The 115,030-nt window shown below is 58.9% G+C and carries 101 protein-coding genes, 3 pseudogenes and 2 riboswitches (1 of these 106 cut by a window edge); of the genes and pseudogenes, 50 read left to right on the top strand and 54 right to left on the bottom strand.

The annotated features are described in order from the left end of the window. Positions 1-1,209: the start of a methionine synthase gene (gene metH, locus CKW23_RS11480; protein ID WP_025259873.1), read on the bottom strand. It extends 2,511 nt beyond the left edge of the window; 1,209 of the gene's 3,720 nt are visible here — the first part of the coding sequence; it begins with the start codon at positions 1,207-1,209; the stop codon falls past the left edge of the window. A 153-nt stretch (positions 1,210-1,362) separates the two neighbouring features. Between metH and CKW23_RS11475 the strand changes: the two genes are divergently transcribed. The 3 genes from CKW23_RS11475 (at position 1,363) to nfuA (ending at position 5,519) form a co-directional block, all read left to right on the top strand. Continuing rightward, complete coding sequence (locus CKW23_RS11475) at positions 1,363-3,666, top strand: fatty acid cis/trans isomerase (protein WP_095067587.1); 2,304 nt, start codon at positions 1,363-1,365, stop codon at positions 3,664-3,666. A gap of 167 nt (positions 3,667-3,833) precedes the next feature. Further along, positions 3,834-4,856, top strand: a complete 1,023-nt coding sequence (locus CKW23_RS11470; protein ID WP_095067586.1) for an acyltransferase — start codon at positions 3,834-3,836, stop codon at positions 4,854-4,856. 69 nt (positions 4,857-4,925) lie between these two features. Further along, complete coding sequence (nfuA, locus tag CKW23_RS11465) at positions 4,926-5,519, top strand: Fe-S biogenesis protein NfuA (RefSeq protein WP_025259876.1); 594 nt, start codon at positions 4,926-4,928, stop codon at positions 5,517-5,519. Between the two features lie 67 nt (positions 5,520-5,586). Here the strand turns inward: nfuA and cobM are convergent, their stop codons facing one another. From cobM to CKW23_RS11445, 4 genes are read right to left on the bottom strand one after another with little or no spacing between them, the layout of a single operon-like run. After that, a complete protein-coding gene (gene cobM, locus CKW23_RS11460) occupies positions 5,587-6,333 on the bottom strand; it encodes a precorrin-4 C(11)-methyltransferase (RefSeq protein WP_095067585.1) in 747 nt (248 codons plus the stop codon). A gap of 14 nt (positions 6,334-6,347) precedes the next feature. Continuing rightward, entirely contained in the window at positions 6,348-6,809 is a 462-nt protein-coding gene (locus CKW23_RS11455; protein WP_095067584.1) for a cobalamin biosynthesis protein, read from the bottom strand. After that, on the bottom strand, positions 6,790-7,494 hold the full coding sequence (locus tag CKW23_RS11450; RefSeq protein ID WP_025259879.1) for a CbtA family protein: 705 nt from the start codon (positions 7,492-7,494) through the stop codon (positions 6,790-6,792). The genes CKW23_RS11455 and CKW23_RS11450 overlap by 20 nt, the downstream gene beginning before the upstream one ends. An 11-nt stretch (positions 7,495-7,505) precedes the next feature. Next, positions 7,506-7,691, bottom strand: a complete 186-nt coding sequence (locus tag CKW23_RS11445; protein ID WP_025259880.1) for a CbtB-domain containing protein — start codon at positions 7,689-7,691, stop codon at positions 7,506-7,508. A gap of 94 nt (positions 7,692-7,785) precedes the next feature. After that, a riboswitch (cobalamin riboswitch) is annotated at positions 7,786-8,001 on the bottom strand. Positions 8,002-8,058: 57 nt separating this feature from the next. Continuing rightward, a riboswitch (cobalamin riboswitch) is annotated at positions 8,059-8,261 on the top strand. Positions 8,262-8,368: 107 nt separating this feature from the next. Here CKW23_RS11445 and cobW point away from each other — a divergent pair. From cobW to CKW23_RS11425, 4 genes are read left to right on the top strand one after another with little or no spacing between them, the layout of a single operon-like run. Further along, positions 8,369-9,433 (top strand): cobalamin biosynthesis protein CobW, encoded by a 1,065-nt coding sequence (gene cobW / locus CKW23_RS11440; RefSeq protein WP_025259881.1) that lies wholly within the window; start codon positions 8,369-8,371, stop codon positions 9,431-9,433. Between the two features lie 3 nt (positions 9,434-9,436). After that, a complete protein-coding gene (gene cobN / locus CKW23_RS11435) occupies positions 9,437-13,201 on the top strand; it encodes a cobaltochelatase subunit CobN (protein ID WP_025259882.1) in 3,765 nt (1,254 codons plus the stop codon). An 8-nt stretch (positions 13,202-13,209) separates the two neighbouring features. Continuing rightward, positions 13,210-14,220, top strand: coding sequence for an ATP-binding protein (locus CKW23_RS11430; protein WP_038400349.1), 1,011 nt, complete (start codon positions 13,210-13,212; stop codon positions 14,218-14,220). A gap of 53 nt (positions 14,221-14,273) precedes the next feature. Continuing rightward, entirely contained in the window at positions 14,274-14,882 is a 609-nt protein-coding gene (locus CKW23_RS11425) for a VWA domain-containing protein (protein WP_177434640.1), read from the top strand. A gap of 42 nt (positions 14,883-14,924) precedes the next feature. On the opposite strand, the gene CKW23_RS11420 is transcribed toward CKW23_RS11425, so the two are convergent. Further along, positions 14,925-15,191, bottom strand: coding sequence for a hypothetical protein (locus CKW23_RS11420; protein ID WP_025259885.1), 267 nt, complete (start codon positions 15,189-15,191; stop codon positions 14,925-14,927). Between the two features lie 374 nt (positions 15,192-15,565). Between CKW23_RS11420 and CKW23_RS11415 the strand changes: the two genes are divergently transcribed. Continuing rightward, positions 15,566-16,891: a sigma-54 dependent transcriptional regulator gene (locus CKW23_RS11415; RefSeq protein WP_025259886.1), complete on the top strand. Its 1,326-nt coding sequence runs from the start codon at positions 15,566-15,568 to the stop codon at positions 16,889-16,891. On the opposite strand, the gene CKW23_RS11410 is transcribed toward CKW23_RS11415, so the two are convergent. Together CKW23_RS11410 and pnuC are read right to left on the bottom strand one after the other, a co-directional pair. Beyond that, complete coding sequence (locus CKW23_RS11410; protein ID WP_025259887.1) at positions 16,879-17,412, bottom strand: AAA family ATPase; 534 nt, start codon at positions 17,410-17,412, stop codon at positions 16,879-16,881. The two genes, CKW23_RS11415 and CKW23_RS11410, sit on opposite strands and share 13 nt — an antisense overlap. Beyond that, on the bottom strand, positions 17,409-17,972 hold the full coding sequence (gene pnuC / locus CKW23_RS11405) for a nicotinamide riboside transporter PnuC (RefSeq protein WP_025259888.1): 564 nt from the start codon (positions 17,970-17,972) through the stop codon (positions 17,409-17,411). The genes CKW23_RS11410 and pnuC overlap by 4 nt, the downstream gene beginning before the upstream one ends. A 235-nt stretch (positions 17,973-18,207) precedes the next feature. Here pnuC and CKW23_RS11400 point away from each other — a divergent pair, with 235 nt between their 5' ends. Further along, on the top strand, positions 18,208-19,038 hold the full coding sequence (locus tag CKW23_RS11400; protein ID WP_025259889.1) for an undecaprenyl-diphosphate phosphatase: 831 nt from the start codon (positions 18,208-18,210) through the stop codon (positions 19,036-19,038). A gap of 2 nt (positions 19,039-19,040) precedes the next feature. Continuing rightward, complete coding sequence (locus CKW23_RS11395) at positions 19,041-19,505, top strand: DUF1294 domain-containing protein (RefSeq protein ID WP_371856566.1); 465 nt, start codon at positions 19,041-19,043, stop codon at positions 19,503-19,505. On the opposite strand, the gene CKW23_RS11390 is transcribed toward CKW23_RS11395, so the two are convergent. Continuing rightward, a complete protein-coding gene (locus CKW23_RS11390) occupies positions 19,470-19,814 on the bottom strand; it encodes an MmcQ/YjbR family DNA-binding protein (RefSeq protein ID WP_095067582.1) in 345 nt (114 codons plus the stop codon). The two genes, CKW23_RS11395 and CKW23_RS11390, sit on opposite strands and share 36 nt — an antisense overlap. A 116-nt stretch (positions 19,815-19,930) precedes the next feature. Here CKW23_RS11390 and pcaD point away from each other — a divergent pair, with 116 nt between their 5' ends. The 4 genes from pcaD to CKW23_RS11370 all read left to right on the top strand — a co-directional run bounded on the left by pcaD (position 19,931) and on the right by CKW23_RS11370 (position 23,817). Further along, entirely contained in the window at positions 19,931-20,722 is a 792-nt protein-coding gene (pcaD, locus tag CKW23_RS11385; protein ID WP_095067581.1) for a 3-oxoadipate enol-lactonase, read from the top strand. 63 nt (positions 20,723-20,785) lie between these two features. Beyond that, complete coding sequence (locus tag CKW23_RS11380) at positions 20,786-21,745, top strand: LysR substrate-binding domain-containing protein (protein ID WP_025259893.1); 960 nt, start codon at positions 20,786-20,788, stop codon at positions 21,743-21,745. Positions 21,746-21,819: 74 nt separating this feature from the next. Continuing rightward, positions 21,820-22,431, top strand: coding sequence for an FMN-dependent NADH-azoreductase (locus CKW23_RS11375; protein ID WP_025259894.1), 612 nt, complete (start codon positions 21,820-21,822; stop codon positions 22,429-22,431). A gap of 306 nt (positions 22,432-22,737) precedes the next feature. Further along, positions 22,738-23,817 (top strand): alpha/beta fold hydrolase, encoded by a 1,080-nt coding sequence (locus CKW23_RS11370; protein ID WP_025259895.1) that lies wholly within the window; start codon positions 22,738-22,740, stop codon positions 23,815-23,817. On the opposite strand, the gene CKW23_RS11365 is transcribed toward CKW23_RS11370, so the two are convergent. From CKW23_RS11365 to glgA, 10 genes are all read right to left on the bottom strand, one after another. Next, positions 23,772-24,446: a glycosyltransferase family 2 protein gene (locus tag CKW23_RS11365; protein ID WP_025259896.1), complete on the bottom strand. Its 675-nt coding sequence runs from the start codon at positions 24,444-24,446 to the stop codon at positions 23,772-23,774. The genes CKW23_RS11370 and CKW23_RS11365 overlap by 46 nt on opposite strands. Further along, positions 24,443-25,042: a class I SAM-dependent methyltransferase gene (locus CKW23_RS11360; protein WP_025259897.1), complete on the bottom strand. Its 600-nt coding sequence runs from the start codon at positions 25,040-25,042 to the stop codon at positions 24,443-24,445. Before CKW23_RS11360 ends, CKW23_RS11365 begins: the two co-directional genes overlap by 4 nt. Then, a complete protein-coding gene (locus tag CKW23_RS11355; protein ID WP_025259898.1) occupies positions 25,039-25,797 on the bottom strand; it encodes a PIG-L deacetylase family protein in 759 nt (252 codons plus the stop codon). Before CKW23_RS11355 ends, CKW23_RS11360 begins: the two co-directional genes overlap by 4 nt. 2 nt (positions 25,798-25,799) lie before the next feature. Then, on the bottom strand, positions 25,800-26,810 hold the full coding sequence (locus CKW23_RS11350) for an acyl-CoA/acyl-ACP dehydrogenase (RefSeq protein ID WP_025259899.1): 1,011 nt from the start codon (positions 26,808-26,810) through the stop codon (positions 25,800-25,802). Next, the gene (gene glgX, locus CKW23_RS11345) at positions 26,807-28,990 is read right to left on the bottom strand and encodes a glycogen debranching protein GlgX (protein WP_025259900.1); all 2,184 of its coding nucleotides are present in this window, start codon (positions 28,988-28,990) and stop codon (positions 26,807-26,809) included. Before glgX ends, CKW23_RS11350 begins: the two co-directional genes overlap by 4 nt. A gap of 161 nt (positions 28,991-29,151) precedes the next feature. After that, complete coding sequence (locus tag CKW23_RS11340; protein ID WP_025259901.1) at positions 29,152-29,505, bottom strand: DUF2934 domain-containing protein; 354 nt, start codon at positions 29,503-29,505, stop codon at positions 29,152-29,154. 17 nt (positions 29,506-29,522) lie between these two features. Next, complete coding sequence (locus CKW23_RS11335) at positions 29,523-32,306, bottom strand: malto-oligosyltrehalose synthase (protein WP_095067580.1); 2,784 nt, start codon at positions 32,304-32,306, stop codon at positions 29,523-29,525. After that, positions 32,303-34,381, bottom strand: coding sequence for a 4-alpha-glucanotransferase (gene malQ / locus CKW23_RS11330; protein ID WP_025259903.1), 2,079 nt, complete (start codon positions 34,379-34,381; stop codon positions 32,303-32,305). The genes CKW23_RS11335 and malQ overlap by 4 nt, the downstream gene beginning before the upstream one ends. Further along, positions 34,371-36,185 carry a malto-oligosyltrehalose trehalohydrolase gene (treZ, locus tag CKW23_RS11325; RefSeq protein WP_025259904.1) on the bottom strand — a complete coding sequence of 605 codons (1,815 nt, stop codon included), beginning with the start codon at positions 36,183-36,185 and terminating at the stop codon, positions 34,371-34,373. The genes malQ and treZ overlap by 11 nt, the downstream gene beginning before the upstream one ends. Positions 36,186-36,202: 17 nt before the next feature. Continuing rightward, positions 36,203-37,795 carry a glycogen synthase GlgA gene (glgA, locus tag CKW23_RS11320; RefSeq protein WP_095067579.1) on the bottom strand — a complete coding sequence of 531 codons (1,593 nt, stop codon included), beginning with the start codon at positions 37,793-37,795 and terminating at the stop codon, positions 36,203-36,205. 600 nt (positions 37,796-38,395) lie between these two features. Between glgA and CKW23_RS11315 the strand changes: the two genes are divergently transcribed. After that, on the top strand, positions 38,396-38,887 hold the full coding sequence (locus CKW23_RS11315; protein ID WP_025259906.1) for a GNAT family N-acetyltransferase: 492 nt from the start codon (positions 38,396-38,398) through the stop codon (positions 38,885-38,887). Positions 38,888-38,953: 66 nt separating this feature from the next. Here CKW23_RS11315 and CKW23_RS11310 read toward each other — a convergent pair whose 3' ends face one another. Next, positions 38,954-39,127 (bottom strand): DUF6026 family protein, encoded by a 174-nt coding sequence (locus CKW23_RS11310; RefSeq protein WP_038399824.1) that lies wholly within the window; start codon positions 39,125-39,127, stop codon positions 38,954-38,956. Between the two features lie 317 nt (positions 39,128-39,444). Here CKW23_RS11310 and gnd point away from each other — a divergent pair, with 317 nt between their 5' ends. Genes gnd through CKW23_RS11290 form a run of 4 tightly spaced genes read left to right on the top strand, consistent with a single transcriptional unit; the run spans position 39,445 to position 44,634 of the window. Further along, a complete protein-coding gene (gene gnd / locus CKW23_RS11305) occupies positions 39,445-40,419 on the top strand; it encodes a phosphogluconate dehydrogenase (NAD(+)-dependent, decarboxylating) (protein ID WP_095067578.1) in 975 nt (324 codons plus the stop codon). Beyond that, on the top strand, positions 40,419-41,951 hold the full coding sequence (gene zwf / locus CKW23_RS11300; protein WP_025259908.1) for a glucose-6-phosphate dehydrogenase: 1,533 nt from the start codon (positions 40,419-40,421) through the stop codon (positions 41,949-41,951). Before gnd ends, zwf begins: the two co-directional genes overlap by 1 nt. Continuing rightward, a complete protein-coding gene (locus CKW23_RS11295; RefSeq protein ID WP_025259909.1) occupies positions 41,944-42,762 on the top strand; it encodes a Cof-type HAD-IIB family hydrolase in 819 nt (272 codons plus the stop codon). The genes zwf and CKW23_RS11295 overlap by 8 nt, the downstream gene beginning before the upstream one ends. 48 nt (positions 42,763-42,810) lie before the next feature. After that, positions 42,811-44,634, top strand: coding sequence for a glycoside hydrolase family 15 protein (locus CKW23_RS11290; RefSeq protein ID WP_025259910.1), 1,824 nt, complete (start codon positions 42,811-42,813; stop codon positions 44,632-44,634). A gap of 112 nt (positions 44,635-44,746) precedes the next feature. Here the strand turns inward: CKW23_RS11290 and CKW23_RS11285 are convergent, their stop codons facing one another. Next, positions 44,747-44,926, bottom strand: coding sequence for a hypothetical protein (locus CKW23_RS11285; protein WP_025259911.1), 180 nt, complete (start codon positions 44,924-44,926; stop codon positions 44,747-44,749). Positions 44,927-44,942: 16 nt separating this feature from the next. Beyond that, the gene (locus CKW23_RS11280) at positions 44,943-45,248 is read right to left on the bottom strand and encodes a DUF1883 domain-containing protein (protein WP_025259912.1); all 306 of its coding nucleotides are present in this window, start codon (positions 45,246-45,248) and stop codon (positions 44,943-44,945) included. Between the two features lie 171 nt (positions 45,249-45,419). Between CKW23_RS11280 and CKW23_RS11275 the strand changes: the two genes are divergently transcribed. Further along, positions 45,420-45,770 carry a hypothetical protein gene (locus CKW23_RS11275; RefSeq protein ID WP_025259913.1) on the top strand — a complete coding sequence of 117 codons (351 nt, stop codon included), beginning with the start codon at positions 45,420-45,422 and terminating at the stop codon, positions 45,768-45,770. Positions 45,771-45,777: 7 nt separating this feature from the next. Here the strand turns inward: CKW23_RS11275 and CKW23_RS11270 are convergent, their stop codons facing one another. Then, positions 45,778-46,059 carry a hypothetical protein gene (locus CKW23_RS11270; protein ID WP_025259914.1) on the bottom strand — a complete coding sequence of 94 codons (282 nt, stop codon included), beginning with the start codon at positions 46,057-46,059 and terminating at the stop codon, positions 45,778-45,780. A gap of 184 nt (positions 46,060-46,243) precedes the next feature. On the opposite strand from CKW23_RS11270, the gene CKW23_RS11265 reads away from it, so the two are divergent. The 6 genes from CKW23_RS11265 to CKW23_RS11240 all read left to right on the top strand — a co-directional run bounded on the left by CKW23_RS11265 (position 46,244) and on the right by CKW23_RS11240 (position 53,115). Further along, positions 46,244-47,605, top strand: a complete 1,362-nt coding sequence (locus CKW23_RS11265) for a UDP-glucose/GDP-mannose dehydrogenase family protein (RefSeq protein ID WP_025259915.1) — start codon at positions 46,244-46,246, stop codon at positions 47,603-47,605. 44 nt (positions 47,606-47,649) lie between these two features. Continuing rightward, positions 47,650-48,489, top strand: a complete 840-nt coding sequence (gene galU / locus CKW23_RS11260) for a UTP--glucose-1-phosphate uridylyltransferase GalU (RefSeq protein WP_025259916.1) — start codon at positions 47,650-47,652, stop codon at positions 48,487-48,489. A 102-nt stretch (positions 48,490-48,591) separates the two neighbouring features. Beyond that, the gene (gene gorA / locus CKW23_RS11255; RefSeq protein ID WP_025259917.1) at positions 48,592-49,950 is read left to right on the top strand and encodes a glutathione-disulfide reductase; all 1,359 of its coding nucleotides are present in this window, start codon (positions 48,592-48,594) and stop codon (positions 49,948-49,950) included. Between the two features lie 193 nt (positions 49,951-50,143). After that, positions 50,144-50,962, top strand: coding sequence for a class II aldolase/adducin family protein (locus CKW23_RS11250; protein ID WP_025259918.1), 819 nt, complete (start codon positions 50,144-50,146; stop codon positions 50,960-50,962). A gap of 119 nt (positions 50,963-51,081) precedes the next feature. Beyond that, the gene (gene glsB, locus CKW23_RS11245; protein WP_025259919.1) at positions 51,082-51,990 is read left to right on the top strand and encodes a glutaminase B; all 909 of its coding nucleotides are present in this window, start codon (positions 51,082-51,084) and stop codon (positions 51,988-51,990) included. A gap of 51 nt (positions 51,991-52,041) precedes the next feature. Then, the gene (locus tag CKW23_RS11240) at positions 52,042-53,115 is read left to right on the top strand and encodes a DUF1615 domain-containing protein (protein ID WP_025259920.1); all 1,074 of its coding nucleotides are present in this window, start codon (positions 52,042-52,044) and stop codon (positions 53,113-53,115) included. A gap of 5 nt (positions 53,116-53,120) precedes the next feature. On the opposite strand, the gene CKW23_RS11235 is transcribed toward CKW23_RS11240, so the two are convergent. Beyond that, a complete protein-coding gene (locus CKW23_RS11235) occupies positions 53,121-53,552 on the bottom strand; it encodes a DUF1810 domain-containing protein (protein ID WP_095067577.1) in 432 nt (143 codons plus the stop codon). Positions 53,553-53,641: 89 nt separating this feature from the next. Between CKW23_RS11235 and CKW23_RS11230 the strand changes: the two genes are divergently transcribed. The 3 genes from CKW23_RS11230 to CKW23_RS11220 all read left to right on the top strand — a co-directional run bounded on the left by CKW23_RS11230 (position 53,642) and on the right by CKW23_RS11220 (position 59,344). Next, positions 53,642-55,453: an ABC transporter ATP-binding protein gene (locus CKW23_RS11230; RefSeq protein WP_095067576.1), complete on the top strand. Its 1,812-nt coding sequence runs from the start codon at positions 53,642-53,644 to the stop codon at positions 55,451-55,453. A gap of 135 nt (positions 55,454-55,588) precedes the next feature. Further along, on the top strand, positions 55,589-56,626 hold the full coding sequence (locus CKW23_RS11225; protein ID WP_025259923.1) for an NADP(H)-dependent aldo-keto reductase: 1,038 nt from the start codon (positions 55,589-55,591) through the stop codon (positions 56,624-56,626). Positions 56,627-56,956: 330 nt separating this feature from the next. After that, on the top strand, positions 56,957-59,344 hold the full coding sequence (locus tag CKW23_RS11220; protein ID WP_025259924.1) for a TonB-dependent siderophore receptor: 2,388 nt from the start codon (positions 56,957-56,959) through the stop codon (positions 59,342-59,344). Between the two features lie 95 nt (positions 59,345-59,439). On the opposite strand, the gene CKW23_RS11215 is transcribed toward CKW23_RS11220, so the two are convergent. Both CKW23_RS11215 and CKW23_RS11210 read right to left on the bottom strand, forming a co-directional pair. Then, complete coding sequence (locus tag CKW23_RS11215; RefSeq protein WP_095067575.1) at positions 59,440-60,468, bottom strand: ABC transporter substrate-binding protein; 1,029 nt, start codon at positions 60,466-60,468, stop codon at positions 59,440-59,442. 145 nt (positions 60,469-60,613) lie between these two features. After that, a complete protein-coding gene (locus CKW23_RS11210) occupies positions 60,614-61,621 on the bottom strand; it encodes a DNA-binding protein (RefSeq protein WP_095067574.1) in 1,008 nt (335 codons plus the stop codon). 177 nt (positions 61,622-61,798) lie between these two features. Here CKW23_RS11210 and CKW23_RS11205 point away from each other — a divergent pair, with 177 nt between their 5' ends. The 3 genes from CKW23_RS11205 to ahpF all read left to right on the top strand — a co-directional run bounded on the left by CKW23_RS11205 (position 61,799) and on the right by ahpF (position 65,110). Continuing rightward, a complete protein-coding gene (locus CKW23_RS11205; RefSeq protein ID WP_025259927.1) occupies positions 61,799-62,758 on the top strand; it encodes a site-specific integrase in 960 nt (319 codons plus the stop codon). A 101-nt stretch (positions 62,759-62,859) separates the two neighbouring features. Beyond that, a complete protein-coding gene (gene ahpC, locus CKW23_RS11200) occupies positions 62,860-63,423 on the top strand; it encodes an alkyl hydroperoxide reductase subunit C (protein WP_025259928.1) in 564 nt (187 codons plus the stop codon). A gap of 124 nt (positions 63,424-63,547) precedes the next feature. Further along, on the top strand, positions 63,548-65,110 hold the full coding sequence (ahpF, locus tag CKW23_RS11195; protein ID WP_025259929.1) for an alkyl hydroperoxide reductase subunit F: 1,563 nt from the start codon (positions 63,548-63,550) through the stop codon (positions 65,108-65,110). A gap of 133 nt (positions 65,111-65,243) precedes the next feature. Here ahpF and gloA read toward each other — a convergent pair whose 3' ends face one another. Next, positions 65,244-65,765 carry a lactoylglutathione lyase gene (gene gloA / locus CKW23_RS11190; protein ID WP_025259930.1) on the bottom strand — a complete coding sequence of 174 codons (522 nt, stop codon included), beginning with the start codon at positions 65,763-65,765 and terminating at the stop codon, positions 65,244-65,246. A gap of 154 nt (positions 65,766-65,919) precedes the next feature. Here gloA and CKW23_RS11185 point away from each other — a divergent pair, with 154 nt between their 5' ends. Further along, positions 65,920-66,462 (top strand): DUF4946 domain-containing protein, encoded by a 543-nt coding sequence (locus CKW23_RS11185; RefSeq protein ID WP_038399828.1) that lies wholly within the window; start codon positions 65,920-65,922, stop codon positions 66,460-66,462. A 574-nt stretch (positions 66,463-67,036) separates the two neighbouring features. On the opposite strand, the gene CKW23_RS11180 is transcribed toward CKW23_RS11185, so the two are convergent. The 16 genes and pseudogenes from CKW23_RS11180 to CKW23_RS11110 all read right to left on the bottom strand — a co-directional run bounded on the left by CKW23_RS11180 (position 67,037) and on the right by CKW23_RS11110 (position 85,990). Beyond that, on the bottom strand, positions 67,037-67,402 hold the full coding sequence (locus CKW23_RS11180; protein ID WP_025259931.1) for a histone-like nucleoid-structuring protein, MvaT/MvaU family: 366 nt from the start codon (positions 67,400-67,402) through the stop codon (positions 67,037-67,039). A 404-nt stretch (positions 67,403-67,806) separates the two neighbouring features. Then, positions 67,807-68,907, bottom strand: a complete 1,101-nt coding sequence (locus CKW23_RS11175) for a tetratricopeptide repeat protein (protein WP_025259932.1) — start codon at positions 68,905-68,907, stop codon at positions 67,807-67,809. Between the two features lie 142 nt (positions 68,908-69,049). Beyond that, positions 69,050-70,447 (bottom strand): efflux transporter outer membrane subunit, encoded by a 1,398-nt coding sequence (locus CKW23_RS11170; protein ID WP_025259933.1) that lies wholly within the window; start codon positions 70,445-70,447, stop codon positions 69,050-69,052. After that, positions 70,447-73,638 (bottom strand): efflux RND transporter permease subunit, encoded by a 3,192-nt coding sequence (locus tag CKW23_RS11165; protein WP_025259934.1) that lies wholly within the window; start codon positions 73,636-73,638, stop codon positions 70,447-70,449. Before CKW23_RS11165 ends, CKW23_RS11170 begins: the two co-directional genes overlap by 1 nt. A 12-nt stretch (positions 73,639-73,650) precedes the next feature. After that, positions 73,651-74,892, bottom strand: a complete 1,242-nt coding sequence (mexE, locus tag CKW23_RS11160) for a multidrug efflux RND transporter periplasmic adaptor subunit MexE (protein ID WP_095067573.1) — start codon at positions 74,890-74,892, stop codon at positions 73,651-73,653. A gap of 159 nt (positions 74,893-75,051) precedes the next feature. Then, positions 75,052-75,234: pseudogene (locus CKW23_RS26775) on the bottom strand (alpha/beta hydrolase); the annotation flags it as partial. A 191-nt stretch (positions 75,235-75,425) separates the two neighbouring features. Continuing rightward, on the bottom strand, positions 75,426-76,154 hold the full coding sequence (locus tag CKW23_RS27245) for a methyl-accepting chemotaxis protein (protein WP_371856565.1): 729 nt from the start codon (positions 76,152-76,154) through the stop codon (positions 75,426-75,428). A 129-nt stretch (positions 76,155-76,283) separates the two neighbouring features. After that, positions 76,284-77,210: pseudogene (locus CKW23_RS27240) on the bottom strand (cache domain-containing protein); the annotation flags it as partial. A 312-nt stretch (positions 77,211-77,522) separates the two neighbouring features. Beyond that, the gene (locus tag CKW23_RS11145; RefSeq protein ID WP_038399830.1) at positions 77,523-78,317 is read right to left on the bottom strand and encodes an IclR family transcriptional regulator; all 795 of its coding nucleotides are present in this window, start codon (positions 78,315-78,317) and stop codon (positions 77,523-77,525) included. A 6-nt stretch (positions 78,318-78,323) separates the two neighbouring features. Further along, a complete protein-coding gene (locus tag CKW23_RS11140; RefSeq protein ID WP_038399832.1) occupies positions 78,324-78,875 on the bottom strand; it encodes a sarcosine oxidase subunit gamma in 552 nt (183 codons plus the stop codon). 2 nt (positions 78,876-78,877) lie between these two features. Then, positions 78,878-81,784: a 2Fe-2S iron-sulfur cluster-binding protein gene (locus CKW23_RS11135; RefSeq protein ID WP_025259938.1), complete on the bottom strand. Its 2,907-nt coding sequence runs from the start codon at positions 81,782-81,784 to the stop codon at positions 78,878-78,880. Further along, a complete protein-coding gene (locus CKW23_RS11130) occupies positions 81,781-82,086 on the bottom strand; it encodes a sarcosine oxidase subunit delta (protein ID WP_025259939.1) in 306 nt (101 codons plus the stop codon). Before CKW23_RS11130 ends, CKW23_RS11135 begins: the two co-directional genes overlap by 4 nt. Before the next feature lie 13 nt (positions 82,087-82,099). Next, on the bottom strand, positions 82,100-83,341 hold the full coding sequence (locus CKW23_RS11125) for an FAD-dependent oxidoreductase (protein ID WP_025259940.1): 1,242 nt from the start codon (positions 83,339-83,341) through the stop codon (positions 82,100-82,102). Continuing rightward, the gene (gene folD, locus CKW23_RS11120) at positions 83,323-84,228 is read right to left on the bottom strand and encodes a bifunctional methylenetetrahydrofolate dehydrogenase/methenyltetrahydrofolate cyclohydrolase FolD (protein ID WP_025259941.1); all 906 of its coding nucleotides are present in this window, start codon (positions 84,226-84,228) and stop codon (positions 83,323-83,325) included. The genes CKW23_RS11125 and folD overlap by 19 nt, the downstream gene beginning before the upstream one ends. Continuing rightward, on the bottom strand, positions 84,225-85,091 hold the full coding sequence (gene purU, locus CKW23_RS11115; RefSeq protein WP_095067572.1) for a formyltetrahydrofolate deformylase: 867 nt from the start codon (positions 85,089-85,091) through the stop codon (positions 84,225-84,227). Before purU ends, folD begins: the two co-directional genes overlap by 4 nt. A gap of 293 nt (positions 85,092-85,384) precedes the next feature. Next, a complete protein-coding gene (locus tag CKW23_RS11110; protein ID WP_025259943.1) occupies positions 85,385-85,990 on the bottom strand; it encodes a cupin domain-containing protein in 606 nt (201 codons plus the stop codon). Positions 85,991-86,277: 287 nt separating this feature from the next. On the opposite strand from CKW23_RS11110, the gene glnT reads away from it, so the two are divergent. The 5 genes from glnT (at position 86,278) to CKW23_RS11085 (ending at position 92,161) form a co-directional block, all read left to right on the top strand. After that, positions 86,278-87,612: a type III glutamate--ammonia ligase gene (gene glnT, locus CKW23_RS11105; RefSeq protein ID WP_025259944.1), complete on the top strand. Its 1,335-nt coding sequence runs from the start codon at positions 86,278-86,280 to the stop codon at positions 87,610-87,612. Between the two features lie 129 nt (positions 87,613-87,741). Beyond that, positions 87,742-88,647: a glutamine amidotransferase family protein gene (locus CKW23_RS11100; RefSeq protein ID WP_025259945.1), complete on the top strand. Its 906-nt coding sequence runs from the start codon at positions 87,742-87,744 to the stop codon at positions 88,645-88,647. 11 nt (positions 88,648-88,658) lie between these two features. Beyond that, on the top strand, positions 88,659-89,342 hold the full coding sequence (locus CKW23_RS11095) for a protein glxC (protein WP_025259946.1): 684 nt from the start codon (positions 88,659-88,661) through the stop codon (positions 89,340-89,342). A 15-nt stretch (positions 89,343-89,357) separates the two neighbouring features. Next, positions 89,358-90,680 carry an FMN-binding glutamate synthase family protein gene (locus tag CKW23_RS11090; RefSeq protein ID WP_025259947.1) on the top strand — a complete coding sequence of 441 codons (1,323 nt, stop codon included), beginning with the start codon at positions 89,358-89,360 and terminating at the stop codon, positions 90,678-90,680. A 155-nt stretch (positions 90,681-90,835) separates the two neighbouring features. Next, positions 90,836-92,161, top strand: coding sequence for an ammonium transporter (locus CKW23_RS11085; RefSeq protein ID WP_025259948.1), 1,326 nt, complete (start codon positions 90,836-90,838; stop codon positions 92,159-92,161). 65 nt (positions 92,162-92,226) lie between these two features. Here CKW23_RS11085 and CKW23_RS11080 read toward each other — a convergent pair whose 3' ends face one another. The 3 genes from CKW23_RS11080 to CKW23_RS11070 form a co-directional block, all read right to left on the bottom strand. Further along, positions 92,227-93,264 carry an LLM class flavin-dependent oxidoreductase gene (locus CKW23_RS11080; protein ID WP_095067571.1) on the bottom strand — a complete coding sequence of 346 codons (1,038 nt, stop codon included), beginning with the start codon at positions 93,262-93,264 and terminating at the stop codon, positions 92,227-92,229. Between the two features lie 183 nt (positions 93,265-93,447). Further along, complete coding sequence (locus tag CKW23_RS11075) at positions 93,448-94,890, bottom strand: glycosyltransferase family 39 protein (RefSeq protein ID WP_095067570.1); 1,443 nt, start codon at positions 94,888-94,890, stop codon at positions 93,448-93,450. A gap of 38 nt (positions 94,891-94,928) precedes the next feature. Then, positions 94,929-95,669, bottom strand: a complete 741-nt coding sequence (locus tag CKW23_RS11070; RefSeq protein WP_095067569.1) for an SDR family oxidoreductase — start codon at positions 95,667-95,669, stop codon at positions 94,929-94,931. Between the two features lie 416 nt (positions 95,670-96,085). Here CKW23_RS11070 and norR point away from each other — a divergent pair, with 416 nt between their 5' ends. The 3 genes from norR to CKW23_RS11055 all read left to right on the top strand — a co-directional run bounded on the left by norR (position 96,086) and on the right by CKW23_RS11055 (position 99,563). Further along, on the top strand, positions 96,086-97,636 hold the full coding sequence (norR, locus tag CKW23_RS11065) for a nitric oxide reductase transcriptional regulator NorR (protein ID WP_095067568.1): 1,551 nt from the start codon (positions 96,086-96,088) through the stop codon (positions 97,634-97,636). Between the two features lie 125 nt (positions 97,637-97,761). After that, complete coding sequence (locus CKW23_RS11060) at positions 97,762-97,986, top strand: DUF6555 family protein (RefSeq protein ID WP_038399834.1); 225 nt, start codon at positions 97,762-97,764, stop codon at positions 97,984-97,986. 98 nt (positions 97,987-98,084) lie between these two features. After that, positions 98,085-99,563: an MFS transporter gene (locus CKW23_RS11055; RefSeq protein ID WP_095067713.1), complete on the top strand. Its 1,479-nt coding sequence runs from the start codon at positions 98,085-98,087 to the stop codon at positions 99,561-99,563. Here CKW23_RS11055 and CKW23_RS11050 read toward each other — a convergent pair. The 4 genes from CKW23_RS11050 to CKW23_RS11035 all read right to left on the bottom strand — a co-directional run bounded on the left by CKW23_RS11050 (position 99,529) and on the right by CKW23_RS11035 (position 101,372). Beyond that, a complete protein-coding gene (locus tag CKW23_RS11050; protein ID WP_025259954.1) occupies positions 99,529-99,753 on the bottom strand; it encodes a hypothetical protein in 225 nt (74 codons plus the stop codon). The two genes, CKW23_RS11055 and CKW23_RS11050, sit on opposite strands and share 35 nt — an antisense overlap. A 115-nt stretch (positions 99,754-99,868) precedes the next feature. Next, the gene (locus tag CKW23_RS11045; protein WP_025259955.1) at positions 99,869-100,063 is read right to left on the bottom strand and encodes a hypothetical protein; all 195 of its coding nucleotides are present in this window, start codon (positions 100,061-100,063) and stop codon (positions 99,869-99,871) included. Positions 100,064-100,132: 69 nt separating this feature from the next. Further along, a complete protein-coding gene (locus tag CKW23_RS11040) occupies positions 100,133-100,603 on the bottom strand; it encodes a hypothetical protein (RefSeq protein WP_025259956.1) in 471 nt (156 codons plus the stop codon). 148 nt (positions 100,604-100,751) lie between these two features. Then, positions 100,752-101,372, bottom strand: coding sequence for a LysE family translocator (locus CKW23_RS11035; protein ID WP_025259957.1), 621 nt, complete (start codon positions 101,370-101,372; stop codon positions 100,752-100,754). Between the two features lie 166 nt (positions 101,373-101,538). Here CKW23_RS11035 and CKW23_RS11030 point away from each other — a divergent pair, with 166 nt between their 5' ends. Beyond that, positions 101,539-102,021, top strand: coding sequence for an Lrp/AsnC family transcriptional regulator (locus CKW23_RS11030; protein WP_025259958.1), 483 nt, complete (start codon positions 101,539-101,541; stop codon positions 102,019-102,021). Positions 102,022-102,040: 19 nt separating this feature from the next. Here CKW23_RS11030 and CKW23_RS11025 read toward each other — a convergent pair whose 3' ends face one another. From CKW23_RS11025 to CKW23_RS11015, 3 genes are all read right to left on the bottom strand, one after another. After that, positions 102,041-102,337, bottom strand: a complete 297-nt coding sequence (locus CKW23_RS11025; RefSeq protein WP_095067567.1) for an RcnB family protein — start codon at positions 102,335-102,337, stop codon at positions 102,041-102,043. A gap of 71 nt (positions 102,338-102,408) precedes the next feature. Beyond that, complete coding sequence (locus CKW23_RS11020; RefSeq protein ID WP_025259960.1) at positions 102,409-102,708, bottom strand: RcnB family protein; 300 nt, start codon at positions 102,706-102,708, stop codon at positions 102,409-102,411. A gap of 99 nt (positions 102,709-102,807) precedes the next feature. Continuing rightward, on the bottom strand, positions 102,808-103,665 hold the full coding sequence (locus CKW23_RS11015; protein WP_025259961.1) for an SDR family oxidoreductase: 858 nt from the start codon (positions 103,663-103,665) through the stop codon (positions 102,808-102,810). A gap of 90 nt (positions 103,666-103,755) precedes the next feature. Between CKW23_RS11015 and CKW23_RS11010 the strand changes: the two genes are divergently transcribed. Both CKW23_RS11010 and mrdA read left to right on the top strand, forming a co-directional pair. Continuing rightward, positions 103,756-104,175, top strand: coding sequence for a helix-turn-helix domain-containing protein (locus tag CKW23_RS11010; protein WP_025259962.1), 420 nt, complete (start codon positions 103,756-103,758; stop codon positions 104,173-104,175). Between the two features lie 135 nt (positions 104,176-104,310). Then, positions 104,311-106,200: a penicillin-binding protein 2 gene (gene mrdA / locus CKW23_RS11005; RefSeq protein ID WP_025259963.1), complete on the top strand. Its 1,890-nt coding sequence runs from the start codon at positions 104,311-104,313 to the stop codon at positions 106,198-106,200. A gap of 6 nt (positions 106,201-106,206) precedes the next feature. Here the strand turns inward: mrdA and CKW23_RS11000 are convergent, their stop codons facing one another. Then, positions 106,207-107,469 carry an MFS transporter gene (locus CKW23_RS11000; RefSeq protein WP_025259964.1) on the bottom strand — a complete coding sequence of 421 codons (1,263 nt, stop codon included), beginning with the start codon at positions 107,467-107,469 and terminating at the stop codon, positions 106,207-106,209. A 202-nt stretch (positions 107,470-107,671) separates the two neighbouring features. Between CKW23_RS11000 and CKW23_RS10995 the strand changes: the two genes are divergently transcribed. The 6 genes and pseudogenes from CKW23_RS10995 to CKW23_RS10965 form a co-directional block, all read left to right on the top strand. Next, on the top strand, positions 107,672-108,583 hold the full coding sequence (locus CKW23_RS10995) for a LysR substrate-binding domain-containing protein (RefSeq protein ID WP_025259965.1): 912 nt from the start codon (positions 107,672-107,674) through the stop codon (positions 108,581-108,583). Positions 108,584-108,743: 160 nt separating this feature from the next. Continuing rightward, complete coding sequence (locus CKW23_RS10990) at positions 108,744-109,358, top strand: antibiotic biosynthesis monooxygenase (RefSeq protein WP_095067566.1); 615 nt, start codon at positions 108,744-108,746, stop codon at positions 109,356-109,358. Between the two features lie 145 nt (positions 109,359-109,503). Next, the gene (locus tag CKW23_RS10985; protein ID WP_025259967.1) at positions 109,504-111,342 is read left to right on the top strand and encodes an amidohydrolase; all 1,839 of its coding nucleotides are present in this window, start codon (positions 109,504-109,506) and stop codon (positions 111,340-111,342) included. A 56-nt stretch (positions 111,343-111,398) separates the two neighbouring features. Further along, positions 111,399-112,022 (top strand): isochorismate family cysteine hydrolase YcaC, encoded by a 624-nt coding sequence (gene ycaC, locus CKW23_RS10980; RefSeq protein ID WP_025259968.1) that lies wholly within the window; start codon positions 111,399-111,401, stop codon positions 112,020-112,022. 519 nt (positions 112,023-112,541) lie between these two features. Next, on the top strand, positions 112,542-112,862 hold the full coding sequence (locus CKW23_RS10970) for a hypothetical protein (protein ID WP_025259969.1): 321 nt from the start codon (positions 112,542-112,544) through the stop codon (positions 112,860-112,862). A gap of 473 nt (positions 112,863-113,335) precedes the next feature. Beyond that, positions 113,336-115,030 (top strand): annotated as a pseudogene (locus CKW23_RS10965) (filamentous hemagglutinin N-terminal domain-containing protein); the annotation flags it as partial.

Below are 115,030 nucleotides of genomic sequence, written 5' to 3'. Positions count from 1 at the left end.
GATGTCGATCACCTGAGCGCCGGCTTCGACCTGCTGCAGGGCGACTTCCAGGGCTTCGGTGTAGTTGTCTTCACGGATCAGGCGGGCGAAGCGGGCGGAGCCGGTGATGTTAGTGCGCTCGCCGACGTTGACGAACAGCGACTGACGATCGATGGTGAACGGCTCAAGGCCCGACAGGCGGCAGGCCTTCGGAATATCCGGGATCTGGCGCGGCGCGTAGCCCGATACGGCTTCGGCAATTGCCTTGATGTGCGCAGGCGTGGTGCCGCAGCAGCCGCCGACGATGTTCAGGAAGCCGCTCTGGGCGAATTCCTCGATGATTTTTGCTGTCTGGCTGGGCAGTTCGTCGTATTCGCCGAAGGCGTTGGGCAGTCCGGCGTTCGGGTGCGCGGAAACGTGGGTGTTGGCCTTGGTGGACAGTTCCTGCAGATAAGGACGCAGGTCGCTGGCACCCAGAGCGCAGTTCAGGCCGACGGAAATCGGCTTGGCGTGGCTGATCGAGTTCCAGAAGGCTTCGGTGGTCTGGCCCGACAGGGTGCGACCCGACGCATCGGTGATGGTGCCGGAAATCATGATCGGCAGCTCGAAGCCTATTTCCTCGAAGACGCCTTGCACGGCAAAGATCGCTGCCTTGGCGTTGAGGGTGTCGAAGATGGTTTCGATCAGGATCAGGTCGGCGCCGCCTTCGATCAGGCCGCGAGTGGCTTCGGTGTAGTTTTCGACCAGTTCGTCGAAGGTCACGTTGCGGTAGCCGGGGTTGTTCACGTCCGGCGACAGCGAGCAGGTGCGGCTGGTCGGGCCGAGCACGCCAGCGACAAAGCGTGGCCTGTCCGGGGTTTCGAGGGTTTTTGCGTCGGCGACCTTGCGCGCCAGACGTGCACCTTCTACGTTCAGCTCGTAGACCAGCGCTTCCATGCCGTAATCGGCCTGGGAAACCTGGGTGGCGTTGAAGGTGTTGGTTTCCAGGATGTCTGCGCCAGCATCCAGATAAGCCTTCTCGATGGCACCGATGACATCGGGACGTGTCAGGACCAGCAGATCGTTGTTGCCTTTGACATCGCTTGGCCAGTCGGCGAAGCGTTTGCCACGGTAATCCTCTTCCTCGAGCCTGTAGCTCTGGATCATGGTGCCCATGCCGCCATCGAGGATCAGGATCCTCTGTTTCAGAGCGTTGAGAAAGGCTTGATGGCGGGCGCTGCGGTCAGACATGGGATTACCTTGGAAAGGTCGATACAGAAAGGTCGAGATAATACCAAACCGGAGCGCTTTTGGTGTTGGTGGCGGCTTTGCATGAAAATAGCTCATGTTGGCGCCCGCTATCCGCTGTAGAATTGCGCGTTTTTTCCTTTCAAGGCCCCGGATATGCCGTACCGCTCGTTGCCAAGTCTCGTGTTGCTGTTGTGGTGCTGCGCTGTCCAGGCTCAGGGGGTGCCTGCATCACCTGTGCCGAATATTTCCTATGTGCGGGATATCCAGCCGATCCTGACCCAGAAGTGCGTGGCCTGCCATGCCTGTAACGACGCCCCTTGTCAGTTGAACCTGGGCAGCGGCGAAGGCATGAGTCGCGGGGCCAACAAGACGCCGGTCTATCAGGGCGAGCGCAGCGCTGCGATGACGCCAACCCGTTTGTTTTACGACGCCAGCGGCACTGATGCCTGGCGGCGCAAGGACTTCTATTCGGTGCTCGATGCCCAAGGCAGCCAGGCTTCCCTGATGGCACGCATGCTGGAGTTGGGCCACAGTGCGCCATTGCCTCCCAACAGCAAGATCCCCGACGATATCGTGCTGGGTTTGAACCGGGAAAACCTCTGCCCGCTGCCGGGCGAGTTCCCGGCCTATGCCCAGGCGCATCCCACCGGTGGCATGCCGCTGGCAGTGGCCGGGCTGAGCGATGCCGAGTATCAGACCCTGCAACGCTGGCTGGCTGCTGGTGCGCCGGTGGAGCAACAGCCCATCATGCCCAATGTCGCCGAAGCGGCGCAGATTGCCGAATGGGAAGCCTTGCTCAATCGTCGGGGCTCCAGAGAAGCGCTGGTGGGTCGCTGGCTTTATGAACACCTGTTTCTGGCCCACGTCTATTTTGAAGGCGGCGATACCGGGCACTTCTTTCAGTGGGTACGCTCGCGCACCCCAAGCGGCAAGCCTGTGGATCTGATTGCTACCCGGCGTCCCAACGACGATCCGGGCAATGACTTCTATTACCGGTTGATTCCTGTACAGGGCGTCATCGTTCACAAGACCCATATCACTTACCCGATGAGCCCGCAGAAGCTCAAACGGGTCAAGGACCTGTTTTACAGCTCCAACTGGAGCGTGAATGCAATGCCGGGCTACGGCCCGGGGCATCGTGCCAATCCGTTTCTGACCTTCGAGGCGATTCCGGCACAGGCGCGTTATCAGTTCATGCTCGATAACGCTGAATACTTTGTGCGCACCTTCATCCGTGGGCCGGTATGCCGTGGCCAGATTGCGACCGACGTGATCCGTGATCATTTCTGGGTGCTGTTCCAGGAGCCGGGCCATGATCGCTACATCACCGATGCCCAGTATCGCGGGCAGGCAACGCCGCTGCTGGCAATGCCTGGCCAGAACGATCAGGTCGGCAGTATTCTGAGCTTGTGGCTTTCTTACAGGGACCGCCGCAACGCCTATGAAGACCTGCGCCGTGACAGCTACGCCAGCATGACGCCACCGAGCTGGTCGACGCTGTGGGCCGGCAACGATAATTCGCTGCTGACGGTGTTCCGCCATTTTGACAGCGCCTCGGTGACCAAAGGGCTGATTGGTGATGTGCCGCATTCGCTGTGGTTATTTGACTATCCGCTGCTGGAACGCACCTATTACCAGCTCGCGGTGAACTTCGACGTTTACGGCAACATTTCCCATCAGGCCCAGACCCGGCTTTATTTCGACCTGATTCGCAATGGTGCGGAAATCAACTTCCTGCGCCTGATGCCGGCCGACAAGCGCGAGAAGATGCTGGGCGACCTGTATCAGGACTCCGGCAAGTTCAAGATGTGGCTGGACTACCAGCGTATCGATGACGATACGGCCAGCGGCCTGAAGCTCGACGGGCATCATCCTCGTCAGGACTTCGCCCGGCAGTTGATTCAGCGCTCCGGTACGCTCAATGCCGCGCCGGATCCGATCAACCGCTGCCAGGGCGCCTATTGCTCTCGGCCTGGCATCAGTCCGGCTTTTGCTCAGGCAGAGCAATCCCTCAGTCGACTGGTTTCACGGCCTGCTGCGGGCCTCAAGGTTATCGATCAGTTGCCCGAAGCGACCATGTTGCGCGTGGAAGACGCCAGTGGCAAACGCATGATGTACAGCATGCTGCGCAACCGTGCCCACAGTAACGTGGCCTTCCTGTTGGGTGAGTCCTATCGCTATCAACCGGGTCTGGACACCCTGACCATTTACCCGGGCGTGCTCAGCAGCTATCCGAACTTCATATTCAACATACCGGCTGGCGAAGTACCCGCTTTCGTCGATGCCATGCAACAGGTCAAGGATCAGGCCGGGTTTGAGAAAATCGTGGAGCGCTGGGGCGTCAGGCGTACTCATCCGTTGTTCTGGACCTACTTCCACGACATCAATCGCTATATTCAGGAGACCGAGCCGCGAGAGGGTGGTGTGCTGGATATGAACCGCTACGAAAACCTCTAGGAGTCGTTGCAGGTCACGTAAATCGTGGCCTGCGGCCACTACTGTTTCCTGAACGAAGCAGGATTTTCCTGATCTTTTTTGTCATCTCACTGTCCGACCCCATGCGCGTCCGGCTCCCTTCGAGTGTCGGGCTTGGTTGAAAAGGCAGGTGACAAGAGGTTTTGTGGATGTTGATTTCGGTTCAGGCTTTACGGGCTTTCGCCGCGTGGGTTGTTGTGTGTCATCACTTCATGCAGATTTTTTTCGATTTCAAGGCCAGCGGTCCCGTTGGCGAATTCTTTGTTTCAAAGGGCGCAGTGGGCGTCGATATCTTTTTTGTCATCAGCGGGCTGGTGATCTACCTCTCGACCCATAACAGCGACATGCCCGCCGGGCGTTTCATCCTGCACCGTCTGATCCGTATCGTTCCTGCCTACTGGCTGTACACCGCCGCCATGGGGTTGTTGCTGCTGGTTGCGGCTCCCTGGTTGCCTCATCAGGTGATTGGCTGGCAGAACTTCCTGCTTTCGCTGTTCTTCATTCCTTCGGAAAACCCCGGCGGTTACGGCCTGTATCCCACGCTGAATGTCGGCTGGACCCTGAACTACGAGATGCTGTTTTACGTGCTTTTCTCCATGGTATTTCTGTTCGAGCAGCGCCATCGGCCCTTGATCATCGCGGCAGCACTTTTCGCCGTGACCGAAATTCTGGCTCGCAGCGGCCTGATCAGCCGGTTCTACGGTAATGACATTGTCTACGAGTTCCTGTTGGGGATCGGCATCGGCATGCTCTATCGCCGTGGCTGGATCAAGGAAGGGTTATGGATGCCATTGGCGGGGATAGTGGCTGCCATGCTGGTGATTCATCATCTGACCAACGAGCAGCGCCTGCTGAACTGGGGGCTGCCAAGCGCACTGATCGTGTTCTGCGCCATCTCCCTTGAACCCTACCTGCGCGGCAACCGTTTGCTCAAGACCATGGGCGATTGTTCCTATTCGGTCTATCTGCTTCATGTGCTGGTGCTTTACGGCGGCCTGCTCATGGCCCAGCGCTTTGCCTTGAACCCGTATCTGGTCTTTGCCTTCTGCGTGCCGATCATAGCCATCGGAGCATGGTGCAGTTACGAGTGGATCGAGAAGGGCTTGTATCAGCGGATGCGTCGCAGCCTGGATGCTCGTCAGGAAGGAAGAGGCGCCGCTGCGCTTTCCTGACAAAAATACTAGGACTTTGTATGCGCATCCGATTGGCGTAAACTGCCGGCAAGTCTGCGAGGAACGTTCATGACCGCTATCACTATTACCGATGCTGCCCACGATTATCTGGCCGATCTGCTGGAAAAGCAGAACACTCCAGGTATCGGCATCCGCGTGTTTATCACCCAGCCTGGCACTCAGTACGCTGAAACCTGCATTGCCTACTGCAAGCCGGGCGAAGAAAAACCTGAAGACAAGGCCATTGGCCTCAAGAGCTTCACGGCCTGGATCGATGGTTTCAGCGAAGCCTTTCTGGATGACGCCGTGGTCGATTACGCCACCGATCGCATGGGTGGCCAGTTGACCATCAAGGCACCAAACGCCAAGGTGCCGATGGTCAATGCCGACAGCCCGATCAACGAGCGCATCAACTACTACCTGCAAACCGAGATCAACCCGGGGCTCGCCAGCCACGGCGGTCAGGTGACCCTGATCGACGTGATCGAGGAAGAAGAGCGCAATATCGCCGTCCTGCAGTTCGGCGGTGGTTGCCAGGGTTGCGGTCAGGCCGATGTCACCTTGAAGGAAGGTATCGAGCGTACCTTGCTGGAGCGTATTCCTGAGCTGTCGGGTGTGCGTGATGTGACCGACCATACCCAGAAAGAAAACGCTTACTATTGAGTTGTTTTCTTCGCGAATAAATTCGCTCCCACCCCCCCTGTGGGAGCGAATTTATTCGCGAACATCATCAAGGCCTGAACAAATGTGCATGCCCGGCGCGATACAGCGATGACTCGCCAAACGTATCGTCAGCCAGTACACGCCCGACCAGAATCAGCGCCGTACGCTTGAATCCCTTCTCCTGCACCTTGTCGTGAATGTCGGCCAGGGTGCCCAACACCCAGTCCTGATCCGGCCAGCTTGCGCGATGGACCACGGCTATCGGGCAGTCCGCCCCGTAATGCGGTGTCAGTTCTTCCACGATTTTCTGCAGATTGTTGACCCCCAGGTGAATGGCCATGGTGGCCCGATGCTGGGCCAGGCTTGCCAGTTCTTCGCCTGCCGGCATCGACGTCTTGTCGGCGTAGCGGGTCAGGATCACGCTTTGGGAAATGTCCGGCAACGTCAGTTCGGTACCCAGCAAGGCTGCGCAGGCAGCCGTGGCCGTTACACCGGGAATGATTTCAAAGGGAATGCCCAGCTCACGCAGGCGGCGAATCTGTTCGCCAATGGCGCCATACAGGCTCGGGTCGCCTGAGTGCACCCTGGCCACATCCCGGCCCTGTTCATGAGCGGATTTCATCAAGGAGATGATCTGTTCCAGATGCAACTCGGCACTGTTGACCACCTGAACGGCACGATTGCCATCCAGTACGGCCACCGGCACCAGTGAACCGGCATAAATGATGACCGGACAGCTATGGATCAGTCGCTGCCCCTTGACGGTGATCAGGTCCGGATCGCCAGGGCCTGCGCCGATGAAAAAGACGGTCAATGGAATCTCCTGAGTCAAGCGGTATTAATGAGCGGCGTATTATCGACACTGCTTGCCAGGGCAAAGGTTGCCCGGGCGTTTTTCTGGCGTTGGATCACCAGTGTTACCGGGCTTTTGCCCAATTGGCTGGCCAGTGCCAGCGCTGCGCTTTCGGCAACCCCGTGACAGCCCGTGTGCTGGAACGCCTTTGGCGAGCGGTGGGTCAGTTGCGGTTCGTATTCTGCCAGTTGTGACGCGCTGAAGAATATCAGCGGAACGGACAGCTGTTTGGCCAATTCCAGCAAGCCCGGTTCGTCCTGCTTGAGGTCGATGGAGGCGAGGGCAGTGATGGCCCCGATTTCCAGGTCGTGGGCTTTCAGGCTGCTTTCGATCAGTTCCAGCAGGCTCGCTGCCGGGCAGCAGCGCTGGCAACCCAGGCCTGCCACAAGGGCAGGGCCGGATTGCCCGGTGCCGTGATCAGGCGTGCAGGTCGGCATTGTTGCGACGGAACAGCCAGGCGCTGATCAGGCCCAGAGCGACCCAGAACAATGCGTTGGTCAGCAACGAAGCCAGGATGAACTGCGATTCCAGAGCTTCGGGAGCCAGGCTCTCATGAGTCAATGGCTGTGGCGCGCCAATCAGATGCGGCACAACCAAAATAGCCGCGCCCAGCACCTTGAGCAGCCAGTTCTGGCCGAAAGCGATCAAGGCCAGACCCGCCGCCGTTGAGGCCGCAGTCCCGATCCACCAGTACTGGCGCAGGTTCAGGTCGGCAGCCGCTGTCCCCGGCAATTCCGGTGGCAGGCCCAGTGTCGGCGCCAGGACGAAGACCGCAAAACCGGCCAGCCCCCACAATGCGCCCTGAGAGGTGCGACCCGGTGCGCGTAGCGTGTAGAGCGCCACCAGCATCAAGGCAAAACCTACCGCGACCACCAGATTGCCGCCGGTCGTGGAGAGAATACGCTGCCAGCCGTCTTCCGGCTCCCAGGCTTCTTCGTCGTGGCTGTGCCCTGCGGCGGAAGCATCGGCGTGGTCATGTTCATGCACGTGTTCGGCGGGTGCCTTTTCAAAGGTTTCGGCCTGAAGAATCAGGGGCGAAACCCAAAAGCTTTGCAGCAGGGTCAGCAGCAATGCCGCCAGCAGACCGCTGAAACCTGCCGTCTGAATGATTCGCTTGAACATGGCGTCAGGTCTCAATGGCAAGGGAAGGCGGCGCTGTGGCGGGTGTCGTGGGCCGCGTTGTGAACGGCGGCAATGTGCGAGAAACCGGCGAAGTACACCAGGCAGGCGCCCAGAATCGCAGCGCTGATGGCGGCGGTCAGGCGTTGGGCCTGGGTGGACGTGGTGGTGCTCGACTGGCTGCTGCTGATGGTGGACATGGCGCTTCCCTCTGGTTTCGACAGGCGGGCATGCGCACAGGAACCTGCTGACGGAGGTCAGAAGGCTTCAACTGCGCCCGCCCACCGCGGGTGTGTCATTGAGTCAGTATCGGGCCGGTCTCCGGGCTCGCGAGGGGTGTCGATATTCAGCCTCGACGCCTTCAGGATCACCTTCCCATGCCGTGGCACAGTGGTTCTGATCCTCTCTCGCTTACCGTTGCGGGGGCAGCACCGGACTGACTCATGGACAAATGAGCGCACCGGTTTCCCGTTTCACCCCGTGAGGGGCACCCGTAACAAGTTGTGTAGGAGAGCATGGCGGCCCGTGAACGTCAATCTGAACGATTGACCTGCCTTCGACCTCTGCGTAGCCTTGCGCACTTGAGGTTCTCGACCTTGTGCAAAAGGTCGGGCTAAGACGGGAATGCGGTTCAAGCCGCAGCTGCCCCCGCAACTGTAAACGGTGATTTCATTGCATGGCCACTGCGCGAGCGGGAAGGCGCGATGAATGCCTGTCCTGCCGACACGCCGCCGTAAGCCAGGAGACCTGCCTCGAACCGGGCCACAGGCCCACGAATTCTCACTACAACCGGGCGGGGTGATCCGGTGGCGAATCGATCCGTGCGCAGTGCACGGATCTCGTCCTGCTTGCCCGCCGTATTGCCAAAGGGCATCCGATGAAAACACTGGCCAAACTTCCCGTCACCATCGTTACCGGCTTCCTGGGCTCGGGTAAAACCACCTTGTTGCGGCACATGCTCGATAACGCCGAAGGGCGTCGTATCGCGGTGATCGTCAACGAGTTCGGCGAGCTGGGCATCGACGGCGAAATCCTCAAGCAATGCACCATCGGTTGCAGCGAAGAGGAAGCTGTTGGCCGGGTGTATGAGCTGGCCAACGGTTGCCTGTGCTGCACGGTGCAGGAAGAGTTCTTCCCGGTGATGCGCGAACTGGTGTCGCGTCGCGCCGACCTGGACCACATCCTTATCGAAACCTCGGGTCTGGCGTTGCCAAAACCGCTGGTCCAGGCTTTCCAGTGGCCGGAAATCCGCAACGCCTGCACCGTCGATGCGGTCATAACAGTGGTCGACAGCCCGGCCGTTGCAGCAGGTACTTTCGCGGCTTTCCCGGATCAAGTGGACGCCCAGCGCAAGCTCGACCCGAACCTTGACCACGAATCCCCGCTACATGAACTGTTCGCTGACCAGCTGGCCAGCGCTGATCTGGTGATCCTCAACAAGGCCGACATGATCGACGCCGAAGGCCTGGCGGCGGTACGTGCCGAAGTCGCCGAAGAACTGCCGCCAGCGGTCAAGGTCATCGAAGCCAGCAGTGGCCGTCTGCCAATCAACGTGTTGCTGGGCATCGGTGCCGAGTCGGAACTGCACATCGATGGTCGCAAGACTCACCATGACCATCACGACGATGAAGATCATGACGACCACGATCACGATGCTTTCGATTCGATTTCCATCAAACTGCCACAGGCCGACGAAAGCGTGCTGCTCGATGCCCTGACGCAACTGGTGGTCAAGCACGGCATTCTGCGGGTCAAAGGTTTCGCCGCGATTCCAGGCAAGCCGATGCGCCTGCTGATCCAGGGCGTGGGCACACGCTTCGACAAGCATTTCGACCGCGCCTGGCGTGCCGATGAGGAGCGCATCACCAATCTGGTGCTGATCGGCCAGGAGCTGGATGCCGTGGCGCTGGAAGCGCAACTCAATGCTGCGATTGCTGGCTGATCCATGCATTTACTGAGAACCCAGCCGGGCGGTTTCGTACCCGACGACAGCATTGCCGACCTGGGACAGACGCCGGCCGAGCTGGTGATTCTCTGCAGCGGCGATTCGAGCCTGGCGTTACTGGCCGAAGCCGCTCAGCAACTGCCCGACGACTACCCGAGCCTGCGTCTGGCCAATCCGATGCAGGTGCAGAATCACGCCTCGGTGGACTTGTACGTCGATGAGGTGTTGCGCCACGCCAGGGTCATTCTGATTTCCCTGCATGGCGGCATTGGCTACTGGCGCTACGGTGTCGAGCGCTTGATGGAGCTGGCAGCTCGTGGTGTGCAGGTGATTCTGGTGCCGGGGGATGATCGTCCCGATCCAGAGCTGAGCGATCTGAGCACTGTGCCTGCCGAGGAGCGTGACCGGCTATGGCAGTTCTTGCGCCAGGGCGGCTTGCAGAATGCGCTGGATCTTTATCGTTGCATGGCCAGCAGCTGGCTTGAGCGCGATTACCCATGGGCCGAGCCTCAGCCACTGCCACGCACGGCCATCTATCATCCGCGCAAAGCGACGGCCACGCTGCCGGACTGGCAGGCAGACTGGATACCGGGGCATCCGGTGGTTGCGCTGCTGTTCTACCGCTCCCACTTGCAGGCGGCCAATACCGGTTTCATCGATGTGTTCTGCGAGCGCTTGCAGGCTCAAGGGCTCAATCCCTTGCCGATTGCGCTGGCCAGTCTCAAGGAGCCGGGTTGCCTGACCATGGTCGAGGACTGGCTGGATGAAGTCGAAGCCGGGCTGATCCTCAATACCACGGGCTTTGCCCAGTCCAGCCCGGAAGCGCCGCATCTGCGACCGTTTCGCCGCAATGTGCCCGTGATCCAGGCCATCTGCGCTCAGGACAACCAGCCCGCCTGGCAGGCCAGCGAGCAAGGTCTTGGGGCGCGGGATCTGGCGATGCACATTGCCTTGCCGGAACTGGACGGGCGGATCATCAGCCGGCCCATCAGCTTCAAGGATCTGGCTTGGCGCAGCGAGCGCAGCCAGTCGGACGTGGTGTGCTATCGCGCCCATCCCGAGCGCATGGACTTCGTCGCGCAACTGGCACGACGCTGGATCGAACTGGCGCTACTGCCCAATGCCAGCAAGCGGGTAGCGCTGATCCTGGCCAACTACCCGACCCGCGATGGCCGGATCGGCAACGGGGTAGGGCTCGACACACCTGCAGCGGCGCTGAATATACTGCGCGCCATGCAGGACGAGGGCTATCCGCTGGCACCGTTGCCCGAAAGCGGCACCGCGCTGATTCAGCAATTGCTGGGTGGCGTCACCAACGATCTGGACAGCATCGACCTGCGTCCTTGCCAGCAAAGCATGGCGCTGGACGAGTACCTTGATGCCTTCGATGACTTGCCCCAGGCCAGTCGCGATGCGGTAAATGCACGCTGGGGCGCGCCACAGAACGACCCGATGTTCCGCAGCGGGCGGATGATGATTGCCGGTATCCGCTTTAGCCTGACCTTTGTCGGCATTCAGCCTGCCCGTGGTTATCAGGTGGACCCCAGTGCGGTCTATCACGACCCCGATCTGGTGCCGCCTCACGGTTATCTCGCGTTCTACTTCTGGCTGCGCAAGGCGTATGGCGCTCATGCGGTGCTGCATGTGGGCAAGCATGGCAACCTGGAGTGGCTGCCGGGCAAGGGCGTCGGTCTGTCTCAAGACTGCTGGCCTGATGCAGTGCTGGGCGCGATGCCGAATATCTACCCGTTTATCGTCAACGATCCAGGCGAGGGTGCCCAGGCCAAGCGCCGTACCCAGGCGGTCATCATCGACCACCTGATGCCGCCCCTGACCCGTGCCGAAACCTACGGCCCGCTGCGCAATCTTGAGCGGCTGGCTGACGAATACTACGAGGCGCAACTGCTCGACCCGCGCCGGGCGCAGGAACTGCAACGGGACATTCTCAAGCTGGTGCGTGAAACCCGTATTGACCGTGAACTGGCGCTGGACGACGCCATCGACAGCGACGCCGACGCCGCAATCTGGCTGCCGCGTCTGGACACCTATCTGTGTGACTTGAAGGAGTCGCAGATCCGCGATGGCCTGCATGTTTTCGGTCAATCCCCCCAAGGCCGTCTGCGTATCGACACGCTGCTGGCACTGCTGCGCATTCCCCGTGGCGATGGCCGTGGTGCGCAGTCGAGTGTGCTGCGGGTGCTGGCCAAGGCTCTGGCGCTGGATTTCGACCCGCTGGATTGCGAGCTGGCCGAGCCCTGGAACGGTCCGCGTCCGTCCGTCTTGCTGGTAGTGAGTGACGACCCATGGCGCACCACGGGCGATACCCGGGAGCGGCTTGAGCTGTATGCCGCGATTCTGATCGAACGCATCGTGAACGAAGAGGCGATTGACGATCTGCCGGATCATCCTGAACTGACACTGGTTCTCGAAAGCCTTCGCAATGTGGTCGCCCCGCGTCTGGATGCCTGCGGTCCCGAAGAGATGCGCGGTCTGCTGGATGCCCTGAGTGGCCGATTCGTGCCAGCCGGCCCGAGCGGTGCGCCGAGTCGCGGGCGGCTGGACGTGCTGCCCACGGGCCGCAACTTCTTTACCGTGGATGTGCGCAACCTGCCGACTACCACGGCCTGGCGAATCGGTTTTCAATCGGCCAACCTGTTGCTGGAGCGCCATCTTCAGGATCATGGCGACCACTTGCGCCAGCTCGGCCTGTCGGTCTGGGGCACGGCCACCATGCGCACCGGTGGCGACGATATTGCCCAGGCCATGGCCCTGATGGGCGTGCGTCCGGTCTGGGCGACGGGTAGCCAGCGGGTCGATGATTTCGAGATTCTGCCCCTGAGCCTGCTGGACCGGCCTCGTGTGGATGTGACCTTGCGAGTATCCGGGTTCTTCCGTGATGCCTTTGCCAACCTGATCCGCCTGTTTGATGCCGCTGTGCAGGCCGTTGCTGCTCTGGATGAGCCGGACGATCAGAATCCGCTGGCGGCCCGTGTCCGTGAAGAGCGCCGCAGCTTTCAGGAGTCCGGGCTGAGCGAAGACGAAGCGGCGCGTCAGGCGGGTTGGCGCATTTTCGGCGCCAAGCCCGGCGCCTATGGCGCGGGTGTGCAGGGTGCCATCGACGGACGTCTGTGGCAGAGCCGCGACGATCTGGCCGAGGTCTATCTGAACTGGGGCGGCTATGCCTACGGCGCGGCTGATGAAGGCACGCCGGCTCGCCAGCAGTTCGCGCATCGGCTGACGCAGGTTCAGGCGGTGTTGCAGAATCAGGATAACCGCGAGCATGACCTGCTGGATTCCAACGATTACTACCAGTTTCAGGGTGGCATGCTGGCGGCCGCCGAAAGCCTGAGCGGCCAGAAAACCGCCAGTTACCATGGCGACAACAGCCAGCCGGATCTACCCAGGATTCGCACCCTCAAGGAAGAACTGAACCGGGTGGTCCGCAGTCGTGCGGCCAATCCGAAGTGGATCGAAGGCGTCAAGCGTCATGGCTATAAAGGTGCGTTCGAAATGGCTGCGACCGTGGACTTTCTGTTTGCGTTCGATGCCACCACTGAACTGATCGACGACCACCAATATGCACTGCTGGCCGATGCCTACCTGCTTGATCCGTCGACCCGCGACTTCATCCGCGAGCACAACCCCGATGCCCTGCGCGACATGACCGAGCGTATGCTCGAAGCCCAGCAGCGCGGCCTCTGGCAGGAGCCGGGTGACTATCGTGAAGCGCTGGAAGACCTGTTGCTGGACATAGAAGAGAGCTGATGACAAGCATGACCGATACCCCGCATTTTCCCCTGGCAGCAGTGGTCGGCGCCGAGGACTTGAAGCTGGCGCTGTGCCTGACGGCCATCGACCCGAAAATCGGCGGTGTACTGATCGAAGGGCCGCGTGGCATGGCCAAGTCGACCCTGGCCCGTGGGCTGGCGGACTTGCTGGCCAGCGGTCAGTTTGTCACCTTGCCGTTGGGCGCTACCGAAGAGCGGCTGGTCGGCACCCTGGATCTGGATGCGGCGCTGTCCGAAGGTCGTGCGCAGTTTTCCCCCGGCGTACTGGCCAAGGCAGACGGTGGCGTGCTGTATGTGGATGAGGTCAACCTGCTGGCCGATCATCTGGTAGATCTGCTGCTGGATGTTGCTGCCAGTGGCACCAATCTGGTGGAGCGCGATGGCATTTCCCACCGTCATGCGGCGCGCTTCGTGCTGATCGGCACCATGAATCCTGAAGAGGGCGAGTTGCGTCCGCAACTGCTGGACCGTTTCGGTTTGAATGTGGCCCTGAGTGGGCAGACGTTGCCGACCGAGCGCAGCCAGATCATCCGCCGTCGTCTGGATTTCGATGCCGACCCCCAGGCTTTTTGTCTGGCGTGGCAAGGTCAGCAGCAGGCTTTGCAGCAACGTTGCGAGCAGGCCCGTGCGCTGTTGTCTGCCATCGAGCTTGATGATCGTTCGCTGGGGCTTGTGACGGAGCGCTGTTTTGCGGCAGGTGTCGATGGCATGCGCGCTGATCTGGTCTGGCTGCGTGCTGCGCGAGCCCATGCTGCATGGCGTGGTGCCAGTGAGATCGAAGAGCAGGATATCGACGCGGTGGCCGAGTTTGCCTTGCGTCATCGGCGTCGCGATCCTGCGCCCTCGGCACAGAATCCCGAACCGCCAGCGCCCAGCCAGGGCACACCTCAGGAACCTCAGCCTCAGAACGGGCAGGGCAACTGGGGGGAATTGCCTGCCCGGCCTGTGCCCACCGGTGCGCGCCGCGAAGTGCCGAGCTGGCCAAAAAAGCCCTAGGCATCCGCCCTCGTTCGGCAAAGGGGGCGGATGCCAGTCCCCGTCCTGGCAGCCTGACTTCCGGGCGTCATGGTGCAGCGCGTTCAGGCATCGATGGTGCGATTGCCTGGCTGCCGACGCTGTTGCGTGGTCGTCCACAAAGCCGCCACGATCTGGTACGCCAGCCTCGCAGCCGTCGGTCGACCGAGTTGTTGCTGGTCATTGTTGATGCCTCGGCCTCGACACGTCGTCATCAGGCGCTCAGTCAGGCCAAGGGCGTGCTGGCTCAGATCTTCGACGAGGCCTATCGCCGTCGTGCCAGACTGGCGCTGCTGACTGCCAGCGGCAATGTTCCCCAGTGGAAACATCAAGGCCTCAAGGCTTCGGCGGCATTACGGCCATGGCTGGATGCGTTGGGGGCGGGCGGAGGAACGCCGTTGTTCGCAGCCATCGAGCAGGCAAAAGACTGGTTGAAAATGCGACACCAGCGTTATCCCGCTGAACATTTGCGTGTGCTGATCCTCACCGATGGCCGGGTCAAGGATATGCCGCCGTGTTCAGGGTTCGACTGCGAGAGTCTGCTGATCGATATCGAGAAAGGGCCTATCCGGCTGGGCCGGGCGCGGGAACTGGCGCTAAGGCTGGGAGCCGGTTACCGGCATCTTGAAGAGCTTCGCGAATGAATGCGCTCCGGAGCGCATTCATTCGCGATAAGGATCACCCTATCAGGCCGGCATGGTCCACGGCTGAAGGCTGTAACCTTCATTGCTGATTTCTTCGCGAGCTTCTTTCAGAACACTGGCAAGTTGCGCTGGGTCGGAGTAAGCGCTGCTCGGGATTTGTTTATGACCGATACGTGCGCAGGTGCGGTCGATCACTGTAAGGCTCAGTTCTCCGCTTCCGGCCTGGGCTGCCCAGGCAACACACTGGAAAGGTGCAAAAGCGTTTCCAGCGATCAGAAGTGCATCGTTGAAGCGCAGTGGGGCGTTCATTTTCAATTCCTCAAAATGCCCATATCAGTCCAGGCACGTCGGCGGGCTTTACCGTTCGGCTGGTTACCTGTGTTGATGCCGAACAGGGTGGGGTGAGTCACACCGCTTGCCGGATATTTTAAATTTTTTTACATCCGTGCCGTATTCGGCTTGATCTGAGGCAACTTTTACGGTGTTCGGTTCAATGACCGGCAGAATTTTCTGACTCTCAAAACGTTACAACCTGTTTAATTACTTTTCGTTATGAGCGATATATTTAAACGGTACAAGGGTGTGTCAAATATTTGCTAACGTAACATTCGGGCTCGTCAACTTACTGTTTATAAAAAGATTTTAATAACTCCACTCCATGTCGGGCGCCAAGGGAATCTACTATGCATGAAGCGGCCCAAACACGACGTTTATTGATTGTTGACCCCAGTGATGATTGTCATCAGTTGATCCCTGTCTTGCAGGCTGCCGGCTGGGCGGTGGACAGTAATACGCTGGAAGCGGCGCTCAACCAGCGTTGCGATGTTGGTCTGATTCGTCTCATGCCTGAGCATTTCGAGCACCCCGAAGTGGTCAAGGAACTGATTACCCGCAGCAACACACAATGGATCGCCGTGCTTGCACCCAATGATTTGCGGCGCGAGAAAATCGGCGATTTTGTCTGCGAATGGTTCTTCGATTTTCATACCTTGCCTTTCGATGTGGCTCGCATGCAGGTCACTCTCGGGCGGGCTTATGGCATGGCGCGTCTGCGTGCGCAGGGTGCTAACCAAGTGTCCAGCGGCGATCACGAGATGCTGGGCGAGAGTCGTCCTATCCGGGAGCTGCGTCGGCTGCTGGGCAAGCTGGCACCTACCGAATCGCCGGTATTGATCCGCGGCGAACGTGGCACAGGCAAAGAACTGGTGGCGCGTACCCTGCACATGCAGTCGCAGCGCCGGAACAAACCGTTCGTTGCGGTCAATTGCGGAGCCATTGCCGAGCATCTGTTGCACACCGAGCTGTTCGGCTATGAGAAAGGTGCGTTCAATGGTGCTCTCGAGCGCAAGATCGGCCGCATCGAAGCTGCGAATGGCGGGACGCTGTTTCTGGACGATATTGGTGATCTGCCCATGGAAACCCAGGCCCATCTGCTACGCCTGTTGCAGGACCGGCATATCGAGCGGTTCGGTGGCAGCGAAGCGATTCCCGTGGATGTGCGGGTGCTGGCCGCGACCCATGTGGACCTTGAAACCGCCATCCGTAAAAAGCGCTTCCGTGAAGATTTGTACTACCGCCTGAATGTCTTGCAGGTTGGCACTGCGCCTCTGCGTGAACGCCATGGTGATCTGGCCATGCTGGCCAATCATTTTGCGCATTTCTACAGTCAGGAAACCGGTCGACGCGCCCGCAACTTCAGTCAGGACGCGCTGATCGCCATGGGCAAGCATGACTGGCCCGGCAATGTGCGGGAACTGGCCAACCGGGTGCGGCGCGGTTTGGTGCTGGCCGAAGGGCGGCAGATCGAAGCGGCGGATCTGGGGCTGCTCGGTGAAGAAGACATTGCCAGCAGCATGGGGACGCTGGATGACTACAAGTCACGGGCCGAGCGTCAGGCGTTGTGCGATGTATTGACTCGCCACAGTGACAACCTCAGCGTTGCGGCCAAGGTTTTAGGTATTTCGCGGCCGACTTTCTACCGGCTGCTGCACAAGCATCAAATCCGCTGAGTCATCAGTAGCTGCGTGACGGCCTCCAGTGCCTGCTCGCGGCGTGCCTCCCAGTTACCTCCGATAACCTGATAGTTCTGTCCATGGTGTTCCAGCCATTGTCGACTGTCCTCGAAGAATGCCTGACGCTCGCTCAGTTGCGGCTGGCAGCGCTGTCCGTCACTGATCCAGTCGACACCTTCAGGGGAAAGCAGCAGATGCAGGTCATAGTGCCTGCTGAGCAATTGCTGCTCGATCCACAGCGGGCAATCACCGAACAAGGTCTTGCTCCAGAGCATATTGCTCAGCAGATGGGTGTCGAGAATCAGCAGCGGTGGGGCGGTAGCGCGGGCCGTGTCCTCCCAGGCCAGTTGGCCTTGGGCAATGTCGGGAATATCGCTGTAGACAGTGTCGCGACCTTGCTGCTCGATGAAATGGCGCACGTACTCGCCCACCACCAGACCGCCGAAGCGTTTGTGTATTTCGCCGGACAACCAGCTTTTGCCGCTGGATTCGGGACCTGCCAGGACCAGGATTTTCATCGCGCCAGCGCCAGATCGTTGCGCCATTCACGCCAGCCTTGCACGGCCAGCAGGGTAAAGAGCCCATACAGCGCCGCGGTCAGGTACAACCCTTTGTAAACGAAAAGGCCGACGAAGATGATGTCCAGCACGATCCACAAGGGCCAGCACTGGAGCCGCTTTTGCGCCATCCACACCTGAGCCACGAGGCTGAAGCCGGTGAGTGCCGCATCGAGCCAGGGCTGCGCAGCATCAGTCAGGTGAGCCATGAAAGCGCCGAGCACCAGGCTGATCACAGCGCCGATTGCCAGGCCACTCAAGACCGGAGCGCCCGGCAGAACCGTGACCGCCCGTACCGGCAGGCCATTGCCGTGGCGGGTCCATTGCAGCCAGCCATACACCTGCAGGCCGGCGTAGATCACTTGCAGCAGCATGTCCGAGTAGAGCTTTACGTCGAAGAAGATCCAGATATAGATCACCACCATCACTAGGCCGATTGGCCAGCACCAGGGGTTCTGCTTCACTGTAAGCCAGACTGCTATCACGCCGAGGGCGGCAGCGAAGAGTTCAAGTCCGGACATGGCGGCTCCCTGAGAGTGGTCGAGATGAGTGGGCGCGCGATTGTAAGCGCTTCTGTGCAAGACAGGGAGCCTCATCGACAAGTCGCGTGAGGCTTTACCTGCGCAGGTCTGCTAGCATCTCGGCGCTTTTACGCATCCTCTTCAAGAATTGTTCAGGTTCGGGTGCCCATAGTTACAACCTTTTTGCAAAACAACACGAATGAGCGAGCCACTGGCAGCGCTTTATGGGGGAATGATGGATCTTTGGACCGCCACTCAGGCGTTGATATTGGGTATTGTCGAGGGGCTGACGGAGTTTCTGCCGATTTCCAGTACGGGGCATCAGATCATCGTCGCCGACTTGATCGGCTTTGGTGGCGAACGGGCCATGGCGTTCAATATCATCATCCAGCTCGGTGCCATTCTGGCCGTGGTCTGGGAGTTTCGGCGCAAGATCATCGACGTGGTCGTGGGCCTGCCCAAACAGCAACAGGCGCAGCGTTTCACCATCAACCTGCTGATCGCTTTCCTGCCGGCCGTGGTGTTGGGGGTGATTTTTGCCGACCTGATTCACCACTATCTGTTCAACCCCATCACCGTCGCGACTGCTCTGGTGATTGGCGGTGTGATCATGCTCTGGGCCGAGCGTCGCCAGCATGTGATACGTGCTGAAACAGTCGACGACATGACCTGGCGTGATGCCTTGAAAGTGGGCTGCGCGCAGTGTCTGGCAATGATTCCAGGGACTTCACGCTCGGGCTCGACCATTATCGGCGGCCTGCTGTTCGGTCTCTCGCGCAAGGCCGCGACCGAGTTCTCGTTCTTCCTGGCCATGCCGACCATGGTCGGTGCTGCCGTGTATTCGGGCTACAAGTACCGTGAGCTGTTCCGCCCTGAAGACTTTGCAGTGTTCGCGGTAGGTTTCGTTGTCTCGTTCATCTTTGCCATGATCGCCGTGCGCGGCCTGCTCAAGTTCATCGCCACCCACAGCTATGCCGTGTTCGCCTGGTATCGCATCGTCTTTGGCCTGCTGATCCTTGCCACATGGCAGTTTGGCTGGATCGACTGGGCTGCTGCCAAGGCATGACCTTGCCACGGCAGCGTTCATCGACTCAGAAACCGAACCGGGGCAGGGCGCCGGTTCAGGGGCTGAATCTCAAGGTCTTTATCCTTGCGCTGTTGTGTGTGATGCCTGCCTATGGCGCAGGCATTTCCTGGTTCCAGTCAGGCATGCCTCTGGTGCTTGCGGCTTATGTGCTCGTCAGCCTGCTGGCATTTCTGCTTTACCGGCATGACAAGCGTCAGGCCGGTAACGGTGGCTGGCGTACTCCCGAGAACGTTCTGCACCTGACAGAACTGTTGGGTGGCTGGCCCGGTGCTTTGCTGGGCCAACAGGTGTTCCGGCACAAGACGCGCAAGGTGTCGTTCCAATTGGTGTTCTGGCTGATCGTGCTGGGGCATCAGTTGTTCTGGATCGATCAGCTGTTTCTCGACAGTGGCTGGTTCAAACCCTGGTTTTCACAGCTTGAGCGCTACTTGCAGGCGCTTCGGTAGTTTACTGACCACCAGTTGATGGGAGCGGGTCAGCAAGTCCCTGATTTCTTCGTCGCTCAAGGCATGGGGTTGCTGGACACTGATCCAGTAGGCCCTGGCCAGATAAGGTGCCGGGCGAATCCCCGGACGATCCACATAGCCCAGGAACAGATCCTGGTTGACCTTGAACGACAGGCCCTGGCCTGCAAGGTTTATGACCGCGAACATCTTCTTCTCGGCAACGGAAAACACGTGCATGCCGCCCCATTTGTAGTCTTCACGGGCGCCCGGCAAGCTCAGGCAGAAACGGGCGATCTCTTCGTTTTGCATGGTTTCGGCAGCCTCCCTTTCTAAATTGTTCGATAGTCGCACGAATAATCCCCGAGCGGATTGTTTGACCGTGCGTCTGTGTCTACTGTGCATCTTTTGTCTATCAGGAGCCTGGAATGTCTGCCGTGCAACTCGCTGAAGGTGAGCTCAATTATCTGCTGGAAGGCCCGGCCGATGCGCCGGTGCTGGTGTTGTCCAACTCTCTGGGCACTGACTTGCACATGTGGGATGCGCAGGTTCCGGCATTTATCCGGCATTTTCGCGTATTGCGCTACGACACTCGCGGCCATGGTCGTTCGCTGGTCAGCGAAGGCCCTTACAGTATCGAGCGCAATGGCCGTGATGTGCTGGCGCTGCTGGATGCGCTGCACATCGACAAGGTTTATTTCTGCGGCCTGTCCATGGGCGGCCTGATCGGCCAATGGCTGGCGCTCAATGCCCCCGAACGTCTTGAGCGGGTGGTACTGTGCAACACCGCCTCGAAGATCGGTACGCCGGAGGTGTGGAACCCGCGCATCGAAACCGTACTGCGCGATGGCAAGGACGCCATGGTCGCGCTGCGGGATGCCTCGATTGCGCGCTGGTTCACGCCTGATTTCGCTGTGGCCGAGCCTGCAAAAGTCGAAAGCATCGTTGGCATGCTCGCGCAGACCTCGCCCCAGGGTTATGCTGCCAACTGCGCCGCTGTGCGCGATGCCGATTTCCGTGACCGGATTGCCTCCATCAACCTGCCGGTTCTCGTGGTGTGTGGCACTCATGATGCCGTGACCACACCGGCGGACGGGCGCTTCATGATCGAGCGTATTCAGGGCGCGCAGATGATCGAGCTGCATGCGGCGCATCTGTCGAACGTCGAAGCGGGGGAGTTGTTCACGCAGCCCGTGCTGGCATTTCTGACTGGCGAATGACTCACGCTGTCCCGCCCCCCGTAGCGCTGCCATAATCGCCACTCAGAATGCGAGGGTGGCGCGGTGTTTGATCTCAATGATCTGTTCTATTTCGTTCAGGTGGTCGAGTGCCAGGGGTTTGCGGCGGCCAGTCGCAAGCTGGGTATTCCCAAATCCAAGCTCAGTCGCCGGGTGGCAGGGCTTGAAGAGCGCCTTGGGGTCAGATTGATTCAGCGCTCCACACGCAAGTTTGCCGTCACCGAAAGCGGTCGTGATTACTACGGCCACTGTGTCGCGATGATGGTCGAGGCCGAGGCCGCTGAAGAAGCTATTGCCCGTTCCATGGCCGAGCCTCAAGGGCGAGTGACCATCAGTTGCCCTCCGGGGCTGGCAGCCATGGGCGTCAGTGAAACCATCGCCCGCTTCATGGTGGCCCATCCGAAGGTTCAGGTGCATGTCGAAAGCTCCAATCGGCGTGTCGATCCCTTGACGGAAAACATCGATATCGCCTTGCGCGTGCGCTTTCCGCCTCTGGAGGATGACGGCTTGGTGGTCAAGATTCTCGGGCACAGTGCCCAGCGGCTGGTTGCGCATCCGGCACTGGCCAGCCAGTTGTCCGCCACGCCCACTTTTGAAGAGCTGTCGGCCATGCCCAGCCTTGATTTTCCGTCATCGACTCACGAGCATCGCTGGGTACTGAGCACCGGAGATGGTGAGTATGCCGAGGTGCGGCACAGGCCCAAACTGATCTGTTCCGACCTCACAACCATTCGCCAGGCTGCGTTACACGGAGTGGGTGTTGCGCAACTTCCGGAAATTCTTGTACGAGAGGCTTTGCAGGATGCTCGGCTGGTGGAGCTGTTCGCCGGGTCCCCGCCCAAGTGCGGCATCGTGCACGCCGTATTCGCCTCGCGCCGTGGCTTGCTCCCGGCAGTCAGAGCGTTGCTGGACACCCTGGGTGAAACTTTCAAGACGTTCGAGACCGATCCGGCAGATGTTCATTGTTCTGAAAATGGAACGAAGCATCATATTTTTGCCGACTAATTGATGATTGGAATTGTGTATAGGATGCTCGCTATTGATCGCCTGATGGCGATTCTCATTTAGGGAAGTCCGTTATGACCGTTCTGCACATCGATTCCAGCATTCTTGGCGACCATTCTGCCTCACGTCAGCTCAGCCGTAGTGTTGCCCAGGCTTATCAGGCCATCAATGTCGATAGCCAGGTGATCTACCGCGACCTGGCCAGCGATGCCCTGAGCCATTTCTCGGCTGGCACTCTGGCTGCTGCAGGCACTCCGGCTGAAAGCCGTGATGCCGCACAACAGCAGGAAGTGGATGCAAACGAGGCGATCTTGCAGGAGTTTCTGGCCGCGGATGTGTTGATTCTGGGCGCACCGATGTACAACTTCACCATTCCCAGCCAACTCAAGGCCTGGATCGACCGGATCACCGTTGCCGGTCGCACTTTTCGCTACAGCGAGGCCGGCCCCGAAGGCCTGTGCGCCGGCAAGAAAGTTATCGTCGTTTCCACCTCCGGTGGCTTGCATGTCGGCCAGCCAACGGGCGTTGGTCATGAAGAGCTGCTCAAGGCCCTGTTCGCATTCATCGGTGTGACCGATCTGCAATTCGTACGCGCCCATGGCCTGGCTTATGGCGAAGAGCCTCGCGCCAATGCCATGAGTGCCGCACAACAGCACATTGAAGAGAGCCTGTTCGCAGCGGCCTGATCGCCACGACTTCTGCTTTTGAACCCGACAGCCCGGCGCATTGATGTGTGCCGGGCTGTCGGGTTTTTGCTGTCTATACGCCGCAACCTGAAACCTTGACAGCTTCCTTACAGGTAAGCGGACCTGTCCGGCAGTAACATGGCCCTCAGTCGGAACGCAGACGTCCGATAAAATAGTCTGGCCCGGCTTATGCACTATTTAGTGTTTAAAGACTCTCATTTTCTGTGAGAGCCGGGTGGCCGGGGCATGAAGCTCGATATCGGCGCAGAAATGGAATGTTCGGGACTACAAAGGATGAGTCTTCAAATGGTACGTCTTTGTGCAGCGATGCTGGTTATTCTGCTCAATGGCCTGATTTCAGTGCAGGCGCAGGCAGATGAGGAGTGGAGCGCAGGCTTTCATGAGCTGAGCTTTCCCGACCCTCTGGACTCGCAACTGATGCAGGCTTTTGCCTTCTACCCGTCCACGGGTTCGGAGCAGGTGAGCGTGCTGCAGGGTTACCGGGTTGAAGCCGGTGAAGATGCACCGATTGCCATGGGGCGCTTCCCCTTGCTCCTGTTGTCCCACGGCAACACCGGTAATCCGCTGGCACTGCACGATCTGGCAACGTCTCTGGCCCGTCAGGGTTTTGTGGTGGTGGCCGTGATGCATCCCGGCGATAACTATCGCGATCACAGCCGTCTTGGCAGCCTGAGCAACCTTTACGGTCGTCCGCTGCAGATTTCCGAAGCCATCAGCGCAGCTTTGCTTGACCCCATGCTGTCGCCTTATCTCAACTCACGTCAGGTCGGTGTGATCGGTTATTCGGCCGGTGGCGAAACAGCGTTGATACTGGCCGGAGCCCAGCCCGACCTCAAGCGTCTGCGCCAGTACTGCGTGGAGCGTCCCGACGATCGCGATGCCTGCAAGACCCAGGGGGAACTGGTGGCTGACCGGGATGACCTGCATGCCCAGGCCGATCCGCGAGTGGGTGCGCTGATGCTCATGGCGCCACTGAGCCTGATGTTCGGCCGTCACACCTTGAGTGATGTGCATGTGCCGGTGCTGATGTATGCCGGGGATGACGACCAGTTGCTGCCCATCGACAAGAATGCCGAGGCGCTGGCGCGCAAACTGCCGCAAGTCTCGGATTACAAACTGCTGGCGGGTGCAGGACACTTCGTGTTCATGGCCCCGTGCAGCGATGAGCAGCGGGCAACCATGCCGCTGCTGTGCACCGACCGTGAAGGCGTGGATCGCGAAGATATCCATCGCACCCTCAGTGCCGAAGCCGTACGGTTTTTCAGCAGCTCGTTGGGCTCATCCGACGAGGATCGTTCCGGTATGCAGACAGCCCATCATCAATGGCCCGACTCGCTGCTGCCTTCTGCCAACGACTTCAGGTAGTCGCCAAAACCGCCGCTGGCCCGTGGATCGAGGCGAGTACTGGTGGTGACTCTTGGCCTGCAGCTCCAGGCGATGCGGGCGCCGCTGAGTTCCAGTTGCCGTACAAGGTGAACATCTTCATGGCAGGTCAGCAAGGGGAATCCTCCGGCCCGTAAATAGGCCGCAGCACTCACACCCAGGTTGGCGCCATGAATGTGCCGATGTCCGTCGCGATGTTGATAGTGCTGTTCAAACAGCGTCTGCACGGCGGCTGACAGGCCGTTTTCCTGCATGGGGAGTGTGATGGTGCCACAGACGGCGTCGGCATCCAGGGCCAGTTGTTCCACCAGCCAGTCGGCGGCCACGTTGCTGTCGCCATCGGTGCTGGCCAGCCAGCGGGCACCTTTTTCCAGCAGATAGCCTGCGCCTGCCGCGCGTGCCTGTCCGACATTGCGTGCAGCCACATCCAGGGTGATGACGCCGTACTCCAGCGCGATATCGGCCGAGTGATCGGTGCAACTGTCCAGTACCACCAGAATGGTGACCTGCTCACCATTCAGGCCCGGGTGCCTGCTGGCCTGGAGCAGGCTCTCAAGGCAGGCTCCGAGCAGTTTCTCTTCGTTGTGCACCGGGATCAGAATACCAATCAACGGAGATTTTCCCGAGTGGCCACTGAAGCTGGATCGTGACTCCAGAGATCCAGCAGAAAGTCATCTTCGTGATGACTGAGCAAGCGAGGCATCTTCAAGCGCTCGTCCAGCACCTCATGAACCCGCTTGGCATCCAGAGGGCAGTCCTTGATTTCGGGTCGCCAGTGGCAGGCCAGTAGCTGGCCGTCGGGTTTGAGGGAAGCCAGCGCACAGTCGATCCAGCGCTGCAGGTCTTCGAGATCCAGGTAGTAGCCCAGTTCGCTGAATACGATCAGGTCGAACTGCCCCTCTGGCCATTGTTGCGGAAGCCGGGCGTGCAGCACGCGAGCGTGCTTGAAAGGTGCAAGGCGTTCACGGGCAAGGTCCACGGCCAGGGCCGAGGTATCGCAACACAGTAAATGGTCGCAACGCTCGGCCAGTCCGGCGCTCAGTTCGCCATTGGCGCAACCGGGCTCGAAAATCGCGGCATATCGCTCGCGGGGCAGGGCGGCCAGGGTCAGGGCGCGCTTGCGGCGCTCATACCAGCGCTGTTTGAAAGCCCAGGGGTCGTTGTTGTCCCTGAAAATCTCATCGAAATACTGCTCCGTGACACTCATATGAAAACCACCTCGAAAGGTTGCAGCAATCGTTCAAGAATCCCGGCAGGCAATATCGGCGAAAGACCGATGTCCGGATCTCCCTGCAACTGGCTGGCAAAGGCATGGGCCGCATGGCGCTTGCGGGCTATGGTCATGGGGTCCAGCAAGACCTTGCGGGCACGCTCCCAGGGCAGGCGGTCATCCTCTGGACTTGCCCAGTGCCAGGCCCAGACTGGTACTTCATTGAGTCTGGCGCCGACCGTGGCGCAGGCCCGTGCGCAGGCCCGACCGACCGCCTCATGATCAGGGTGACCATCTTCGGCCCAGGTGGTGAACACCACATCGGTGGGCAACAGATAGCGCTCGATGAACTTCTCCAGTTTCTCCTCCTGAATGGCGACAGCACCGTCAGGGAAGCCGCCACGAATCCATTGCAGGCGATGCAGTGGCAAGTCGAGACGGCGCAAGGCTTCGGCGCTTTCCTGAGGGCGGATCACGCTCAGGCGCTCTGTGGGCCACAGTTGCGAGCCGGGATGGCTGGCACTGCCGTCGGTGACCGACAGCAGTTTCAGGCTCCGCTCCAGTTGCGCCAGTTGGCACATCAGGCCACCGCAGCCCAGGACTTCATCATCCGGGTGAGGCGCGACAATGACGGCCCGTGAGTGGGGCGGTACCAGCAGATCGGCACTGATGACGGGTACTGCGGCCAGTTTCTGTGAGGCATTCCAGGCTTTGAGGCTGGTGCCGCGACCGGCAATCAGTTTTTTCTTCATGGCTACCAGGCTGCACCCCATGGGCTGTTCAATGTCTTGCCTGCCAGTTGCCCCAGCACTGCCAGGTCTTTCTCGGCGTGGCTCTGGCGCAGGAAGACCGGAAGGTCGGCCATCAGGCGGGCGAAATGGGCGTCCTTGCAGTAGGGCGTTGCCCCCAGCGCCCGCCCTACATGATGGATGACCTGTTCGGCGGTGTTTTCGACATGGGCACGACAACGTCGGGCCAGTTGTTCGGCATGCTCGGCAGGTGCCCGATCCAGGCTTGCAGCTGCTGCCTCAAGGAGCTGAGCGGCACTGTACAACGCCACATCCACCGCACCCAGATGGGCGAGGGCATGGGGTTCTTCCTTGCCGGCCTGTGATAAAAGCCGCTGCGCCAGTGCGCCCGAAGCGCCATACCAGCAAGCCGCAATGCCGATGCCTCCCTGCCAGAAGCCTGGACGTGACAGGTACTCACCGGGCGTGCCGACCAGCGATACCCTGGCATGCTCGAATTGAACGTCGATACTGCCCGTTGCCCCCATGCCGACGGCGCGCCATCCGGCGGCCGCGATATGAATGCCGGGTTGATCGAGAGCAACGGCAACCAGTTGCTGACGATTGTCCTCATCCCAGGCGGTGATCAGGGCGTGGCTCAATACCGCAGCGCCCGAACACCAGGCCTTGCGTCCATCAAGGCGCAGCGAATCGGCCTTGCCGCTGAGGTTGACCCTGGCGTTGGGCGGCTCGGCAGCCCACATGCCCCAGGTCGTTCCGGGCCCGGGCGGCTCGGCACCCAGTTCTTGCATGATCGCCAGGGCATCGGTATGGCCTTCGTAGAGTTTGCACAACCCCAGATCATGAGCGGCTACACCCGCCAGCGCATGCCAGCGCTCCAGGGTCCTGCCACTGGCGGGCATCGGCAGACGATCGAGACCTTCGTTCACCAATGCCCGCAGGCACTCGCCCAGCGCCTGCGTATCGGCATAGCCGTGCCTGCGCCAGTCGAGAAACTCCTTGAGTGCCTGGGTCATGACTGATCTTCACGTTGCAGCTCGAACAGCAGCAGTGAGCGTGGCGTTACGGTGTAGTGGGAGCCGAAGTCGAACTGCTCCTTGCTGCGCAAGTCCTCCTGATTGGTATCGATCAGGCAGGTGAAGTGCGTGCCTTCGGGGACCTGCGGGAAGGTGAAGTCCACACCTTCATGGTGAGCGTTGACCACCAGCAGCAGGGTGGCATCGGCACCTGGGCGACGAATGCCGGTTTCCTGGGCGCGGCCATCCATCAGCATGCCCAGGCAGCGGGCGTTGCTGTCATGCCATTGTTCGACGCTCATTTCATTGCCGTCCGGCGCCAGCCAGGTGACATCCTTGACCCCGATTTCCTCGTTGTAGTCACCCACCAGGAAGCGGCTGCGGCGCAGGATCGGATAGCTCTGGCGCAGCTTGATCACACGCTTGACGAACTTGAGCAGGGCCTTGCCATCGGAATCCAGGTCCCAGTTGACCCAGCCGATCTCGCTGTCCTGGCAGTAGGCATTGTTGTTGCCGTGCTGGGTGCGGGCGAACTCGTCGCCGGCGACCATCATCGGCGTGCCCTGGGCCAGCAGCAGAGTGGCGAAGAAGTTGCGCATCTGGCGCAGGCGCAACTGGTTGATTTCAGGGTTGTCCGTCGGGCCTTCAACGCCGTGGTTCCAGGACAGGTTGTTATTGCTGCCGTCCTGATTGTTCTCGTCGTTGGCTTCGTTGTGCTTGTCGTTGTAGGACACCAGGTCATGCAGGGTGAAGCCGTCGTGGGCGGTGATGAAATTCACCGAGGCCTGAGGGCGACGTCCGCGCTGATTGAACATATTTCCCGAGGCGGTCATGCGCCCGGCGAAGTCGGCAAGTTGATTGTCGTCGCCTTTCCAGAAGGCCCGCACGGTATCGCGGAATTTGTCGTTCCACTCCATCCAGCCCGGCGGGAAGCCACCCACCTGATAACCGCCGGGGCCACAGTCCCAGGGCTCGGCTATGAGTTTGACCTGACGCAGGACCGGGTCCTGGCGACAGGCGACCAGGAAGCTGTGGCGCTCATCGAAACCGTCGTGGTAGCGGCCCAGAATGGTCGCCAGGTCGAAGCGGAAACCGTCGACATGCATCTCCGACGCCCAGTAGCGCAAGGAGTCGGTGACCATCTGCAAGACGCAAGGATGGCTCAGGTCCAGAGTGTTGCCCGTGCCTGAATCGTTGATGTAGAAACGCTTGTCGTCCGGCATCAATCGGTAATACGAGGCGTTGTCGATGCCGCGCATGGACAGGGTCGGCCCCAGCTCATTGCCTTCTGCGGTGTGGTTGTAGACCACATCGAGAATCACCTCCAGCCCTGCATGGTGCATGTGGGCGATCATTTCCTTGAACTCGGCGATCTTGCCGTGTGCCAAGTATCGCGGGTCCGGGGCGAAGAAGGCGATGCTGTTGTAGCCCCAGTAGTTGGTCATGCCTTTGTGCAGCAGGTGCTGGTCATTGACGAAGGCATGCACCGGCAGAAGCTCGACCGCAGTCACACCCAGCTTGCGCACGTGATCGATGACTTCCTCGACCATCAGCCCGGAGAAGGTGCCGCGCAATTCTTCCGGTACGGCAGGGTGGCGCATGGTGAAACCGCGTACGTGGGTTTCATAGAGAATGGTCTTGTCCCACGGCGTACCGACCCGTTGGTCGCGGCCCCAGGTGTAGGCCGGGTCGATGACTTTGCTCTTGGGCACGAAAGGCGCACTGTCACGCTCATCGAAACTCAGGTCGCCATCCGGGTGGCCGATGGTGTAGCCGAACAAGGCTTCCGACCATTTCAATTCGCCGACCAGTTGTTTGGCATAGGGGTCGATGAGCAGTTTGTTGTGGTTGAAGCGATGGCCATTCTTCGGGTCGTAAGGGCCATAGACCCTGTAGCCGTAGATCAGGCCGGGATGCGCGTCGGGAAGGTAGCCGTGAAAGATTTCATCGGTGTACTCCGGCAGCTCGATACGCTCCAGCTCCACCTCGCCGCTGGAGTCGAACAGGCACAGTTCTACCTTGGTCGCGTTGGCGGAGAACAACGCAAAGTTGACCCCTAGACCGTCCCAACTGGCGCCGAGGGGGAAGGGCAGCCCTTCACGAATGCGTGAGGTCGAGCCGGCTGGTGTTTCGTGAGTCGTCGAAGTATCGCTTTTCACGGTTTTGGACTTTGTATTCATGATTCCTTCCTGACTCGATGATGACTTTGCGGGCAGCCGAAACCGCTATCGAAACCTGACAGCTTCAATACTGCTGAAGAGAGATGTCGGGGTTGCCGCAGGTCACGTCTCGATCTGGCGCGACATCTGCGGCAGTGGGCTGGTACTGGACCTGTAGGGTTTCAGGTTGTCGGTGGCTTGCGGGGTTTCTTCGCCGCAGGCTTTGGCGGTTGCTCTGCCTGGGCAGGGGTGGATTTGGGTTTTGCAGCGGGTTTTGCCTTGGGTGCTGCTGCCGGCTTGGTTGCCGGTGCTGCCTTGGCGGCCGGTTTGGAAGGCGCAGTCTTGGGCGCTGTGTCTACCTTGGGCAGCTTGGGCTTGTTGGCTTTGCTGGCACTGGTTTTATCCGGAGCCAGTGCTTCGGCTTCTGCCAGTTTGCGTGCCATTTCCCAATGGCGTTGTTCATGCCCAACAGGCTTCCCTTCCGATTCCCATATCTGATATGCAAATTCGCGGATTCTTTTTTCGTCGGCACTCATCTCGACACTCCCAGGTATCACATAGTTTGAATAAGCAGGTTTACAGAAAATTCCTTGAGCGCTGCACTGAGCTGTATTTCCCTGTCATTTATGGCTATGACGTCAGAAAAGAGGCCCTTCCAGTCTGGATGTGAATCAGCGAATGGCAGAATGATTCGTGTATCGCCCCAATTGGCAGCATTAATGAATGGAGTTTGCGCAGTACCCAATAGTTCACTGCTTGTGCGTGGAACAACAACGATGGCGCGCTCGCCCTCCCATACACGAGCGAAAGCCACTACATGCTCTGCATGACTGCCCGTTACTTCCAGGGGCAGATACTCCCCGTGACTGAACAGCTCTGAATGTGCGGCGCGCAGATTCAGCACCTGCGCGATCAATGCCTGCTTGACCCTGCCGTCCTGCCAGTCGCTCAGCAGCTCGCTGGCTTTTGCAGACTCGGCCAGTGCCTGTTCGCGGGCCTTGTAGTCCACCGGACGACGGTTGTCCGGGTCCACGAGGCTGAAATCCCAGAACTCGGTGCCCTGATACAGATCCGGCACGCCAGGCACGGTCATGCGCAGCAAGGTCTGCGCCAGGCTGTTAAGCGCGCCGGCGGCTGCAATACGGTTGGCAGTGGCGCCCAGAGACTGGCGCAGCGCCAGGGCTTCGGGTGCCAGCAGCAGGCGTTGCAGGAATTCCCGGCAGGCACTTTCGTAGGCCTGATTGGGCGCTCCCCAACTGCTTTGCAGCTTGGCTTCGCGCAGGGCTTTTTCCTGCCACTGAACCATGCGCCGGGCATACGCTTCGTGAGCTTGTTCGCCTTCCAGCTCCAGCGGCCAACTGCCCAGCAGGGCTTGATAGAGCATCAGCTCGTCGCCCGCGCTGATGGTCGGCTCTTCACCCTTGAGCGGCACCGCCAATTGCCGCCAGCGCTCCACCTGTTCGGCATACCAGCCTGCACACTCACTGAGCACGGCCAGTCGTGTGCGGGTATCTTCCCCACGTTTATGGTCGTGGGTCGCGGTCGCCAGCAGGTTGTTGGCGAACTTCTCATGACGCTGCTGGCAGGCCTGATGGAAAGCTTCCACCGGGGCACTGAAGTGCTGGGGATGAAAGCCCACGTCGTTACGCGACAGCAGCACTGCCGAGCGATAGAACGCGGTGTCCTCCACGGACTTGGCAGCCACGGGGGAGGTGAGTTGCTGAAAGCGTACGCAGGCCTTGCGGTGCAGATCGCGCAGGCGTCCGCGTGGCAGCTTGCGCCAGGGCTCGCCACCCAGCCAGCGTTGCAGGTAATCCAGCACCGGCCAGTCGCCTTCGTTGAGGCTGGTGCGTGCGCCCTGCATGGCTTGCTCGAAGAAGCGATCGTCTTCTGCCGAGCGCCCGCAGGCGCTGATGTAGGTCCGGTAGATCGGGAAGTTCACTACCAGCGCCAGCAGCGCACGGCGAATGGCTCCCAGCGTCAGGTCACGACTCATCAGGTCGCTGCGCGCCACCTGTAGCAGCGCTTGTGCAAGATTCTCGAAGTCTCCGGCAAGGGTGCCATGCAGCACAAGATCACGGGCCACCAGGACTTCCTGATCGAAGTCGGCCGTGCGCTCCGTCAGCCGGTTCCAGAGTTCGGCCAGAGGGGCCTGACCTTTGGGATCGTGCTGCAGCAGAGACACCTGATTCATGAACTCGTAACCGGTGGTGCCGTCCACGCTCCAGTCGTCGCGCAGTGGCTCATCGGGGCCGAGGATTTTCTCGACGAAAATCGGCAGGTGTTCCATCTGCGCATGAGCAGGGCGTTGCTTGAGCAGCCCTTGCACCCGGCGATGGAGTTTTCGGCCATAGCCGCGAGGGTCGGCGAGCCCGTCGATATGGTCGATACGCAGGCCGTCCACCAGACCTTCTTCGATCAACTGGAAAATCTTGCCGTGGGTGGCCTCGAAAACCATGGGCCGCTCGACCCGCAGACCGCCCAGTTCATTGATGTCGAAAAAGCGCCGCCAGTTGATGTCATCGGCAGCGGTGCGCCAGCTTGCCAGCCGGTAATGCTGACGCTCCAGCAAGTGATGCAGACGCTCGAAGCCTTCGTGCTCTCTTGAATCGAACCGGGCAATCCCTTGTTCGATGGCTTGACGGATCTCCGGCACCCTGGCCAGTTCCGCCAGCTCGGCCTTGGCCTGCCGGGCGCGCTCGTAAGCCTGGGGGTATTGATTCAGTGCGCCGAAACGCTGGCCCAGTTCGGTCAGTTGCGGGTGGCCGCTGGCATGCAGCAGTGGACCGTAGGTGGTGGGCGTCACCGGAAAATGATGCTGATAGTGTTCGATGTGAAACGAGCCGTGCTGCGCATCGAAACGCAACGGAATCTCGCCGGCCTGCAGCACCGCGCCATAGTCACTGCTCAGGAAAGGCAGCAGCAACTGACCTTCCAGCAGCGGATCGGGAGAGTTCCACTGAATATCGAAGAAGTTCGCGTAAGGGCTGCCGCGTCCCCATTCCAGCAGGTCGAGCCACCAGGGATTGTCCGCGCCACCGACGGCCATGTGGTTGGAAACGATATCGAGGATCAGGCCCATGCCGTGGGCGCGCAGGGCCTCCACCAGACGGCGCAGTGCCGGTTCGCCGCCCAGTTGCGGATTGATGATCGTCGGGTCGACCACGTCGTAGCCATGCATGGAATCGGCTCGTGCCTTGAGCAGTGGCGAGGCGTAGATATGGCTGATGCCCAGGCTGGCAAAGTAGGGCACCAATGGCACGGCGTCGTCGAGGGTGAAGTCTTTGTGGAATTGCAGGCGCTGGGTGGCGCGCAGGGGTTGAAGGGGCATGCTCATCGGTCACGCTCCGCAGCTTGCAGCCGGGATTGGGACAGCAATTCCAGTCGTCGTGCAGCGTCTTCATTGTCGAGTAGGGTAGCGCTTTCTGCATTGAAGCGGCGCCGCCAGTTTGGATGGCTGTCGATGGTGCCGGGCAGGTTGGCCTGTTCATGAACGCCCAGTGCATCTTCCATGGGCAACAGCACCAGCGGTGCCCGGGTATGACCCAGATAACGGATCCCGGCATCGATGAGGCGGGTGAAGTCCTCGGTATCGGCAGGCAGGTTGTCATTGTTCTGGCTCAGGGCGCGGCGCAGGCCATCGTATTCACGGGCTCGCTCTTCACGCCAGTGACGCTCGCTCTGTTCGTCGAGATGGCCAAGACGCGAATGCCATTCGATGTCCAGTTCGCTCAGCCAGCCGGTCAGGGTTGGCAGGTCATGGGTACTGGTGGTTGCCAGCGCTTCGTCCGACCAGTCGAGGATAGGTTTGAAGTGGCCGTTATTCTGCTCGAACAGCAGGACGCGCATGCCCAGAATCGCCCGGGCCGAGAGTTTCTCATGCAGGCCCTCGGGGACCGTGCCCAGGTCTTCCCCGAGTACGATTGCCTTGTGACGCCAGGACTCCAGGCTCAGCAGGCGCAGCATGTCGTCCAGGGGATAGTTGAGGTAGGCACCTTCGCTGGGAGGGGAGCCCAATGGCACGACCCACAGGCGTTGCAGGCCCATCACGTGGTCGATCCGCAGGCCGCCGGCATGGGCGAAGTTGGCCCGCAGCATCTCGATGAAGGCCCGGAAGCCATTGCGTTTCAGCCCTTCGGGAGAAAAGGCCGAGATGCCCCAGCTTTGTCCTGAGCGATTGAGAATATCCGGTGGTGCGCCAACGGTCAGTGCCGACAGCAGTTCGTCCTGGCGACCCCAGGCCTGACTGCCGGCACCGTCCGCGCCCACTGCCAGGTCAGCGATCAGGCCGACACGCATGCCGCTGCTACGCGCAGCAACCTGCGCACGCTCCAGACTGCGCGCAATCAGCCACTGCGCGAAGGCATGAAAGCTGATCAGCGGGCCATGGGCTGCGGCGAACAGGGCAATGGCTTCGCTGCGTGGTTCTTTGAGCTCGTCCGGCCATTCATGCCAGTTGTCACTGATGCCCATGTTCTGGCTTTCAGCGCGCAGGGCTTCGAAGCGGCAATGGTTTTCCAGAGCTTCACCGCCGGTATGACGGAAACTGTTGAAGTCTTCATGCAGCGGATGTGCACCGGTGCTGAACGCTTCATAGAGTGCGTGGAGGGCTTTCCATTTGGCACTGGCGGCGGCAGGCCAGTCGATCAGTTGCAGGTCTTCCAGACGCTTGAATTCATCGCTCACACCAGCGTCTTCAATGGCCTGTCGCCAGGCACGTTCGCCAAGGATCATGCCTGGCGAGGCGTAAAGACTGTTGAGGAACAGGCGACTGGAAGGGGAATAAGGGCTGTAGCGTTGCGGGTCGCTGGCGAACATGGCGTGGATGGGGCTGATCGCCAGAGCATCGGCGCCTCTTTCGCCCGCCGAACGCACCAGGGCTTCAAGCGCCTGGGTGTCGCCGAATCCACCATCGCCTTCGCGGCGTAAACCGTACAACTGCACCGTCAGGCCCCAGGTGCGAGGCGTCTTGACATCGGTGGCCATGGCCATGCTGAAGCAAGCGTCTGGCGCGACAGCGATGGTCAGGTGCTGACCGGCTATCTCCAGTTGCTGATAGCCGATGGTTGCCAGGGCTGGCAGTTCGGCGTTTGAGGTGAGTCTGGCGGCCAGTCGCGAACTGTCTTCCAGGTGCAGGACGAAAGGGGTCTCGGGCTCGAACCACTCCGACAGGTCCAGATTCTTGCCATGATCCACTGTCAGCAGTGGCGGGGCGTTGGCACCGTGGCGTGCGGTTTGCAACTGCAGCAGGCTGGCGTCGATGGCTTCGCTGCTGTCTGCCCGATAACCGAGGGCTTCAAGAACCTTGCGCAAGACCTGGGGGCTGACTGTCTGTGGGCGAGCGTTGGCATCGACCCAGTGCACCGACAAGCCTGCTTCAGTGGCAAGTCTCTCCAATTGCTCATTGCTCATCCTGTTCCTCCAGAACATCACTTGCTGTCAGGCTGACAATGGCCATGTAAGGATTGAGGGTGCCCTTTGGGGAAAGTTCTACCGGATGTGACTGAGTGGTAAAGAGAATCGTAGCGCTCTCCTGTCCAGACGCCAGTACCGGGTGTTTGCCCAGATTCAGATCGATGCGCAGGACACTGCCGTCGCCCATTCGCCAGCGCGCACTGACTGCGTCATCGCCCAGCACTTCGCAGCCCAATGGGCGTGTGCCCGGCAGACGCGGGACGATCTCGCGATGGCGGATACTCAGCAATTGCCTGTAGAGCTGCAGCCAGTTTCGGTGCTCGGTGCCTTTATCGGTTTGCGGTTCGATGGCATCGAAATCGGGACGTGAGGCGGTGAAGGTCTGTGGATCGTTGGGATCGGGGATGTGCTCGCGGCGTTCTTCATCGGCAAAGGCTGCGAAAGCGGCAAACTCTTTTCGTCGTCCCTCGCGAACGGCGTCGGCCAGTTCCCCATGATGACTGGTGAAGAACAGAAAAGGCTCAGTTGCTCCCCATTCATCGCCCATGAACATCAACGGGATCATCGGGGATAACAGCAGCAGTGCGGTCGCCGCCTTGAGCGCGGGGGCAGAGCAGAGTTGGGTCAGTCGTTCGCCCAGGGCGCGATTGCCGATCTGGTCGTGATTCTGCAGGAACAGGACGAAGGCACTGGGTTCGAGGTGCCCGCTGGGCTCGCCCCGGTTATGGCCATGCTGGGTCGCTTCACCTTGATAGACGAAACCTTCGCTCAGCAGGCGCGCCAGCTTCTGGGTCGGCTCCTGAGCGAAATCCGCATAATAGGCATCGGTTTCGCCGGTCAGCAGGACATGCAGAGTGTTGTGCCCGTCATCGTTCCACTGGGCATCGAAGCCTTGTTCGAGCAGTTCTGCCTGATTGAATTCGTTTTCCAGATTCAGCCAGACATGCCGGTCCTTGCTGATCTGCTGGCGTACACGTCGGGCAAATTCGGGCAGAAAGGTGTCGTCCTTGATGGCATGCACCGCGTCCAGGCGTAACCCGTCGAAGCGATAGTCGAGCAACCACATCAAGGCGTTATCGATGAAGAAATCGCGAACTTGTGGTCGACGAAAATCGATGGCATCGCCCCATGGCGTCTTCACATCGCTGCGAAAGAAGCTTTTGGCGTAGCTGCCCAGATAATTGCCGTCCGGGCCGAAATGGTTGTAGACCACATCAAGAATCACCATCAGGCCAAGGCCGTGGGCTGTGTCTATCAGGTGCTTGAGTTGGTCCGGTGTGCCATAGGATGACTGGGGTGCATAAGGCAGTACCCCGTCGTATCCCCAATTACGATCACCGGGAAACTGCGCAATCGGCATCAACTCGATGGCAGTGACGCCCAGCTCTGCAAGACGCGCCAGATGGCTCTCCGCTACGGCATAGCCGCCCAGTGCGCCCACATGAACTTCCTGGATGACGGCTTCATGCCAGGGCCGGCCCTGCCAGTGGCTGTGTTGCCACTGATAGGCCTGATGGTCGATCACGATGCTCCGGGAGTGCACATCATCGACCTGGGCGCGGGACGCCGGGTCTGGCACCTCCAGTTCCCTGTCGATCTTGTAGCGGTAGCGAGAGCCCGCGGTACAGCGGGCCTCTACGGCAAACCAGCCGTCCTCCTGTGCTTCCATACTCAAGGATCGCCCATCATCCAGTTCGACACTTACATTCTGGGCATCCGGTGCCCAAATGGCGAACCGGGTGTGTTCGGGGTTCAACAAAACGGCGCCGTGGCGCCCGCTATCGTCTGTACGCACAGGCATCCAGTAACCCCTTCTCCTCAATAATAAGTTGCAACGCCTGCATTCTTTTTCAGCAGGTCCTGATAAAGATCCGCATAGGGTTCCACAGCCTGTTGCCAGTTGAACGGCGCGGCCATGGCGCGGCAGCGCATGGCATTGAGCAGAGCGGTGTTGTCGAACACCTTGAAGGCACGATTCAGGGCTTCGGTGTAGCTTTCTACGGTGGAATCATCAAAGAGAAAACCGGTAACACCATCTTCTATCGTGTCCGCCAGGCCGCCGGTGTTTCGAGCAACCGGCAGTGAGCCGAAACGCTGGGCGTACATCTGGCTCAGGCCGCAAGGCTCGTAGCGCGATGGCATCAGCAGGAAGTCGCTCCCGGCGAACATGCGGCGTGCATCGGTTTCATTGAAGCCGATGCGCACACTGATCCGGCCGGGGAAGCGTGCCACCAGGGCGCGCATGGCTTCCTCTTCCTCAGGCTCGCCACGACCGATGATCGCGATTTGCCCACCCTGATTGACGATGTGTTCGGCCACGCCAATGGTCAGGTCCAGCCCCTTCTGGTACACCAGCCGCGAAACCACGGCGAACAGCGGACCTGTGGAAGGATCAAGCTCGAACAGCTCGCGAACGTAGTCGGCGTTGATTTCCTTGCGCAGCCACTCGTTGGGCGCGAAATGGCAGATCAGGTGCTCGTCGGTACTGGCATCCCAACTGGCGTCGATGCCGTTGGGGATCCCGCTGAGCTGGCCTTTGTCGGCCTTGCTTTGCAGGAAACCTTCCAGGCCGCAGCCAAAATCGGCAGTGGTGATTTCCTTGGCGTAGGTGGCGCTGACAGTCGTGATGTGGCTGGCGTACGCCATGCCAGCCTTGATGAAGGACAGCTTGCCGTAGAACTCCATACCGTCGCTGCTCAAGGCTTCGTCCGGAATACCCAGTTCACGACTCGAACCTGTACTGACCGTGCCTTGATAGGCCAGGTTATGAATGGTGAAAATGCTCGGTGTCGTCTGCCCGCGCCAGCGCATGTAGGCTGGAGCAAGACCGGCAGGCCAGTCGTGGGCATGGACCAGTTCCGGGCTCCACTGGCTTTTTACTGAGCCAGCGGCGAAATCGGCTGCCGCCAGGCCCAGCCGGGCGAAACGGATATGGTTGTCGGACCAGTCGCGACCGTTGGCATCGCCATAAGGTGTGCCTTCGCGTTCGTACAGTTCGGGGCAGATCAGTACATAAATGACCAGACCGTCCTTCATGTCCATGCGACCGATCTTGCAGGCTGGCAAGGCGGCATAGCCTCCCAGCTCGCTGATCACATGGATCGGGTTGCCGCTGTTGAGTACTTGCGGATAGCCCGGAATCAGCACGCGCACATCATGCAGATGACGCATGGCACGTGGCAGGGCAGCAGACACATCGCCCAGACCCCCGGTTTTTACCAGATCAGCCAGCTCCGAGGTCACGAACAGCACTTTGCGTCTGTTGACCGGGGAGATCATGGGCTGTGCGGTTGAAGTGGGTAGTTGGAGCTGAGGGACAGTGGTTGTAGCAAATGGTGGTAGATGAGTCAGCTCGTTGGCCAGCTGATTAAAACTCTCTCCCTTCTGGGTTTTGACCGCGGCGCTAATCATCGTTTTCTCCCATTCAACACAGTGTTGGTACGGCATTGGCGTTTTATGAGCCATTTCCTATGGCCGACGTTATTGCACTACGCAAAATCAGTACCTGTTTTGCAGCTTGCGCAGTGATGGAGCATTACAAGTAGGCCCAATGCTTATTGGTCAGCCAATAGCATAGGCGCTCTAAGGAGATGACCCGGCCGTTTTGGAGAAGTTTCGACTTTTTTACGGCGAAATGTCTGGCATGGGCGTCGGACGTAGATAAAGCACACGTCTTGGAAGCCCGCAAAGGCAGGGGTGCGTCTTTATGGTGCGGATTCTGTAGGAAAAAAAGCCTTGATGACCGGTCGTCGGATAGCTTGATGGCAGGTGCAGAATCGAGCCGATTCAATGACAGATGCCATTATTTTGCGCAATTTTCCGGCAGGAAACAGGTTGTATGCCTCTTCCGGGTGCATCAAGCGTTTTATCTTTGGGTGTCCGAAGAAATTTCCTACGTTAAGGTTGGAACATTTTGGGGTGATGCACGATAGAATCTGCCCTCTTTGGCTTGCCTTTCTGCGTGCTCGCCATATGGAATCAAACTGTGTTGTCGTATTGAAGAGGTTGGAAATGGAAGCCCCAGAGGTGCTGGTACTGCAAGCGAGCTACACCAATCCGGTACATGCCGAAGCGATTGGGTTCGTCTTGAATCACTATGCCGAGGATGTCATGGGCGGTGGCGAGTCACTATCGGTCGATACTCGTCAGCAACTGGCAATCGAACTGGCCAAGCGACCTCATGCTTTCAGCGTGCTGGCTTTTATCGCTGGTGAGCCGGTAGGGTTGGTTAACTGCTTTGAAGGTTTTTCGACTTTCGCCTGCCGCCCGCTGATCAATATTCATGACGTGGTCGTGCTTGCTCAATACCGTGGCCGTGGCATCTGCCAGAAAATGCTTGCCAAGGTCGAAGAAATCGCCCGTCAGCGTGGCTGTTGCAAGCTGACACTCGAAGTTCTGGAAGGTAACGCTGCGGCGCAGGCAGTCTATGCAAGGCAGGGATTTGGCAGCTATGAGCTGGATCCGCAAATGGGGCGTGCGATGTTCTGGCAGAAAACGCTATAAACTACGCTCATCGCGGGCAAGCCGTGGGTCAGGCTTGCCACTGAGCGTTGGGGCGGGGTGTGCAGGTCAGGCTTGCAGGGCTGTGCCAGGAGCGGCCAGTTGTGCTTGCTGCAGAAGCAGGCTCAAGTGGGCTACTTTGCTGAGCAACTGTTCACGCTCTTCTTTGAGGGCGCGCAGTTCGTCGCGACGGATAGTGACGTACAGGGTTTGTGGTGCAAGTGCTGGTAGTACTGTGCCCATTGCTCACCTCGCAAATGGCGGATTCAACGTCGGAAAGACCTCTGCATTGACAATCGTTCCCTGAATCGCCACTGCTTGTCTCTCTATCGGCATCGATTTTGATTTCTTTTGCACAAAATTGGAACTTTTTTATTTTTAATTGTCGCGAACCTTTCGCGTTAACGACAAAATGCACTATCGGGCGGATGTAAATGCCGCTGTCCCCACCTTGGGGAACCGATGCCAGAGCTTTCTTGACTAACCAGCATGTGTCACTGAATCAAGCGCTGGAACCGAGAAAGTGAGGCACCTTTTTACAGATTGAGGAGCACCTTTTCATGCAACTTGGGATTGTTGGGCTGGGCCGCATGGGCGGCAATATTGCACGGCGACTGATGCTCGATGGCCACAGCACTGTGGTCTATGACCGCGATGAAGCCTCTCGCAATACCCTGGCCAACGAAGGTTCGACGGCTGCCGACGACCTGGCGTCACTGGTCGCTGCGCTCGAAAAACCACGCGCCGTGTGGGTCATGCTCCCGGCCGGTGCTCCGACCGAAGACACCATTCAGGTGCTGAGCCAGTTGCTGGAAGTCGACGATGTGATCATCGATGGCGGCAACACCTTCTACAAGGACGACATCCGTCGTGCCAAGGAGCTGACTGAAAAAGGTCTGCATTACATCGATGTCGGCACTTCCGGCGGTGTGTGGGGCCTGGAGCGCGGCTATTGCATGATGATCGGTGGTGAAAGCGCTATCGTCGAGCGTCTGGACCCGCTGTTCGCCACCCTGGCTCCGGGCTATGGCTCGATTGAACGCACCCGGGATCGCAATTCCAGCGATGACCGTGCCGAGCGTGGCTATATCCACTCGGGCCCGGCCGGTTCCGGTCACTTCGTGAAGATGATTCACAACGGCATCGAGTACGGCATGATGCAGGCCTTTGCCGAGGGCTTCGATCTGCTCAAGCAGAAGAACTCCGAGCACCTGCCGCCCGAGCAGCGTTTCGACCTCGATACCGCCGATATCGCTGAAGTCTGGCGTCGTGGCAGCGTGGTTTCGTCCTGGCTGCTGGACCTGACGGCCGATGCCCTGGCAACTGACCCTGACTTGGATGCGTTCTCCGGTTCCGTGGCCGACAGTGGCGAAGGCCGCTGGACCATCGAGGCCGCCATCGAGCAGGCCGTGCCGGTTCCGGTGTTGTCCAGCGCGCTTTTTGCCCGTTTCCGCTCGCGTCAGACCAGCTCTTACGCCGACAAGATGTTGTCCGCCATGCGCTTCGGGTTCGGTGGTCACAAGGAACCCAAATAATGGGCCTGTCACGCGGCAAGGCCGCCCACAAAGCTGAGGTTGCTCCGGCTACGACACTGTTTCTGTTCGGTGCTCACGGTGACCTGGTAAAGCGTTTGTTGATGCCGGCGCTCTACAACCTGGCGCGTGACGGACTGCTGGATGAGGGGCTGCATATTGTCGGTGTCGATCACAATGCGATCAGTGACACCGACTTTGCCCTCAAGCTTGAAAACTTCATCCGCCAGGAGGCCTCCAGCAAGGTCTCCGAAGCGGGTGGGGAAGCCTTGGACCCTGAGCTCTGGGGCAAGCTGGCCAAGCGCATCAGCTATGTGCAAGGCGACTTTCTCGACGATTCGACCTATCAGGACATTGCCGGCAAGATCGAGGGCAGCGGCACGGCCAATGCTGTTTTCTATCTTGCCACGGCACCGCGCTTCTTCAGTGAAGTGGTTTCGCGACTCGGTTCATCAGGCCTGCTGACGGAGGCCGCAGACAGCTTTCGCCGGGTGGTGATCGAAAAACCGTTCGGTTCGGATCTGGCCAGTGCGGTTGAGCTCAATGCCTGCCTGCTCAAGGTGATGAGCGAAAAGCAGATTTATCGCATCGATCATTATCTGGGCAAGGAAACGGTACAGAACATTCTGGTCACCCGTTTCTCCAACGCCTTTTTCGAGTCGTTCTGGAACAACCACTACATCGATCACATCCAGATCACGGCGGCTGAAACCGTGGGTGTCGAAACCCGCGGTAGTTTTTATGAAAATACAGGGGCACTGCGCGACATGGTGCCCAATCACCTGTTCCAGTTGCTGGCCATGGTCGCCATGGAGCCACCGGCAGCGTTCGGCGCCGATGCTGTACGGGGCGAGAAGGCCAAGGTCATCGGCGCGATTCGGCCATGGAGCAAGGAAGAGGCACTGAGCAACTCGGTACGTGGCCAGTATGCCAAAGGCCGGTCGGGTGATCGTGACGTTGTCGGCTATCGCGATGAAGAGCGCGTTGACGCTGACAGCACGACCGAAACCTATGTGGCCCTCAAGGTTCTGGTGGACAACTGGCGTTGGGTCGGGGTGCCGTTCTATCTGCGCACCGGCAAGCGCATGAGCTCTCGTGATACCGAAATCGCCATCTGCTTCAAGCCGGCGCCTTATGCCCAGTTCCGGGATACCGAGGTCGACCGGCTCAAGCCCAATTATCTGCGAATCCAGATTCAGCCCAATGAGGGCGTCTGGTTCGACCTGTTTGCCAAGCGTCCGGGGCCGACCCTGGACATGGAAGACATCGAACTGGGTTTTGCTTACAAGGACTTTTTCGAGATGCAGCCATCGACCGGCTACGAAACCCTGATCTACGACTGCCTGACAGGCGACCAGACGCTGTTCCAGCGCGCCGACAATATCGAGAATGGCTGGCGCGCCGTTCAGCCGTTTCTGGATGCCTGGGCCGACAAGCCCGAAGTGCAGTTCTACAAGGCCGGTGAAGACGGGCCTGAGGCTGCGCAAGACCTGCTGACCCGTGATGGTCGCGAGTGGCGCCAGATCGATGACTGAACGCTCGCAGTCACTCATCCAATTCCTGTTGTCCGATATCGATGGCACCTTGCTGCTCCCCGATCACAGCCTCACTTCGGCTACTGTCGAGGCAGTGGGGCGGCTGCGCGATGCCGGGATTCACTTCACCCTGGCCAGCAGTCGGCCGCCACGGGCCATGGGGCCGATCATCGAAACCCTGGGCGTCGATCTGCCGACAGTCTCTTTCAACGGCGGCACTATCACTCATCCCGATGGCAGCCTGTTGGCGGCCTATCGAATCGAGCCTGAAGCTGCGCGCACTTGCCTGGAGCTGTTCGCCACTGAAGAGGTCGCGGTCTGGGTCTTTGCCGATGACCAATGGCTTCTGCTCGATCCTGACAGCGCTTATGTCGATCACGAGCGCCATGCGCTGGGTTATGAGCCGCTGCTGGTGGACAGCTTCGAGCCGTATCTGGATCGCATCGACAAGATAGTGGCCTCCAGCACGGACTTCGATTTGCTCGAAACTCTGGAAAACCGGCTCAACCCCTTGATTGAAGGGCAGGCGCTGGCGGCGCGCTCGCAATCCTATTACCTCGATGTCACGGCTTTGGCGGCCAACAAGGGCACGGCCCTGATGACGCTTGCCCAGTATCTGGGTGTAGAACTGGTGAATACGGCTGCCATTGGCGATGGTGGCAACGATGTCGCCATGTTCCAGTTGGCGGGGCTCTCCATTGCCATGGGCCAGGCCGATGCCAGCGTGCGAGGGCAGGCCTATGTCGTGACCGAAAGCAACCTTCAGGACGGTGTGGCTCAGGCCATCGACCGTTACATCTTGCCGCGCTGAGGTCTGCTGTTCCCGGCGCGGCTTCACGATAGGGACGGACATTCTCGAATGGCTGCACTGATTGAAGACTACGCATTGCTGGGTAATTGCCGGACTGCCGCTCTGGTTGCCCGGGATGGTTCACTGGATTGGCTGTGTTTTCCGCGTTTCGATGCACCTGCCTGTTTCGCGGCCTTGCTGGGTGACAGTGATAATGGTCGCTGGAAGATTGCACCGGCAGAAGAGATCACCTCTGTCGAGCGTCGTTATCGCGAAGGCACTCTGATTCTGGAAACCCTGTTCACGACCCCGAGCGGCCGCGCACTGCTGATCGACTTCATGCCCATGGGCGTCGACAACCAGGTGGTGCGGACTGTGGTCGGTCTTGAAGGACGGGTGCGTTTCAGCATGGACCTTGCCATTCGCTTCGATTACGGCAGTACGGTGCCGTGGGTCGAGAAGAAGGATCCACACACCCTGACTGCCGTGGCGGGGCCGGAAATGCTCGTGTTACGCAGCCCGGTTTCCCTTCAGCCCCATGATCACCACACCGGCAGTGACTTCCATGTCGCTGCAGGCGAGCGCAAGGTTTTCACCCTGGCTTACCAGCCTTCCTACGAACCGATACTGCCCGAAACCGATGCCGGGCAGGCGATGGTCCGTACTGAGGCTTTCTGGCGAGCGTTTTCCGATCGCTGCCCTGATGTCGGGCCCTGGACTGCTCAGGTCAAACGTTCGCTGATCACCCTCAAGGCCATGACCTATCAGCCTACGGGTGGCATCGTTGCCGCAGTGACGACTTCGTTGCCCGAGCAGTTGGGAGGTGAGCGCAACTGGGATTACCGCTATTGCTGGTTGCGGGATGCGACCATGACGCTGCTGGCGTTCATGAACCTGGGCTATTTCGAGGAAGCGACAGAGTGGCGTGACTGGCTGCTGCGTTCGGTAGCGGGCAATCCCGAGCAGATACAGATTATGTATGGGCTGGGCGGTGAGCGACGGCTGCTGGAGTATGAATTGCCCTGGCTGAGCGGTTACAAGGGATCGCAGCCGGTGCGCATCGGCAACGGTGCCGCAACCCAGATGCAGCTGGATGTCTACGGCGAAGTGGCCGATGCCATGATCCAGGCGCTCAAGGGTGGCATGCCGCGCCACCCGCGCAGCATTGCGATTTCCAAGGTCGTGATGCCGTTTCTGGAAACGGTCTGGCACTTGCCGGACGCCGGTATCTGGGAGATTCGTTCCGAGCCCCGGCATTTTACCCATTCCAAGGTCATGGCCTGGGTGGCCTTCGACCGTAATGCGACACAGATAGCCGAGGCTGCGCTCACCGAAGAAGATCGGGCTCTGGCGCGGCATTTTCGGGATGTGGCGGATCAGATCCACGCCGACGTGTGCCTCAATGGCTTCAATGCGCAGTTGGGCTGTTTCGTACAGACCTATGGCGCCACCGAAATGGATGCCAGCCTGCTACAGATTGCCCTGACCGGATTCCTGCCCGCCAACGACCCACGAGTGGTCGCCACCGTTGAGCGGATCGAGCGCACCCTGATGCAGGATGGCCTGTTGCTGCGTTATGACAATGAACGCAGCGTCGACGGCTTGTCGGGAACTGAAGGGACTTTCCTGGTGTGTTCGTTCTGGCTCGCCGATGTTTATGTCCTGCAGGGGCGTGCGCGGGAGGCCAGAGAGCTGTTTGACCGCTTGTGCGGCCTGTGCAATGACGTCGGGTTGCTGGCCGAGCAATACGAGCCCCAAGGCAAGCACATGCTGGGTAACTTTCCCCAGGCGTTCAGTCATATCGGCATCATCAATACCGCGCTGAACCTGCATCGTGCGGAGTGCCCGCTCAAGGCGCGCACATCTCCCGGCGTTGAAAGCTGTACGGGGTAGGGCGGTGTTTTCGCGACTGAAGTCGCTCCTACGGGGATGGTAGGTAGCGAATTCATTCGCGAAAAATGAATCTGGTCGGCTGGCAATCGATCCCGCAAAGACGCTGCTACGGTTAAAGAGCCTTGCTGACTTTCACATCGCTGATCTGGTCATCGCTCTGGCCGTGCATCTTTTCCAGTGCAGCCCTGGCTTCTTCTACCGAGGCCGATTGCAGTTGTGCGAATTCGAAGCGGCGCTCGCCATTGAGTTTGTAGCTGACGGCGTACTTGGTCGTGCTGGCAGTGTTGTTCACATTGGCTCCTTGGGCATCAGCTCAGGCGAGAGGTCGAACGGCGGACGATCTTGATCGAGTGGGTGAATTTCGGTTTGTGGCCAGGGTTCGCACTCGGCTTGCGGCCCGTGGTGTCGATGGTGATATTCCAGAAACCGGTGCTGGGCGCTGCGATCTTGGCCGGGAACTTGTCGAAAGCACCGCCGTGGTAGGTATGGCGTCCGCCGTTCTTGAAGCTGCGAAAGTTGGCATCGTTCATCAGGCGAATGTTGCACGTTTGCGAGCATTCGATGACGACCAGATCGTCCTCGTTCAAGTGCTCACGCTGGTGTACGAATTTCATGGGTGTCTCCGAAAGCAGTGGCTTTTTCTGAAAAATCAAAACGATAGCATGCGGGGCGTGCCATTTGCCGTTGTTTGGGCGTCAATTGCGCTCTTTCTGGTAAAAAGTGTCCCGTTCGGGATCTAATTGCGCCTGTGCTTGTCGTAGCACCTTTAAATTGGAGGGGATTGTATGAAACTGGCCGTTGTAGTCATGGCTTTGGCGATGAGCGGATGTGCGACCGTTGCTGATATCGAGCACTCGCCTGCAACCCTGAACGTAATTTCCGGCAAGACGCCTCAGCAGTATGCCGACTGTTTTGTCGGCAAGATCAGCGAGAGTCGCAAGCCCCCGCTCATCGAGCCTCATCGTGACGGCCTGCGCCTGATCGTTGCGCAAAGTTTCAGCAGTGACCCCGCAGCGGTGATTTATGTCGAGAACCGCTCCGGAGGCAGCACGATCAAGGTTCATGAACGTCTTTCCAACCTGCCTTTGCGTTTCAAGGATGTACGCAACGCTGCCGAGGCCTGCATTTCAGGCTGATCGCCCTTTATTTGCACACCACCAGAACGCTACGGCTCTTGTAGTTGCCCACGTCCAGGCCAAGGGTTTTCTCGCTTTCGGCGGGGCGGGGCGTGCCATCGGTGCCGACGATCTCATAACCGGTGCCCGCACAGGAAGCATCGGCCTTTTCATAGCAGCTGGCCCATGACATCGCTTCTCCCGAGCAATCGATGCTCAGGCCTTGCTTGCCATTTTTCAGGTAAGTGTTGGAGGCGGTGGCGCAGCCAGTCAGGCCCAGTACAGCAATAATGGACAGAACTCTGATCATGTTTTTCGCTTCAAGATAAGGCCGGGGGGAAGTTTGCAATACGAGGCTTGGACTGATCGTCGGTGCCATCGTTCCGCCATGTGATTCATGATAATTCTTCTGTCATGTGTCTGTCGTCATGTCATCACCGTGCTGCAATCGGTTTGCGTTGCAATCGTCGCAAATCCGAATGGAGAGGCGACTCATGCGACTGTGCATAATCGGTGCCGGATACGTGGGGCTGGTGACGGCGGCCTGCTTTGCCGAAATGGGCAATCAGGTGCTGTGTGTCGAAACCCGCTTACAGAGAATTGCCGCCTTGCGGCGTGGTGAGTGTCCCATTTACGAGCCAGGTCTTGAGCCCATGCTCAAGGAGCATCAGGCCAGCGGGTTGCTCAGGTTTACCTCAAGCCTGGAGGAGGGCGTACGCCAGGCCGATATCATTTTCATTGCGGTGGGCACGCCGGGCAATGAAGACGGTGCGGCGGACCTGTCCCAGGTGCTGAAAGTCGCCGATCAGTTGGGGCAATCCCTGAATCGGGCTTGCCTGGTGGTCAACAAGTCAACCGTGCCGGTGGGTACTGCCGAAGCGTTGTCCCAGCGCATCAACGGGCATCTTTCGCGACGCGGCCTGACTGCGCGTGTAACGGTGGCGAGCAACCCCGAGTTTCTCAAGGAAGGCGCGGCCATCGAGGACTTCATGAGGCCGGACAGGGTGATTCTGGGCTGTGCGGAGCCTGAGTCCGTGCAACTGTTGCAACGCTTGTACGGGCCGTTTCTGCGCAACCGCGAGCGCGCGCTGGTCATGGACATACGCGCCGCAGAGTTCAGCAAATACGCCGCCAATGCATTCCTGGCGACAAAGATTTCCTTCATCAATGAAATGGCCGGCCTGTGTGCTCATCTGGGCGTGGATATCGAGCAGGTGCGGCGCGGTATCGGCAGTGACAAACGCATCGGCACGCATTTCATTTACGCCGGTTGCGGCTATGGCGGTTCGTGTTTTCCCAAGGATGTGCGGGCACTGATTCGAACGGCCGAGCAGCAGGGGTTCGATCCGCAGATTCTGCGTGCGGTGCAGCAGCGCAATGCAACCCAGAAGACCCTGCTGTTCGAGGCCTTGCACCAGCATTTTGGTGGTTATATGCAGGGGCGGGTGGTTGCGTTGTGGGGGCTGGCCTTCAAGCCCGGCACCGACGACATTCGTGAAGCCCCAAGCCTGGTCCTGATTGATGCCTTGCTGGCGGCGGGTGTCAAAGTTCAGGCCACGGACCCGGCGGCCATGGGACCGGTGGCCGAATATTATTCCGGCGCAGTGCAAAGTGGTCAGCTACGCTTGAGCGAGTCGCTGTACAGCTGTGTCGAAGGCGCAGATGCAGTGGTTCTGCTGACCGAATGGAAGCAGTTTCGTCAGCCGGATTTCATCCGCGTTCGGGGCCTTATGCGCATGCCCGTGATTTTCGATGGGCGCAATATCTATGATTTTGCGGAACTATCTGCTCATGGATTCCTCTACCATGGCATCGGACGGCCAGTGGCGGGGCATTGTAAGGTGACCGCCGCCTGATTAGACTGCGCCGCTAACACCAACAGCCCTTACCAAGGACTTTTATGATCAAGAAATGCTTGTTCCCAGCAGCCGGTTACGGTACTCGCTTTTTGCCAGCGACCAAGGCCATGCCCAAGGAAATGCTGCCGGTGGTCAACAAGCCACTGATCCAATACGGTGTGGAAGAAGCGCTCGCCGCTGGTTTGAATGAGATCTCCATCGTCACCGGTCGCGGCAAGCGCGCACTGGAAGACCATTTCGACATCAGCTACGAGCTGGAGCACCAGATCAAGGGTACGGATAAAGAGAAGTACCTGGTCGGTATTCGCAAACTGATCGACGAGTGCAGCTTCTCCTACACTCGCCAGACCGAAATGAAAGGTCTGGGTCACGCGATCCTCAGCGGTCGTCCTCTGATCGGCAAGGAAGCGTTCGCCGTTGTTCTGGCGGACGACCTGTGTGTCAACCTCGATGGCGACGGCGTGCTGGCCCAGATGGTCAAGCTGCACAACCATTACGGCTGCTCGATCATCGCGATCCAGGAAGTCGATCCTCAGGAAACCAACAAGTACGGCGTCATTGCCGGTGACGAAATCAAGCCGGGCCTGTTCCGTGTCACCGACATGGTCGAGAAGCCAAAGCCTGAAGACGCTCCATCGAACATGGCGATCATTGGTCGTTATATTCTGACGCCGGACATCTTCGAGAAAATCGAACAGACCGCTCCAGGCAAAGGCGGCGAGATCCAGATCACCGACGCCCTGATGAAGCAGGCTGCCGAAGGCAACGTGCTGGCTTACAAGTTCAAGGGCCAGCGTTTCGACTGCGGTGGTGCAGAAGGCTATATCGAAGCGACCAACTTCTGCTTCGAGCATTTCTACAAAACGGGCAAGGCTTACTGATTCACGCTCGCACGCTTCAAGACAAGGCCACCTTCGGGTGGCCTTGTCGTTTTCTGACTGACCGTTTAGCGGTTATGCTGGCCCATCGCTAAGGAGACAGTAATGGCTTACGACTTCGATCTTTTTGTAATTGGTGCCGGTTCCGGCGGTGTCAGGGCGGCGCGTTTTGCTGCCGGTTTCGGTGCGCGAGTGGCCGTAGCCGAAAGTCGCTATCTGGGTGGCACATGCGTCAACGTGGGCTGTGTGCCCAAGAAGCTTCTGGTGTACGGCGCGCATTACTCCGAAGATTTCGAGCAGGCCAAAGGTTTTGGCTGGTCGCTGGGCGAGGCACAATTCGACTGGGCCACGCTGATCGCCAACAAGGACCGCGAAATCAACCGCCTCAACGGCATCTATCGCAATCTGCTGGTCAACAGCGGCGTCACGCTGCTGGAAGGCCATGCCCGGATCACCGGGCCGCAGCGTGTTGAGATAAACGGCCAGAGCTACAGTGCCGAACGCATTCTGATTGCGACCGGTGGCTGGCCACAGGTGCCTGACGTGCCGGGTCGCGAGCATGCCATTACCTCCAATGAAGCCTTCTACCTCAAGGAATTGCCAAAGCGCGTGACAGTGGTCGGCGGAGGCTACATTGCTGTCGAGTTCGCTTCGATCTTCAACGGTCTGGGGGCCGACACCACGCTGCTCTATCGCGGCGATCTGTTCCTGCGTGGCTTCGATAGTGGTGTGCGTACCCACCTGCATGAAGAACTGGTGAAGCGACACATGAATGTGCGTTTCAACAGCGATATCGAGCGTATCGAAAAACAGGCCGATGGCAGCCTGTTGCTGTCCCTCAAGGATGGCAGCAGCCTGGAGACAGACTGTGTGTTCTACGCCACGGGTCGTCGCCCGATGCTCGATAACCTCGGTCTGGAAAGCGTCAACATCAAGCTGGACGAGCGCGGCTACATTGAAGTCGACGAGCATTATCAGAGCAGCGAGCCTTCGATCCTGGCCATTGGCGATGTAATCGGTGGCGTGCAACTGACGCCGGTGGCGCTGGCCGAAGGCATGGCCGTGGCCCGCCGCCTGTTCAAGCCTGAGCAGTATCGCCCGGTGGACTATAACCATATTCCGACGGCGGTCTTCAGCCTGCCGAACATTGGTACTGTCGGCCTGACCGAAGAGGACGCCATCAAGGCCGGGCATGAGGTGCAGATTTTCGAGAGCCGCTTCCGCCCCATGAAACTGACCCTGACCGACGTTCAGGAGAAGACCTTCATGAAACTGGTGGTTGACGCCCGGACCGACCGCGTACTGGGTTGCCACATGGTCGGCCCGGATGCCGGCGAGATCGTCCAGAGCCTGGCAATCGCCCTGAAGGCCGGCGCGACCAAACAGATATTCGACGACACCATCGGCGTACACCCGACTGCAGCGGAAGAGTTTGTGACGATGAGGACGCCGGTGGCGCGCTGAGGAACTCTTGCAGCTTGAAGCTTTGTAGCTAGTACCCAGCTACAAGCCGCAAGCTTTAAGCTGCAAGCGATGTTGCGGTGTTTCTAATATTTGTTTTTTTCATAATTAGCTTATAAGAAAATGTGCTTTTTAATGATTTTGTTATGCGCTTAGTCTTGTGGGACAGGCTTTAAAGTCATTCAGGAGCAATACCATGAGCAACGTCAGCGCTTTACCAGTCCAGCAAGGGACTCCAGGCCCGGAAAAATCAGGCAGCGTCCGGGATCGGGTTTCGCCTGAGGAGTGGGAAGTGCGGGTCAAGCTGGCGGCGGCTTATCGTCTGGCGGCACTCAAGCGCTGGACCGATCACATCTACACCCATTTCTCCGCACGGGTTCCTGGCCCGGACGAGCATTTCCTGATCAACGCCTTTGGCCTGTTGTTCGATGAAATTACCGCATCGAACCTGGTCAAGGTCGATCTCGACGGCACCATCGTCGATGACCCGACGGGGCTTGGCATCAACTACGCCGGTTACGTGATTCATAGCGCGATCCATGGCGCACGTCCCGATCTTCAGGCGGTACTGCATACCCATACCCGCGACGGCATTGCGGTTTCTGCCCAGAAGGATGGCTTGCTGCTTATTTCCCAGCATTCTCTGGGGTTCTCGGGGCGAGTGGCCTATCACGGTTATGAAGGGGTGGCACTGAACCTGGACGAGCGTGAGCGGCTGGTGGCGGATCTGGGCGACAAGAGCGTGATGATCCTGCGCAACCATGGCTTGCTGACTGCCGGGGTGAGTGTCGAGCATGCGTTCCAGCAACTGCAATCGCTGGAGTACGCCTGCAATATCCAGATCGCCGCTCAGGCTGCTGGCAATGCGGAGCTGGTTTTCCCGCCTGCAGAAGTGATCGCCACTGTGGAAAATCAGGTCAAGGCCTTCAAGGATGGTGACGAGCCCTATGTGTCCAGGCACTGGAATGCACTGATCCGTCAACTTGAACGCACCGATACCGAATACAAGACCTGATGTCGGGTGAGGTCAGGCTTTTTCACGATGACTGTAAAACACGGGACATTGTCCTTGTTGGATGATGCTCGTTTTCAATTGTTGGTGTAGTGTGCGCACCCAAAACAAGGGGCGCATGCATGCAAAACCTGCTGAACGAAATTCTTGATGAAGTCAGGCCCTTGCTCGGCCAGGGCAAGGTCGCCAATTACATTCCTGCGCTGGGTGAAGTTCGCCCTGATCAATTGGGTATTGCGGTCTATAGCAACAGCGGCGAGGTGTTCCATGCCGGCGATGCTGCCACGCCGTTTTCGATCCAGAGTATCTCCAAAGTCTTCAGCCTGGTTCAGGCCATCGGACATTCCGGCGAGGACATCTGGAAGCGTCTGGGGCATGAGCCTTCAGGTCAGCCTTTCAACTCGCTGGTCCAGCTGGAGTTCGAGCGGGGCAGGCCGCGCAACCCTTTCATCAACGCCGGGGCGCTGGTGATCTGTGATATCAATCAGGCGCGTTTCGCAGCTCCCGCGCTGTCCATGCGCGACTTCGTGCGACGTCTGTGCGGCAACCCGACCATCATTTCCGATGCCAAGGTCGCGGAGTCCGAATATCAGCACCGTTCCCGCAATGCTGCTGCGGCCTATCTGATGAAGTCCTTCGATAACTTCAATGGCGACGTCGAAGACGTGCTGCGCAGTTATTTCCATCATTGCGCTCTGAGCATGAACTGCATCGATCTGGCGCGGGCTTTCGGTTTTCTGGCCAATCAGGGCTTCTGCACCCACAGCGGCGAGCAGATCCTGACGGCACGCCAGGCCACGCAACTGAACTCGATCATGGCCACCAGCGGTCTTTACGACGAAGCCGGTAACTTTGCCTATCGGGTCGGCCTGCCGGGCAAGAGCGGCGTGGGCGGTGGTATTGTTGCCGTGGTGCCGGGACGGTTTTCTGTTTGTGTCTGGTCCCCGGAATTGAACGCGGCGGGCAATTCGCTGGTCGGTATGGCAGCGCTGGAAAAACTGAGTGCGAGGATTGAGTGGTCTGTGTTCTAGACCAGTATCGAGAGAGGTAAGCAATTGAAGGGAGTGAAGTCTGGAACGCTCATGATGAGCTTTGCATTGGCGCTTGCCGGATGCAGCAGCCAGCGGGTTCAAGAGCCGGAGTTGAGCCCCGATCAGGCGCGGGCGCAGATCGTGCGCCTGATGCCGCCCAAGACTCCGGATCGTCAGGAATGGGCAGGCGATATCTATGCCGCGTTCGTGGCGCAGAGAATCGATCTGACCACCGAGAACCTGTGTTCCGTGCTGGCGGTGACCGAACAGGAATCCACTTATCAGGTTGATCCGACAGTGCCGGGAATGGCGAAGATTGCCCGTGCCGAGATCGACCGGCGTGCCTCGCGGCTGCATATTCCGGCGGCGCTGGTCAACGCAGCCCTGCGGATCCGTTCGCCCAGTGGTAAAACGTATGGCGCTCGGCTGGATGCGGCTCGTACCGAGAAGGAACTGAGCGCCATTTTCGATGACTTCATCGGCATGGTGCCGCTTGGGCAGACGCTGTTCGGCAATTTCAATCCGGTGCGCACGGGCGGGCCGATGCAGGTCAGCATTGCCTTTGCCGAAAAGCAGGCGGCCAATTATCCCTATGCGGTCGATGGTTCCATTCGCCGGGAAGTCTTCACCCGTCGCGGCGGCATGTACTTCGGTATTGCCCATCTGCTGGGTTACCCGGCCAGCTACACGCAGTCGATCTACCGTTTCGCGGATTTCAATGCCGGCTGGTACGCCAGTCGCAATGCCGCTTTCCAGAATGCGGTCAGCCGTGCCACGGGGATCGAGCTGGCGCTGGATGGCGACCTGATTCGCTATGATTCGACGTCGCCGGGGTCGACGGAACTTGCAGTTCGCACCTTGGGCGCTCGTCTGGACATGAGCAATTCGGCCATCTGGAACCAGCTCAAGCAGGGTGACACGTTCGAGTTCGAGGAAACCCGGCTTTACACCCGTGTCTTCGAGCTGGCCCAGAAGACTCAGGGCAAACCGCTGCCCCGTGCCGTACTGCCCGGCATTGTCCTGAAAAGCCCGAAGATTACCCGCAAGCTGACAACGGCCTGGTTTGCCGAGCGCGTCGATGAGCGACGCGAGCGCTGCATGCAGCGCTCTTCGGCAGGCGTTTGAAGCGTTCAGGGAAAGGCTTGCAGTTTCTCAATGGTCATGGCGTCCGGCTTACCCTCGAAGAAGGTGTCCAGCACCTCCTGGAACAAGGGATGTTCCGGTGCCGCGGCTGCAAACAGGGTCATGCTTGAATGCAGCTTGAGGTCATCCGGGGAGCCGAAAATCTGTCGAGCCGAACGCTGGATCTGAGGCGCGATGGTTTTTGCGCACAGCTCCAGGCGCGGCCCCAGCAGCGGGTGCCGCAAATAGGCCCGGGCTTCATCGAGGCCGCTGATGGCATAGCGCTGCGCCATGGCGCTGCGTCCCAGGCCCTTGATCTGCGGAAATACAAACCACATCCAGTGACTGCGCTTTCTGCCGGCTTCGAGTTCGGCCAGTGCTTGCCGGAAAACCGGCTCCTGAGCCTCGACGAAGCGTTGCAGGTCGTAAGCATCGTGCATGATGTGCCTCTTTTTCACGTTGGGCCGGGGCCGTTTTGTGATATCAGGCCTGCTCTCAATCCATTCCTGTTTCAAGAGTTCCTGTGCGCATGTCCCTTGTCCCTCGTTTGACGTCTTTCCTGCAGCAGGCAGTCCGTGCCATGCAGCTAGTCTGGACCACTTCACGAGCCTTGTCCCTCGGGCTGGTGCTGGCGACCCTGATTGCCGGTCTGCTGCCTGCACTGGCCGCCTGGCTGGGCCAGCGCATCGTCGACTCGGTACTGGCTGCCATCGAACTCAATACGGCCACCGGCGATGCGCCGCTGTGGCCGGTCTTGCGTTATGTCTTGCTTGAAGCGGGCGTGCTGGCGCTGTTGGCCGCCGCCCAACGGGCGTTATCGGTTCAGCAGGCCTTGCTGCGGGTGCAGCTTGGGCAGAAGGTCAACACGCTGATTCTGGAAAAGGCCCAGACCCTTTCGTTGTTGCAGTTCGAGGATTCGGAGTTCTACGACAAGCTGGTGCGGGTTCGCCGTGAGGCGTCGGTGAGGCCGTTGGCGCTGGTCACCAAATCCCTCGGGCTGATGCAGAACCTGATTGCCCTGATGGGCTTCGCTGTGTTGCTGGTACATTTCTCGCCCTGGGCTCTGCTGATTCTGGTGCTGGGCGCATTGCCAGTATTCTTTGCCGAGGCGCATTTTTCGGGCAATGCCTTCCGGCTGTTTGCGCGTCGTGCCCCTGAAACACGCAAACAGAATTACATCGAAGCGCTGCTCTCCAATGAGGTTCACATCAAGGAGGTCAAGCTGTTCGGTTTTGCGCCGCTGTTGCTCAAGCGCTACCGGGACACCTTCGAGCGTCTGTATGCCGAAGACCGACAGTTGACCATCCGCCGCGATGGCTGGGGTTTCCTGTTGGGCTTGCTGGGCACTGCGGCTTTCTATCTGACGTATGCCTGGGTGATTGTCGATGCCGTGCACGGACGTATCACGCTTGGGCAAATGACCATGTATCTGGTGCTGTTCAAGCAGGGGCAGACCGCTGTGAGCAGCAGCCTGATGGCCATTAGCGGTTTGTACGAGGATGGGCTGTATCTGGCGGATCTCTATGAATACCTCGGGCAGCCGGTCCAGCCAGCCTCGGGCAGCCTGACCAGAGGCGTTACGCCCGGCGATGGCTTGCGTTTCGAGGCGGTGAGCTTCAGCTATCCGGGTGCCAGTCAGGCGGCGCTGGAGAATATCGATCTGCACCTGGCGCCCGGTCGCAGCGTTGCTCTGGTGGGGGCCAATGGCTCGGGCAAGACCACGTTGATCAAGTTGCTGACGCGCCTTTATCGACCGGATCAGGGGCGCATCCTGCTCGATGGCAGCGATTTGCAGGAGTGGGACGAAGAGGCCTTGCGTACCCGTATCGGGGTGATCTTTCAGGATTTCATCCGTTATCAGTTTCTGGTGGGCGAAAACCTTGGCGTGGGCGATATCACTGCCTTCGATGACGAGAGTCGCTGGAAGGAGGCGGCCTCACAGGGAATGGCGGCATCTTTCATTGCGCAGCTCGACAAGGGGTATGCGACCCAGTTGGGGCGCTGGTTCAAGGGCGGTCAGGAGCTGTCCGGCGGGCAATGGCAGAAGATCGCCTTGTCCCGCGCCTATATGCGGCGTGATGCCGACATTCTGATTCTCGATGAGCCGACCGCCGCACTGGATGCGGGGGCGGAAGCCGCGGTCTTCGATCGTTTTCGCGAGTACGCCAAAGGGCGCATGACGTTGCTGATCTCCCATCGCTTTTCCAGCGTGCGCAACGCCGAGCATATCGTGGTGCTGGAGCAGGGGCGTGTGCTGGAGCGTGGCGATCACGACAGTCTGATGGCAGCCGGTGGTCACTACGCAACGCTGTTCGATCTGCAGGCCGAAGGCTATCGCTAAGCGCTCTGCCATGCAGGTGTTGGCCGGCGGACACCAACAAAACACTTGCAGCTCCTGGGCTGAGGGCGTTTTATAGGGCCTCTTTGCCAGGCGCCGAAGTGCGCTCGTTTTTATCTGAACCAGACGGAGACATCGATGCAATTTCGTTCATTGGGCAAGACCGATATCTCGGTCAGTGCCATCGCGCTGGGCACCATGACCTGGGGCGAGCAAAACACCGAAGCCCAGGCTTTCGAGCAGATTCAGCTGGCTAAAAAGGCTGGCGTCAACTTCATCGACACCGCCGAGATGTACCCGGTGCCGCCACGTGGGGAAACCTACACCAAGACCGAAAGCATCATCGGCGAATACTTCAAAAAGTACGGTGATCGCAAGGATTGGGTGCTGGCCAGCAAGGTGGCCGGTCCTGGCCGCATGGAGCATATCCGCAATGGCAACCCGCGCCTGGATCGCGCCAATATCACCGCAGCGCTGGAGGCCAGTCTCAAGCGTCTGAACACCGACTATCTGGACCTGTACCAACTGCACTGGCCTGATCGCAAGACCAATTTTTTCGGTGTGCTGGGCTATCAGCATGACCCGGACGATTCGGCGGTGGAGATCGAAGAAACCCTGTCGGTGCTGAACGATCTGGTCAAGGCTGGCAAGATTCGTCATTTCGGCCTGTCCAACGAAACTCCCTGGGGCACCCAGCGTTTCCTGCACCTGGCCGAAACCCATGGCCTGCCGCGTGCCGTTTCCATCCAGAACCCGTACAACCTGCTTAACCGCAGCTTTGAAATCGGCCTGGCGGAAATCGCGATTCGCGAGCAGATCGGTCTGCTGGCTTATTCGCCACTGGCGTTCGGTGTGCTTGCAGGCAAATACCTCGACGGCGCACGTCCGGCCGATGGTCGTCTGACGCTGTTCGAGCGTTTCCAGCGCTACAACAATCCGCAGGCCGTGCGTGCTACCGCGCAGTACGTGGCACTGGCTCGCCAGCACGGTCTGGACCCGGCACAAATGGCCCTGGCCTATGTCACCAGCCGCCCGTTCGTGACCAGCAACATCATCGGTGCGACCACGCTTGAGCAGTTGGCCGTCAACCTGGCGAGCATCGATGTCTCGTTGTCCGATGAGGTTATTGCCGGTATCGAAGCGATTCATGTCGGGCAACCCAACCCGGCACCGTAACATTCAGCCCCCTTCCAGCCTGTGGGAGGGGGCTTGCCCGCGACCGTCCACCTCAGAAACTGATCCATCTGCCAGAAAACTCCCCGTTTTGGTGCGTAAATCCCTGTTCGCAAATAAATCCGCTCCTGCCTTGTGCGCTTGAAAACGCATTTGTAGCTTCTTATGCATTAATGGTATTTAAAAACTTACAGTTAATGGCATTAAGCTATAAGGCATCGGACCACCGGGGAACCTAATTACATATCGATGAACGCTACCGTCCGCCGCACGGATCGCTCGTTGTTACCCAGGCAGAGAGGTCTGGGGTCAGGGATTTAAAAGGGGAGCGGTATGGGGAGCTTTAAACGACACGTGCTGGGGACGGCCATTTTGTCAGCCAATTTGCTGACTGCCGGAACCTGGAGCGCCGCAGCACTGGCCGAGGAGGCCAAGGAAGAAAGCAAAACGCTCGATACGGTCATCGTGACCGGTACGCGGGCTCAGGAGCGCACTGCAAGCGCTTCGTTGTCACCCATCGATGTCATTTCCGGCGACAGCCTGCGCAATTCCGGTTCTGGAGAACTGGGGGCGGTACTGGCTCGCCTGATTCCTTCAATCAACTTTCCACGTCCCAGCCTGGTGGATGGCGCTGAGCTGACGCGTCCTGCGCAATTGCGTGGTCTGTCGCCGGATCAGGTGCTGGTGCTGGTCAATGGCAAACGCCGTCATACCTCGGCCTTCGTCAACCTGGGTGGCGCGGTCGGCCGTGGTTCGGCACCTGCCGACCTGAACGCCATTCCGCTGTCTGCCATCGATCACATCGAAGTGCTGCGTGACGGTGCCTCGGCACGTTATGGCTCGGATGCCATCGCCGGGGTTATCAACGTCATCCTCAAGGAGGGCGACCATGGTGGTTCGATTTCCACTCAGTACGGGCAGTACAAGAAGGGAGACGGGATCAAGCGCAATATTTCGGGTAACACCGGTTTTGCCCTGGGCAGCAATGGTTTCCTCAATCTTTCCGGCGAAGGTGCGAACAACGACTACACTGACCGCGCTGGCAATGACCTTCGCCCGGCAAGCGTCGGTTCTACCACCTACGGACAGCATGTATTCCGTCAGGGTGAGCCGGAAACCGAAGAAGGCAAGATCCAGTTCAACGGTGGCTACACCTTCAGCGATGCTGCCGAGTTCTACAGCTTTGGCGGCTACAGCAAGCGTCGCGGTGAAACGGCAGCGTTCTACCGGGCCAGCAATGCCGGTAACAACATTCCTGCAATTTTCCCCAATGGTTACCTGCCGCTGATTCGCGGCACCCTGGAAGACACGACGCTGGTCGCCGGTTTGCGTGGCGAGCTTGCCAATAACTGGCATTACGACCTGTCTGCCAACTACGGCAAGAACTCTTACGAGTTGCGCACCAAGACCATCAACACCTCGTTGGGTCTGGCCACTCCGCGCTCGTTCTATAACGGTACGCTGACCAACGACCAGAAGCAGCTCAGCCTGGATCTGTCCCGTGAGTTCAGTGCTGCGTGGCTGCCGTATCCGGTGTCGGTGGCGTTCGGTGCCGAGTATCTGCACCAGGGTTATCAGATCGAGGCGGGTCAGGCCGAGTCCTACTTCCAGACCGGCAGCTCCGGGCTTGGCGGTTTCCGCGCAGCGGATGCAGGCAGCTATTCGCGGCATAACATTGCCCAGTATCTGGACCTGGAAACCAATATCACTGAAAAGCTCGGGGTTTCGGCAGCTGTGCGTCGCGAGGACTACAGTGACTTCGGCTCTAATACCAGTGGCTCGGTTTCGGCGCGTTACGATTTCACGCCGCGTATCGCCTTGCGCGGTAGCGTTTCGACAGGGTTCCGTGCGCCATCGCTGGCTCAGCAGAACTTCACGTATACCTCGTCGCAGTTGATCGGCAACACCATTCAGGAAGCGGGTACGTTCCCGGCCAACAGCAATGTGGCTCAACTGTTGGGTGCTGAAGATCTCAAGGCCGAGAAGTCCCGCAACTACAGTCTGGGCCTGGTGCTCAAGCCGCTGGACAATCTGACCGTGACTGCGGATGTTTACCGTATCGACATCCGTGATCGCATCTCGCTGTCCTCCAACCTGGTGCTCAACAACGCTGCAACCAACTACCTGCAAGCCAACGGTATCACTGACATCAACTACACCAGTGTCCGTTACTTCACCAATGCCACCGACACCAGCACCGACGGTATCGACCTGGTTGCCAACTACCGCTATCAGTTCGATAACGGTGTGGATTGGAACAGCACCCTGGGCTACAACTACAACCACACCAAGGTCACCAGCGTAAAAGCCAACCCGCCGGAGCTGGATCAACTGGGTGTCAATCTGGTGCGTGTAGACCGTCGTGAACGCATCGGTCTGCTGGGTGATACCACGCCGCAGCACAAACTTACCCTGGCCAACGATTTCACGATCGGCAACTGGACGCTGCACTCCAACCTGGTGCGTTATGGCGAGTTCACCAGCTATCAGGCAGCCGAAGTCAACGATCAGACGTTCAAGGCGGCCTGGTTGCTGGATCTGGCAGTGGATTACAAGCTCAAGAACTGGGTCTTCACAGTGGGTGGCGACAACGTTACCGATGAATACCCGGAGAAGCTGAACGAATTTGCGTCCAGTGGCGGCAACCTGGCCTACAGTACGTTTTCACCTTATGGGTATAGCGGCGCGTTTTACTACGCACGTGCCACCTATAACTGGTAACAGCCGAGTTGTAAAAAGCGCTCCCGCTTAATGGCGGGAGCGCTTTTTTGTAAGGGATTTACCCCTGCCGGACGACAGGGGCAGCGTGAAGGCTGTCAGCTACCTTGAAGCGGCTTGGCATCCTTAAAGAAGTAGTCTTTCCACGACTCTGGCTTGTTCTTGATCGCACCGACGCGGTACAGGAATTCGGCCAGCGGGTAAGTGTTCTTCGGGGTGATGGTGAACTGGAATTCCGGTTTGTCGATGATCTGCAGCAGTTCTGCGCGATCGATTTTGGCCTTGGTGACACGGATGTAGGTGTCGGCTGCAGCGCCGATGTCCTTGCTGACGAATGCTTCGGCTTCCGACAAGGCTTCAATGAAGGCCTTGTAGGTCTTCGGGTTTTCCTTGCGGAATTTCTCGGTGGCGAACAGCACGGTTGGCGAGTTTGGTCCCAGCAGGTCGTAGGTGTTGAGCACGACATGCACGCCAGGGTTTTTCAGTTCCTGCTCCTGGAAGGGCGGGTTGGAGAAATGCCCTGTCAGTTCGGTGCCTCCGGCGATCAGACTGGCAGCCGCGTCCGGATGTGGCAGGCTGACGGTGTATTTGTCCAGTCGGGCATATTCCTTGTCACCCCATTGTTTGGCGGCTGCATATTGCAGGTAACGCGACTGGACGGAAACGCTCACGGCCGGTACGGCAATGCGGTCCTTTTCAGTGAAGTCGGCGATGGTCTTGACCTTGGGGTTGTTGCTGAGCAGGTAGTACGGGAAGTTGCCCAGCGAAGCGACGGCCTTGACGTTCTGTTTGCCCTTGGTACGGTCCCAGATGGTCAGCAGCGGGCCGACACCGGCGCCTGCGATATCGATGGAGCCTGACAGCAAGGCATCGTTCACCGCCGAGCCGCCGGAGAGCTGGGTCCAGTCGACCTTGATATCCAGGCCTTCTTCCTTGCCGTGCTTCTCGATCAGGTTCTGGTCGCGCACGACGTTGAGCAGCAGATAGACGATGCCGAACTGTTCGGCGATCCTTATTTCACCCTCGGCTTGCGCAGTGGCAGGCATTATCAATGCGCCGGACATCAGTGCTGCACCCAGGCCGATGGCGGTTGCCAGGCGAGACAGGCGTTTCGTGGGTTTGTGCATACAAGGCTCCAGCTTCCAGGGATTTAGTCGGATATGGAGTGAGCTTATATGCATAAAAAATGTTAATTAAATAACATTTAAGAATAATTATATGATGAATAAATAGTGGCTATTTATAGTCGTCGCGCAGGTTGGCCGGTGCTTTTTATTGGTCCGGCGACGCCTTGCCCGAAGCCTTCTTCGGCTTTGGTTTTTCGCCGGGCTCGCGCAGATGTTCCAGTGCGGCTTCCTTCTTTATCAGCAACAATTCCAGCATGCGGTTCTGTTGGCGAGTGTCCGTCAGGCTTTGCTTGAGTTCGGCGTTCTCGTCCTGAGTGGTGCGCAGTCGTTCTTCGAGCAGGGCGCATTGGGTGTGTGAATGCTGGTAATGCTCGCGGGTGCTGGCAACTTGTTGGGTGGCCTGGCTCAGCAGGTCCTTCTGGTCGTTCAGCGCCCTTGCTACGTTGCGATTTTCTGTCAGCAGCCTTTCGTTGTCCCGGTTCAATAAGGTGATTTCTTCCTGACGCATTGTCAGGCTCTGCTGGGCCTGGCGCAGCTCCATCTGGACTTGCTGAAGCTGGCCTTCGTGGCGTTGTTGCTCGCGGGTGCGCTGCTCCATGATCGAGTTTCGATAGTGCTCCAGCGCTTCCCGGGCGTGCCGATGCTTTTCTTCCAGTGAGTGAATCTGCGCGTCCTTGTCTTGCAGGCGTGCTTCCAGGTCGCTGTTGGCCTGCTGCAGCCTGGCATTTTCCGTCTGCTCGCCTTGCAGTGTCTGCTGGCAGTGGAGCAGGGCGGCGTTCTGTTGCTCGAAAGCGTCGGTCTGGCGTGTCAGCCGCTCTTGCAGTTCATCAATGCGCTGCTGCGCTGTGGTGAGTTCCTGCTGCATGGCCTTGCGATGGGCGTCGTGCTCGTCGCGGACCTGATCAATACGTTCCTGAGCCTGTTCCTGGAGGCGCTGGGCAAGCCTGCTTACCAGATCCGTCAGTTCATCGTTGATGGCGGGCGGCGCGGTGTCGGTTTCATCCAGCTCCCTGAGATAGCGGTGGATGGTGGTTTTCGAGCCGGTATTGCCCATTTCGACACGTACTGCATCGATGCTGGGATTTTCCCCGCGAGAGAGCAGGGCAAGCCGTGCCTTGTTCACCAGCGCCTTGTTTACACCGCCGCGAGCCATGCTGTCTCCTACGATTTCGTACTGTGGTATGTACCCTGTAATTACATACTATATTAGATTGAAAATCAGCGTTGAATTTGTAATAAATTAACCCGTGATATTGGCGTATTATCCCGTGTCATACGCTTGTCTGGCCTGTGAGGGCGATGTGCGCAGTACACAAAGGGGTGACAAGGCATGAATGACGTTGATCGCTATATCGCGGCGGCGACCCGGGACAACACCCGGCGCAGCTACCGAGCGGCCATCGAGCATTTCGAGGTGACATGGGGCGGGTTTCTGCCGGCCACCAGCGAGAGTGTGGCCCGCTATCTGGCGACCTATGCTTCGACCCTGTCAGTCAATACCCTGAAGCTGCGCATGTCGGCGCTGGCGCAGTGGCATAGCAGCCAGGGTTTTGCCGACCCGACCAAGTCCGCGATGGTGCGCAAGGTACTCAAGGGCATACGGGCCTTGCATCCCGCTCAGGAGAAGCAGGCCGAGCCTTTGCAGTTGCAGGATCTGGAGCGTGTGGTTGCCTGGCTTGAAGCTCAGGCGAATGATGCGCTGGCACGGCACGATCAGGCGCAGTTGCTGCGCTGTCGTCGCGATGCGGCGCTGATCCTGCTGGGATTCTGGCGAGGGTTTCGCAGTGACGAGCTGTGCCGCCTGCAAATCGAGGACATCAAGGCGATTCCCGAATCCGGGATCAGTCTTTACCTGCCGCGTAGCAAGGGTGATCGGGACAATATCGGCAAGACCTACCAGACCCCGGCCTTGCAGCGCCTGTGTCCGGTGCAGGCTTACATCGACTGGGTCAATTGCTCTGCCTTGGCGCGTGGCCCGGTATTTCGCTCCATCGATCGCTGGGGCAATCTGGGCGAGGAGGGGCTGCATGTCAGCAGTGTCATTCCCTTGTTGCGTCAGGCGTTCGAGCGTGCAGGTATCAGCGCCGATCAATACACCAGCCACTCGTTGCGCCGCGGGTTTGCCACCTGGGCGCATCGCAACGGATGGGACCTCAAGTCGCTCATGGCTTACGTGGGGTGGCGGGACATGAAGTCTGCGATGCGTTACATTGAGCCGGTTTCGTTCAGCAGTCCTTCCGGGGACCTGGGCGACGTGAAGGTTTCTTCTATTAATAAGCTTCGCCGATAGGCAAAACTAATAAGCAACATCAGGTTTGCCAATGAGCCTTTGTCATCAATCGTGCGTAAGCTTCACTCCATCGAATTCACAACCCATCAGGAGATTCACCGATGCCTATTATCAACAGCCAAGTAAAACCGTTCAAAGCAACCGCATTCAAGAACGGTGCTTTCGTCGACGTTTCGGAAGCTGACTTCAAAGGTAAATGGTCTGTCGTATTCTTCTACCCAGCCGACTTCACCTTTGTTTGCCCTACCGAACTGGAAGACCTGGCTGACAACTACGCTGAGTTCCAGAAACTCGGCGTCGAGATCTACAGCGTTTCTACCGACACTCATTTTGCCCACGCTGCATGGCACAACACTTCGCCAGCAATCGGCAAGATCCAGTACACCATGATCGGCGACCCGACTCTGCAGATCTCCCGCAACTTCGACGTGCTGATCGAAGAAGCCGGTCTGGCTGATCGCGGTACTTTCGTGGTCAACCCTGAAGGCCAGATCAAAATCGTTGAACTGAACGATGGCGGCGTTGGCCGTGACGCTTCCGAGCTGCTGCGCAAGATCAAGGCTGCTCAGTACGTTGCTGCTCACCCGGGCGAAGTCTGCCCAGCCAAGTGGAAAGAAGGCGAGGCTACTCTGGCTCCGTCTCTGGACCTGGTCGGCAAGATCTAAGTCGTATGAAACGGCTAGGGGCTTTGAGCTCTTGAGCAAGTAAACCGCATCGCCCCAAAAAACGCCCGGGCGGTCATCGCCTGGGCGTTGTTTTTTCTACCTTCGTAAAATAGGAAGTCGCCACATGTTGGACGCCAATCTTAAAGCCCAGTTGAAATCCTACCTGGAGCGGGTTACTCGCCCCATCGAGATCGTTGCGTCCCTTGATGACGGCGCCAAATCCCAGGAAATGCTGGCTCTGCTGAACGATGTACTCAGTGTTTCCAAAGACATCACCCTGCAAGACAACGGCACCGATGCACGCAAGCCATCGTTCTCGTTGAACAGCCCTGGTCAGAATATCAGCCTGCGTTTCGCCGGTATTCCCATGGGGCACGAATTCACCTCGCTGGTCCTGGCGTTGCTGCAAACAGGCGGCTACCCACCCAAGGTCAGTGCGGAAACCATCGAACAGGTTCGCGCCCTGCAAGGCGAGTTCCATTTCGAAACCTATTTCTCGCAGTCTTGCCAGAACTGCCCGGACGTCGTTCAGGCCCTGAACCTGATGGCGGTCCTCAATCCGAACATCAAGCACGTCGCCATCGACGGTGCGCTGTTCCAGGATGAAGTGACTGACCGCAAGATCATGTCGGTACCGAGCATCTACCTCAATGGCGAACTGTTCGGCCAGGGCCGCATGGGCCTGGAAGAAATCCTCGCCAAGATCGACACCGGCGCCAGCGCTCGTCAGGCTGAAAAACTCAATGCCAAGGATGCCTTCGACGTTCTGGTCGTCGGCGGTGGTCCAGCCGGTTCGGCCGCAGCGGTCTACGCAGCCCGTAAAGGCATTCGTACCGGTGTTGCGGCAGAGCGTTTCGGCGGTCAGGTGCTGGACACCATGGCAATCGAGAACTTCATCTCGGTACAACACACCGAAGGCCCTAAACTGGCCGTTGCGCTTGAAGAGCACGTCAAGCAATACAACGTCGACATCATGAATCTGCAGCGCGCCGACAAGCTGATTCCCGGCAAAGAGGGCGAACTGCATGAAGTGAAGTTCGCCAGCGGTGCAAGCCTCAAGGCCAAGACCGTGATTCTGGCTACCGGTGCCCGCTGGAGGGAGATGAATGTCCCTGGCGAGCAGCAATACCGCAACAAGGGCGTTGCCTACTGCCCGCACTGCGATGGCCCGCTGTTCAAAGGCAAGCGCGTTGCAGTGATCGGCGGTGGTAACTCGGGCGTTGAAGCGGCCATTGACCTGGCAGGTATCGTCTCCCACGTGACCCTGCTGGAATTCGATGTGCAATTGCGTGCCGACGCAGTCCTGCAGCGCAAACTGCACAGCCTGCCGAACGTTACCGTGATTACCAGCGCCCAGACCACTGAAGTGACTGGCGACGAGCAGAAGGTCAACGGCCTGCGCTACAAGAACCGTGTTAATGGCGAAGAAGTGACTGTCGAGCTGGAAGGTATCTTCGTACAGATCGGCCTGCTGCCTAACAGCGAATGGCTCAAGGGTGCCATCGAGTTGTCGCCACGTGGCGAGATCATCGTCGATGCACGCGGCGAGACTTCGGTTCCAGGTATCTTCGGTGCCGGTGACGTGACGATTGCTCCTTACAAGCAGATCATCATCGCCCTGGGCGAAGGTGCCAAGGCTTCCCTGAGCGCCTTCGATCACCTGATCCGCACATCTGCTCCGGCCTGATTGGCAGTCAGATACAAAAAAGCCCCATGAGTGATCATGGGGCTTTTTTATGTACATGGCCCCATTCGCGAATAAATTAGTTCCTACGGTGTACAGACTGTAAGAGCGAATCCATTCGGGAACAGGCGAAGGGTTACAGCGGCGTCGGCTGGATGATTTCCACCCAGTAGCCATCCGGGTCCTTGATGAAGGCCAGGTTGTTCATGCGGCCATCGGCCAGGCGTTTCTGGAAGTCCACGCCTAGCTTTTCAAAGCGTTCGCAGGCTGCATGCACGTCTGGTACGGACACGCAGATATGCCCGAAGCCACGCGGGTCGCTGTTGCCGTTGTGATAGCTGAAGGCCGGGTCTTTTTCGGTGCCGTGGTTGTGGGTCAGTTCCAGAATGCCGGGGATGGATTTCATCCACTCGTGGCGAGCCTTGTCGTCGGCAGGGATCTGGGCCTTGTCGACCAGTGCCAGGAAGTACAGGCTGAACTCGGCTTCCGGGAAGTCGCGCTTTTCTACCAGGCTGAAACCCAGTACACGGGTGTAGAAGTCCAGCGAGGCGGTGACGTCCTTGACGCGCAGCATGGTGTGGTTGAACACGAAGCGCTGGGTGGCCGCTTCAGGTTCAGCGGTCACGCCAGGGAAGGTATTGAGTTCTTGCAGGCTCATGGGGATCTCCAACAGAGTGTTCAAAAATTGCCAAATGATACGGGGCAGGGCGGCCAGTGCCAAACCTTGCGCTGATCAAAAAGTGCTTCGGCCCTTGCTCGTGGCGGGCGACAGGCTCAGAATTTCCAGTTTCCTGTACTGAGTAGCTTCGATCATGACGTTCTTGCCATGCAGATCCTTGTTCATCAGCCTGTGCCTGGCTGCAGCAGGTGCACATGCCGCCGATGCAATGATCATCTGGCCGGCGGGCTGGGAGGTGGAATCGCTGCCGACAGCGGACCCCGCCACTCAACCGTCCGTGCAAGTCAGACAACGCGCAGTCAAAAACGATCAGGCCGGTAATCCGAGTATGGTGATGGAGCTGACCCAGTCACGTCTGGTGCCTGGCCATGAGGTCAATGTTCAGGCTGTTTTGCTGGAGATGCGCAAGTCGATTCAGGTCAATTTCGCTCGCAGCGGCATGCAGAGCGTGTGCACTCATGTGCGCGAAGGGCAGCTCAGTGTGATTCCTTCGCTGGAAACCACCTGCACGGTGACCCAGAACGGCGTGCATGTGATGACCCAGACCCTGGTGGCAGCAGCGAACAAGGAGATGGCGTGGTCGTTGTCCTATGCCGGATCGGTTGATGGCTATGCGGCGAACAAGGATGAGGTTTTGCGTATCAGGGAAGGGCTGAAGCTCGACTCTACGCCTTGATGCTTTCCTGTAGGCAAAAAGAAGCCCGCCGAGGCGGGCATGGGGCGCTATTCCTTTAGCGGCCTTTATCTTGTAAGAAGACGTGTGAAAAAAATGTGAAGTCCTGACTTGATGCTTATTGCCTTGAGGCGCAGGTCGCAAATCATTTGAACCGGTCTTTTGCACAATCCTGTCCGACACTATTCGCGACTCGTCGAAAAGTTAGCATCTTCGTGTGCTCATTCCTGCAAAACGGCGACGATTTTTTGGTGAAGCAGGTGTGTAGTCGTGAGAGGAAAACGATGCACTTCACATCGAGTTACACATCGTAATGAAGCTGTCGGAATGCTGAACGAGGGGGTGAATTCTTCAAGTTGCAACAGTGACTGCTATGTTGGATTGTGGTGATTTTATTGGCGTCATTATTTTAACGTGAGCAGGGTCTACGGTATGTCATCAGCTGTTATATGCAAATCGTGCCGAAGTAGACGGCATGTATATGAATTAATCATGCTTCCCTATTCATATATATGAGTGGGGCGCGTGCAATAAAAAGCCCTGCAGATGCAGGGCTTGCCTTGACGACAAAGTGTGATCAGGCGCGCAGCCAGGAATCGACAGTCTCGACGCCGTATTGCTCTTTCCAGGCTTTGAGGCCGCGGTGGTTACCGCCTTTGGTTTCAATCAGCTCGCCTGTGTGCGGGTTCTGATAGACCTTTACAACCCGCGCGCGACGGCGTTTTGGGCCGGGGGCCGGGGCAACCAGGGACGTGGAGCTGACAGGGTCGAGGATTGCAATGATGTCGCGCAGGCTTTTGCCGTAGCTGCCCATCAGGTCCTGAAGCTTCTGCTCGAATTCAATCTCTTTTTTCAGTCCGGCATCATTCTTCAGGGATTCCAGCTGTGCAAGCTGTTCTTGAAGGGCTTTCTCTGCTGCGCGGAACTCGGCAAGTCTGGACAAATAAAATACTCCAACGGTGTAGTGGCTGTTGATAGCCCGATAAAGCGATATGACAAAAACGTTAGGCCGACTCGCTCATTTGGTTTCCTACCCGACCCCGCATTTTCAATGATGAAACTAAAGGTTCCGTCAGGCGTGCGGGAGTAGTGGGTAGTTATAATCAGTTGCCCGTAAATAATGCACGTTTTTTACGAGTTAGAAAATAGTATTCTTGAAAATGATTAAATGAAACTGCGTTCATCAGTTGGCGGTTTCTATCACTGCTTGTGATATCGGACGAAGCGCGTTGTAAGTTATTTCCGATATTAGGTTGGGCGTGAAGAAGTGTGAAATATGTCGGAACAGGTTAAAAAAGACGCGAAATGCTTACTTTCAGGCAGGTAAAAAGCCTGCCTGCCAAGCGTCTAGAGCCCTTGCTGGAGGGCCGGATCATCGGGATTCTGCTGCTCCAGCTCAGCCAGCAATACCTGTACGTTCTGCAATTGGCCGTTTTCTTTCCAGTACTGGATCAGTAAAACCCGGGCTCGTCGGTTGGCAGGCTGATTCTGGAGTATCTGAGCCAATTGTTTTTGCGCGGCTTCCAGTTGATCCAGATCATGCAGCGCTACTGCCAGGTCATAGCGGTAATCATTGTTCCCCGGTTCAAGTTCTGCCGCTTTGGCCAGGCTGAGCAGTGCGTACTCGCTCTGTCCATGGTGCAGCAGCCACATGCCCAATGCGTGTTGCAGCACAGAGGACTCCGGGTTGCGTTCCAGTAACTTCGCGAAAAGGCTGCGGGCCTGATCCGCCTGGCCCTTTTTGTCCAGCAGTTCGATATGCGCCAGAGCGGCTTCGATGTTATCCGGGTCCAGGGCAATGGCGTTCTTCAGGGCTGAAAGCGCAGGTTCCAGATCCCCGGTCTGCAGATAGAGTTTTGCCAGTTGCAACTGGTTCTGCGCTGTCTGTGGCTGGGTTTTCAGGGCTTCCTGCCAGGTTTCGGCGCTTTGTTGCAGAACAGCGAAATACAGGCCCAGATCATCCGCAGAGAGCCCCAGCAATGCGCGGGTGGCGCTGAATCTCACGGATTGTTCGGCATCTTCCAGCAAGGGGCCCAGCAACAGGCTGCGCTTGTTGTCGGGTATCAGCTCCATACTGGCTTCGATAGCCGCCTGACGCACCTGGGGCGATGAGTCCTTGAGACAGCCATTGAGTAACTTGAGTGCCTGGGGGCTTGGATAATTGCCCAGTTCGGCCAGCAGGGCTATGCGATGGGTAGGTGAAAGGTCCGTACGTGCCAGTTGCTGATAAAGCATGCGCGCTGCGCCGGGCTTGCCATCATGAGCCTGCTGCATTGCCTGAGCGTAGGTGTGATTCAGTTTTGCGGCGGGTTGGGCAGGGGGGCTGCGCCATGACCACACGACCAATGACAGCGCCACCAGCATGACGGATGCAACGGCGATACCGACCAGCCTGCGGCGTCGGGTGCCAGGGTGAGGCGATGAGCCCTGTAAAGGCATTTTGGGCATACCGGGTTCCAGTTCCAGACGGCATGAAGCTTCGGGCAGTGACTGGCTGCTGTCAAACTTCAATCGTGTATAGCCTGTAAATACGGGACGCAAAAAAGCCCCGCGCTCAGAGAACGCAGGGCTTTCGTGACTTGCGAGGCGATCAGGCCTGGGGTTGCCACCCGCCGCCCAATGCCTTGTAAATGGCTACGATTCCGCGATAGGTCTCGATTTCTGCCTGGGCCTGGGAGTCTTCGGCTGCCAGGCGTTCCCGCTCGGCATCCAGCAGAACCAGGAAGTCTGCCGTGCCTTCGCGGTACTGGATGGACGCCAGCCTCGCTGCGGCACGACTCGATTCGCTCTGGCGAATCAGAGCCAGCAGGCGTTGCTGGCGTTTGTCGTAGTCGCTGAAAGCGTTTTCCGATTCTTCGAGTGCCAGCAGTACTTGCTGTTCATAGTTCGCCAGCGCGCCTTCGGCATCGGCATCGGCGCTGCGAATCTGGGCACGGACGCTGCCCAGATCGAAAGCGGCCCATGTGATGTTCGGGCCAAGCGCCCAGGCTCGTGCAGCCGAAGAGCCTATCTGCGAGCCGCGTCCGGCAGTAAAGCCCAGGAAACCGCTCAGGCTGACCCGTGGAAACAGGTCGGCAGTCGCCACTCCGATACGTGCGGTGGAGGCGGCCAGTTGCCGTTCGGCTGCACGGATGTCAGGACGCTGGCGCAAGACCTGCGCCGGATCGCCAATCGGCAAAGCCTTGGCAATGGCAGGCAGTTTTGCCGGGCTCAGGTCCACGCTGAGACTTTCGGGACGCTCGCCCAGCAAGGTCGCGATGCGGTTGCGCTGACGAACCTGTTCGGCCTGCAATTGCGGCACGCTGGCTTCGACGGCAGCGAGGCGGGCGTCGGCGCGAACCACGTCCAGTTCGTTGCCGACTCCGGCATCACGCAATTGTGTGGTCACGCCTCGGGAATCCTGCTGGTTTTTCAGGTTGTCCCGGGCAATCGCCTCACGCAGTTGAGCGCCGCGCAATTGGCCATAGGCATCGACCACTTCGGCAATCAGCGTCACCTGAAGCTGATACAGGTCGGCTTCGGCGGCCTGCTGATCGGCTTCGCTGGCTTCCAGTTGCCGTTGGATGCGACCGAACAGGTCCAGCTCCCAGGCCATGTCCAGACCCAGATCATAGCGCTCGCTATTGACTCGGCGCTCGGTGGTGCCCGGTTGCTGGCCTTTGCCCAGATCGCTGCTGGCACGGCTGGTGATCACGGGCATGGCGTCGTTGCTGACGTCATCGCGAATCGCCCGGGCCGATTTCAGGCGGGCAAAGGCCACGCGCAGATCACGGTTGCCATCCAGGGAGCGGCTGACCAGCGTGTTCAGGGTCGGATCGTCGAACTGCTGCCACCACAGGGTATCCACCTTGCTGCGGTCGTGGTTGCCCTGAGCGGCCGAAGCGAGTTTTGCCGGAGCCGTTTCGGGGGCCTTGTAGTCCGGGCCGACGGCACAAGCCGCCAGCGCCAGGACCAGCAGGGCCGGAGCGAAAAGTTTAAGCGCGCTCATCAATGCATCTCCGCAGGCAAGGTGTTCAGTTTCTGTGCCCTGGCTGCCTTGCGGGCTTCCTGGCGCTCTACATAGTTACGGATCAGCACATAGAACACCGGCGTCAGCAGCAGACCGAAGAAGGTCACCCCGAGCATGCCGGAGAACACCGCCACGCCCATAGCATGACGCATCTCGGCACCGGCACCGCTGGACAGCACCAGTGGCACCACACCCATGATGAAGGCGAACGAGGTCATCAGGATCGGGCGTAGACGCAGGCGGCAGGCTTCCAGTACCGCATCCAGCGGGCTCATGCCTTCTTCCTGTTTATCCTTGGCGAACTCGACGATCAGAATCGCGTTCTTGCACGCCAGGCCCACCAGTACGATGAGTCCGATCTGGGTAAAGATGTTGTTGTCGCTACCGGCAATGATGACCCCGGCGATGGCCGACAGCAGCGTCATCGGTACGATCAGGATCACGGCCAGTGGCAGGCTCCAGCTTTCGTATTGGGCCGCCAATACCAGGAAGGCCAGCAGTACGCAGAGCGGGAAGACAAACAGCGCGGTGTTGCCCGAAAGAATTTGCTGGTAAGTCAGGTCTGTCCACTCGTAAACCATGCCGTTGGGCAGTTCTTCCTTGAGCAGTTTCTCGATGGCCGCCTGGGCTTGCCCGGAGCTGTAGCCCGGTGCAGCCGCACCGTTGATCTCGGCGGTGATGAAGCCGTTGTAGTGCATCACACGGTCGGGGCCTGCGGTGTCGCTGATCTTGACGAAAGTCGCCAGCGGGATCATTTCACCCAGATTGTTGCGCACCTTGAGTTGCCCGATCTGGTCAGACTCCTGACGGAACTGCTGCTCGGCCTGAACGTTGACCTGGTAGGTGCGACCGAAGCGGTTGAAGTCGTTGGCATACAACGAGCCCAGGTAAACCTGCAGGGTGTCGAAGATGTCGCTGATGGCAACGCCGTGTGTCTTGGCTTTTTCACGGTCGATGGCGGCATCGACCTGAGGCACGTTCACAGTGTAGCTGGTGAACAGGCCTGCCAGTTCCGGCACGCTACGGCTCTTGGTGATGACGTTCTGGGTTTCCTTGTACAGCTCGTCATAGCCCAGGTTGCCACGGTCTTCGACTTGCAGGCGGAAACCGCCAATGGTGCCCAGCCCTTGTACCGGCGGTGGCGGGAAGATCGCCATGTAAGCATCCTGAATGGAGGCGAACTTGCCGTTCAGCGCGCCAGCGATGGCATTGGCCGACTGGCTCGGGTCCTTGCGCTGGTCGAAGTCCTTGAGGGCGACGAACACCACGCCATTGTTGGGGCTGTTGGTGAAACCGTTGATCGACAGGCCCGGGAAGGCGATGGCGTTTTCCACGCCTGGCTGTTGCAGTGCCAGTTCGGACATACGCTTGATGACATCTTCGGTGCGATCCAGGCTGGCGGCGTCCGGCAACTGGGCGAAGGCGACCAGATACTGCTTGTCCTGGCTCGGTACGAAGCCGGTCGGCGTGCTGGAGAAGCCCATCCAGGTCATGACCATCAGACCGGCGTAAACCACCAGTGCGATACCGCTGCTGCGGATGACACGGGCGACGGTGCCGACATAGCCATGGCTGGCTTTCTCGAAGAAACGGTTGAACGGACGGAACAGCCAGCCACCGAGTATCCGGTCCAGGAACAGTGAGAACTTGTCTTTTGGCGCACCATGAGCCTTGAGCAGGACCGCGGCCAGAGCTGGCGACAGGGTCAGGGAGTTGAATGCCGAGATCACCGTCGAGATGGCAATGGTCAGGGCGAACTGTTTATAGAACTGACCTGTCAGCCCGGAAATGAACGCCGCCGGTACGAAGACCGCACACAGCACCAGCGCCGTGGCGATGATCGGCCCGGTCACTTCGCCCATGGCCTTGTGGGTCGCCTCCATGGGCGACAGTCCCAGCTCGATATTACGCTCGACGTTTTCCACGACGACGATGGCGTCGTCCACCACGATCCCGATGGCCAGTACCAACCCGAACAACGACAGTGCGTTCAGGGAGAAGCCGAACATGTGCATGACCGCGAATGTACCGATCAGCGAAACCGGTACGGCCACCAGCGGGATGATCGAGGCGCGCCAGGTCTGCAGGAACAGGATCACCACCAGAACGACCAGGATGAGTGCTTCGAACAGGGTATGGATCACCGCTTCGATGGAGCCGCGCACGAAAATGGTCGGGTCATAGACGATGCTGTAGTCCATGCCTTCAGGGAAGCCTTTTTTCAGCTCGGCCATTTTGCTGCGCACGTCATTCGAGATATCGATGGCGTTGGAGCCTGGGCGCTGGAAGATCGGCAGGGCGACCGCCGGTTTGTTGTTGAGCAGCGAGCGCAAGGCGTACTGGTTGGAGCCCAGTTCCACACGGGCTACATCTTTGAGACGAGTGATTTCACCATCGGCACCAGCGCGAATGACGACGTTCTCGAACTCCTCTTCAGTGACCAGACGGCCCTGAGTATTGATCGACATCTGGAAGCTGGTCGCGCTCGGGGAGGGCGGTGCACCCAGTTGACCGGCCGCAACCTGGCGGTTCTGCTCACGAATGGCGTTGACCACATCGGTGGCGGTCAGATTGCGTGAAGCCGTCTTGTTCGGGTCCAGCCAGACACGCAGCGAGTAGTCGCCCATACCGAACAGTTGCACGTCACCGACACCGCCCAGCCGTGCCAGCTCATCTTTGATGTTGAGCACGGCATAGTTGGACAGATACAGCATGTCGTAGCGGTTGTCCGGGGAGGTCAAGTGCACGACCATGGTTAGGTCGGGAGACGCCTTGTCCACGGTGATACCGATACGGGTCACTTCCTCGGGCAGCTTGGGTTCGGTACGGGTCACACGGTTCTGTACCTGTACCTGAGCGTTGTCCAGGTCAGTGCCCAGCGCAAAGGTGATGGTCAGGGTCAGCTTGCCGTCGGCCGTTGACTGCGAGGACATGTACAGCATGTTCTCGACGCCGGTGATGGCCTGTTCCAGTGGCGAAGCAACGGTTTCACCGATGACCTTAGGGTTGGCGCCGGGGAAGCTGGCACGTACCACGACTGTGGGCGGAACCACTTCCGGGTATTCGCTGATCGGCAACTGGAACAGCGAGATGGCACCGGCGATCAGGATCAGCAGTGACAGCACTGCCGCGAAGATCGGCCGCGTGATAAAGAATTTGGAGAAGTTCATCGGACGAGTCCCTTAGCCGCGAGGCGCAGTTGCGCTGGCGATTTTGACGGCCGCCTTGGGCGCCACTTGTGACAGATTGCTGGCTTCTAGGGCCTGGCGTTGTTTGAGCAGTGCAGCCAGTGTTTCGCTGGAAGCCATTGGCGTCACTTCAGGGTCTACAGGCTGGCCAGGGCGAACGCGCTGCAAGCCTTTGACGATGATGGTGTCGTCTTTGCCCAGGCCGCTGCGCACGATGCGCAGACCTTCAACCTTGGGGCCCAGCTCGACGAAGCGATAGGTCGGCTTGTTGTCCTTGTCCATCACCAGTACGAATTTCTTGCCCAGATCCGTGCCCACGGCTTCGTCGTTGATCAGCATGGCCGAATAGGTGCCGCTGCCCACCAGCTTGAGGCGTGCGTACAGGCCGGGAGTGAAGCTGCCGTCGGTGTTGTCGAACACGGCGCGACCGCGAATGGTGCCGGTCCGCGGGTTGACCTGGTTGTCGACGAAGTTCATCTGGCCCAGGTGAGGGTTGCCGGCTTCGTTGGACAGCCCTAGATAGACCGGAGTGGTCTGGCCACGCTGGCCCTTGCGCGCCAGTTCGGTGTACTTGAGGAATACGCGCTCGTCGGCGTCGAAGTAGGCGTAGACCTTGTCGGTGGAAACCACACTGGTCAGCGGCGTTACATCGGCAGTCACGATGTTGCCGGCGGTGATTTCGGCACGGCTGACGCGACCGCTGATGGGCGCAGTGACGCGGGTGAAGCTCAGGTTGAGCCTGGCCACGTCCAGTTGTGCCTGGATTGCTGCAACGCCGGCTTTTGCTTCCTGGGCCGAGGTGGTGCGCGAGTCGGCCAGTTCGGCGGAAATTGCATTGTTGGTGCGCAGACGCTCACCGCGTTCGGCTTCGTTTTCACTGCGATTGGCTACGGCGCGAGCCTGTTGCAGTTGAGCTTCAAGACGGCGGACTTCCGCCTGGAAAGGACGAGGGTCGATCTGGAACAGCAAGTCGCCTTTCTTTACCAGCGAACCGTCGGTGAAAGCAACCTGATCGATCTGCCCCGAAACCCGTGGACGGACCTCGACGGTTTCCGGCGCTTCGAGGCGACCGGTGAACTCATCCCATTCGTTGATTGGCTGTTCCAGCACCTTGGCGACGCTGACTTTGGCGGCTGCTGGAGCCATGGTGGCCTCTGGTGCGCGTCCACAGGCACTGATCACGATCAGGGCGAGGGCGGTCAGGGGATAGCGCAAATGAGAGAGAGACTTAGACATGGGAAATCCGCCGATAATGTGAGATGGGCGGATTCTGTTGCGGTGGCAGTCTATTAACGAATCGAATGAACCGAAGGTTACTATCAGCAGGAATGATAAAAGGAACCTTTGCCCCTTTCAGGGATCGGCCATTCGTTTCATTATCAAATGCTCAACGCTTCATTGAGCCTTTGCAGCGGCAAGGTTGGTTTCGAAGAACGAGTACAGCTTGCTCCACGGAATCAGGTCGGCACGGTCATAAAGATCGACGTGTCCGGCACCCGGAACGTAGTAAAGCTCTTTCGGCTCATCGGCGCGCTTGTAGGCGTCCTCACTGAATTCTTTTGAATGCGCCTGATCGCCGGTGGAACTTGTGGGACAAGGGGGAATTTTGATGTGTTTGTGAGAAGAATTCAGTCGTGGTGGATTAAGGGGCTTCTGCGGGGTAGCGCTGATCAGTCAAGGCACACACAAAGTGATCATGCTCGTGGCTGATCGGCATCTGCGGGAAAGCGGTGTTCGACACACCGCCTTCCGGCAAAAGGTGACCGCTATCAGGTCTTGAACTTGCGTACCAGGGCATCCAGCTCGTTGGAGAGGGTTGCCAGGCTGTGGGAGTCATTGCGGGCCGAGTCGGAGAGGTCGGCAATCAGTTGCGCATCGCCATGGATCTGGCTGATGTGGCGGTTGATGTCTTCTGCTACCTGATGCTGTTCTTCGGCCGCCGTGGCGATCTGGGTATTCATGTCGCGGATCACGTCCACCGATTCTCGGATCTGCCCGAAGCTGCTGCGAGCCTGACCGATCTTGGTGACCGATTGTTGCGAGACATCCAGGCTGGCGTGCATCTGTTGCGCCACGGACGCGGTGCGTCTGGCCAGGTTGCCCAGCAGCGTATCGATCTCGGCAGTCGAGTCGGCCGTGCGTTTTGCCAGGGCGCGAACCTCGTCGGCTACTACCGCAAAGCCACGGCCCTGTTCGCCAGCACGAGCGGCTTCGATGGCGGCGTTGAGCGCCAGCAGGTTGGTCTGTTCGGCGATGGAACGAATGGTGTCGAGGATCGACTGGATATCGTTGCTGTCTTTTTCCAGGTCCGACATGTCTTTGGCCGAACGGGCGATTTCCGAACTCAGCTTGTCGACACTGCTCACCGCGTCATCAATCTGTCGCTGACCTTCGCGGGCTTGCTGTTGACCGTTGTCGGCCGATTCCGCGGCCTGGCTGCAGGAGCGGGCGACTTCGTTGGCAGTGGCGACCATTTCATGGAACGCCGTTGACACCATATCCACTGCTTCACGCTGACGGCCTGCCGCTTCTGCCATGTCATTGGAGACACGGGTAGAGCTTTGCGAGGTGTCGAGGATCTTGTGAGCGGCTTGTCCGATATGCTGGATCAGGCTTCGGATCGCGGCCAGGAACTGGTTGAACCAGCCGGCCAGTTGGGCGGTTTCATCCTTGCCGCGCACTGTCAGGCTGTGGGTCAGATCACCTTCGCCCTGGGCAATGCCTTCAAGGCCGCTGGACACGCTATGGATCGGTCGCACGATCACGCGGGCGAAGCTGGCACCGACGATAGCGAAGACGATTGCCAGTACGGCAGCGATGATGCCGATCAGCCAGGTCAGGCGAGTGGCGGAGGCCATGACTTCATCCTGCTTGATCAGGCCGATAAAGCTCCAGCCAAGATCCGGAGACGGGTAGACGTTGGCCATGTAGCGCTCGCCGTTGAGCTGTACTTCGACCAGGCCTTTTTCAGTCTTGGCCAGTTGAGCGAAGCCATCACCCAGATCGCCGAGCTTCTTGAAGTTATGCTCCGGCTGCTTGGGATCGACCAGCACATTGCCGTTCTTTTCCAGCAGGATCAGGTAGCCACTGTCGCCCAGCTTGATGTCTTTGACGATGCCGGTCAGTTGCTTGAGCGACACGTCGATATTCACCACACCGCCGGGATTGCCCAGGGTGTTGGGGATCGCCCGCACGGTACTCATCAGGACGGCGTCATCGCCAGCCCAATAGTAGGCATCGCTGCGCACGGTCTTGCCCAGGTTGTCCATGGCCGTCTTGTACCAGGGACGAACACGTGGGTCGTAATTGCTCATCTTCGGATCTTCCGGCGTCATCACGTAGGTGCCGTTGATCAGACCGTAGGAGACGTAGGAATAAGCCGGGTGGGCCTTGGCGATGCTGACAAAGAATTCAGTGGTCAGCTTGTCGTTTTCGGACTGCGGTGTCGGGGTTGCGCCTGTGTAGTTTCTCAGGTCGCCACCGGCCCCTGCGATCAGCGGATGCGAGGCGATGTAGTTGACGTTCTGGCTGATGCCATCGAAGAACAGCTGCATGGCGTTATCGACCTGACGGATTTCGCGACTGCTGCTGTTCACGAAGTTATCGGTCGCGTTGTTACGCAGGTTTACGATAACGATAGTGGCAACGACGACAATGGGCAGGCACGCAATGACTGCAAAGGCCCACGTCAGTTTCTGTTTGATATTCATCCATGCTCCAGATTTTTCTTGTATATCGTTATCTGACGACGGCAGGCAATAAGCAGACTTCAGACCCTGATCGAGCCTCAAAGCTTCGTCTTATGGCATACCGACAATTTCGGCAGTCCATATGGAATCTTTAGCAAACAAAATGCCATCCATCGTTCATGAATGATAGGTGTCATTTTTATGACCAAGATCACGGCTGATGGCGGCGCTGCACTTCAGCAACAAAGCCTGAAAGCGCTCCTTTGCACCTTCCGGGTCCATGACCGCATCCGGGCCGGACAGGTTGATGGCCGCAGTGACCTGACCCATGTGATCCTTGATCGAAGTGGCAATTGCTGTCGAATAATCGGAGCGATGCAACACCCAGCCACGCTCCCGATCGCTCTGGATCAGGGCTTGCAGCTCGGGCAATGTGCGCGGGGCAGGTGACGGGTAATCGTCCAGCCGGATGTGCTGATAGAGCGCACCCAGCTCTGCTTCCTTCAAGGCCGTGAGCAACATGCGCCCCATAGCGGTGCAGTGGCAGGCAATGCGAGTGCCTACCGGGATATTCACTGACAGGCGTTGCGCCGCGAAGGCGCGATACAGGTACAGGCTGTCGGTCTGTTCGCGAATGCTCAGGTGGCACGATAGCGAAGTACGGTCGCGCAACTCGTTCAGATGCGGCATGGCGACTTCGACGATATCGCGGCTGGCCAGGTAGCTGAAACCATCGCTGATGACCCTGGCGCCCAGCGCGTACTGGGTATTGACCTTGTTCAGGTAGCCCATGTCGGTCAGGGTAAACAGAATCCTGTAGACAGCCGACGTGCTCACTTCCAGGCGTTCGGCGATCTCATTGATGCTGAGCGAGCGCGTCCTTGCGTTGAACATGCCCAGCACACTCAGGCCCCGGGCGAGAGCCGGGACGCTGTAGTCGGTGTCCTTGTTATGGGGGGCAAGTTTTTTCATGAAATGTTAACCATTGAACTCGTTCATGGCATCCAGCACCGCGCCCTTGAAATATTCCAGTGAAGCGCGGTCGCAGAGGATCTGGAAACAGGGCGTCGTGCCCAGGCCGGTATTGATCACGATCACGTTGATACGCGCCGCCGACGTCTGGGCTACCGCACCCTGGCCGAAGGCCTGAGTTTGCAGGTCAACACCACACAGCTTGGCCATCACCTCTGCAATGCAGGCGCCGCTCAGTTGCAGCCAGGCGTGGCTGTCCTGGCGCGGCAGCAGGTAATTGGCGCTATGGTCCAGTTCCCAGCGGGCTTCTTCGTCGGCAATACGTTCGCCCTGGTCGTTGAGGCTGCCCAGAATCAGGTATTCGGTCTGCGACAGGCGTGCGACATGGCTGCCGTCCGCTTGGTGTACTGCCTGGTTCGGTACATCCGGCAACGTGAAGCCACGGGCCTGAAGGTACTCGGCGCTTTGCGTTCCGCGAAAGCCCACGCGCGGGGTATCGGTCAGGTCCACCAGCGTGCACAACCGGACAGGGGGATTTTCGAGAGTGAGGCTGGACATGATCAAAGCTCCTGGCGCTGGTTTTCAGGATCGAAGAAGGGCAGTTTCACCACGGTGGCCTGGACCACGACACCGTCCTCGACCCGGATCGGAATCTGCTGGCCGGGCGTGCTCTGATCAAAGGCGGCGTAGGCCAGACCAATGATTTTGCCCAGGCTCTGTGAGTACTCGCAGGAGGTCACGTTGCCGCTGATGTCCGGCCCCTTGAGCACCAGATGGCCCTCCAGTGGTTGCGGGCTGGCCTTGGGCAGGGTGAAACCCACCAGCTTGCGGGTCTGCGGCTGGGCTTCAAGGATGTCCACCGAGCGGCGACCGACAAAGAACGGCTTGGTACGGCTCACTGCCCAGCCCATGTCGATTTCGCCTGGATGGGTCATGCCGTCGGTGTCCTGGCTAATGATCACGTGGCCTTTTTCAAGGCGCAGCAGGCGCTGGGTTTCGACCCCGAAAGGACGTATGTCGCAGGCCTTGCCGGCTTCGATCAGGGCGTCCCAGAGTCGCAGGGCATGGCGCGCCGGAACGTGGATTTCATAACCCAGTTCACCCACGAAACCCACTCGCAACAGACGGGCCTTGATCCCGGCCACGGTGCCTTGGCGCACTGCCAGGTATGGGAAGCCTTCGGCGGAAAGATCCAGATCGGAGCAGACTTTTTCCAGGACCTTGCGCGAGTCCGGTCCGGCCACGTTGACGGCTGAAATCGCTGCCGTGACGTTGGCGATGTCCACGTTCAGACGCCATTGGGCGTTCCACTTGAGCATTTGCTGGTAGATACGATCCACGCCGCTGGTGGTGGCGGTGACGTAGAAATGGTTATCGGCGAAGCGCGCACAGACGCCGTCGTCTATGACCACGCCATGTTCGTTGGTCATCAACGCATAGCGCGAACGGCCCACCGGCTGCTTGAGAAAAGCGAAGGTGTACATGCGATTGAGCAGTTCGGCGGCGTCCGGGCCGCGTACATCCAGCCCGCCGAGCGTCGAGACGTCGATGATGCCGACCTTGTTACGCACGTGCAGGGCTTCGGCCTGCATGCATTTATCACGCTCGTTTGTCTTCCCGTAATACGCGGGACGCTGCCAGATGCCAGCGGGCATCATCTTCGCTCCTGCTTCTACGTGCCGTTTGTGCATCGGCGTCTGCCGGTACGGATCGAAAGCCCGCCCTGCGACGTGGGCCAGCTTCTCGGCCTCGAAAGGCGGGCGGGCAGTGGTGACACCCGTTTCGCTGATACTGCGTTGTGTCGAAGACGCGACCAGGCGAGCTGTTGGCAACGCCGAATGCCGACCTTGGGACGGACCCATGCCGACTGTGGAATAGCGCTTGACCAGTTGCACGTCGCGGTAGCCGATGCGCGTGGCATTGACGATGTCGCGCACTTGCAGGTCTTCGTCGAAGTCGACGAAATCCTTGCCCTTGGGATGAGGGAAGATAGGCCAGGCAAAGTTGACGCGGGCTTCGGTGCGCAGAGGCTGCGGGCTGGTGTCGGGTTCCAGGCCCAGCGCGGCAACCACTTCGGCGCTGGCATGAATGGCATCGGCCAGCACATTGTCCAGCGCATGATAGCCATGCACCGAGCCGGCTACATTCAGGTTTTTCGGCAGGCCGCTCAGGGTGAATTCCGACAGTTGATCGTCATAGCTCAACTTGCCGCCTGCCTGACACAGCAACTGATAGACCGGCATGTAGCCGCCGGACATGCACAGCAGATCGCACTGGACGGTCAGGCCGCTATTGGCGACCTGACCCTGGCCGGTGATCTTGCGCAGATCTGCGCCGCTCACATGGCGCATGCCTTTTTCATGCAACGCTTCATAGACGGTGGTGCTCGGGTGGCAAGGGATGCCGCGTTTTTCCAGGGCGCTCAGAAGGGCACTGTCTACAGGGTTGGCGCGCATGTCTGCCACGGCAACGACTTCTACGCCCTGATCATGCAGATCCAGAGCGGCCAGATAGCCGTCGTCATTACCGGTCAGAACCACGGCGCGTTTGCCGGGCTTGACGGCATACAGCTTCATCAGGCGCTGTGCGGCGCTGGTCAGCATCACACCGGGCAGGTCGTTGTTGCGGAAAATCACCGGTTGGTCGAACGAGCCGCTGCACACCAGGCAGTGAGTCGCACGCACTTTGTACATGCGCTTGCCCTGAATGACCGGCAGGTAGTTATCGGTGAACCAGGCATTGCAGGTAGCCTGCTTGAGCACGCGAATATTGGCGTGGTCTTCCACAGCATCGATCAGGTTGCGCCGCAGTTTTTCACCACGCTGGCCTTCGATATCGAAACGGGCATAGGTCAGCGAGCCACCGAGAATCGGTTGCTGTTCGATCAGCAAGACCTTGGCACCGGCATTGGCGGCTGTCAGTGCTGCCTGCAAACCGGCCGGGCCTGCACCGATGATCGCCAGATCGGTGAACAGATAAGCCTTGTCGTAATACTCGGGCTGGAATTCAAGGTCCAGCACCCCCAGCCCGGCTTTCTTGCGGATGATCGGTTCCCAGACTTTCCACATGCCCTTGGGTTTGTAGAACGAACGGTAATAGAAGCCCACTGGCATGAACTTCGAGAACTTGCCCAGATAGGCGTCCTTGTCGTTGTCCAGCGAGCCGTTGAAATTTTGCCCGGTCACTTGCAGGCCGGCTTCAAGTGCATGGGCATCGGCCAGTACGTTGGGTTCGCTGGGCAACTGGATCAGCGTATTGGCGTCTTGCCCGGCCATGGTCAGCGGGCCACGCGGACGGTGGTATTTGAACGAACGCGACAGCAGAAAGCGGCCGTTGGCGAGCAGGGCGCTGGCGATGCTGTCGCCTTGCAGTCCCTGATAGGACTTGCCGTCAAAGCTGAACGTCAGCGGCTGATTGCGATCGATCAACAGGCCCATGGGGGCCGGCAGGCGGGTCAGGGTGCTCATCCTGCGATCTCCTTGGACGGGGCCGGTGTGAAATCGACGCGGGCGGTAAAGATTTCCCGTGGGTCGAAGGTGCGGATGATTTCGTCGCTGGCGGTATGGCGCTCGGCCAGGAACCAGTAGCTGGACGGGTTATGCATCCACCATTCGCGCACTACGCCCAGAGTGTCCTCGCTGTTGAAGACGTAATCGGCCCATTCGGCATCGGTGCAGGTCTGAGGGTCGGGCATGAGCTTGAATTCGCCGCCGTAAGTGAATTCGCTGATATTGCGTGGCCCGTTGAGCGGGCATGTCATGACTTTCATGTGTCGCTCTCCGTCAGTGGCTGGCCGCTGTCGCGCCCATTTCGTTGACTTGCCGGAAGGTCGAGAAACGTTCCAGGCCAAAGGGTTTGATCAGGTCCGGCACCTTGCCGCCGCTGGCCACGAGTTCCGCCATGGTCTTGCCGCAGATGGGCGTGGCCTTGAAGCCCCAGGTGCCCCAGCCTGCATCCAGGTAATAATTCTTTACCGGCGAAAGGCCCATGATCGGGCTGTAGTCCGGGGTCATGTCGGTGATCCCGGCCCACTGGCGCATCAACTTTGCATTGGCCAGGAACGGGAACATCTCGATGGCGTGGGCCAGCAGGCTTTCCTTGAGGTCCAGGGTGGAGCGGGTATTGAACAGCGGGTAAGGATCGGAGCCGCCGCCAAACACCACTTCGCCGCGACTGGTCTGCTGCACGTAGCAATGCAGGGCCGATGAACTCACCAGCGGGTCGAGAAAGGGTTTGAACGGTTGGGTCACCATGGCTTGCAGCGGGAAGGTCTGGATCGGTGAGCGAATCCCGGCTTTCTTCATCAATTGCGAACTCATGCCCGCCACCGCCTGCACTGCGCAGCCGCATTTGATGGTGCCGCGATTGGTCTTCACGGCGGTAATGGTGCCGTTTTCAATGACCAGCTCCTGAACTTCGGTGAGCTGATGGATCTCTACGCCACGCTTGGCCGCCTGCTTGGCATAACCCCAGGCCACGGCGTCATGCCGGGCGGTGGCGCCGTCGATGTGCCACAGACCGGCGATCACCGGCAGATGGCCCGGATCGAGGTTGAGGGAAGGCACCAGTTCACGGATCTGCTGGCGGTCGATCATTTCGGTACGGCCACCGAAATGCTTGTTGACCTCGGCGCGCTGGCGGAACGAACGCACCGTCGCGTCGGTATGCGCCAGGGTGAGTTGCCCGCGATGGGAGTACATGATGTTGAAGTCGAACTCGTTGGACAGGCCTTCAAACATCCGCACCGATTCGGCGTAGAAACGCACGCCTTCGCTGGTGAGGTAATTGGAGCGGATGACGGCTGTGTTGCGTGCTGTGTTGCCACCGCCCAGGTAGCCTTTTTCCAGCACGGCGATATTGGTGATGCCGTGGTACTTCGACAGGTAGTACGCAGTGGCCAGGCCGTGACCGCCACCGCCGATGATCACCACGTCATAAGAGGTTTTGAGTTCCTTGGGCGCAGGCAGATCCACCTCGACCGGATACTCCGAGCTGAGCCCGTACTTCAATAGATTGAAAGGCATACGGCCTCCGATTGGCTACGTTGCGCTTGGGCCTGCTGACGGGCAGCGGTCACGGTGTTTTTCATGAGAAAGGCAATGGTCATGGGGCCGACGCCACCCGGCACGGGAGTAATGGCCGAGACTCTGGACAGCGCGCTGTCGAAATCCACATCGCCGACCAGACGGCTGCGGCCGTTGTCCTGGATGCGGTTGATGCCGACGTCGATCACCACGGCGCCGGGCTTGAGCCAACCGGCATCGATCATGCGCGGGCGACCGACAGCCGCGACCACGATATCGGCCAGTAGGCACAGGGCCCTGGCGTCGGCACTGCGCGAATGCACGACAGTCACCGAGCAGTGAGCCTTGAGCAGCAGGGCGGCCATGGGTTTGCCGACGATATTGGAGCGGCCGATCACCACCGCATGCTTGCCGGTGAGATCACCACAGGTGTCCTCCAGCAACTGCATGCAGCCACTGGGCGTGCAGGGGGTCAGCACATCGCGGCCCTGGCTCAGACCGCCGACGTTTTCACTGTGAAAACCGTCCACGTCCTTGCACGGGTCGATGGCCTGCAAGGCCCGGGCTTCTTCGATATGGGGCGGCAGTGGCAGTTGCAGCAGGATGCCGTTGACCTTCGGGTCTGCATTCAACTCGCTGATCAGCGCCAGCAAGCGGGCCTGGGAGCTGTCCGCAGAGAGTCGGTATTCCAGCGAGTGAATGCCGGCTTCCTCGGCGCGCAGGATCTTGTTGCGCACATAGACCTGACTGGCCGGGTCTTCCCCCACCAGAATCACCGCCAGCGCAGGCTCTATGCCCTCGGTCTTGAGTCGCTGGACATCGGCTTTGACCTGCTGCAGCACTCGACCTGCAGCCGCCTTGCCATCAATCAGTTTTGAAGTGTTCACCTGAAGATCACCGTTCTGTCCGTGTTGAGGAACACACGATGCTCAAGGTGGTATTTCACCGCCCTGGACAGCGCAATGGTCTCGGTATTGCGGCCAGCGGCCACCAGATCGTCAGGCAGGTAGACGTGATCCACACGCTGCACCTCCTGCTCGATGATCGGCCCTTCGTCCAGGTCGCTGGTGACGTAATGCGCGGTTGCGCCGATCAGTTTCACGCCACGTTCGTAAGCCTGGTGATAAGGCTTGGCGCCCTTGAAACCGGGCAGAAAGGAGTGATGGATATTGATTGCCCGGCCCGACAGTTGCTGGCACAGGTCATCGGAAAGGATCTGCATGTAGCGGGCGAGCACCACCAGTTCGGTGCCGGTTTCATCGACCACTTTCATCAGCGCCGCTTCCTGCTGGGCCTTGATTTCCTTGGTAACCGGCAGGTAGATGAAACGAATGCCTTCACGCTCGGCCATCGGGCGCAGGTCCAGATGGTTGGAGACGATGGCGGTGATGGTCATGTCCATCTCGCCTTTGTGGTAGCGATACAGAAGGTCGGTCAGGCAATGGTCGAACTTGCTGACCATCAACAGTACGCGCATGGGGTGGCGCGTGTCGTGCAGTTCCCACTGCATGGAAAAGTCACTGGCGACGGCGTCGAAACCGTCCTTGAGCTGCTGGATATCGCCTTGATGACCATCGTTGAAGCGAAACACCGCACGCATGAAGAATTTGCCGCTGAACTCGTCATCGAACTGGGCCATTTCACCGATGTAGCACTGGTTGTCTGCCAGATAGGAAGTCACCGCCGCGACAATGCCGGAAGTCGCCGGGCAACTGATCTTGAGGATGAAATGGTTCTTTTCGTGTTGCATGGCTTGTCCTCTGGAAAGTGGCGGCAGCTCAGCGCAGGGCGAAATATTCGGGGGTGAAAATTATTTTTGCGGATGAATAAAAATTCCTGATGGGAATTAAATATTCACAGATGGCGTTTTATAGGCGAAAGAATCTGTAGCGTCCAGAGGTTTTTGGAAACTTTTTTAACTGTGGGGAAATTTTTGTGATGGGCTTTCGCGAATAAACGGAGCGCCGCCCGATTGCTCCTACACAGCCTGCATAGGAGCGAATTCATTCGCGAAAAAGGTTCAGAGGAAGGCCGACTGTTAACTCACTCGCCCTGTGCCCCATAGTTCATGATCGACAACAGACGAATCGGCACTTGCACCAGCTGTTCCGGCCCATGAGGAATCTCGCCGTCGAAGGTCAGGCTGTCTCCAGCCTCCATGCGATACACCTGATTGCCATGGCGATAGATCAGCTCACCTTCCAGCAGGTGCAGGAATTCGGTGCCAGGGTGGGAGAAGGTCGGGAACTCTTCGCTGGCATCGTCCATGGTCACCATGTAGGCCTCGAAACTTTTCTTCGGCCCGCGTGTGTGGTTGAGCAGGTGATAGGTGTGGCCTTTCTCGGTTCCACGCCTCACCACTTCCAGCCCTTCATCGGCCTTGACCAACAGCGCGCTGCTGCCTTGTTGATCGTACTGGCTGAACAGTTTGGACATGGGCATGCCCAACACGTCGCACAGGCGGCTGAGGTTATCCAGACTGGTGGACACCTGAGCGTTTTCGATCTTGCTCAACATGCCCTGGCTGATGCCGGCGATACGGGCCACGTCGGCCAGTTTCAATTCCTGGGCCTGACGCTGGCGCTTGATCTGGATACCCAGGTATTGCTCAAGCTTCAGCTTGGGTTGGGGTTCGTTCGGCATATTCATCGGCTTTGCACGGTTTCCGCTCAATAATTTTTATTTCGCACCATGAATGTGCGAGATCCCTGTCCGCGCAGTGGCGTGCGTCGGTTTATTCCCTCAAGGAAAACGAGTTTCCCATATATACAGCGGAAATTCCGCCTTTGGCTGAATTCGACTTTTGGTATACCAAGATGGCAAGGGCTTTGCATTCCTGAAGAGAAAGTAATTTTCCTGATCGGAATAAGTGTTCCGGCAGGAAGTGAACAGCGGTCCCCACCTCAACGTTTTGCTTTCGCCAGGAGACAAGTCTCATGTTGCCAACAGAAACACAGCGTCTGATCGAGGAGCACGGCATCAAGTACGTGCTGGCTCAGTTCGTGGATATCCATGGCTCCTCCAAGACCAAATCGGTTCCTGTCTCGGGCCTGGAGATGGTGATCGAAGATGGCGCCGGTTTTGCCGGTTTCGCCATCTGTGGCATGGGCATGGAGCCTCATGGCCCGGATTTCATGGCCAAGGGCGATCTCTCTTCGCTGACGCCGGTGCCCTGGCAGCCGGGTTATGGCCGGGTGGTGTGTATCGGTCACGTCGAAGGCAAGCCCTGGCCTTATGACAGTCGTTACGTGTTGCAACAGCAGGTCGAGCGCCTCAGCCAGCGGGGCTGGACCCTCAATACCGGCCTGGAACCTGAATTCAGTCTGTTCAAACGCGATGCGGCGGGCAGCCTGCAACTGGTGGACAACAGCGATAGCCTGGACAAACCGTGCTACGACTACAAAGGCCTGTCACGTTCCCGGGAATTCCTTGAGCGCTTGACCGAAGCCTTACAGCCAGTGGGTTTCGACATCTACCAGATCGACCACGAAGACGCCAACGGCCAGTTCGAGATCAATTACACCTACAGCGATGCCATGGAGTCGGCGGACCGCTTCACTTTCTTCCGCATGGCGGCCGGCGAGATCGCCAATGACATGGGCATGATCTGCTCGTTCATGCCAAAGCCCGATCCCAAGCGCGCCGGTAACGGCATGCACTTTCATCTGTCGATCAGCAGCGCCACCAACAAGAACATGTTCCATGACGCCAGCGACCCGAGCGGCATGGGCCTGTCGAAAATGGCTTACCACTTCGCCGCCGGGCTACTGGCCCACGGCCCGGCCCTGTGTGCCTTTGCGGCACCGACGGTCAACTCCTACAAGCGTCTGGTGGTGGGTAACTCGTTGTCCGGTGCGACCTGGGCTCCGGCCTTTATCGCCTTTGGCGCCAACAACCGCTCGGCCATGGTGCGAGTGCCTTATGGCCGTCTCGAATTCCGCCTGCCGGACGCCGGTTGCAACCCGTATCTGGTCAGTGCCGCGATCATCGCCGCAGGCCTGGACGGTATTGATCGGCAACTGACGATCGACACCGTCTGCAATGAAAACCTCTACAAGCTGAGCCTGGAAGAAATCGCCGCACGAGGCATCAAGACCCTGCCGCAATCCCTCAAGGAAGCCTGCGACGCCCTGGAAGCCGACCCGTTGTTCGCCGAAGTGCTGGGCAACGAAATCGTTGGCGAATTCATCAAGCTCAAACGCATGGAATGGGTGGAATACAGCCGCCACGTCAGCGACTGGGAAGTGAAGCGGTATACGGAATTTTTTTGAATTCAGCTGCAAGTTTTTAGCTGCAAGCTGCAAGTAAAAGCAGTCGGCGGCGGACACAGGATTTTCAATTAACCCGGACAGCTTGCAGCTTATGGCTTGCAGCTTTCCTCGCGAAGTGAGACTGCCCCTATGTGCGGAATTGTTGGTTTGTACCTGAAAAACCCGGCGCTGGAGTCCCAGCTCGGAAAGCTGTTCGAGCCGATGCTTGAAGCGATGACCGATCGTGGTCCTGACAGTGCCGGGTTTGCGATTTATGGGGATGAAGTGACCGATGGCTGGGTCAAGCTGACCTTGCAGGCCACCACCGAAGGGTACGACTTCAAGGCGCTGATCGCGGCGCTGGAAGGCAAACTCGGCGCGTCACTGGACTGGTTCCAGAATGCGAGCGCCGTGGTGCTGAAGATCCAGGCTGAAGAAGCCGTTGTGCGTGCGGCTCTGGGTGAGCTGGCACCGACCGTGCGCATCATGAGCGCGGGCAAGAGCATCGAAATCCTCAAGGGCATGGGCTTGCCGAAAGAGATTTCCGAGCGTTTTGGCCTGAGCAGCATGAAAGGCAGCCACATCATCGGCCACACGCGCATGGCCACTGAAAGCGCCGTGACCATGGAAGGCAGTCACCCGTTTTCCACCGGCGCCGACCTGTGCCTGGTACACAACGGCTCGCTCTCCAACCACTTTCGTCTGCGTCAGGAACTGCGCCGCGAAGGGATCAACTTCGACACCGAGAACGACACGGAAGTCGCCGCCGGTTATCTGGCCTGGCGCCTTCAGCAGGGCGATTCCCTGAAGACCGCGCTGGACAGCTCGCTGGAAGCACTGGATGGCTTCTTCACCTTTGCCATCGGCACCCGCAACGGCTTTGCTGTGATTCGCGACCCGATTGCCTGCAAGCCGGCGATTCTCGCCGAGACCGATGATTACGTCGCGATGGCTTCGGAATATCAGGCGCTGTCGAGCCTGCCGGGGATCGAGAAGGCCAAAGTCTGGGAACCTGTTCCCGCCACCATGTACATCTGGGAACGCGAGTCGGCTTAAGGAGCACGCACATGAAAACCATCGATCTTTCCACTGCCAGCGTGCGTGACCTCAATCAGGCGCTGCACGATCAAGTCAGACAACTCGAGGAACGCGAGTGGGTCGTGACCCATCCCAACGGCGCTCACAACCTGGCGGTTGGCGTCAACGAAGCGGTGTCCGTGGATATTCAGGGGCACGCCGGCTATTACTGCGCCGGCATGAACCAGAAGGCCTCGATCACCGTGCATGGCAACGTCGGCGTCGGGTGTGCCGAAAACATGATGTCCGGTTATGTGCGGGTCAAAGGCAGCGCCTCACAAGCTGCGGGCGCGACTGCTCATGGCGGTTTGCTGGTCATCGAAGGTGATGCGGGTGCTCGTTGCGGCATTTCCATGAAGGGTATCGACATCGTGGTCGGCGGCAGCATTGGCCACATGAGCTGCTTCATGGGCCAGGCCGGTCGGCTGGTGGTCTGTGGCGATGCAGGCGATGCACTGGGCGATTCGCTGTACGAAACGAAGATTTTCGTCAAAGGCAGCGTGGAGTCCCTGGGTTCCGACTGCATCGAGAAAGAGATGCGCCCGGAGCATCTGGAAGAGCTGCAAGAGCTGCTCAATCGCGCCGGTTTCAATGAAAAGGCCGCCGATTTCAAACGCTACGGCTCGGCCCGTCAGCTCTACAACTTCAAAGTCGATAACGCCTCCGCGTACTGATCCAGGAGCATCATCATGAGTGACAAACCAACTCCAGTCCTGCGCGAGTCCGCGACCTTCGACCGCCTGACCATTCAGGAAATCCAGCGTGCTGCTGAAACCGGCATCTACGACATTCGCGGTGGCGGCACCAAACGCAAGCTTCCGCATTTCGATGACCTGCTGCTGCTCGGCGCCAGCGTTTCCCGCTACCCGCTGGAAGGCTATCGCGAGAAGTGCGGGACCGATGTCATCCTTGGCAATCGTTTCGCCAAGAAGCCGATCCACCTGAAGATTCCGGTGACTATCGCGGGTATGAGCTTTGGTGCCTTGTCGGCCAATGCCAAGGAAGCACTGGGCCGTGGCGCGACCATCGCAGGTACCAGCACCACCACCGGTGACGGCGGCATGACCCCGGAAGAGCGCGGTCAGTCCCAGCACCTGGTCTATCAATACCTGCCATCGCGCTATGGCATGAACCCTGATGATCTGCGCAAGGCCGATGCCATCGAAATCGTGCTGGGGCAGGGCGCCAAACCGGGTGGTGGCGGCATGCTGCTGGGCATGAAGGTCACTGAGCGCGTTGCGGGCATGCGGACGCTGCCCATCGGTGTCGATCAGCGTTCGGCCTGCCGTCACCCGGACTGGACCGGCCCGGACGATCTGGCAATCAAGATTGCCGAGATCCGCGAAATCACCGACTGGGAAAAGCCGATCTACGTGAAGATCGGTGCGAGCCGCCCGTATTACGACGTCAAGCTGGCAGTCAAGGCCGGTGCGGATGTGATTGTGCTCGATGGCATGCAAGGCGGTACGGCGGCGACTCAGGAGGTGTTCATCGAACACGTGGGCATCCCGATTCTGCCAGCCATTCCTCAGGCCGTTCAGGCGTTGCAGGAAATGGGCATGCATCGCAAGGTGCAACTGATCGTGTCCGGCGGCATTCGTAACGGTGCCGACGTGGCCAAGGCCATGGCCCTCGGTGCCGATGCGGTTGCCATCGGCACGGCGGCGCTGATTGCGCTGGGCGATAACCATCCGCGTCTGGACGAGGAGTTGAAGAAGATCGGCTCGGCGGCCGGTTTCTACGACGACTGGCAGAACGGCCGCGACCCGGCAGGTATCACCACTCAGGACCCGGAACTGTCCAAGCGTCTGGACCCGGTCGAAGGCGGGCGTCGTCTGGCAAATTACTTGCGTGTATTGGTGCTGGAAGCCCAGACCATGGCCCGCGCCTGCGGCAAGTCGCACCTGCACAACCTCGATCCCGAGGATCTGGTGGCGCTGACGGTGGAGTCTGCAGCCATGGCGCGAGTGCCTTTGGCCGGAACCAGCTGGATTCCAGGTCAGCAGTACTGATCCCCCCGTAGGAGCGAATTTATTCGCGAATGTGCGGAGCGCCGCCCGATTCGCTCCTACGGAGTTTTATCTATAAAGAGGCCGCAAAGGCCCGCAGTTTCAAGCCACTCTGCTTTCTGCCCGACACTTTCCATTCCCATGCAGGAGCTTTGATAATGGTTAATCGTCCTATCGGCAAATCCCTTCTGGCGTTACTGGCAGTCGGCGCTTTTTCTCCTCTGGCCCTGGCGGCCGAAACCCCTGTTCTCAATACCGGCAGCACCGCCTGGATGATCACCGCCGCCGTGCTGGTGCTGTTCATGTGCCTGCCTGGCCTGGCGCTGTTTTATGGCGGTCTGGTGCGGGCCAAGAACATGCTTTCGTTGTTTACCCAGTGTTTCGGTATTGCAGGGCTGGTGGGTGTGTTGTGGATCATCTACGGCTACAGCATGGTGGTCGACACCAGCAACATGGTTGAAGGTGAAGTGACCTTCAACAGCTTTGTCGGCGGCCTGAGCCGTGTCTTTCTGGCGGGCATGACGCCGGACAGTCTGGTGGGCGAGATTCCTGAAGGGGTGTTCGTGACCTTCCAGATGACTTTCGCCATCATCACCCCGGCACTGATTGCAGGTGCCTTTGCCGAGCGCATGAAGTTCTCGGCAGCGCTGCTGTTCATGGCGATCTGGTTCACTCTGGTCTACGCGCCGGTGGCGCACATGGTCTGGGGCGGAGCGGGGGCCTTGATGCATAACTGGGGCGTGCTGGACTTTGCGGGCGGCACCGCCGTGCATATCAATGCCGGGGTTGCGGCACTGGCGGCCTGTCTGGTGCTGGGCAAGCGCAAGGGCTATCAGAACACGCCAATGCCTGCGCATAACCTGAGCCTGACCATGGCCGGTGCGGCGATGCTGTGGGTCGGCTGGTTCGGTTTCAACATCGGCTCAGGCGGCGGCCTGAGCGGCACGTCGGGCATCGTCATGCTCAATACTCAGGTAGGCGCTTGCGCCGGTATTCTGGGCTGGATGTTTACCGAGTGGTTCAAGGTCGGCAAGCCCAGCGCATTGGGTCTGGCCAGCGGCGCATTGGCCGGCCTGGTGGGGATTACTCCGGCTTGCGCCTATGTCGGTGTCGGCGGAGCCCTGGCAATCGGCTTGTTGTGTGGCGTGTTCTGCTACTTGAGCGTGACCGTCCTGAAGAAGCGCCTGGGCTATGACGACAGCCTGGATGTATTCGGCCTGCACGGTGTGGGCGGCATGATCGGTGCGGTGCTGACCGGTGTGTTCTGTTTACCGTCGATGGGCGGTCTGGTGCCGGATGTGAGCATGGGCGCTCAGGTCATCGCGCAGATCAAGGGTGTGCTGTTCACCACGGTTTATTGCTTCGTGGTCAGCTGGGGGATTCTCAAGCTCGTCAACGCCCTGATCGGCTTGCGTGCTCATGAATCGGTGGAAGAGATGGGGCTGGATCTGGCCGAGCACAATGAGCGTGCTTATAACCATTAAAGGAAGTTGAAGCAGGAGCGAATTCATTCGCGATTTTCGCGGATAAATCCGCTCCTGCAGACGACTCAGCGAAACGCTGGTATTACGTGCTTGATGAACAGTTCCAGCGATTTCTTCTTCTCGGCGTGCGACAGGCTGTTGTCACACCAGAAGCTGAACTCATCGACGCCCAGTTCCTGGTAGTAACGGATGCGCGGGATGATTTCTTCCGGCGTGCCGATCATGGTGTTCTTGCGGATGTTTTCCAGCTCGAACTCCGGGCGTTCCTTGAATTTCTCTTCCGGGCTTGGCGCCAGAAAGCCATTGACCGGTGTCTGCTTGTTGCCGAACCAGGCATCGAAGGTGCGATAGAACTTCGAGATCGCGGTCGCGCCGACTTTCCAGCCTTCGGGCTCGTCAGCAGTGTGGACGTGGGTGTGGCGCAGGACCATCAATTGCGGGCGAGGGACGCTTGGGTTGTTGTCCAGCGCGGCCTGGAACTTGTTCTTCAGGTCCAGAACCTCTTCATCGCCTTTCATCAGCGGCGTGACCATGACGTTGCAGCCGTTCTGCACCGCAAAGTTGTGGGAATCCGGGTCGCGGGCGGCGATCCACATCGGTGGCGTATTGACCGGTTTCGGCACACAGGTGGAGGTGGGGAATTTCCAGATATCGCCGTCGTGTGCATAGTCGCCTTGCCACAGGGCCTTGACCACAGGGACCATTTCACGAAGGGCCTTGCCGCCTTCAGAGGCTGGCATGCCACCAGCCATGCGATCGAACTCGACCTGATAGGCGCCGCGAGCCAGACCCACTTCCATGCGGCCATTGCTGATGACGTCCAGCAACGCGCATTCGCCCGCTACCCGCAACGGGTGCCAGAACGGAGCAATGATAGTGCCTGCGCCCAGATGGATAGTGCTGGTTCTGGCGGCGAGATAGGCCAGCAGCGGCATCGGGCTTGGAGAAATGGTGTATTCCATTGCATGGTGTTCGCCGATCCAGACGGTGCTGAATCCGCCTTTTTCGGCCAGCAGCGTCAGTTCGGTCAGTTCCTCGAACAACTGGCGATGGCTGACTTGCTCATCCCAGCGTTCCATGTGCACGAACAACGAAAATTTCATGACACTCACCTCGGTTCAATCGTGGCGCCTCAGAAGGGCGGAGCCGATATTTTTTTGGTATACCGCAATGCTGTGTGGTGATGCAGCTCAGACGTGTGGGTTAGTTTGTTTTGTCTGATGGTATACCGTAATACTTTATGTGCAAGTATTTTTTGGTGAGGGTCTGCTTCTCCGCAAGGAAACTCACTTCATGTGCAGTGCATAGCCTGGCGTCCAGCTTTCCAGCCGGTATTGCTCGGCAACCATGGCGCAGTAGCTCAGGCGGGTCAGATACGCGCCGCGGGCGTCGAGGTAGGAATGGATCTGCGCGGCTTCACTGCATATCGCCAGTTTGCGCCCGCGCAGCAGACCGAATGACTGGGCCGAACGCATGGCACCCATGGGTTCTGGGTCGGCAATCAGCAATGCGCCTTCGGGCACTGAGGCTTCATAGACCCGTACGAAGCGTTCGGCGGATCGATCTGGCAGGTAAGGCGCCATGAAGTAATGAATGTCATCGCGAAACGGCAGCGCCTCGATATGCGTCGGCAAGCGGATCAGGCCACTGCTGTAGAGAAAGTAGACGAACAGAATCACGATGGGCGAAGTCAGTGCAGACAGGTTCAGCAGGGCCGTTCTCATGCGACAGCGGGCCAGTAACGCGTGAAGCTGAATCACGCCCAGGATGCTGAACAGCGCAACGCCCGGCAGAAAGAAGACAAAGCGATCGGTCACGTTGTACGAAGCCGCGAACACCAGATTCAGCAGCGCAGCGCTCCACAGCAGGCGCAGCCTTTTGCCACGGGGAAAGACGAGCAGCCCCACTAGTTGCGGCCCCAGCAATGAGAGCAGCAGCAAGCCTACGGATTTTTTCTCGTACCACATGATATTGAAGCGCAGCAGACTGCCTTCCCGGTTGACGTCACCCACAATGGCGGACGAACCGGTGAAGTAGCGGCGGCCTATTTCCAGCATGCTCATCGGGGCCTGCAGGTCATGGACGATGGCTGGCAAGGCGACAGCGATACCCGCAATGAAGCCTGGCAGGGTCATCAGAGTGCGCAGCTTGTGCCGGTACAGTAACTGGATGTAGAGCGGCAGCAGCACCACAAAGGTCAGTTGGTGAGCCGCAGCGCCAAGCCCGGTCAGCAGGCCGATGACAAGCAGCTTCCTGGAATCACCCAGGCGCGGTCCTGCACTGAACTGCACCCAGTAGGCAAGCAGCACCGGCAAGGTATGCAGCACATACACATCTGCCTTGGTCGATACCCAGAACACGGCATGTGAGAGCACGCTGACCACGGCGGCGAGCATGGCCTGACGTGAGGTGGCGCCTGCGCTCGTGGCTAACTGATAGATGATCCAGGCCAGCGGCAGCAGAAGCATCGAGTTGAGCAGGCTCAAGGTCTGAGGGCCGAATAACTGGAAGAACAGAGTCGTGACGAACCGATAGAGGGGATGTTCTACCGGGCCAAGTGACTGGCTGAAGTACTGACCCTGACTGGCATCGACCAGCAACAGGCCGTTGTCTCGCCACTGGATAGGGCCGCTGGAGGCGATAAAGCTTGCGGCAATCGCGGCACACACCAGCAGCAGGGGAATGAGAGGGAGCAATGACGAGGCGCGCTGGTTTTTGTCCGGGCTCATGGAGGGTTCTCGCGGGCAAGTGGAGGATGGCGCTTGAGTTACAGATCGAGCCTTTTGAACAGTGGCTGGGGAATCGAACGGATCACCCACATGAGCAAGGCCCAGAAACCCGGTGCATAGAGGATCGTCGTCTTGCGCTCGATACCGCTGACGATGCGTTCAGCGACCTGTCCGGGTTGCGCGACCAGTGCCGCAGGTAGCGACATGCCCCGAGTCATGGGCGTGTCGACAAAGCCTGGTTTGATGATCATTACATGTACGCCGACCTTGAACAGGCGGGCCTGCAGACCTTCGCTGAATGTCGAGACGGCCGCCTTGGCCGAGCCGTACAGATAATTGGAAGGCCGACCCCGGTCACCCGCCACGGAAGAAATCACCGCCAGACTGCCGCTGCGCTGCAATTCGAATTGCCTGGCCAGCAAGGTCAGCAGGGCAATCACCGTAGCGGCATTGGTGATGAACTCCTGGAGCATCAGCCCCACATTCTGCTCGCAGGCTTGCTGATCGGGCAGGGTGCCATGGGCAATCAGGGCGACATCGATCTGGCCCATTGCCGAGAGGCAGTCGACGAGCATTTTCGGGTGTTCGGCAAAATGCGTGGCGTCCATTTCATGAAGCGTGATGTTCTTTGCGCCCCTGGTCTTGAGGTCGGCTGCGGTGGCGTGCAGTTTGCTGGCAGTGCGTCCCACCAGAAAGAAATCACAGCCCTGTACGGCCCATAGCCGGGCGCAGGCAATGGCGATGGCGGATGTAGCGCCGATAATAAGGATTCGTTTCATAGAGCCACTCGTTTTCGAGGCGGGAGATCAGCGGACATGGCAAAGCAACGCCTGATTTAATAAAGCGCTCTTCAAGATCCATAACTAAAGGATTAACCAGCAAGGGGTCGCCCTTGAATGACGGGCATGGAGCACACTTTGTTAATCTCTGTGAGCACTATGGAACGAAAGTGAACGAATGCCACTTCAATAAAGTTAAAGGGGGTATGGCCATTTCGTCATCGGGCTGGCGTCAGAAAATCCGGGAGCGAAATGGCTTGGTATAACGGCTGAACGGTTTCAGCTATTTAACATTTGTTCCCGTCAGTAGGGGTTAGTTGTAAAGAAAAAGAGACGACCTGTCAGGGAATATAAATGTCGCATTAACACTGTGTGGAGTCATAATGACCTGTTTCGGCCATGATTCAGGAGTCGTAATGCCCAATTTCTTGCTGTCGGCGCTGGTGCCTCTGGTGGCCGACCTCACCCGCGAGCTGCCGCAAGAGGAGCGCTATCGACGCTTGTTGCATGCCTTGCGCCAATGGCTGCCTTGCGATGCCGTGGCCTTGCTCAGGCTTGAGGGCGACGTACTGATCCCGCTGGCTGTCGATGGTTTGAGCCCGGACACTCTGGGGCGCCGGTTCCGGGTGCAGGAGCATCCCCGGCTCAGGATACTGCTGGAAAGCCAGGGACCGGTGCGTTTCTCCATGGATTGCGACCTGCCTGACCCTTATGACGGTCTGGTGGAAGGGCATGGCCAACTGGAGGTGCATGACTGTCTGGGATGCGCGCTGTATTTTCAGGACAAGCCCTGGGGGCTTATCACTCTGGACTCTCTGGACCCTTCCAGTTTCGGCAGTGTGGACCTTGAGAATCTGCAGGCATTTGCCAGCCTGGCTGCTGCAACCGTCATGGCCAGTGACCGGATCAGCCAGTTGGGTCGCAACTATGAAGAGCAGCGGCAACTGGCCGAGGTCTACAAACGGGCAGCAGGCGGTCGGGCACCGCGTGAACTGATCGGCCAGAGTGCTGCGCACAGGCGTATGCAGCAGGAAATACAGCTGGTCGGCAACAGCCCGCTGACCGTGCTGGTCACCGGCGAAACCGGGGTCGGCAAGGAGTTGGTCGCCGAGTCGATCCACTTGCATTCCTCAAGGGCGCACAAGCCCTTGATCAGTCTCAACTGCGCGGCCCTGCCTGAAACCCTGGTAGAAAGCGAACTGTTCGGACACGTCAAGGGCGCGTTCTCCGGTGCGGTCAATGGTCGTAGCGGCAAGTTCGAGCTGGCTGACGGCGGCACGCTGTTTCTGGATGAGGTGGGCGAGTTGCCGCTGCCGGTACAGTCAAAGCTGCTGCGTGTACTGCAAAGCGGCCAGTTGCAGCGGGTCGGCTCTGATCAGGAACATCGTGTGGATGTGCGCATCATCGCCGCTACCAACCGGGATCTGGCCGAGGAAGTCCGGTCAGGGCGTTTCCGCGCTGATCTCTACCATCGGCTGAGCGTCTATCCTCTGCACGTGCCGCCTCTGCGCGAGCGGGGGCGTGATGTGTTGCTGCTGGCCGGCTATTTCCTGGAAGAGAACCGCATGCGCATGGGGCTGCGCAGCCTGCGACTCAATGCCGAGGCCCAGAAGCTGTTGCTTGCCCATGCATGGCCCGGCAATGTGCGTGAACTGGAGCACTTGATCAGCCGTGCGGTTCTCAAGGCCTTGTCTGGCCATGCGGACAGGCCGCGGATCCTGACCATCGAAGCCCATGCCCTTGGGCTCGACGATCAACTGCCAGGCACACCGGTGGCCAGTGTGCCGGACGCGGGCCTTGCGATCGCCGCAGGGCAGGGGCTCAAGGAGGCTGTGGACGCTTATCAGCGAGCATTGATTGTCGATGCGCTTGAGCGGCATCAAGGCAAATGGGTCGAGGTGGCGCGGGAATTATCGGTGGATCGGGCAAACTTGAGTCGTCTTGCCAAACGTTTGGGAGTTCGCTGAGTATTGTCCTGGTGTCAGACAATATGGGTTCACTGGTCGCCTGTTATTAAAAAAGAATGAATTTTCTGGTTCGGTTTTGTGTCATCTCTAGTCCATAGTCACAACACAAGAGGTATAGCCTAATAATGGCACTGCCCAAACACTACCGGATTGATTACTTATTAAACGGAACGTTCAAGAGTTTTTATATCCGTGCCGATAATATGGACAACGCCGAGGCATGGCACCACGCAAGTGTAGACGCCGGTCTGGCTCGTATTCCCAAATACCGACTGGAGAAAGTACCCCGTGTAACGAAGCCACATGCTGAACATTTTGGCATCACCAATGTTGAGTGGGTAAAAACCTGATAGCCCGCTTAGTTGTCGTTATTGCTGCATCGGGCGGGTTTTGATCCTGCCTGATGCGCTTATCCTGATGCATGAATTTTCCTTGAGTGAAGCCGGCCATGACCACCATTCCGCAATCCCGGCAGGGGCGTGTCTTCGAGACGGATCTGCCTGCGCGGCTGGATCGGTTGCCGTGGGGCCGGTTTCATACTTTGCTGGTAATAGCCTTGGGGATCACCTGGCTGCTTGACGGCTTGGAGGTGACCCTGGCCGGCTCTGTGGCGGGTGCTCTGAAAGACAGCCCGGTTCTCAAGCTCTCCAACAGTGATATCGGCCTGGCCGGTGCGGTGTACATCACCGGTGCGGTGCTGGGTGCACTGTTCTTCGGTTGGCTGACCGACCGCCTCGGGCGTCGCAAGCTGTTTTTCATCACCTTGCTGCTGTATGTGGGGGCTACAGCCGCCACAGCGTTTTCATTCAATCTGTGGAGCTTCCTGCTGTTTCGCTTTTTGACCGGCATGGGCATTGGCGGTGAATACACCGCAATCAATTCGACCATTCAGGAGTTCACGCCCGCCCGCTACCGCGGTTGGGTGGACCTGAGTATCAATGGGACGTTCTGGCTGGGCGCAGCCCTTGGCGCCGGTGGTTCGATCCTGCTGCTGGACCCGCAGTGGCTGGGAGGCGAATTGGGTTGGCGGCTGTGTTTCGGCATTGGCGCCATTCTCGGACTGTTTATCCTGCTGATGCGTCTCTGGCTGCCGGAAAGCCCGCGCTGGCTGCTGATCCATGATCGACCCGAAGAAGCCTGGCGTATCGTGGAGCGGATCGAAGCCGATATGCGTCGTCAGGGGCATGTACTGCCCGAGCCACAAGGTCGACCGTTGCGTTTGCAGGCACGAGATCACACGCCGCTGGGGGAAATAGCCCGAACCCTGCTGGTGACTTTCCGTCAGCGTTCACTGGTCGGGCTGACCCTGTTGACGGCCCAGGCCTTTTTCTACAACGCGATTTTCTTTACCTACGCCCTGGTGCTCACCGAGTTCTATGGTGTCCCGTCAGCACAGGTCGGCTGGTATGTGCTGCCTTTGGCGCTGGGTAATTTCTGCGGGCCGCTGCTGCTGGGGAGACTGTTCGATGTCATCGGGCGGCGGATCATGATCAGCTCCACTTACGCGATTGCCGGTGTGCTGCTGACCATCAGTGGTTATCTGTTTGCTCAAGGGCTGCTGGATGTCAGACAGCAGGCCATTGCCTGGATGGTGATCTTCTTTTTTGCCTCGGCCGCTGCCAGTTCTGCTTACCTGACCGTGTCGGAAACTTTCCCGCTGGAGATTCGTGCCTTGGCCATTGCCGTGTTCTATGCCTTTGGCACTGGCCTGGGAGGCATCATTGGCCCGACGCTGTTCGGCCAACTGATAGAAACCCAGGATCGCGACAATGTGCTCATCGGCTATCTGATCGGGGCTGGGCTGATGATGATCGCTGCTCTGGTGCAGGCCATCTGGGGCGCGGCAGCCGAGCGCAAGTCGCTGGAGGAGGTTGCCCGGCCCCTGTCACAGGTCAGAGGGCAGGAGGCGTCTGATCGATCAGCCTGACAACGCCGCGCAGATCCTGGACCGAAGCCTGCAAGCCTTCGATATTGGCGCTGACTTCAAGCATTTCGGTCGGGCGGAAGGTGTGTTGCAGGTACATGACGTGGCCTGCCAGATTCATTGACACCTGCTCCAGATCGTTTGCTGTCCGTTGCAAATACTCCTGAATGTCTTTCAGTGGTTCGATTTGCACCAGCTTCTACTCCAGCAGTTGCGTGCCAATGGTTTGATTGAGCCCCGTCCGTTGGAGTGTATGTTCTGTATATCGGCAATAGTGGCACAGTGCTTTAGTTTATTTTGTCAACCGCTCACAGCTCGTCGGATTCCGAATACGAATCCAGCAGTTCAGCCAGCGCACGGGTGCGTTCAAGGCCGCTGGTGGTAGACATGATCTGCGCTACGGCTTCAATGGCGTCCGCCTTGGCTGCGGCGCGCTCGGCATCGGTGTTATTGGGCGTGGCGTCCTGCGCGGCTTCAATAATCGATTGCTCAAAGGTGTTCATGGTTCTCGCTCTTTGGGGCAAATGTCTTTGATACCCATAGCGGGCCGTTATTTCAAGTCTCAGCTTTGCTCAGTCTCCCTCGTAGGGGAAATCCTGCAGGGTCTGCACCAGAGATACATCGTCCGGTCCTTGAAGGTTGTCCAGCACCCAGCATTGCCCGCCCGGGTTCCTGGCCAGCAGCAGGCGAGTGCTCTGGGTGCTCGCGCCCAGCGGATAAACCATCTCGACCACGGCCTGTTTGTCGGAACTGGACACCAGCTTCCACTCGGTCGCCTGGATGACCTCGTTATCCTGGGTTCCGGTCCAAGGATCGGCGCTGATCGCGCACTGGTCGCCTGGCTGCTGGCAACTCCAGTCCTTCTTCAGCAGGCCCAGCAAGTTCTTGGACAGATACTCCGGTCCACCTTTGCCACTGACATAGAAATCATGGTGATTGGTGTAGATCCAGCGTGCCGTATCGACTGGAGTGCCAGCAGGGCAGGCGGCCTGAACGGCGGTTGAAAATACACAGGCAAGGACGATGGCAAGAGATCTGGACATGGAGCGAAACTCGGCAAATGGGTAGTCGATGAAGATGTAACATTGATGAAACAGTATTTGGAGGCCAAGCGCGGGAAAAAGCAATGGTTTTGGCTGCCCAAATGGCTATCGGGGGCCAGATTGATCCGGGCCCATCATTTCACGGGAGTCAACGGGCCAGCATCGATGCAGCGGCCATCAGCATGATTGCCGCTGCGCCGCGAAACAGCTTTCGCTGAGCGGACTGGCCCGAGAGTAAATGGCGGATTCGGACGGCTGCAAAAATGAACAGCGCTCCGAAAGCCAGTAGCACCAGGACGGTAAGCGGAACCAGCACCAGCGCCCAGGTTTTTAACGAGACAGCTTCCAGATTGATGGCCAGCGGCAGAAGCGCCAGGTAGAAGGCGATGGTTTTCGGATTGCTCAGCGTGATGGTCAGCCCGGAGAGGGCTGCGGACAGCAACTCCTTCTTTGCGGTTTTCTTGCCTGACTCCATGGCCTGATGGTCGGCGAACCAGAACTGCCAGGCCAGATAGCAGAGATACAGGGCCGCGCCCCAGCGCACCACCTGAAACAGCGCGTTGAAGTGCTCGGCGATGAGTGCCAGCCCGAAGACTGCAAACGATAGGTAGGTCAAATCACCCAGGATCAGCCCGCACAGCAGGCAAAAGCCTGAAAGCGTGCCGCCACTGACGCTGCGCGCTACCAGTGCTGCCATACCGGGGCCGGGAATGGCGGCGGCAATGCCCAGGGCAGCCGAATAAGTCAGTATTTGGGTCATATCCAGCATGTTTATCTCCTGAAGGGGGCGAGCCTGTAATCCGCTCCTCGGAAGTCGTGTCGCTTCGAGGTCGAAAAATGCTACGTCCTTCACTCGGGGAAAACTTGTCTGTTTTTATTGCTTGTTACGCTGAAACAGGTAGAAGCTACCTGTTTGATATCGAAATGTGGAATTTATGACCGATCAAGCGCTGAGTCTGACAGATGTCCGGATTCTCACGGCTTTGCAGCAGGATGGCAGGGTCACCAACCAGACCCTGGCCGAGCATCTCGGTATGTCGGCTTCACCCTGCTGGCGCCGGGTAAAACAACTGGAAGAACATCGCTATATTCTGAGTTACAAGGCGGTGCTGGACCGACGCAAGATCGGGCTCGGTGTCATGGTGTTCATACGGGTCAGTATCGACAGCCACAGCGAGGCCGAAGCGAAGAAGTTCGAGCAGGAGGTCATGCAACTGGAGGATGTGGTGGCGTGTTACAGCATCGGTGGCGATGCGGATTTCCTGTTGCAGGTGGTGGCGCGGGATCTGGATTCGTTTGCCGACTTTGCCATGACCGCCATCCGGAGGTTACCTGGTATCAAGGAAATGCAGAGCATGTTCGTGCTCAAGGAGATCAAGCCTTTTGTATCCTTCCCTGTCAAAGGCCCTCAAGCCTGAGGGCGTGTGCTCTGACTGTTCATCTCGGCGCTTCGACAATCTCCAGAACTTTGCCGGTACTGATCTGCACAAGGGCGTATTTGTCCTGAATGCGCACCCACTGGCTATTGGTACCTGGTGACTTCAGGCCTTTGGCTTTCCAGTCGTCCATGGCGGCCTTGGAGCTCTGGAATCTTTGTGGCACCAGTGAGCCGACGTCCAGTTCCTGATAGATGGTGCTGGATGCTTCAACCCGTTGTGCCGCCTGAGTGGGCAGGGTGGTGATGGCGAAGCAGCCCAGCAGTGCCATGCAGGCGGTCAATGATTTGCTATTCATGTCAGGCTCCCGGTCCGGTGAATGGTGGGTTTATGCACTGGGAGCTGCTACATTGCAAATCATTCGGTGGGTTACTTTTTCGAGACAGGAACGATATCGACGATTTGCCCATTGGTGATCTGCACGCGGACATATTTGTCATTGATCCGCACCCACTGGCTTTCTTTGGCGGGCTCGGCGAGGCCTTTGCTTTTCCAGTCGCTGATGGCGGCGTCGGGGCGCTGGAATTGCTGCGGTGCCCGTGAGCCCAGTTCCAGTTCGTGCATGTTGTCTGCGGACTCTTCGACTTTCTGCTCCGCCTGTACAGGCAGGCTGGTGAAAGAGAAGCAGCCCAGCAGGGCCATACAGGCGATCAACGATTTGCTGTTCATGTCAGAGACTCCCAGTCTATTGATTCATGGCTTTATGCCGGTTGCATAGACTGGGACCCTGGTCACCGTAAAACATTCGATTGGATATGACGCCCTTGATTATCCAGCCAGGGCAGCAGCAATGCTCACTGATACCGGCGTGGTGGCGCGGCCTGTGAGAGTGCTGAGCTGACGGCTGTCATCATAGAGCGCGCCTTTGGATGCGCCGCTGTCGGAATCGGCCAGCAGGTGAGCAATCGGTTGGGGCAAACCGGCGTTTTCCAGCGCGCCCTGATAATCGGCCTGTGTGAGGTTCACGTAAGGCAGGGTTTTTCCGCTCTGTTGCGACAACTGCGCGGCGAAGTCGGTCAGGGTGTAGGACTCATCGCCAGCCAGCTCGTAGACACGACCTGCCTGGTTCTCGTTTGAAGTCAGGACCACTGCGGCGGCTTCTGCATAGTCCTGGCGGGCTGCCGAACTGATGAGGCCATCGCCTGCGCATCCATAGACCGAACCGAGGCCCAGGGCTGCAGGGATGCCTGCTGTGTAGTTTTCGTGGTACCAGCCATTGCGCAGAATAACGGTAGGTAGGCCGCTGTCGCGCAAGGCACTTTCGGTTTCGGTGTGCTCTTGTGCCAGGCCCAATACAGAAGTATCGGCATGGAGAAGGCTGGTGTAGGCTAGCAATTTGACATCGGCACGTTTGGCGGCGTCGATCACGGCCTGGTGCTGTGGCAGGCGCTGGCCTACTTCGCTGGACGAGATCAGCAGCACCGTGTGCGCACCGGCCAGGGCACCGTCGAGCGTAGAAGGCTGCGAATAGTCCGCATGGCGAATCTGCACGCCCAGCGCCGCGAGGTCGGCGGCTTTTTCCGGGCTGCGTACAGCCGCGACGATCGTTGAAGCCGGAACGCGCTTGAGCAGTTGTTCAATGACGAGACGGCCAAGCTGGCCGGTTGCACCTGTGACGACGATCATGAGTGGACCCTTTAGCTCATTGAATTGAAGTGAAAGGCCAGCATAAACTTTAAGCTAACCTTTCGTAAGTACTGACTAAAAGGTAAGTATATGAGCCACCTTCTAAGTGACCCTCGGTCTTCCGAGTCATCGAACGCTATCTGCGGGCGTCAGGGTGAGCTGATGGCCGCCGAGTGCCCGTCACGCAGTGTGCTCAGTCATGTGTGCAGCCGCTGGGGGGTATTGGTGCTGGTGGTGTTGCGCGATGGAACCCATCGTTTCAGCGAGATCCGCCGCAAGATCGGTGGCGTCAGCGAAAAAATGCTCGCCCAGACCCTGCAGAATCTGGAATACGATGGCTTTGTGGACCGCAAGTCCTTGCCGGTGGTGCCGCCTCATGTCGAGTATCGCCTGACGCCCATGGGGGAGGAGATCGCCTTGCAGGTCGAAACCATGGCTCGCTGGATAGAAGGAAACATGCCACGCATCATGCAGGCCCGTGAAGCCACGGCCGAGCCGCTGCTGGAGTAGTTCCTCTGTTGGGGCGTGGTGCTTCCTCTCGGCAGACAATCCCCTGCAACCCTCAACTTCTTGGTATCGTGCGCGCCGTAATATTTACTTACATATGTCGTGCGCGCCGTTTGTCATTACCGAGAAGCTGTAGAAATGCCCAATCCCATTCCTCTGAAGGATCATGAGACAGAGAGTCGCCTGGTCAATTTGCGTGTAGTGGCCTGTGCGTTGCTGGTCATAACATTGAGTTGTTGCCTGATCGCTCGCATGTACTTTCTGCAAGTCATCGAGTTCGACTATCACTCCACCATCTCCGAAAACAATCGGGTGCATGTGCTGCCGATACCGCCGGAGCGCGGCTTGATCTATGACCGCAATGGCGTGGTGCTGGCCGACAACCGTCCCAGCTTCAATCTGACCCTGACCCGCGAGCGTGCCAACGACTGGCACAAGGTCATCGACGAGTTGATGAGCATCCTGTCGCTCCCCGACGAGGACCGCATCCTCTTCGAGAAAGAGCTGAAACAGGTACGCCACCCGTTTGAACCCGCCACCTTGCTCTACGAATTGACTGAAGAGCAGATCGCCTTGCTGGCGGTCAATCAGTTCCGCTTGCCGGGTGTCGATGTGGCGCCGCAGTTCATTCGCCACTATCCCCTCGGTGCGCACTTTGCTCATTCGATTGGCTATGTCGGGCGTATCAACGAGAAAGAATCCAAACAGCTGGACACCGATTACCGTGGCACCCAGTCCATAGGCAAGACCGGCATCGAGCGTTTCTACGAGTCCGAACTGCATGGGCATGTGGGCTATGAAGAAGTCGAGACCAATGCCCAGGGCCGTGTATTACGAGTGCTCAAGCACACCGATCCGACCCCGGGCAAGAACATCACCCTGAGCCTGGATGTGCATTTGCAGGAGGCGGCCGAGAAGGCTCTGGGTGATCGCCGTGGTTCGGTGGTGGCGCTGGACCCTGCAACGGGTGAAGTGCTGGCGATGGTCAGCAAACCCAGCTTCGACCCCAATCTGTTCGTGACCGGCATCAGCTTCAAGCAGTACGCCGCGCTGCGTGATTCCATCGACCGGCCATTGTTCAACCGGGTGCTGCGGGGCCTGTATGCGCCCGGTTCGACGGTCAAGCCCGAGGTGGCGATTGCCGGGCTTGATACAGGCGTGGTCAATGCTTCTACCCGGGTGTTCGATCCTGGGTATTTCCAGTTGCCGGATTTCGATCACAAATACCGTAACTGGAACCACAGCGGCGATGGCTGGGTGGACATGGACACCGCGATCATGCGTTCCAACGACACCTATTTCTACACCCTGGCCCACAAGCTGGGCATCGACCGCCTGCATGACTACATGGCCATGTTCGGTCTGGGCCAGAAAGTCTCGCTGGACATGTTCGAGGAATCTGCAGGTCTGATGCCTTCGCGGGAGTGGAAGCGGGCGACGCGCCGTCAGGCCTGGTTCCCCGGCGAAACAGTGATTCTGGGCATTGGCCAGGGCTACATGCAGGTCACGCCGCTGCAACTGGCTCAGGCGACTTCATTGATCGCCAGCAAGGGCGTCTGGCATCGTCCGCACTTGGCTGTCGAGGTGGGGAATGTGGCGCCGGTGGATGAACATCCGATGCCCAATATCGTGCTGCATGATCCGAACGAATGGAATCAGGTCAATCTGGGCATGCAAATGGTCATGCACGATCCGCGTGGAATTGCCCGTGACGCGGCCAAGGGCGTGCAGTATCACATCGCTGGCAAGAGCGGCACCGCGCAGGTGGTGGCGATCAAGCAGGGTGAGCGATACAACCGCCTCAAGACTCTGGAGCGCAACCGGGACAACGCCTTGTTCGTCGGCTTCGCCCCGGCCGAGCATCCGAAAATCGTGGTTTCCGTCATGATCGAGAACGGCGAGGCGGGAGGCCGGGTTGCGGGGCCTGTGGTCAGGGAAGTCCTCGATGCCTGGTTGCTGGACGATGCCGGCAAGCTCAAGCCGCAATATGCAGCGCCGGGCAAGGCTGAAGGTCCTCCCCATGCGTGAGGATGTTCATTTGCCTTGCGGGCCGGTTTCTCGCAGGAAAACGGCCAGCACCATGGCGATCACGATACCCGCCAGCAGGTAGCTGCCTGCCTGCTGGAAGACCGAAAGGGACAGGTCGCCACCTGCGGCGATTCGGGTCAGCAGATGGCCGAATACCGGTGTCAGCAGGGCGCTGAAGGTAAACACCAGAAAGTTGATAGCACCGGTTGCACTGCCTTTCACGTTGTCCGGGTTGACCTCCTTGATGATGGTGTAGGGAATCATCGCGGCTCCCGAACCAATGCCCAGCAGCAAACCGAACAGGTAAGGCGGGGCGATGCCGGCGGGCAGATACAGAATCGCGGCACAGGACACCAGCATCAGCAAGGCACCGGCCAGCATGACCGGCTTGCGCCGACCCATCCGGTCCGAAATATAGCCCAGCAACGGACAGCCGATCACCCAACCCAGCGGAACCATGCTGCTGCGATTCACCGCCTCGGCATAGCTGATGGACAAACCTTCGCGCAAGAAGGGAACACCCCAGATCATGTCGCCTATGGTAGTCGGCAGAAACAGCAGGCCTGCGCTGAAGCCACAGAGATAGGACTGAGGGTTGCTCAGCACCTGTTTGTATGGCGTGAGCAGCGAACCTGCCGAACCACTGCTGTTGACCGGCCCAGGATCATGACCTTTGGGCGTCGCGATCAGTACCAGAATCGCAACCACCGCCAGGCAGGCTGCGGAAATGAACCAGAACTGCTCCCAGAGGATCGTGCCGTGAATCAGTGGCCCGACCCCGAACTGCCCGGCAAAACCGCCCAGCATGCCGAAGCATTGGGTAAACCCCACGGCGGTTGCCAGATAGCGCGACGGAAAACCGTGGGTGGCCAGATAGACCGCTCCGATAAAGGAACAGGCCGAACCTGCGCCCTGCAGCAGGCGCCCGATCTGCGCGGCCTGCAATTCGCCGAGGCCGAACAGAGCTGCACCTGAGGCGACCATCAGGATGCCCAGAGGAATCACATACTTGGCACCCAGGCGATCCAGTGCAGCGCCCGCGAGGATCGAGAACACCGAGTAGGTGTAGTAATAGAGCCCGATCAGGGCGCCGATTGCCACCACATCCTTGCCGAATGCCTGGGTCAGCTCCGGCATCATCACGCCGGGCGCAGAGCGTAGCGAATACTGAATGAAGTAGAAGAGGACGCAGAACAGCCAGGCAATGACAAAGCCCGTATGCAACCGCTCTGAGCGTATGGACAAGGTTGCGGAGGAGGCGGGTGGCATGGTGGTGGCTCGCTTACAGCAAAAGGAGATTCCATACCATAGCCCGCTTTGGCAGACATGACCCTGCGGCAGGTCAACAAACGATGTTGTAACGCTTATTGCAGAGCGGTTGCGGGGGATATTAAAAGCACAGGCATACAAGGTTTGTGCAAGCCTGTCATGCCTACTTGAGCCTGCCCATATCCAGCCTCTGGAACCTTGCATGAATCGCAATGATCTACGCCGCGTCGATCTGAACCTGTTGGTGATTTTCGAGGCCTTGATGTTTGAACGCAACCTCACCCGTGTCGCCGAAAAGCTATTTATCGGCCAGCCAGCGGTGAGCGCTGCGCTGGGTCGCCTGCGTGACCTGTTCGACGATCAACTGCTGCTGCGCAATGGCCGGGCCATGGAGCCTACAGCCAGAGCCCTGGATATCCTCAAGGAAATCCGGCCTGCGCTGGATACCATTTCCGGCGCGGTCAGCCGGGCCAAGGAGTTCGATCCTTCCACCAGCAGCGATGTCTTTCGCATCGGTCTGTCCGATGATGCCGAGTTCGGTTTGTTACCGCCCTTACTCAAGCAGCTTCGTGAAGAGGCTCCCGGCATCATCGTGGTCATTCGCCGGGCCAATTACCTGCTGCTGCCTGCCTTGCTGGCCTCAGGGGAAATCTCGGTAGGTGTCAGCTACACGGTGGATCTGCCCGCCAATGCCAAGCGTAAAAAGCTGCGCGAAATCGGCTGCAAAGTGATTCGTGGTGATGCCCGTCCGGGTGCCTTGAGCCTGGATGAGTACTGTGAACGACAGCATGCGATGGTGTCGTTTTCCGGTGACCTGAGCGGCAATATCGATCTGGACCTGGCCAGAGTCGGACGTGCCCGCAAGGTGGTATTGGCCGTGCCCCAGTTCAATGGCTTGCGCGCCTTGCTGGCCGGTACCGAACTGATTGCCACCGTCCCGGATTACGCGGCCTGTGCGCTGGTTGAAGGGACTTCATTGCGCGCCGAAGATCCGCCATTCCCTATCGTGCCTGCCGAACTGTCGATGGTCTGGAGCGGTGTGCATGACAACGACCCTGCAGAGCGCTGGCTGCGCTCGCGCATTGCTCACTACATGGCAATGCCGATCATTTAAGGCCTTCGCGAATTCATTCGCGAAGAGCGAGGGTATCAATCCAGATACAAGACAGCACATACATTCAATTTCCGGCCTGTAATCAACGGCACTATCTCCCTCGGTCAAGCACATCGTCTGGCCTGGAGATTTTCATTCTGTATTTACGGAGCTGCCGGTCATGTCCGATCCCATTCGTCTCGATGCACAAGCAGGTGTCTTGAACAGCGCGATCTTCAATGAAGTCGTCACCCTGGTCATCAAGCACCGGATCAAGGCCGGACAAGAGGCGGCTTATGAGGCCTGGCTGCGCCGCATCGTCACTATTGCCGGTAGCTATCCGGGACATCTGGGTGTGGATGTGATCCGCAGAAAGTCCGGCGGCCTCCATCTGTTTACCTGTGTCCTGCGTTTTCACTCCACCGAAGCCATGCAGAGCTGGCTGGACTCCGATGAGCGGCGGCAACTGGTGCAGGAGGCCGCGCCTATGCTTGCCGATGGTGATCAGACGCAGGTCAACCCGCATAACGAGTTCTGGTTCACCCCGGTGACCGATGACGTCGGGCCACCGCCACGCTGGAAGCAGGCGTGCGTGACCTTCTTGGTCATCCTGCCGTTGAGCCTGTTGATTCCCCTGCTATGGAAGCCGGTTTTTGCGCTCATTCCATGGCTGTCGGGTTATCTCGTCAGCAACGCGCTGGTGACGGTAACCATCGTTCTGCTGGTGGTTTATCTGTTGATGCCTGCCGCTACACGCCTGTTTGCCCCTTGGCTGAAGACTCCACAAGGAAAGTGAACCCATGAGTGATGAAAAAACCGATTTACAGCGCAGGCGCTTCATTGCCAAAGGCTCATTGCTGAGCGCCGCTGCGGCGATCCTGCCTGCCTTGCCATTCTCCGGTTATGCCGGTGCTTCCCAAACTTTTGCCAAAGGTGCTGCAATGAATGTCGAACTGATTCTCTTCAACGGTCAATTTCATACGGTCGATCGTGAAAAGCCCAAGGCCAGTGCTGTGGCGATCAGTGGCGGACGTTTTGTGGCCGTGGGCACCGAGGCCGAGGTGATGGCGTTGCGCGGTAGCGCCACTCAGGTCATCGATCTGCAGAAGCGTACGGTGATTCCCGGTCTGAACGACTCACACCTGCATCTGATTCGCGGTGGACTCAATTACAACCTGGAACTGCGCTGGGAAGGCGTTCCGTCCTTGGCCGATGCCTTGCGCATGCTCAAGGAACAGGCCGACCGCACACCGACGCCACAATGGGTGCGTGTTGTGGGCGGCTGGAATGAATTCCAGTTTGCCGAAAAGCGCATGCCGACTCTTGAAGAACTCAATCAGGCGGCACCCGATACCCCGGTATTCGTGCTCCACCTGTATGACCGCGCCTTGCTCAACCGCGCCGCCTTGCGAGTGGCGGGCTACACCCGCGATACCCCCAATCCGCCCGGTGGCGAGATCGTTCGGGATTCCCAGGGCAATCCCACTGGCATGCTGGTGGCCAAACCCAATGCCATGATCCTGTACTCGACCCTGGCCAAGGGACCGAAGCTACCGCTGGAGTATCAGGTCAACTCGACCCGACAGTTCATGCGCGAACTCAACCGCCTGGGCGTCACCAGCGCCATCGATGCGGGTGGCGGCTTCCAGAACTATCCCGACGATTACGCGGTGATCGAACAACTGGCCCGGGAAAAGCAGCTCACGGTACGGATTTCCTACAACCTGTTCACCCAGAAACCCAAGGAAGAACTGGCCGATTTCAAGAACTGGACCAGCTCGGTCACTCTGCATCAGGGCGACGATTTCCTGCGGCATAACGGGGCAGGGGAGATGCTGACCTTCTCGGCTGCCGACTTCGAAGACTTCCTTGAACCTCGTCCGGACCTGCCGCCTGGCATGGAGCAGGATCTCGAGCCTGTGGTCCGGCATCTGGTCGAGCATCGCTGGCCGTTCCGGTTGCATGCGACCTATGACGAATCCATCAGCCGGATGCTGGATGTCTTCGAGAAGGTCAACCGCGATATCCCGTTCAATGGCCTGCCGTGGTTCTTCGACCACTGCGAAACCATTACTCCCCGCAATATCGAACGGGTCCGTGCGCTGGGCGGTGGCATTGCGATCCAGGACCGCATGGCGTTCCAGGGCGAATATTTCGTCGACCGTTACGGTGCCAAGGCTGCCGAAATGACGCCGCCGATCAAACGCATGCTGTCCGAAGGCGTGCCGGTGGGGGCGGGCACTGACGCTACACGGGTTTCCAGCTACAACCCCTGGACGTCGCTGTACTGGATGGTCAGCGGGCGCACGGTGGGCGGGCTTGAGCTGTATCCCGAAGGCTTGCCTCGTGAAACCGCCCTTGAACTGTTCACCCACGGCAGCGCCTGGTTCTCGTCCGAACAAGGCAAGAAAGGCCAGATCAAGGTTGGCCAACTGGCGGATCTGGTCGCCTTGTCGGCGGACTACTTCAGTGTCGAGGAAGAGTCCATCAAGTGGATCGAGTCGGTGCTGACCGTCGTTGATGGCAAGGTCGTCTTCGGCTCCGGCGATTTCGAGAAACTGGCTCCAACGAGTCTGCCTGTGCTGCCGGACTGGTCGCCGGTTGCAAAAGTCGCCGGGCACTGGCGACCAGCATCGCCGGTACTGGCCCAGGTTCACCAATGCAGCGGCCCTTGCGCCGTGCACTCCCACAGCCATGAGCGCGCACGGCTTTCCAGCGTGCCGGTCAGCGACTTCCAGGGGTTCTGGGGCGCGTTTGGCTGTTCATGTTTTGCGTTCTGATTGTTTCACCCTTGCATGCAAACACCGGATGTCGATAAAAAACCAAGGAGTCAACCATGAGCACCCCGTACAAACGCTTGAACAAAGATGACGCAGCCGTTCTGTTGGTCGATCACCAGACTGGCCTGATTTCTCTGGTCCAGGACTTTTCGCCCAACGAATTCAAGAACAATGTCCTGGCTTTGGGCGATGTAGCCAAGTTCTTCAACCTGCCGACCATCCTCACCACCAGCTTCGAACAAGGCCCCAACGGCCCGCTGGTGCCTGAACTCAAGGAAATGTTCCCGGATGCCCCGTACATTCCGCGTCCAGGACAGATCAATGCCTGGGACAACGAGGATTTCGTCAAGGCCGTCAAGGCGACCGGTCGCAAGCAATTGATCATCGCAGGTGTGGTGACCGACGTTTGCGTGGCATTCCCGACCCTTTGCGCTCTGGCCGAAGGTTTCGAAGTGTTCGTGGTGACCGACGCTTCCGGTACTTTCAATGAAACGGTCCAGCAGGCCGCGTGGGCACGCATGACTGCTGCGGGTGCGCAACTGGTCAACTGGTTCTCGGTGGCCTGCGAACTGCAGATCGACTGGCGCAACGACATGGAAGGTCTGGCCAATCTGCTTTCCCAGCGCATCCCCAACTACCGCAACCTGATCAACAGCTACACCGCTTTCACTGCCCGCTAAAACCGGCAGCCCCTCTACGTCGGCAGTGACCGGATAGTCACTGCCGACGCTTCTTTTGCGGGTTTCAAAAAATTATGTAGTGATCAAAAATAATCACTACATATTGGTTGACGCCTGCCTTTTCCTTTTGCATTATGCAGCTGTCTCCCTGATCGGGAGCGCTGGAAAAGATGTACTGAACAGGCTCGGCAAGCCGTCGAGATGTTCCCCGGATGCAGGCTGCCCACAAGGCAGATTGATGAAGCTGACCCGGCATGGCCCGTCCGACAGGGCGAGCAGCTGGCGAAACGTCCTCATGATACTTGTGGCAGACCTTGTAACGGTCGCCAGCCAGGTCTTTGGCTTTCGCTACGCTCTCCCTCCGTGACGCCTCCCTGTTGTAGTGGCTTTATCTAAAGGCTACCTGCATGTCCTCTGGGTCGGGTTGCAAGACGTGAACATGACGCACTGTCTCTCACCCGACAGGCAAGTTTATCTATCAATGGTCTTAAACAGGTTAACGAGCGAAGGAGCATCAACATGAATATCAACAATCATCCAACTATTGATGAACTGGCTCGTCTGTTTGCAGCGCGCAAAGATACTCTGGACAGCCATATCCTCTGGATCGAACACTCGGGTGAGGTCCATATCGACCCCATGTCGCCCTGCACGGCAGAGAGCGAATTTCAGGAAAACCACCCGCAAATGCTCGCCTGCCTGAAAATGTTCCGCAGAGGGCAGGGCTATGTCGGCAAGAAGGCCGCCGCTGATACCGAGTTCATGAAGGGTCTCTTGCAGAACCTGAAAGATGAATGGCAAAACGCTAAGAAACAACAGCGCTTTGTTCGGGTCGCCTGATAAATACGGCCAATAAAAGACACAGGATTATTTAAATATGCCCTCTTATTGAGGGCATTTTTTTAACGGCGTTATTAGTCTTTAAAAGATAAAACTGACAACCTTCTTGCAGCCCCACACTTTCTTGCCGCTTGCCGCTTGCCGCTTGCCGCTTGCCGCTTGCCGCTTGCCGCTTGCCCGCGTACCAAACCCGACACACGGTCGATACAGAAATTTGACGTCATAATGATGGCAATCTACAATCGCGCCGAATTTGATATCAATATGATATTGCAGGGATTCGCGCAGTGTACCTATCCACCCAAAGACGGCTTCGCCAGTCCTTCACGCTGCCACTCCTCTGGTTTCCCCGGCCATTCCCGCTCCCACCTCCGGTGAGCAGAACCTGATCTGCCGATCAGTTTTCGCCTTGAACTGCGAACTGCTTTTCAAAATCTTTCCAGACTTTCTGATTCCCGCAGGAAAACTTCCGCATGGACGCCAAGCACCTCGCCTTCCTGGCCCGTCAACCGTCGGCCCGTGTCCAATCGCGTGAACACTTCTGGGGCCTGCCCAAACGCGGCATTGCGCTGATCCTGGCCAATGCCATGTTCTGGCAGCCGATGTGGGCACAGGCCGACGGGATTGTGGTCAGTGGGTCGGGGACCGGCCTGGCGCAGGCGGGCAATGGCGTGCCGATCGTCAATATCGCGACACCCAATGCCACTGGGCTGTCGCATAACCAGTTCCAGCAGTACAACGTCGACGCTCAGGGCCTGATCCTCAACAACATTGCCCAGCAGACCGGCGCGACCCAACTGGGCGGGATCATCGTCGGCAACCCGAACATGAACAACGGGGTGGCGGCGCAGGTCATCCTCAACGAAGTGGTGGGCGCCAACGCCAGCCAGCTCAAGGGCTACACCGAAGTGGCCGGGCAGGCGGCGCGGGTGATCGTGGCCAACCCCTATGGCATCACCTGTAATGGCTGCGGTTTTCTCAATACTCCGCAGGTGACCCTGACCACCGGCAAGCCGGTGCTCGACAGCAATGGCGGTCTGGTGCGTTTCACTGTCCAGAACGGCAGCGTGGCCATCGAAGGGCTGGGCCTGAACGCCGATAACGTCGATCAGTTCGACATCATCACCCGCAGCGCGAAGATCAACGCCGAGCTGCACGCGAAAAAGCTCAACATCATCGCCGGTCGCAACGACGTCGATGCCCAGACCCTGCGCTGGCGGACGACGGCAGCGCCAAACCGGAGCTGGCCATCGACAGCTCGGCCCTGGGCGGCATGTACGTCGGGGCGGTGAAGCTGGTGGGCACCGAGGCGGGTGTCGGGGTGAGGCTGGCGAGCAATGTGGCGGCCAGTGCCGGTGATATCCAGATCGATGCCAACGGCCAGCTGACCCTGAGCCAGGCGGTGGCCAGCGGGGCGGTGGCGGTGAAGGCCAATGCGGTCGAGGTCAAGGGCCCGCTGTATGCAGGCACCTCGCTGTCGGTCACCACACCGGGCGATCTTTCGATTCAGCAGAATGTCGCGGCGCGGGATGTCGTCACACTGTCCAGCACCGGCCAGTTGACCAACACCGCCATCATCGAAGCGGGCATCAATCCCGACAACAGCCGCAATACCACCGGCGATGTCGTGCTGTCGGCGGGCAACCTGACCAACACCGGCAGCGTCGTGGCCAGCCGCGCCCTGCAGGCGACGGCCAGCCAGACCCTGAACAACCAGGGCGGGACCCTGAGCGGGCAGGCCAGTACCCGGATCACGGCCACGACCCTTGATAACCGCCAGTCCGGGCGGATCATGAGCCAGGGCGGCAGCGTCGAGGTCACGGCCAGTGGCGTGTCGAACGGCCAGAAGGGCCTGATCTCCAGTGCGGGCACGCTGACGATCAATGCTGCCTCGCTGGATAACCAGCAAGGCGTGGTGCGCAGCACGGGCGCCTCGACCCTGACCGTCACCGACGCCGTGGTCAACCAGGGCGGCGAAGTGCTGAGCGACACGGGCCTGACCCTCACCAGCGGTCGCCTGGACAATAGCCGCAGCGGGCGTATTGCCGGTAAAGGCGTGACCGTCACCACCGGCGCCTTCGACAACCACCTGGACGGTCGCCTGACCAGCACCGAGGCCTTGCGCCTGACGGCGGCGCAGGTGAATAACAGCGAAGCGGGGCGCATCG

This window comes from Pseudomonas sp. Irchel 3A18 (assembly GCF_900187465.1).
Classification (GTDB): domain Bacteria; phylum Pseudomonadota; class Gammaproteobacteria; order Pseudomonadales; family Pseudomonadaceae; genus Aquipseudomonas; species Aquipseudomonas cichorii.
The sequence above is the reverse complement of the archived record's forward strand: the minus strand, read 5'-3'. Positions and strand labels throughout refer to the sequence as shown.

Coding starts and splice junctions, on each gene's coding strand:
- CKW23_RS11135 (WP_025259938.1), bottom strand. CDS start 81,784: ATGAGCACCCTGACCCGCCTGCCGGCCCCCATGGGCCTGTTGATCGAT.
- CKW23_RS11140 (WP_038399832.1), bottom strand. CDS start 78,875: ATGTCCAGCCTCACTCTCGAAAATCCCCCTGTCCGGTTGTGCACGCTG.
- glgX (WP_025259900.1), bottom strand. CDS start 28,990: ATGAATACAAAGTCCAAAACCGTGAAAAGCGATACTTCGACGACTCAC.
- CKW23_RS11400 (WP_025259889.1), top strand. CDS start 18,208: ATGGATCTTTGGACCGCCACTCAGGCGTTGATATTGGGTATTGTCGAG.
- CKW23_RS11090 (WP_025259947.1), top strand. CDS start 89,358: ATGAGTGACAAACCAACTCCAGTCCTGCGCGAGTCCGCGACCTTCGAC.
- CKW23_RS11205 (WP_025259927.1), top strand. CDS start 61,799: ATGAATGACGTTGATCGCTATATCGCGGCGGCGACCCGGGACAACACC.
- CKW23_RS11410 (WP_025259887.1), bottom strand. CDS start 17,412: ATGAAAATCCTGGTCCTGGCAGGTCCCGAATCCAGCGGCAAAAGCTGG.
- CKW23_RS11015 (WP_025259961.1), bottom strand. CDS start 103,665: ATGATCGTCGTCACAGGTGCAACCGGCCAGCTTGGCCGTCTCGTCATT.
- CKW23_RS11060 (WP_038399834.1), top strand. CDS start 97,762: ATGGCACTGCCCAAACACTACCGGATTGATTACTTATTAAACGGAACG.
- CKW23_RS11360 (WP_025259897.1), bottom strand. CDS start 25,042: ATGAGTGTCACGGAGCAGTATTTCGATGAGATTTTCAGGGACAACAAC.
- CKW23_RS11295 (WP_025259909.1), top strand. CDS start 41,944: ATGACTGAACGCTCGCAGTCACTCATCCAATTCCTGTTGTCCGATATC.
- CKW23_RS11030 (WP_025259958.1), top strand. CDS start 101,539: ATGACCGATCAAGCGCTGAGTCTGACAGATGTCCGGATTCTCACGGCT.
- gloA (WP_025259930.1), bottom strand. CDS start 65,765: ATGAGCCTGCAAGAACTCAATACCTTCCCTGGCGTGACCGCTGAACCT.
- CKW23_RS11215 (WP_095067575.1), bottom strand. CDS start 60,468: ATGCACAAACCCACGAAACGCCTGTCTCGCCTGGCAACCGCCATCGGC.
- CKW23_RS11000 (WP_025259964.1), bottom strand. CDS start 107,469: ATGCCACCCGCCTCCTCCGCAACCTTGTCCATACGCTCAGAGCGGTTG.
- CKW23_RS11280 (WP_025259912.1), bottom strand. CDS start 45,248: ATGAAATTCGTACACCAGCGTGAGCACTTGAACGAGGACGATCTGGTC.
- ycaC (WP_025259968.1), top strand. CDS start 111,399: ATGAGCACCCCGTACAAACGCTTGAACAAAGATGACGCAGCCGTTCTG.
- CKW23_RS11430 (WP_038400349.1), top strand. CDS start 13,210: ATGACCGATACCCCGCATTTTCCCCTGGCAGCAGTGGTCGGCGCCGAG.
- CKW23_RS11270 (WP_025259914.1), bottom strand. CDS start 46,059: ATGATCAGAGTTCTGTCCATTATTGCTGTACTGGGCCTGACTGGCTGC.
- CKW23_RS11370 (WP_025259895.1), top strand. CDS start 22,738: ATGGTACGTCTTTGTGCAGCGATGCTGGTTATTCTGCTCAATGGCCTG.
- CKW23_RS11390 (WP_095067582.1), bottom strand. CDS start 19,814: ATGCAAAACGAAGAGATCGCCCGTTTCTGCCTGAGCTTGCCGGGCGCC.
- CKW23_RS11450 (WP_025259879.1), bottom strand. CDS start 7,494: ATGTTCAAGCGAATCATTCAGACGGCAGGTTTCAGCGGTCTGCTGGCG.
- glnT (WP_025259944.1), top strand. CDS start 86,278: ATGTTGCCAACAGAAACACAGCGTCTGATCGAGGAGCACGGCATCAAG.
- CKW23_RS11225 (WP_025259923.1), top strand. CDS start 55,589: ATGCAATTTCGTTCATTGGGCAAGACCGATATCTCGGTCAGTGCCATC.
- CKW23_RS11040 (WP_025259956.1), bottom strand. CDS start 100,603: ATGTCCAGATCTCTTGCCATCGTCCTTGCCTGTGTATTTTCAACCGCC.
- CKW23_RS27245 (WP_371856565.1), bottom strand. CDS start 76,154: ATGGTGTCAACGGCGTTCCATGAAATGGTCGCCACTGCCAACGAAGTC.
- CKW23_RS11475 (WP_095067587.1), top strand. CDS start 1,363: ATGCCGTACCGCTCGTTGCCAAGTCTCGTGTTGCTGTTGTGGTGCTGC.
- CKW23_RS10970 (WP_025259969.1), top strand. CDS start 112,542: ATGAATATCAACAATCATCCAACTATTGATGAACTGGCTCGTCTGTTT.
- CKW23_RS11290 (WP_025259910.1), top strand. CDS start 42,811: ATGGCTGCACTGATTGAAGACTACGCATTGCTGGGTAATTGCCGGACT.
- CKW23_RS11355 (WP_025259898.1), bottom strand. CDS start 25,797: ATGAAGAAAAAACTGATTGCCGGTCGCGGCACCAGCCTCAAAGCCTGG.
- CKW23_RS11055 (WP_095067713.1), top strand. CDS start 98,085: ATGACCACCATTCCGCAATCCCGGCAGGGGCGTGTCTTCGAGACGGAT.
- ahpC (WP_025259928.1), top strand. CDS start 62,860: ATGCCTATTATCAACAGCCAAGTAAAACCGTTCAAAGCAACCGCATTC.
- CKW23_RS11110 (WP_025259943.1), bottom strand. CDS start 85,990: ATGAATATGCCGAACGAACCCCAACCCAAGCTGAAGCTTGAGCAATAC.
- CKW23_RS11230 (WP_095067576.1), top strand. CDS start 53,642: ATGTCCCTTGTCCCTCGTTTGACGTCTTTCCTGCAGCAGGCAGTCCGT.
- nfuA (WP_025259876.1), top strand. CDS start 4,926: ATGACCGCTATCACTATTACCGATGCTGCCCACGATTATCTGGCCGAT.
- CKW23_RS11445 (WP_025259880.1), bottom strand. CDS start 7,691: ATGTCCACCATCAGCAGCAGCCAGTCGAGCACCACCACGTCCACCCAG.
- CKW23_RS11145 (WP_038399830.1), bottom strand. CDS start 78,317: ATGAAAAAACTTGCCCCCCATAACAAGGACACCGACTACAGCGTCCCG.
- CKW23_RS11175 (WP_025259932.1), bottom strand. CDS start 68,907: ATGCCCAAAATGCCTTTACAGGGCTCATCGCCTCACCCTGGCACCCGA.
- CKW23_RS11045 (WP_025259955.1), bottom strand. CDS start 100,063: ATGAACACCTTTGAGCAATCGATTATTGAAGCCGCGCAGGACGCCACG.
- CKW23_RS11010 (WP_025259962.1), top strand. CDS start 103,756: ATGAGCCACCTTCTAAGTGACCCTCGGTCTTCCGAGTCATCGAACGCT.
- CKW23_RS11210 (WP_095067574.1), bottom strand. CDS start 61,621: ATGGCTCGCGGCGGTGTAAACAAGGCGCTGGTGAACAAGGCACGGCTT.
- zwf (WP_025259908.1), top strand. CDS start 40,419: ATGGGCCTGTCACGCGGCAAGGCCGCCCACAAAGCTGAGGTTGCTCCG.
- CKW23_RS11125 (WP_025259940.1), bottom strand. CDS start 83,341: ATGCCTTTCAATCTATTGAAGTACGGGCTCAGCTCGGAGTATCCGGTC.
- CKW23_RS11170 (WP_025259933.1), bottom strand. CDS start 70,447: ATGAGCGCGCTTAAACTTTTCGCTCCGGCCCTGCTGGTCCTGGCGCTG.
- CKW23_RS10990 (WP_095067566.1), top strand. CDS start 108,744: ATGTCCGATCCCATTCGTCTCGATGCACAAGCAGGTGTCTTGAACAGC.
- CKW23_RS11035 (WP_025259957.1), bottom strand. CDS start 101,372: ATGCTGGATATGACCCAAATACTGACTTATTCGGCTGCCCTGGGCATT.
- CKW23_RS11235 (WP_095067577.1), bottom strand. CDS start 53,552: ATGCACGATGCTTACGACCTGCAACGCTTCGTCGAGGCTCAGGAGCCG.
- CKW23_RS11085 (WP_025259948.1), top strand. CDS start 90,836: ATGGTTAATCGTCCTATCGGCAAATCCCTTCTGGCGTTACTGGCAGTC.
- CKW23_RS11250 (WP_025259918.1), top strand. CDS start 50,144: ATGAGCAACGTCAGCGCTTTACCAGTCCAGCAAGGGACTCCAGGCCCG.
- CKW23_RS11020 (WP_025259960.1), bottom strand. CDS start 102,708: ATGAACAGCAAATCGTTGATCGCCTGTATGGCCCTGCTGGGCTGCTTC.
- CKW23_RS11240 (WP_025259920.1), top strand. CDS start 52,042: ATGATGAGCTTTGCATTGGCGCTTGCCGGATGCAGCAGCCAGCGGGTT.
- pnuC (WP_025259888.1), bottom strand. CDS start 17,972: ATGTCCGGACTTGAACTCTTCGCTGCCGCCCTCGGCGTGATAGCAGTC.
- CKW23_RS11310 (WP_038399824.1), bottom strand. CDS start 39,127: ATGGGCACAGTACTACCAGCACTTGCACCACAAACCCTGTACGTCACT.
- CKW23_RS11420 (WP_025259885.1), bottom strand. CDS start 15,191: ATGAACGCCCCACTGCGCTTCAACGATGCACTTCTGATCGCTGGAAAC.
- CKW23_RS11455 (WP_095067584.1), bottom strand. CDS start 6,809: ATGCCGACCTGCACGCCTGATCACGGCACCGGGCAATCCGGCCCTGCC.
- CKW23_RS10985 (WP_025259967.1), top strand. CDS start 109,504: ATGAATGTCGAACTGATTCTCTTCAACGGTCAATTTCATACGGTCGAT.
- gorA (WP_025259917.1), top strand. CDS start 48,592: ATGGCTTACGACTTCGATCTTTTTGTAATTGGTGCCGGTTCCGGCGGT.
- norR (WP_095067568.1), top strand. CDS start 96,086: ATGCCCAATTTCTTGCTGTCGGCGCTGGTGCCTCTGGTGGCCGACCTC.
- cobN (WP_025259882.1), top strand. CDS start 9,437: ATGCATTTACTGAGAACCCAGCCGGGCGGTTTCGTACCCGACGACAGC.
- CKW23_RS11470 (WP_095067586.1), top strand. CDS start 3,834: ATGTTGATTTCGGTTCAGGCTTTACGGGCTTTCGCCGCGTGGGTTGTT.
- ahpF (WP_025259929.1), top strand. CDS start 63,548: ATGTTGGACGCCAATCTTAAAGCCCAGTTGAAATCCTACCTGGAGCGG.
- CKW23_RS11100 (WP_025259945.1), top strand. CDS start 87,742: ATGTGCGGAATTGTTGGTTTGTACCTGAAAAACCCGGCGCTGGAGTCC.
- pcaD (WP_095067581.1), top strand. CDS start 19,931: ATGTCTGCCGTGCAACTCGCTGAAGGTGAGCTCAATTATCTGCTGGAA.
- galU (WP_025259916.1), top strand. CDS start 47,650: ATGATCAAGAAATGCTTGTTCCCAGCAGCCGGTTACGGTACTCGCTTT.
- glsB (WP_025259919.1), top strand. CDS start 51,082: ATGCAAAACCTGCTGAACGAAATTCTTGATGAAGTCAGGCCCTTGCTC.
- mexE (WP_095067573.1), bottom strand. CDS start 74,892: ATGTCTAAGTCTCTCTCTCATTTGCGCTATCCCCTGACCGCCCTCGCC.
- mrdA (WP_025259963.1), top strand. CDS start 104,311: ATGCCCAATCCCATTCCTCTGAAGGATCATGAGACAGAGAGTCGCCTG.
- CKW23_RS11315 (WP_025259906.1), top strand. CDS start 38,396: ATGGAAGCCCCAGAGGTGCTGGTACTGCAAGCGAGCTACACCAATCCG.
- gnd (WP_095067578.1), top strand. CDS start 39,445: ATGCAACTTGGGATTGTTGGGCTGGGCCGCATGGGCGGCAATATTGCA.
- CKW23_RS11095 (WP_025259946.1), top strand. CDS start 88,659: ATGAAAACCATCGATCTTTCCACTGCCAGCGTGCGTGACCTCAATCAG.
- CKW23_RS11165 (WP_025259934.1), bottom strand. CDS start 73,638: ATGAACTTCTCCAAATTCTTTATCACGCGGCCGATCTTCGCGGCAGTG.
- CKW23_RS11350 (WP_025259899.1), bottom strand. CDS start 26,810: ATGACCCAGGCACTCAAGGAGTTTCTCGACTGGCGCAGGCACGGCTAT.
- CKW23_RS11080 (WP_095067571.1), bottom strand. CDS start 93,264: ATGAAATTTTCGTTGTTCGTGCACATGGAACGCTGGGATGAGCAAGTC.
- CKW23_RS11070 (WP_095067569.1), bottom strand. CDS start 95,669: ATGAAACGAATCCTTATTATCGGCGCTACATCCGCCATCGCCATTGCC.
- purU (WP_095067572.1), bottom strand. CDS start 85,091: ATGCAACACGAAAAGAACCATTTCATCCTCAAGATCAGTTGCCCGGCG.
- CKW23_RS11025 (WP_095067567.1), bottom strand. CDS start 102,337: ATGAATAGCAAATCATTGACCGCCTGCATGGCACTGCTGGGCTGCTTC.
- malQ (WP_025259903.1), bottom strand. CDS start 34,381: ATGAGCAATGAGCAATTGGAGAGACTTGCCACTGAAGCAGGCTTGTCG.
- CKW23_RS11375 (WP_025259894.1), top strand. CDS start 21,820: ATGACCGTTCTGCACATCGATTCCAGCATTCTTGGCGACCATTCTGCC.
- CKW23_RS11340 (WP_025259901.1), bottom strand. CDS start 29,505: ATGAGTGCCGACGAAAAAAGAATCCGCGAATTTGCATATCAGATATGG.
- glgA (WP_095067579.1), bottom strand. CDS start 37,795: ATGATTAGCGCCGCGGTCAAAACCCAGAAGGGAGAGAGTTTTAATCAG.
- CKW23_RS11415 (WP_025259886.1), top strand. CDS start 15,566: ATGCATGAAGCGGCCCAAACACGACGTTTATTGATTGTTGACCCCAGT.
- CKW23_RS11075 (WP_095067570.1), bottom strand. CDS start 94,890: ATGAGCCCGGACAAAAACCAGCGCGCCTCGTCATTGCTCCCTCTCATT.
- CKW23_RS11185 (WP_038399828.1), top strand. CDS start 65,920: ATGACGTTCTTGCCATGCAGATCCTTGTTCATCAGCCTGTGCCTGGCT.
- CKW23_RS10995 (WP_025259965.1), top strand. CDS start 107,672: ATGAATCGCAATGATCTACGCCGCGTCGATCTGAACCTGTTGGTGATT.
- CKW23_RS11265 (WP_025259915.1), top strand. CDS start 46,244: ATGCGACTGTGCATAATCGGTGCCGGATACGTGGGGCTGGTGACGGCG.
- CKW23_RS11220 (WP_025259924.1), top strand. CDS start 56,957: ATGGGGAGCTTTAAACGACACGTGCTGGGGACGGCCATTTTGTCAGCC.
- treZ (WP_025259904.1), bottom strand. CDS start 36,185: ATGCCTGTGCGTACAGACGATAGCGGGCGCCACGGCGCCGTTTTGTTG.
- CKW23_RS11130 (WP_025259939.1), bottom strand. CDS start 82,086: ATGAAAGTCATGACATGCCCGCTCAACGGGCCACGCAATATCAGCGAA.
- cobW (WP_025259881.1), top strand. CDS start 8,369: ATGAAAACACTGGCCAAACTTCCCGTCACCATCGTTACCGGCTTCCTG.
- CKW23_RS11335 (WP_095067580.1), bottom strand. CDS start 32,306: ATGAGCATGCCCCTTCAACCCCTGCGCGCCACCCAGCGCCTGCAATTC.
- CKW23_RS11275 (WP_025259913.1), top strand. CDS start 45,420: ATGAAACTGGCCGTTGTAGTCATGGCTTTGGCGATGAGCGGATGTGCG.